This is a genomic window from Hylemonella sp. GW821-FHT12C09 (genome assembly GCF_058807395.1).
On record NZ_JBXAQQ010000003.1, the window covers coordinates 1 to 113,392 of the forward strand.

Annotated in this window: 103 protein-coding genes and 4 pseudogenes (1 of these 107 cut by a window edge); 49 read left to right on the forward strand and 58 right to left on the reverse strand. The window is 63.3% G+C overall.

Annotated elements, in window-relative coordinates:
- Window positions 1-41: 41 nt before the first annotated feature.
- The 4 genes from AC1RRP_RS05850 to AC1RRP_RS05865 form a co-directional block, all read right to left on the reverse strand.
- Window positions 42-632: a rolling circle replication-associated protein gene (locus AC1RRP_RS05850; RefSeq protein WP_493034189.1), complete on the reverse strand. Its 591-nt coding sequence runs from the start codon at window positions 630-632 to the stop codon at window positions 42-44.
- A gap of 222 nt (window positions 633-854) precedes the next feature.
- Entirely contained in the window at window positions 855-1,907 is a 1,053-nt protein-coding gene (locus AC1RRP_RS05855; protein WP_493034191.1) for a zonular occludens toxin domain-containing protein, read from the reverse strand.
- A 521-nt stretch (window positions 1,908-2,428) separates the two neighbouring features.
- Window positions 2,429-2,641: a hypothetical protein gene (locus tag AC1RRP_RS05860; protein WP_493034192.1), complete on the reverse strand. Its 213-nt coding sequence runs from the start codon at window positions 2,639-2,641 to the stop codon at window positions 2,429-2,431.
- Between the two features lie 92 nt (window positions 2,642-2,733).
- The gene (locus AC1RRP_RS05865; RefSeq protein ID WP_322271644.1) at window positions 2,734-3,048 is read right to left on the reverse strand and encodes a hypothetical protein; all 315 of its coding nucleotides are present in this window, start codon (window positions 3,046-3,048) and stop codon (window positions 2,734-2,736) included.
- 109 nt (window positions 3,049-3,157) lie between these two features.
- On the opposite strand from AC1RRP_RS05865, the gene AC1RRP_RS05870 reads away from it, so the two are divergent.
- A complete protein-coding gene (locus AC1RRP_RS05870) occupies window positions 3,158-3,370 on the forward strand; it encodes a hypothetical protein (RefSeq protein WP_322271645.1) in 213 nt (70 codons plus the stop codon).
- A gap of 374 nt (window positions 3,371-3,744) precedes the next feature.
- On the forward strand, window positions 3,745-4,017 hold the full coding sequence (locus tag AC1RRP_RS05875; RefSeq protein WP_322271646.1) for a hypothetical protein: 273 nt from the start codon (window positions 3,745-3,747) through the stop codon (window positions 4,015-4,017).
- On the opposite strand, the gene AC1RRP_RS05880 is transcribed toward AC1RRP_RS05875, so the two are convergent.
- The 23 genes from AC1RRP_RS05880 to AC1RRP_RS05990 all read right to left on the reverse strand — a co-directional run bounded on the left by AC1RRP_RS05880 (window position 4,004) and on the right by AC1RRP_RS05990 (window position 25,510).
- A complete protein-coding gene (locus AC1RRP_RS05880; RefSeq protein WP_322271648.1) occupies window positions 4,004-5,275 on the reverse strand; it encodes a TonB-dependent receptor plug domain-containing protein in 1,272 nt (423 codons plus the stop codon). The genes AC1RRP_RS05875 and AC1RRP_RS05880 overlap by 14 nt on opposite strands.
- A 220-nt stretch (window positions 5,276-5,495) precedes the next feature.
- On the reverse strand, window positions 5,496-6,953 hold the full coding sequence (locus AC1RRP_RS05885) for a nickel-dependent hydrogenase large subunit (protein WP_322271649.1): 1,458 nt from the start codon (window positions 6,951-6,953) through the stop codon (window positions 5,496-5,498).
- Window positions 6,954-6,963: 10 nt separating this feature from the next.
- The gene (locus AC1RRP_RS05890) at window positions 6,964-7,989 is read right to left on the reverse strand and encodes an NADH-quinone oxidoreductase subunit B family protein (RefSeq protein ID WP_322271650.1); all 1,026 of its coding nucleotides are present in this window, start codon (window positions 7,987-7,989) and stop codon (window positions 6,964-6,966) included.
- 2 nt (window positions 7,990-7,991) lie between these two features.
- Window positions 7,992-9,452, reverse strand: coding sequence for a sigma-54-dependent transcriptional regulator (locus AC1RRP_RS05895; RefSeq protein ID WP_322271651.1), 1,461 nt, complete (start codon window positions 9,450-9,452; stop codon window positions 7,992-7,994).
- Window positions 9,449-11,203: an enoyl-CoA hydratase-related protein gene (locus AC1RRP_RS05900; protein ID WP_322271652.1), complete on the reverse strand. Its 1,755-nt coding sequence runs from the start codon at window positions 11,201-11,203 to the stop codon at window positions 9,449-9,451. The genes AC1RRP_RS05895 and AC1RRP_RS05900 overlap by 4 nt, the downstream gene beginning before the upstream one ends.
- A 4-nt stretch (window positions 11,204-11,207) precedes the next feature.
- Complete coding sequence (hypE, locus tag AC1RRP_RS05905) at window positions 11,208-12,263, reverse strand: hydrogenase expression/formation protein HypE (RefSeq protein ID WP_460488263.1); 1,056 nt, start codon at window positions 12,261-12,263, stop codon at window positions 11,208-11,210.
- A gap of 5 nt (window positions 12,264-12,268) precedes the next feature.
- Window positions 12,269-13,414, reverse strand: a complete 1,146-nt coding sequence (gene hypD / locus AC1RRP_RS05910) for a hydrogenase formation protein HypD (RefSeq protein ID WP_322271655.1) — start codon at window positions 13,412-13,414, stop codon at window positions 12,269-12,271.
- Complete coding sequence (locus tag AC1RRP_RS05915; protein ID WP_322271656.1) at window positions 13,411-13,656, reverse strand: HypC/HybG/HupF family hydrogenase formation chaperone; 246 nt, start codon at window positions 13,654-13,656, stop codon at window positions 13,411-13,413. The genes hypD and AC1RRP_RS05915 overlap by 4 nt, the downstream gene beginning before the upstream one ends.
- A complete protein-coding gene (locus AC1RRP_RS05920) occupies window positions 13,617-14,819 on the reverse strand; it encodes a Kae1-like domain-containing protein (protein WP_322271657.1) in 1,203 nt (400 codons plus the stop codon). Before AC1RRP_RS05920 ends, AC1RRP_RS05915 begins: the two co-directional genes overlap by 40 nt.
- Complete coding sequence (gene hypB / locus AC1RRP_RS05925) at window positions 14,819-15,874, reverse strand: hydrogenase nickel incorporation protein HypB (RefSeq protein ID WP_322271658.1); 1,056 nt, start codon at window positions 15,872-15,874, stop codon at window positions 14,819-14,821. Before hypB ends, AC1RRP_RS05920 begins: the two co-directional genes overlap by 1 nt.
- 24 nt (window positions 15,875-15,898) lie before the next feature.
- Window positions 15,899-16,246: a hydrogenase maturation nickel metallochaperone HypA/HybF gene (locus AC1RRP_RS05930; RefSeq protein WP_322271659.1), complete on the reverse strand. Its 348-nt coding sequence runs from the start codon at window positions 16,244-16,246 to the stop codon at window positions 15,899-15,901.
- Window positions 16,239-17,228: a hypothetical protein gene (locus tag AC1RRP_RS05935; protein WP_493034202.1), complete on the reverse strand. Its 990-nt coding sequence runs from the start codon at window positions 17,226-17,228 to the stop codon at window positions 16,239-16,241. The genes AC1RRP_RS05930 and AC1RRP_RS05935 overlap by 8 nt, the downstream gene beginning before the upstream one ends.
- Window positions 17,229-17,425: 197 nt before the next feature.
- Window positions 17,426-18,031, reverse strand: coding sequence for a [NiFe]-hydrogenase assembly chaperone HybE (gene hybE, locus AC1RRP_RS05940; protein ID WP_322271661.1), 606 nt, complete (start codon window positions 18,029-18,031; stop codon window positions 17,426-17,428).
- Window positions 18,032-18,043: 12 nt separating this feature from the next.
- Window positions 18,044-18,280, reverse strand: coding sequence for a rubredoxin (locus AC1RRP_RS05945; RefSeq protein WP_322271662.1), 237 nt, complete (start codon window positions 18,278-18,280; stop codon window positions 18,044-18,046).
- On the reverse strand, window positions 18,277-19,155 hold the full coding sequence (locus tag AC1RRP_RS05950) for a hydrogenase expression/formation protein (RefSeq protein WP_322271663.1): 879 nt from the start codon (window positions 19,153-19,155) through the stop codon (window positions 18,277-18,279). The genes AC1RRP_RS05945 and AC1RRP_RS05950 overlap by 4 nt, the downstream gene beginning before the upstream one ends.
- An 11-nt stretch (window positions 19,156-19,166) precedes the next feature.
- Complete coding sequence (locus AC1RRP_RS05955) at window positions 19,167-19,679, reverse strand: hydrogenase (protein ID WP_493034206.1); 513 nt, start codon at window positions 19,677-19,679, stop codon at window positions 19,167-19,169.
- Entirely contained in the window at window positions 19,669-20,007 is a 339-nt protein-coding gene (locus tag AC1RRP_RS05960) for a HypC/HybG/HupF family hydrogenase formation chaperone (RefSeq protein ID WP_322271665.1), read from the reverse strand. Before AC1RRP_RS05960 ends, AC1RRP_RS05955 begins: the two co-directional genes overlap by 11 nt.
- 12 nt (window positions 20,008-20,019) lie before the next feature.
- Window positions 20,020-20,691, reverse strand: coding sequence for a HyaD/HybD family hydrogenase maturation endopeptidase (locus AC1RRP_RS05965; RefSeq protein WP_322271667.1), 672 nt, complete (start codon window positions 20,689-20,691; stop codon window positions 20,020-20,022).
- Window positions 20,692-20,706: 15 nt separating this feature from the next.
- A complete protein-coding gene (locus tag AC1RRP_RS05970; protein ID WP_493034880.1) occupies window positions 20,707-21,054 on the reverse strand; it encodes a HigA family addiction module antitoxin in 348 nt (115 codons plus the stop codon).
- A 5-nt stretch (window positions 21,055-21,059) separates the two neighbouring features.
- Window positions 21,060-21,803, reverse strand: a complete 744-nt coding sequence (gene cybH, locus AC1RRP_RS05975) for a Ni/Fe-hydrogenase, b-type cytochrome subunit (protein ID WP_322277008.1) — start codon at window positions 21,801-21,803, stop codon at window positions 21,060-21,062.
- Window positions 21,804-21,885: 82 nt separating this feature from the next.
- Window positions 21,886-22,482, reverse strand: coding sequence for a HupE/UreJ family protein (locus tag AC1RRP_RS05980; RefSeq protein ID WP_322277006.1), 597 nt, complete (start codon window positions 22,480-22,482; stop codon window positions 21,886-21,888).
- 46 nt (window positions 22,483-22,528) lie between these two features.
- A complete protein-coding gene (locus AC1RRP_RS05985; protein WP_493034209.1) occupies window positions 22,529-24,385 on the reverse strand; it encodes a nickel-dependent hydrogenase large subunit in 1,857 nt (618 codons plus the stop codon).
- A gap of 30 nt (window positions 24,386-24,415) precedes the next feature.
- The gene (locus AC1RRP_RS05990; RefSeq protein WP_322277002.1) at window positions 24,416-25,510 is read right to left on the reverse strand and encodes a hydrogenase small subunit; all 1,095 of its coding nucleotides are present in this window, start codon (window positions 25,508-25,510) and stop codon (window positions 24,416-24,418) included.
- A gap of 321 nt (window positions 25,511-25,831) precedes the next feature.
- On the opposite strand from AC1RRP_RS05990, the pseudogene AC1RRP_RS05995 reads away from it, so the two are divergent.
- Window positions 25,832-26,091: pseudogene (locus tag AC1RRP_RS05995) on the forward strand (IS701 family transposase); the annotation flags it as partial.
- A 160-nt stretch (window positions 26,092-26,251) separates the two neighbouring features.
- Here the strand turns inward: AC1RRP_RS05995 and AC1RRP_RS06000 are convergent.
- The 5 genes and pseudogenes from AC1RRP_RS06000 to AC1RRP_RS06020 all read right to left on the reverse strand — a co-directional run bounded on the left by AC1RRP_RS06000 (window position 26,252) and on the right by AC1RRP_RS06020 (window position 33,790).
- A complete protein-coding gene (locus AC1RRP_RS06000; RefSeq protein ID WP_322277000.1) occupies window positions 26,252-27,823 on the reverse strand; it encodes a carbamoyltransferase C-terminal domain-containing protein in 1,572 nt (523 codons plus the stop codon).
- A gap of 220 nt (window positions 27,824-28,043) precedes the next feature.
- Window positions 28,044-28,229: pseudogene (locus AC1RRP_RS06005) on the reverse strand (integrase core domain-containing protein); the annotation flags it as partial.
- 9 nt (window positions 28,230-28,238) lie between these two features.
- A complete protein-coding gene (locus AC1RRP_RS06010) occupies window positions 28,239-29,006 on the reverse strand; it encodes a hypothetical protein (protein ID WP_322276997.1) in 768 nt (255 codons plus the stop codon).
- Window positions 29,003-31,714 (reverse strand): tyrosine-type recombinase/integrase, encoded by a 2,712-nt coding sequence (locus AC1RRP_RS06015; protein ID WP_493034212.1) that lies wholly within the window; start codon window positions 31,712-31,714, stop codon window positions 29,003-29,005. Before AC1RRP_RS06015 ends, AC1RRP_RS06010 begins: the two co-directional genes overlap by 4 nt.
- 3 nt (window positions 31,715-31,717) lie before the next feature.
- On the reverse strand, window positions 31,718-33,790 hold the full coding sequence (locus AC1RRP_RS06020) for a hypothetical protein (RefSeq protein ID WP_322276993.1): 2,073 nt from the start codon (window positions 33,788-33,790) through the stop codon (window positions 31,718-31,720).
- Window positions 33,791-34,613: 823 nt separating this feature from the next.
- Here AC1RRP_RS06020 and AC1RRP_RS06025 point away from each other — a divergent pair.
- On the forward strand, window positions 34,614-35,744 hold the full coding sequence (locus AC1RRP_RS06025; protein ID WP_493034214.1) for an ABC transporter substrate-binding protein: 1,131 nt from the start codon (window positions 34,614-34,616) through the stop codon (window positions 35,742-35,744).
- Window positions 35,745-35,803: 59 nt separating this feature from the next.
- Window positions 35,804-36,997 (forward strand): M20 aminoacylase family protein, encoded by a 1,194-nt coding sequence (locus AC1RRP_RS06030; protein ID WP_493034215.1) that lies wholly within the window; start codon window positions 35,804-35,806, stop codon window positions 36,995-36,997.
- A gap of 7 nt (window positions 36,998-37,004) precedes the next feature.
- Here AC1RRP_RS06030 and AC1RRP_RS06035 read toward each other — a convergent pair whose 3' ends face one another.
- From AC1RRP_RS06035 to AC1RRP_RS06050, 4 genes and pseudogenes are all read right to left on the reverse strand, one after another.
- On the reverse strand, window positions 37,005-37,781 hold the full coding sequence (locus tag AC1RRP_RS06035) for a type III pantothenate kinase (protein WP_493034216.1): 777 nt from the start codon (window positions 37,779-37,781) through the stop codon (window positions 37,005-37,007).
- A 45-nt stretch (window positions 37,782-37,826) separates the two neighbouring features.
- A complete protein-coding gene (locus tag AC1RRP_RS06040; protein ID WP_493034882.1) occupies window positions 37,827-38,234 on the reverse strand; it encodes a rhodanese-like domain-containing protein in 408 nt (135 codons plus the stop codon).
- A 204-nt stretch (window positions 38,235-38,438) separates the two neighbouring features.
- Window positions 38,439-39,029, reverse strand: a pseudogene (locus AC1RRP_RS06045) (MBL fold metallo-hydrolase); the annotation flags it as partial.
- Between the two features lie 36 nt (window positions 39,030-39,065).
- The gene (locus AC1RRP_RS06050) at window positions 39,066-39,851 is read right to left on the reverse strand and encodes a fumarylacetoacetate hydrolase family protein (RefSeq protein ID WP_322276986.1); all 786 of its coding nucleotides are present in this window, start codon (window positions 39,849-39,851) and stop codon (window positions 39,066-39,068) included.
- Between the two features lie 216 nt (window positions 39,852-40,067).
- On the opposite strand from AC1RRP_RS06050, the gene AC1RRP_RS06055 reads away from it, so the two are divergent.
- The 4 genes from AC1RRP_RS06055 to icmF all read left to right on the forward strand — a co-directional run bounded on the left by AC1RRP_RS06055 (window position 40,068) and on the right by icmF (window position 47,326).
- Window positions 40,068-41,189 carry a TRAP transporter substrate-binding protein gene (locus AC1RRP_RS06055; protein WP_493034217.1) on the forward strand — a complete coding sequence of 374 codons (1,122 nt, stop codon included), beginning with the start codon at window positions 40,068-40,070 and terminating at the stop codon, window positions 41,187-41,189.
- Between the two features lie 111 nt (window positions 41,190-41,300).
- Window positions 41,301-41,921: a TRAP transporter small permease subunit gene (locus AC1RRP_RS06060; RefSeq protein WP_493034218.1), complete on the forward strand. Its 621-nt coding sequence runs from the start codon at window positions 41,301-41,303 to the stop codon at window positions 41,919-41,921.
- Window positions 41,918-43,834 (forward strand): TRAP transporter large permease, encoded by a 1,917-nt coding sequence (locus tag AC1RRP_RS06065; protein ID WP_493034219.1) that lies wholly within the window; start codon window positions 41,918-41,920, stop codon window positions 43,832-43,834. Before AC1RRP_RS06060 ends, AC1RRP_RS06065 begins: the two co-directional genes overlap by 4 nt.
- Before the next feature lie 114 nt (window positions 43,835-43,948).
- Entirely contained in the window at window positions 43,949-47,326 is a 3,378-nt protein-coding gene (gene icmF / locus AC1RRP_RS06070) for a fused isobutyryl-CoA mutase/GTPase IcmF (protein WP_493034220.1), read from the forward strand.
- Between the two features lie 3 nt (window positions 47,327-47,329).
- Here icmF and AC1RRP_RS06075 read toward each other — a convergent pair whose 3' ends face one another.
- From AC1RRP_RS06075 to AC1RRP_RS06090, 4 genes are all read right to left on the reverse strand, one after another.
- Window positions 47,330-48,388 (reverse strand): DUF6352 family protein, encoded by a 1,059-nt coding sequence (locus AC1RRP_RS06075; protein WP_493034222.1) that lies wholly within the window; start codon window positions 48,386-48,388, stop codon window positions 47,330-47,332.
- Window positions 48,385-49,359 (reverse strand): SLAC1 family transporter, encoded by a 975-nt coding sequence (locus AC1RRP_RS06080; RefSeq protein ID WP_493034223.1) that lies wholly within the window; start codon window positions 49,357-49,359, stop codon window positions 48,385-48,387. The genes AC1RRP_RS06075 and AC1RRP_RS06080 overlap by 4 nt, the downstream gene beginning before the upstream one ends.
- 39 nt (window positions 49,360-49,398) lie before the next feature.
- Window positions 49,399-49,608 carry a hypothetical protein gene (locus AC1RRP_RS06085; protein ID WP_057673989.1) on the reverse strand — a complete coding sequence of 70 codons (210 nt, stop codon included), beginning with the start codon at window positions 49,606-49,608 and terminating at the stop codon, window positions 49,399-49,401.
- 140 nt (window positions 49,609-49,748) lie between these two features.
- Window positions 49,749-51,338 carry a GMC family oxidoreductase gene (locus tag AC1RRP_RS06090; protein WP_493034224.1) on the reverse strand — a complete coding sequence of 530 codons (1,590 nt, stop codon included), beginning with the start codon at window positions 51,336-51,338 and terminating at the stop codon, window positions 49,749-49,751.
- Between the two features lie 140 nt (window positions 51,339-51,478).
- Here AC1RRP_RS06090 and AC1RRP_RS06095 point away from each other — a divergent pair, with 140 nt between their 5' ends.
- Both AC1RRP_RS06095 and AC1RRP_RS06100 read left to right on the forward strand, forming a co-directional pair.
- Window positions 51,479-52,231, forward strand: coding sequence for a metallophosphoesterase family protein (locus AC1RRP_RS06095; protein WP_493034225.1), 753 nt, complete (start codon window positions 51,479-51,481; stop codon window positions 52,229-52,231).
- Window positions 52,228-53,691, forward strand: a complete 1,464-nt coding sequence (locus tag AC1RRP_RS06100; protein WP_493034226.1) for a serine/threonine protein kinase — start codon at window positions 52,228-52,230, stop codon at window positions 53,689-53,691. Before AC1RRP_RS06095 ends, AC1RRP_RS06100 begins: the two co-directional genes overlap by 4 nt.
- Window positions 53,692-53,818: 127 nt before the next feature.
- Here the strand turns inward: AC1RRP_RS06100 and AC1RRP_RS06105 are convergent, their stop codons facing one another.
- Entirely contained in the window at window positions 53,819-55,075 is a 1,257-nt protein-coding gene (locus tag AC1RRP_RS06105; RefSeq protein WP_493034227.1) for an HD-GYP domain-containing protein, read from the reverse strand.
- Window positions 55,076-55,164: 89 nt separating this feature from the next.
- Between AC1RRP_RS06105 and AC1RRP_RS06110 the strand changes: the two genes are divergently transcribed.
- From AC1RRP_RS06110 to AC1RRP_RS06125, 4 genes are all read left to right on the forward strand, one after another.
- Window positions 55,165-56,193 carry a serine/threonine protein kinase gene (locus AC1RRP_RS06110; protein WP_493034228.1) on the forward strand — a complete coding sequence of 343 codons (1,029 nt, stop codon included), beginning with the start codon at window positions 55,165-55,167 and terminating at the stop codon, window positions 56,191-56,193.
- Window positions 56,194-56,322: 129 nt separating this feature from the next.
- Window positions 56,323-57,288, forward strand: coding sequence for a tripartite tricarboxylate transporter substrate binding protein (locus tag AC1RRP_RS06115; RefSeq protein ID WP_493034229.1), 966 nt, complete (start codon window positions 56,323-56,325; stop codon window positions 57,286-57,288).
- 272 nt (window positions 57,289-57,560) lie between these two features.
- Entirely contained in the window at window positions 57,561-58,256 is a 696-nt protein-coding gene (locus tag AC1RRP_RS06120; protein ID WP_493034232.1) for a substrate-binding domain-containing protein, read from the forward strand.
- A 39-nt stretch (window positions 58,257-58,295) separates the two neighbouring features.
- The gene (locus tag AC1RRP_RS06125; protein ID WP_493034234.1) at window positions 58,296-59,681 is read left to right on the forward strand and encodes an alpha/beta fold hydrolase; all 1,386 of its coding nucleotides are present in this window, start codon (window positions 58,296-58,298) and stop codon (window positions 59,679-59,681) included.
- A 171-nt stretch (window positions 59,682-59,852) separates the two neighbouring features.
- On the opposite strand, the gene AC1RRP_RS06130 is transcribed toward AC1RRP_RS06125, so the two are convergent.
- From AC1RRP_RS06130 to AC1RRP_RS06150, 5 genes are all read right to left on the reverse strand, one after another.
- Window positions 59,853-60,830, reverse strand: coding sequence for a branched-chain amino acid ABC transporter permease (locus tag AC1RRP_RS06130; protein ID WP_493034236.1), 978 nt, complete (start codon window positions 60,828-60,830; stop codon window positions 59,853-59,855).
- A 15-nt stretch (window positions 60,831-60,845) separates the two neighbouring features.
- A complete protein-coding gene (locus AC1RRP_RS06135; RefSeq protein WP_493034238.1) occupies window positions 60,846-61,730 on the reverse strand; it encodes a branched-chain amino acid ABC transporter permease in 885 nt (294 codons plus the stop codon).
- Window positions 61,731-61,798: 68 nt separating this feature from the next.
- Window positions 61,799-62,995: an ABC transporter substrate-binding protein gene (locus AC1RRP_RS06140; RefSeq protein ID WP_493034240.1), complete on the reverse strand. Its 1,197-nt coding sequence runs from the start codon at window positions 62,993-62,995 to the stop codon at window positions 61,799-61,801.
- A 58-nt stretch (window positions 62,996-63,053) separates the two neighbouring features.
- Window positions 63,054-63,761, reverse strand: coding sequence for an ABC transporter ATP-binding protein (locus tag AC1RRP_RS06145; RefSeq protein WP_493034242.1), 708 nt, complete (start codon window positions 63,759-63,761; stop codon window positions 63,054-63,056).
- The gene (locus AC1RRP_RS06150) at window positions 63,758-64,531 is read right to left on the reverse strand and encodes an ABC transporter ATP-binding protein (RefSeq protein WP_493034244.1); all 774 of its coding nucleotides are present in this window, start codon (window positions 64,529-64,531) and stop codon (window positions 63,758-63,760) included. Before AC1RRP_RS06150 ends, AC1RRP_RS06145 begins: the two co-directional genes overlap by 4 nt.
- 163 nt (window positions 64,532-64,694) lie before the next feature.
- Between AC1RRP_RS06150 and AC1RRP_RS06155 the strand changes: the two genes are divergently transcribed.
- Window positions 64,695-65,705: an Ldh family oxidoreductase gene (locus tag AC1RRP_RS06155; RefSeq protein ID WP_493034246.1), complete on the forward strand. Its 1,011-nt coding sequence runs from the start codon at window positions 64,695-64,697 to the stop codon at window positions 65,703-65,705.
- Between the two features lie 318 nt (window positions 65,706-66,023).
- On the opposite strand, the gene htpG is transcribed toward AC1RRP_RS06155, so the two are convergent.
- The 6 genes from htpG to AC1RRP_RS06185 all read right to left on the reverse strand — a co-directional run bounded on the left by htpG (window position 66,024) and on the right by AC1RRP_RS06185 (window position 71,600).
- Window positions 66,024-67,955 carry a molecular chaperone HtpG gene (htpG, locus tag AC1RRP_RS06160; protein ID WP_493034248.1) on the reverse strand — a complete coding sequence of 644 codons (1,932 nt, stop codon included), beginning with the start codon at window positions 67,953-67,955 and terminating at the stop codon, window positions 66,024-66,026.
- A gap of 96 nt (window positions 67,956-68,051) precedes the next feature.
- On the reverse strand, window positions 68,052-68,357 hold the full coding sequence (locus AC1RRP_RS06165) for a HigA family addiction module antitoxin (RefSeq protein ID WP_493034249.1): 306 nt from the start codon (window positions 68,355-68,357) through the stop codon (window positions 68,052-68,054).
- A gap of 9 nt (window positions 68,358-68,366) precedes the next feature.
- Window positions 68,367-68,645: a type II toxin-antitoxin system RelE/ParE family toxin gene (locus AC1RRP_RS06170; RefSeq protein ID WP_493034251.1), complete on the reverse strand. Its 279-nt coding sequence runs from the start codon at window positions 68,643-68,645 to the stop codon at window positions 68,367-68,369.
- A 64-nt stretch (window positions 68,646-68,709) separates the two neighbouring features.
- The gene (locus tag AC1RRP_RS06175) at window positions 68,710-69,612 is read right to left on the reverse strand and encodes a pseudouridine synthase (protein WP_493034253.1); all 903 of its coding nucleotides are present in this window, start codon (window positions 69,610-69,612) and stop codon (window positions 68,710-68,712) included.
- Window positions 69,613-69,646: 34 nt separating this feature from the next.
- Window positions 69,647-70,216 carry a c-type cytochrome gene (locus AC1RRP_RS06180; RefSeq protein ID WP_493034256.1) on the reverse strand — a complete coding sequence of 190 codons (570 nt, stop codon included), beginning with the start codon at window positions 70,214-70,216 and terminating at the stop codon, window positions 69,647-69,649.
- A 76-nt stretch (window positions 70,217-70,292) separates the two neighbouring features.
- Window positions 70,293-71,600 carry a PQQ-dependent sugar dehydrogenase gene (locus tag AC1RRP_RS06185; RefSeq protein ID WP_493034258.1) on the reverse strand — a complete coding sequence of 436 codons (1,308 nt, stop codon included), beginning with the start codon at window positions 71,598-71,600 and terminating at the stop codon, window positions 70,293-70,295.
- A gap of 306 nt (window positions 71,601-71,906) precedes the next feature.
- Here AC1RRP_RS06185 and AC1RRP_RS06190 point away from each other — a divergent pair, with 306 nt between their 5' ends.
- From AC1RRP_RS06190 to AC1RRP_RS06200, 3 genes are all read left to right on the forward strand, one after another.
- The gene (locus tag AC1RRP_RS06190; RefSeq protein WP_493034260.1) at window positions 71,907-73,181 is read left to right on the forward strand and encodes a PQQ-dependent sugar dehydrogenase; all 1,275 of its coding nucleotides are present in this window, start codon (window positions 71,907-71,909) and stop codon (window positions 73,179-73,181) included.
- Between the two features lie 99 nt (window positions 73,182-73,280).
- Window positions 73,281-73,595 carry a c-type cytochrome gene (locus AC1RRP_RS06195; protein ID WP_493034263.1) on the forward strand — a complete coding sequence of 105 codons (315 nt, stop codon included), beginning with the start codon at window positions 73,281-73,283 and terminating at the stop codon, window positions 73,593-73,595.
- Window positions 73,592-75,697, forward strand: a complete 2,106-nt coding sequence (locus tag AC1RRP_RS06200; RefSeq protein ID WP_493034265.1) for a TonB-dependent receptor family protein — start codon at window positions 73,592-73,594, stop codon at window positions 75,695-75,697. The genes AC1RRP_RS06195 and AC1RRP_RS06200 overlap by 4 nt, the downstream gene beginning before the upstream one ends.
- Before the next feature lie 28 nt (window positions 75,698-75,725).
- Here the strand turns inward: AC1RRP_RS06200 and AC1RRP_RS06205 are convergent, their stop codons facing one another.
- Window positions 75,726-76,433, reverse strand: coding sequence for a Crp/Fnr family transcriptional regulator (locus tag AC1RRP_RS06205; protein WP_493034268.1), 708 nt, complete (start codon window positions 76,431-76,433; stop codon window positions 75,726-75,728).
- 144 nt (window positions 76,434-76,577) lie between these two features.
- Between AC1RRP_RS06205 and AC1RRP_RS06210 the strand changes: the two genes are divergently transcribed.
- The 9 genes from AC1RRP_RS06210 to AC1RRP_RS06250 all read left to right on the forward strand — a co-directional run bounded on the left by AC1RRP_RS06210 (window position 76,578) and on the right by AC1RRP_RS06250 (window position 88,080).
- Window positions 76,578-78,527, forward strand: coding sequence for an AMP-dependent synthetase/ligase (locus tag AC1RRP_RS06210; protein WP_493034270.1), 1,950 nt, complete (start codon window positions 76,578-76,580; stop codon window positions 78,525-78,527).
- A 16-nt stretch (window positions 78,528-78,543) separates the two neighbouring features.
- The gene (locus tag AC1RRP_RS06215) at window positions 78,544-79,329 is read left to right on the forward strand and encodes an ABC transporter ATP-binding protein (RefSeq protein ID WP_493034272.1); all 786 of its coding nucleotides are present in this window, start codon (window positions 78,544-78,546) and stop codon (window positions 79,327-79,329) included.
- A gap of 95 nt (window positions 79,330-79,424) precedes the next feature.
- On the forward strand, window positions 79,425-80,354 hold the full coding sequence (locus AC1RRP_RS06220) for a branched-chain amino acid ABC transporter permease (RefSeq protein ID WP_493034273.1): 930 nt from the start codon (window positions 79,425-79,427) through the stop codon (window positions 80,352-80,354).
- Between the two features lie 12 nt (window positions 80,355-80,366).
- Window positions 80,367-81,443 (forward strand): branched-chain amino acid ABC transporter permease, encoded by a 1,077-nt coding sequence (locus AC1RRP_RS06225; RefSeq protein WP_493034275.1) that lies wholly within the window; start codon window positions 80,367-80,369, stop codon window positions 81,441-81,443.
- 68 nt (window positions 81,444-81,511) lie between these two features.
- Entirely contained in the window at window positions 81,512-82,843 is a 1,332-nt protein-coding gene (locus tag AC1RRP_RS06230) for an ABC transporter substrate-binding protein (RefSeq protein ID WP_493034277.1), read from the forward strand.
- Between the two features lie 156 nt (window positions 82,844-82,999).
- Window positions 83,000-83,809 (forward strand): ABC transporter ATP-binding protein, encoded by an 810-nt coding sequence (locus AC1RRP_RS06235; RefSeq protein ID WP_493034278.1) that lies wholly within the window; start codon window positions 83,000-83,002, stop codon window positions 83,807-83,809.
- Window positions 83,810-83,945: 136 nt separating this feature from the next.
- Entirely contained in the window at window positions 83,946-85,217 is a 1,272-nt protein-coding gene (locus AC1RRP_RS06240; RefSeq protein ID WP_493034280.1) for a phenylacetate--CoA ligase family protein, read from the forward strand.
- Between the two features lie 146 nt (window positions 85,218-85,363).
- Complete coding sequence (locus AC1RRP_RS06245; RefSeq protein WP_493034282.1) at window positions 85,364-86,338, forward strand: tripartite tricarboxylate transporter substrate-binding protein; 975 nt, start codon at window positions 85,364-85,366, stop codon at window positions 86,336-86,338.
- Window positions 86,339-87,069: 731 nt separating this feature from the next.
- Entirely contained in the window at window positions 87,070-88,080 is a 1,011-nt protein-coding gene (locus tag AC1RRP_RS06250) for a Bug family tripartite tricarboxylate transporter substrate binding protein (RefSeq protein ID WP_493034283.1), read from the forward strand.
- A 219-nt stretch (window positions 88,081-88,299) separates the two neighbouring features.
- Here the strand turns inward: AC1RRP_RS06250 and AC1RRP_RS06255 are convergent, their stop codons facing one another.
- The 4 genes and pseudogenes from AC1RRP_RS06255 to AC1RRP_RS06270 form a co-directional block, all read right to left on the reverse strand.
- A complete protein-coding gene (locus AC1RRP_RS06255; protein WP_493034286.1) occupies window positions 88,300-88,626 on the reverse strand; it encodes a DUF1840 domain-containing protein in 327 nt (108 codons plus the stop codon).
- Between the two features lie 33 nt (window positions 88,627-88,659).
- Window positions 88,660-88,914: an acyl-CoA-binding protein gene (locus AC1RRP_RS06260; protein WP_493034884.1), complete on the reverse strand. Its 255-nt coding sequence runs from the start codon at window positions 88,912-88,914 to the stop codon at window positions 88,660-88,662.
- Between the two features lie 18 nt (window positions 88,915-88,932).
- Window positions 88,933-89,586: pseudogene (locus tag AC1RRP_RS06265) on the reverse strand (TetR/AcrR family transcriptional regulator); the annotation flags it as partial.
- Between the two features lie 12 nt (window positions 89,587-89,598).
- Complete coding sequence (locus tag AC1RRP_RS06270; protein ID WP_493034290.1) at window positions 89,599-90,081, reverse strand: phasin family protein; 483 nt, start codon at window positions 90,079-90,081, stop codon at window positions 89,599-89,601.
- 168 nt (window positions 90,082-90,249) lie between these two features.
- On the opposite strand from AC1RRP_RS06270, the gene rfbB reads away from it, so the two are divergent.
- The 11 genes from rfbB to AC1RRP_RS06325 are packed head-to-tail and all read left to right on the forward strand — an operon-like array spanning window position 90,250 to window position 102,130.
- A complete protein-coding gene (gene rfbB / locus AC1RRP_RS06275) occupies window positions 90,250-91,305 on the forward strand; it encodes a dTDP-glucose 4,6-dehydratase (protein WP_493034292.1) in 1,056 nt (351 codons plus the stop codon).
- A gap of 20 nt (window positions 91,306-91,325) precedes the next feature.
- Window positions 91,326-92,234 carry a dTDP-4-dehydrorhamnose reductase gene (gene rfbD, locus AC1RRP_RS06280; RefSeq protein WP_493034293.1) on the forward strand — a complete coding sequence of 303 codons (909 nt, stop codon included), beginning with the start codon at window positions 91,326-91,328 and terminating at the stop codon, window positions 92,232-92,234.
- Window positions 92,235-92,255: 21 nt separating this feature from the next.
- On the forward strand, window positions 92,256-93,143 hold the full coding sequence (gene rfbA / locus AC1RRP_RS06285; protein WP_493034295.1) for a glucose-1-phosphate thymidylyltransferase RfbA: 888 nt from the start codon (window positions 92,256-92,258) through the stop codon (window positions 93,141-93,143).
- Window positions 93,144-93,159: 16 nt separating this feature from the next.
- A complete protein-coding gene (gene rfbC / locus AC1RRP_RS06290) occupies window positions 93,160-93,705 on the forward strand; it encodes a dTDP-4-dehydrorhamnose 3,5-epimerase (RefSeq protein ID WP_493034297.1) in 546 nt (181 codons plus the stop codon).
- Entirely contained in the window at window positions 93,702-95,150 is a 1,449-nt protein-coding gene (locus tag AC1RRP_RS06295; RefSeq protein WP_493034300.1) for a mannose-1-phosphate guanylyltransferase/mannose-6-phosphate isomerase, read from the forward strand. The genes rfbC and AC1RRP_RS06295 overlap by 4 nt, the downstream gene beginning before the upstream one ends.
- Window positions 95,151-95,156: 6 nt before the next feature.
- Window positions 95,157-96,452, forward strand: coding sequence for a nucleotide sugar dehydrogenase (locus AC1RRP_RS06300; protein WP_493034302.1), 1,296 nt, complete (start codon window positions 95,157-95,159; stop codon window positions 96,450-96,452).
- Window positions 96,453-96,460: 8 nt separating this feature from the next.
- On the forward strand, window positions 96,461-97,519 hold the full coding sequence (locus AC1RRP_RS06305; RefSeq protein WP_493034304.1) for a Gfo/Idh/MocA family protein: 1,059 nt from the start codon (window positions 96,461-96,463) through the stop codon (window positions 97,517-97,519).
- Window positions 97,519-98,103: an acyltransferase gene (locus AC1RRP_RS06310; RefSeq protein ID WP_493034306.1), complete on the forward strand. Its 585-nt coding sequence runs from the start codon at window positions 97,519-97,521 to the stop codon at window positions 98,101-98,103. Before AC1RRP_RS06305 ends, AC1RRP_RS06310 begins: the two co-directional genes overlap by 1 nt.
- A 22-nt stretch (window positions 98,104-98,125) precedes the next feature.
- Window positions 98,126-99,211: a DegT/DnrJ/EryC1/StrS family aminotransferase gene (locus AC1RRP_RS06315; protein ID WP_493034308.1), complete on the forward strand. Its 1,086-nt coding sequence runs from the start codon at window positions 98,126-98,128 to the stop codon at window positions 99,209-99,211.
- A 53-nt stretch (window positions 99,212-99,264) separates the two neighbouring features.
- Window positions 99,265-100,668, forward strand: a complete 1,404-nt coding sequence (locus AC1RRP_RS06320) for an oligosaccharide flippase family protein (RefSeq protein ID WP_493034311.1) — start codon at window positions 99,265-99,267, stop codon at window positions 100,666-100,668.
- 34 nt (window positions 100,669-100,702) lie between these two features.
- A complete protein-coding gene (locus AC1RRP_RS06325) occupies window positions 100,703-102,130 on the forward strand; it encodes a glycosyltransferase (protein WP_493034314.1) in 1,428 nt (475 codons plus the stop codon).
- Window positions 102,131-102,141: 11 nt separating this feature from the next.
- On the opposite strand, the gene AC1RRP_RS06330 is transcribed toward AC1RRP_RS06325, so the two are convergent.
- On the reverse strand, window positions 102,142-102,963 hold the full coding sequence (locus tag AC1RRP_RS06330; protein WP_493034317.1) for an NAD-dependent epimerase/dehydratase family protein: 822 nt from the start codon (window positions 102,961-102,963) through the stop codon (window positions 102,142-102,144).
- Window positions 102,964-103,189: 226 nt separating this feature from the next.
- On the opposite strand from AC1RRP_RS06330, the gene hisH reads away from it, so the two are divergent.
- From hisH to AC1RRP_RS06380, 10 genes are all read left to right on the forward strand, one after another.
- Entirely contained in the window at window positions 103,190-103,804 is a 615-nt protein-coding gene (gene hisH, locus AC1RRP_RS06335) for an imidazole glycerol phosphate synthase subunit HisH (protein ID WP_493034319.1), read from the forward strand.
- Window positions 103,801-104,562 (forward strand): AglZ/HisF2 family acetamidino modification protein, encoded by a 762-nt coding sequence (locus AC1RRP_RS06340; RefSeq protein WP_493034322.1) that lies wholly within the window; start codon window positions 103,801-103,803, stop codon window positions 104,560-104,562. Before hisH ends, AC1RRP_RS06340 begins: the two co-directional genes overlap by 4 nt.
- 93 nt (window positions 104,563-104,655) lie before the next feature.
- Complete coding sequence (locus AC1RRP_RS06345) at window positions 104,656-105,927, forward strand: N-acetyl sugar amidotransferase (RefSeq protein WP_493034324.1); 1,272 nt, start codon at window positions 104,656-104,658, stop codon at window positions 105,925-105,927.
- Between the two features lie 59 nt (window positions 105,928-105,986).
- Window positions 105,987-107,150 (forward strand): glycosyltransferase, encoded by a 1,164-nt coding sequence (locus AC1RRP_RS06350; RefSeq protein WP_493034326.1) that lies wholly within the window; start codon window positions 105,987-105,989, stop codon window positions 107,148-107,150.
- An 18-nt stretch (window positions 107,151-107,168) separates the two neighbouring features.
- Complete coding sequence (locus tag AC1RRP_RS06355) at window positions 107,169-108,278, forward strand: glycosyltransferase family 4 protein (protein WP_493034327.1); 1,110 nt, start codon at window positions 107,169-107,171, stop codon at window positions 108,276-108,278.
- A gap of 28 nt (window positions 108,279-108,306) precedes the next feature.
- The gene (locus AC1RRP_RS06360) at window positions 108,307-110,118 is read left to right on the forward strand and encodes a glucosamine 6-phosphate synthetase (RefSeq protein WP_493034329.1); all 1,812 of its coding nucleotides are present in this window, start codon (window positions 108,307-108,309) and stop codon (window positions 110,116-110,118) included.
- Window positions 110,119-110,125: 7 nt separating this feature from the next.
- Complete coding sequence (locus AC1RRP_RS06365) at window positions 110,126-111,379, forward strand: glycosyltransferase family 4 protein (RefSeq protein ID WP_493034331.1); 1,254 nt, start codon at window positions 110,126-110,128, stop codon at window positions 111,377-111,379.
- Window positions 111,380-111,383: 4 nt separating this feature from the next.
- A complete protein-coding gene (locus AC1RRP_RS06370; RefSeq protein ID WP_493034333.1) occupies window positions 111,384-111,977 on the forward strand; it encodes a sugar transferase in 594 nt (197 codons plus the stop codon).
- Window positions 111,974-112,606 carry an acetyltransferase gene (locus AC1RRP_RS06375; RefSeq protein ID WP_493034335.1) on the forward strand — a complete coding sequence of 211 codons (633 nt, stop codon included), beginning with the start codon at window positions 111,974-111,976 and terminating at the stop codon, window positions 112,604-112,606. The genes AC1RRP_RS06370 and AC1RRP_RS06375 overlap by 4 nt, the downstream gene beginning before the upstream one ends.
- Window positions 112,607-112,625: 19 nt before the next feature.
- Window positions 112,626-113,392: the 5' portion of a DegT/DnrJ/EryC1/StrS family aminotransferase gene (locus AC1RRP_RS06380; protein ID WP_493034337.1), read on the forward strand. 409 nt of this gene lie beyond the right edge of the window; the window shows 767 of its 1,176 coding nt (coding positions 1-767); its start codon is at window positions 112,626-112,628; its stop codon lies beyond the right edge, outside the window.

Genomic DNA, 113,392 nt, shown 5'->3' on the forward strand with positions numbered 1-113,392 from the left:
CTTCTCGTTTCCATACACCACCTCCGGTTTCATCGACCACCTTAACAAAGTGTCTTTGAAACCGGCAGCAGCCCATAAGACTTGACCTTACAGGGAACGCCGAGCTTGTTCCTCACCATGAAGAAATGCGGAATGCCAGCCGTAGCGAGGTGGACATGCCATGCACCGCGCTTTTGCTTCTCGTAGCCGGCCACACACTGAAAACCGGGGAGATGACGCTTCAAGCGTCGATTGAACTCATTCAAATGGCGCTTGCAAAGGGCCAAATCGGTCATCAGAGCGCGATACGTGAGAGTGATCATGGAATCGGTACCCATGGCCTTGCAAAGATGCCTGACGCGCTTGCGTGCCCTGCGCGCTGAAATCTCCGCGTGACGCTGCAATATCTCATCGGAGTTTTCCTCACGATGACGGGCGATCATCTCCAAGTGGTCCCGAATCGTCCCCTGCGACCAGTCGCACTCGACCCAATCGATACAGCGGCTTGCCGTGGCTTCCATCTGGCCGTTTCCGAGGTCATACGCCTTGACCTTGTAGGAGTCCGAGCCCTGGCCAAGGAAGGCCACAGCGGTGGAAATATCAAACCCGGGGTCATTGCTTGAACGCCCCAAACCATCAATAATACGAATCACGTTTTGAAACTCCTAATTTCAGAACCGGACCCGGGGGCCTGCCAGCCTGCCGGGTCTTTTTTTGGCCGTTTAACCTGTATGCGTCAAAGTGTTATAGGAATAAATTTAGGGGCCGCGCCTGCGCCGGCTGCGCCGGCGCGCGGCGGGCCCCCACCTCACCCGAGACGATGGCGCAGCCGCCCGGGAGGGCCATTCGCAGCCGTAACGCTGGCCCCCTAAGTCTCACGACTTGGGTCCCCTTTGCTTAGCAATGAATTGGTAGAGGTCCATCTCCTCGGGCGAAACGACCTGTGCACGCGGAAGCTCGGAGAAGGCCGCACCATCGACCACCTTTTGACCTGGCTGCGCGAGATCCCGACAGAGATCCAGATCCATATCCATCTTCCCGCCCTCAGTATCGAAACACTTGCAGCGGCCACCGGGGTAGACAACGCAGCCGGAGGGCTTCACGACCTCACCAGAGGCCACAGGAACGCTCAAACCGGGCGCGACAGGGGGTAAGGCAGGGGCGACAGGCGGGAGCGGCTGAGAAGGCGCAGACGCTGGAGCGGTGGCCGTAAGAGTTGAAACGCCCTTGCCGGTCATTGCGCCTTGCATGGTGCTGAAAGCCTTGGGGGCGACGAGAACGAGGCCGAGCGCAGCGAGAACCGGCAGCAAGGCCCACACAGGGACTTTGACCTTGGGCTTGGTGTGCAACTCCGAGGACTCGTAGAGCGCATAGGCCGACCTCGGATAACCCCACTGGGTCATCGTGGCGGCCTTGGTTGACTTGACGTTTTCCGCGCAGCCGTCCCACTCATAGATGGCAGCACGCTGGAGACCCCAAAGGCGGCGGATGTGCTGGTGGCGGTAGACCAGACGACGAATGTTCTGATCGAGCAGCATAGGGTTCTGCGTGACGAAAACAAAATCCACGCCCAGGTGGCGGTGCGTTTCGAGGTGCTTGATCTCGGGGGGAACCTTGGTCCCCATGCCGCGAGGACGAAACCAGCGTTGCACCTCATCGACAAAGATAACGTCCCCGGGCTGACACCACTCCCACCAGTTCCAAATGCCCTGGCCCTCGCTTGGCGTCAAAGTACCGTCATCGGCCTCAACACCCGGAGCGAGCTTTTCATGAGGGATCACAAGGCCCGAGACACCATCCACCAACAGACGACGCTGCACCGGCTTGCCGTGACGCTTGAGAACCCGATTGAGCAACTCTTGCACGAGGGTGGAAATGGCATAGAGCGATTTGCCTGCGCCCGGTGTGCCTGTGACAAGGTAGATCATGGCTAACCCCTGAAAAGAAGCTTTGAGCCGTTCATAACGGTCCAAACAGCGAGACGCCCGACCATCGCGCCGAAAACCAAGCCTACCGCTACAAGCGTTGATGCTGCAAGCGGTAATCTGAGGATTAACGGCCTTGTTCTGGTTGTACCAGTAGGCCGCACCCTCTGCACAGGCGGCAGCGGGTGAACTCTGCCAAGTACCGGCACAAGAACCAGCGTTACTGTTAAAGCAGTACTGATCGACGGTAGCGGTTCCCTGCGCATGGGCTACTTGAACAAGACCCAGGACAAGAAGAAGAGCCCAACGCAGAAGGCAAGTAAGTTGACGTCGAACATGGTTCATTCCTGCCTCGCAGAGAGAAGTTTGTAGAGGCGCTTAACACCCCAAATGATGCAAGCCGCAGTCATTACCGCCGCCCAGATCATGGTCACAGCGGTGTAGTCGTCCGCCGTGGCCTGATAGGGGGCAATCACGAGGGTGCAGGAGCCCCCGCCGCCGCAAGTGATTGCCGTTCCCATGGGTCAGCGACCCAGCAGACGCAGGACCTTGCGCACACCGAAGATGGCAGCGGCCATGGTGATCATCACGGCCAGAACAGCCAGGACGGCCGTCTGAGCATCGGCCACGCCCGCAGTGGCAGCGGTGACGTCGATGGCGGCATGCGCCGGGCCGGACAGCAGGCCCAGCATGAGCGACAGCAGGGCGAAGAACAGGGCATTGATTTTCTTGAACATGAAACACTCCTTGAAGCGGTGTCCCCGAGAAATTCGGGATTGCACCCCATACCCGACGACGTTTCACAACGCTGGCCGGGTACAGGCTGAAATCACGCAGGCTTAGCGGCACCCTGGGGCGCAGCAGCACGCGGAACGGGGATCAGGCCGGTAAGCGTGGCGATCACGTCGCCCTTGTTCTGGCCCCACTGAGCGACTTCCAGAGCGAAGGAGGCCCGGAAAACGCCCTCCTTGACGACCTCAGCGAGCCGATCAGGAATACGCAGACGGCCCACCTTGTCGAGCTTGCCCTCGTCGGTCAGCAGCGCAGTCTGTGCGGTGCGGATGGTGTACTTCGAGCCATCCTTACCGGTCTTTTCCTCGGGGGTATCGACCTTGAGGACTTGAATGGTGCTGGAGAAATTCATATGGATCACCTTTAAGACAGAGTTGAGGTATAGGTACGCAGAGGCGCACCCGTAAACTCACGCGAGTGGGCTTACGGGTACGCCCTGATAACCAAAAGGAGGGATGAAGATGCAGCAGTTAGAACAACAACTGACAGCCATGGCCATACGGGCGCAGATCATCGAGGCCGTAGTTTTTCTCGTGGCGATGTTTGTCCTGTACCTCGTGATCAAGGCAGCGGTACGCGACGGCATCAAGGACTCAGGCATCGTCGAGGCGATCCGGTCGCTGAGGACGCCGGTCGAAGAAACCAAGCTTCCACCAATGAGGGCCGACAGGTAGCGGCTCATGCGATAACCCGAACAATGCGGCAGGGGTGGAAGCGAAAGCCAGTACCAGGGACACGTGCATCGGTATAGAAAAGGCCGGCACGGACGCGTGCGACGCGAGCAGTGGCACCGCCGGGAAACTCAACGACACAACCACGCTTGACGATGCGGGTACGGGTGGAATCGAGATTTGAAGAGGTGCAGACCCCGGGGCCGGACACCACCGGCTGAGCTACCAGCGCGGCAGCATCGTTTGCACCCCGGGGGCCGCGTAAAGCGGGTTTTTCTTGCATAGGTAGCTCCATGAAGTAAGATGGGAAATGGTTATTTCTAACCATGCTAACCATTTTGGTTATCTATCCCCAAATTGGCAAATTGGAGTTATCTATGGAAATCGCAGAATTGATTGCCCTGGCAGCCGTGCGAAGCGGGAAAACTAGGAAAGAGCTTGCGGAAGAAATGGGAGCAACAGGCCAAAAGCTGTCAAAGCTGAGCGCCGGGGAACACAAGCCGAATGCGTCGGAAATTATTTTCCTGGCATCGCAGGCCAAACTGCCACCGCTAAAGACTCTCGCCGAGATTGAGGGAGAGTTGCATCCTGAATTCGCAGCAATCTGGAAAAAGGTAGCGAAGGCAAGCGCCGGGATTACATCACTTTAATAGGGGTCAGGGTCAGTGCCACTTTGGGTGAGACAATTTGAGCGCTAGTGCTGCCGCTGTTGGCGGACAAGTCGGAACGGACCTTGAAGCTGAACTGGTCAGCGCGCGCGCCCACGCGGGTGCGCAGCCAGGGCGTCCACTGCGATGCTTGGTCGATGAACACAGCGGCGCTGGCCTCTGTCACCTGGTCCTGCCGCACGGAGTCATAGACCTGGCGGTCTTGAGTCAGCTGCAGGCCCAAGTCGATGCGGTCCTGGCGGACCTGTAGTCCGGTGGTGGTGCTCTGGGTGGCACCCAGGGCCTGGTAACGCCAAGTTTGTGAAAGGTCGCCGCCGAGCTTGGTCCGCTGGTCATATTGGCGAAACTGGTCGCCTTGTGCCGCATTGGTTGCGTAGGTGAAGTTGGAATACAGGTCCAGCCCATAGTCGGCCACATAGGCATTGACTTGCCACGGCCCCCAGGCATTGCTGCCGTGCGCGTTCCACATCAGGGCGGACAGGTTGGTCTTACCCCCCGTGGTGGCGTCCCGTGAATCGAACTCCCCCATCAAGCCTTGCGTAACGGCACGCTCGGGGATCTGGTCTGTGCCGGTCCAGCTGGCTCGGTAGAGCATACCGGTCAGGCGCCAGCCTTGCTCGGCCGTGCCCTTGCTGTAGCGCATGAACAGATTTTGTTTCGCGAGTTCCTCAGGCACTGACCAGGGACCGTTATACCCTGCTGTCTCTGCTGCCAGCAGCAGATGCCCGGAATCGTCTTCCGGCTTTTTCAGGCCCCATGAGCCCGCTACCAGCAAGCGCTTGTAACCTTTGGAGCCGACCCCGATGGTTGCGAACGAATGGTCTAGTTCATTCACATAGTCGATGTCCACCGCACCCGCGGTGGAGAAGTCACCGTCACGCGCCAGGTAAGGCCCTTTGCGATAAACCAAGTTGTCCACCAGTTCTGGGATCAGGAAGTTGAGATCGGCGTACCCTTGGCCATGGGCATGGGTGCGCTGGTTCACCGGCATGCCCAGCGCAGAAATGCTCACGTCGGTGCCATGGTCCAGGTTGAAGCCACGCAAAAAATATTGGTTGGCCTTGCCATCGCCAGTGTGCTGGGTGACCACCAAGCCGGGCACCGATTCCAGCACCTCGGCCGGACGCGACCATGAGCGACGTTCGATTTGCTCGCGCAGCACGATACCCTCGGTCGCAGAGGGCGGTTTTTCGTCCGGCGCAGACGTGCCGGTGATGACAACCTGCGGCAGTTCGTTCACGCCGGCACAGATGGCACTTGCACCCAGCCCCAACAACCCCACAGCGAGCATTGCACGACCAAGGAATGAAAGACCTTGACGCACGGGCGAACACAGCGCAGTAACTCGAAACATGAAAGAGCCTTTGAGTGTCGTTGGGCTCGGTAATCCAGTTGTCAAAGGCGTGGGCGAGCTTGTCGTCGATAGAGATAACGAAGCGCTCCATGGCACATGCAGAAAATCAATGCACGGTACACACCATGCAGGGGTCAAACGAGCGCACGATGTGCTGCACCGCCACCGGCGTGATTTCCCCGTCCTGCACCGGTGCACCAACCAGCGCCTGCTCCAGCGCCCCAGGGGTGCCTGTGGCATCGCGTGGCGAAAAGTTCCAGGTGGTGGGTGCCACGATCTGGTAGTTGGCGATGCGGCCCCGGCTGGCCACCACCCAGTGGCCCAGGCTGCCGCGCGCGGCTTCGCTCAGGCCCACGCCCGCACCTTCGGTGAACGTTGGCGTAGGCGCGCAATAGGCTTCATTGGCTTGCAATTGATGCAGCCAGCGCTCCATCATGGGCACTACGCGTGCCAGCTCCAGCAGTCGCGAGAGCACCCTTGAGTAGACGGTGCCGCCGTGGCGACTCACGGCGTCGAGTATCAGGGGGTGCGCGCTGGCTAATTGCCTCGCAATGGCACCCGTCTCAATCACGTCGCCTCCCAGGCGCGGCGCTTTGTTCCAGGTGTAGGCCTCCACTTTGTTGATGTCAGGCAGGGTGATGCCGTCCAGCGGGTGCCGTGGTCCTGCCGCGTCCGACAGCCAGGCGTGGGTAGCATCCTCAGTGATGCTGCTCACGTCAAGGACAGACAATGCACCGGTGTCCGCATGCCACACGCCACCCGCCAACTCAAAACCACCTTGCGGTTGCGGATAAGCCCCAAAGCTCAAATAGCGGCCAGGCCCTGCCCCGAGGCTGTCCAGACCGCAGTCTTTCACCATGCTGAGGAAAAGGCGGAAATCGCCACCCCAGGGGTCTTGTGCATGCCAGGCCCACAGCGCTTCTTCGCTTTCCAATGCAGCGATTTGTTCGAGTTGCGCCCCAAATAACTGGCGTTCCAAAAAACTCCGAAACTCACGCACCTTGGCCAACAGGCGTATGCGCTCAGCCACCTCGATGGGGCGGGTTGAACCGCCGGGCTCAATGCTTTGCGTATGCGGCCACTTGCCCGCCAGCGTGCCCAGTAGCGTGAGCCAGCGCTGACGTGCGGCTATTGCCACGCGCGTTTGCTCCCCGGTGTTCGCGGCGAAGCGACGTACTGCCTCGGCATGCCAAGGCTGGAGCGCATACACAGGGCGTGTGAAGTCGGGCATGAAGAATAAATAAAAATGCGTCAGATGGTCGGCCAGGTTCTCAGTAGCCAGAATCACGTTGGTGACGTGCTGGCCATTGGGCGGCATCGAGATGCCGCCCAGGCTGGCCAGTGCCCGCGCGCAAGCCACCGACTGAGACACCGAACAAATGCCACAGATGCGGGGCACATAGACCAACGCATCATGCGGGTTTTTGCCCTGCAATATCTGCTCGAAGCCCCGGTACATGGGGGCATTCACGTGCGCTGATGTGACCCGGCCCTCTTCAATATCAAGAGTGACTTCGAGGTCGCCCTCGACGCGGTTGAACGGGCCAACGAGTAAGCGGGTCATGGCAGATTGATCATTTCAGGCGAGTTTTTCGTGCCACCGGCGCCACCACTAGATGGTCGGCCACGGCGTTGAGCTTGACGCGCCGGGGCGTGGCGGATTTGGACAGCGAGGCCAGCGCCACGAACCAGGCCTTGGGCATGTCGGTGGGCAGGCCAATCGGAATACCGGCGAACTTGGGTGTTTCGTGGAAAGGATGGCCAGGCTCCTGGAAACCCGGCTCGGTGCAGGCGATGCAGGCATAGCCGCCGCGCGTGCAGGAGCCGTCACCATTCCACAGCCGGGTGTTGCAGTCGGCGTGCACCTGCGTGCCCTTGCAACCCATGTGTTCCATCATGCAGCCCAGGTCAGATGGCTTTTCAGCGCTGGCCTTGTATTCGTAATACTCGTTGCGTGTACAACCGTGGTGCACTAGTTGGTCTGCGTAAAAACGCGGACGGCCAAGTGTGTCGAGATCACCTTTGCCAAAGGTTGTGGCGGCTAACGCCATCAGGCTGTCGATCACCCAGCTAGGGTGGGTGGGGCAGCCCGCGATGTTGATTACCGGCAGGCCACTGGTTGAGCGAAACTCAGCCCCCAGCAGACCGCCCAAGCGGGCATCTTCATACTGTAGGCCGCAAGCGTCGGTTGGATTGACGCCGCCAGCGGTCACGCCGCCCCAGGCCGCGCAACTGCCCACCGCCACGACATACCGTGCTTGCTTGGCAAGTCGCTCAACCCAATGGATCATCGGAATGTCCGTGCCTGCCAACACATGAAAGCGACCCGTTCCATGGGGTCCGCGCAGTAAAGAACCTTCAATACACAGGGCATCAAGCCGCAGGCGTCCTGCCACGATCTCGTTGAGTATGTTGATCAGTTCATGGCCGCTTTCCAGCGAGAGGGAGGGGTGCCACATCAGGTGAATGCCCGCGTCGCGCAATTGACCATGAAAATCAGTGGTGTCAGCACACAGCAGCGACATGCTGCAGCCGCCGCACCCGCCAGACTGAAGCCACAGTACATTGAGGGCTATTTGGGGTAATGTCGAATTCGCCATGATCACCCCTCCAATCCGAAGCGGGCCATCTTGCCCCGCAAACCCACGCGCGACAAACCCAACTCCTTGGCGGCGCGTGTTTTGTTCCAGCGGTGGCGCAGCAGGGTCTCCCGCAGCACCATGGCCTCGATGGCATCCAACCGCTCGCTCAGGGTGCCACTGTGCGGCAGGGCTACGGCCTGAGCCCCTGCCTGGTTGGCCGTGGCTAGGCCCGCTTGGCCGTGCAGCACACGCGATGAAAAAGCAGGGGCAGCTACGACATTGTTATCACTGAGCGCCACGGCGCGCGCAATTTCGTTGCGCAGTTCACGGATATTGCCCGGCCAGGGGTAGCCCATCAAGCAGGCCAGTGCCTCATCACTGAGTGTCGCCTCCGGGCGGCCGAGTTCGGCGCCCACTTCACGCACAAGACGGCGCGCAATTGGCGTGATGTCACCCGCGCGTTCACGCAACGGCGGCACGGTGATCGAGACGCCCGCGATACGGTAGAAAAGGTCTTCGCGAAACAGGCCCTCACGCACACGTTGCTCCAGGTCGCGGTGGGTGGCTGCGACCACGCGCACATCCACTGGCACTGCATGCGCAGCGCCGACGGGACGAACCTCACGCTCTTGCAACACGCGCAGAAGCCGCACCTGAAACGCTGGCGAGGTTTCTCCAATTTCATCAAGAAAAATGGTGCCGCCGCTGGCCCGCTGGAACAGTCCAGGGTGATCTTCATAGGCGCCCGTAAACGCTCCACGCTTGTGGCCGAACAGCTCGGACTCGAGCAGTGTGTCGGGAATGGCGGCGCAGTTTTCAACCACGAAGGCGCCGCCTGCGCGTGGGCTGGCATAGTGCACGGCACGTGCCAGCAACTCTTTTCCGGTGCCGGATTCACCCAGAATTAGCAAGCTTAGGTCGTGGCGCGCCACGCGTACCGCCACATCGCAGACGGCGTCAAGAGGGCTGCCGGGCGCACGCTCAATGCGGTCGAAATCGAAGATGCTGCGCGCGCGCGACAGTTTTGCTGTAGCGCGCTGACGCAGCACCGGAGTACTTGTGCGCAATTCGAGGTGCAATCGGTTGGTGTCGCGCTGCAGCGTCTGTGCCTCTACGGCATTGCGCACGGTGGCCAACAGGTGGTCGGGTATCCAGGGTTTGAGGATGTATTGGTAAATACCCGCTTCGTTGATACCGGCAATGATGTCTTCGGAGTCGGTGTAGCCCGAGATCACGATGCGCACCGTGTCAGGCCAACGCTCACGCACTTCCTTCAGGAAGAGAACGCCGGTCAATCCGGGCATGCGCTGATCACACAGTATCACGCTAATGTCGGTGCGTTCCAGCCTCTCGCGGGCCTCGTCGGCATCGCTCGCGGTATAAACAGCGAAGTCTTCGTCAAGCGTGCGGCGCATCGCATCCTGCGAACGCACTTCGTCATCGACTACCAGAACCGTCGGCAATGAATCAGTTGGGTTCATGGACGGTGAACGGCCAGATGACGTGGTGTCCAAGCATGGGGCAGCTTGTGTACAAAGTGGTAGCGTGCCACGTGGAAGCTAGGGTCGAAGCCGTAGAAATTTCTGTACATGCGGGACAATTCTTCTTTGCGGTAGTCAGCTAGTGGCCGGGTTGCCTCGGCATCAGCGCGGGTCTTTTGTTTTTGCAATATCCTACTCTTCAAATTGCAGGCGCCCGCCATTGCCAGGGCGGGTTGAATGACCTCGTGTTCAAAGGCGTCGGGGGCTGTGTCCGTGCAGCGGTCCACAAGACCCAAACGCTGCGCATCAACAGCCGAGAGGGGCATGCGCGACGTCATGATCTTGTGTGCGCGCTCAGGCCCGACGCGTTTGGGAAGCAAATAAGTCCAGTATTCTGAACCGTAGAGGTTGCCCATGTTGCGGTAGTGGGGGTTCAGCACCGCGCCGTTGTGTGCCCACACCTCGTCGGCCGTCAATGCCAGAAACACGCCGCCCGCCCCGGCATTGCCGCGCAGCACCGACACCGTGAGCCGGTCTGTGGTTTCAATGAGTTCTTTGGCTAGATCATCCATCGCATTGATATTGCGCCAGGACTCGTCGGCTGCGCTGCTCTGGGGCCGATGTGCCGCGGCCTCGATGCAGTTCAGGTGGATTCCATTGCTGAAAAAATCACGCCCGCCGAGTAACAGCAGCACGCGCGTGTCACGCTGCTTCACCTGCCGCAAAGCGGCAAGCAGGCGTAAACACTGATCGGTGGACATGGCGCCGTTGTAAAAGTCAAACGACAGACAGCCCACGCGAGCACCCGCAGGCCCGAATTCACGGTAACGTAGCTCCGCCCATTCATCGTCCGCGCGTTCGAGCGGTACAGACCAGACCGGCAGCGTGGCTGCCTCCGCCGCAAATGCCAGAGTCGCCGGAAGCTTGAAAGCCGGCCCATCACCGCAGCCCCGTGCAAGGCGGACCTGCCCAATCCAGACGCCGCCATCCACGGTACGCCGCAGCAGGGCACCATCGCGCTGGGCCACTACGGCACCCACAGCGGCTCCCGCCAGCGCCTGCGGGGCAGTTCCGGTTGCAGGATGCGCATCAAATAAATGGCACGGGTGGCCAAACAACTCGTCCTGGACGCCCGGTTGGCCGTCGGCGCTGCGCAGCCGAGCCAGGATCTCGGAAGTGTCGTGGCGCACCCAATCGATGCGGCGTGCCGCCTGCGGCATGGATGGGCGCCAGTTGTTGCAAAGTGACGCCTGGCTGGCGGCATCTACGGCTTTCGACGGCACAAGCGGGCCGCCTCTAGCGCCAAAGCGCTCCACAGCATGCAGGACCGCCGCCACAGCCGCCTGGGTAACTTCAGACCGATAGAGGCTCCCCTTGCTGGCCGAACGCATATCGAAACTGGCGTGAGCCCAAACCGGGCCTGCATCGAAATCGGCGTTGGCCTGCAACACGGTGACCCCCCACTGTGGCGCCTGCTCCAGCACAGCCCAGTCAAGCGCGGAGGGCCCACGGTCCCCAGGTGGGCCGGGATGCACCACCAGGCACACCACAGAACGCCAGACCGCTTCAGGAATGCGCCGTTTAAGAAACGGCGCGATCAGTAACTCAGGCTGGAACAGTGCGCAGGCCTCTTCGGTCACCGAGTCCGAAATGTCGAGTTCCACGGACAACTGGTGCCCAAGTGCCGTCAACGCCGTAAACAGCCGTTGCGAAAGGCTGTTGAAGCTGTGGCAAAGCAAGAGAATGCGCATGGCGTCAGCAGATGCGCGGCAACTGCTCTCCGCTGAGCCAGTCCACTACGCGACGTCCACCAAACCGGGTGTCCATTTGCACAAAGTGGTGCGGGTCCTCGGTCACGACACCAATGCGCACCGCTTGCGCCCCCAACGGATGGGCGCGCATGGCCAGCAAGATGGCATCGGCACAGTCCGGGCTGCAAATCGCGACGAGTTTTCCCTCGTTGGCGATGTACAGAGGGTCCAGGCCCAGCAGCTCACAGGCTGCATCCACCTGCGGTAGTACCGGTATAGCAGCCTCTTGGATCACCATGCCCACACCGGACTGCCCCGCGATTTCATTGAGCGTGGTGGCTAGACCCCCGCGCGTCGGGTCGCGCAGCACGCGCAAACCCGCTGCTGTTGGCGCCGCTCTCAGCATGGCCGCCACAAGCGTGTGCAGAGCGGCAGTGTCTGAGGTGATGGTGGTGGCGAACTCAAGCGACTCGCGTTGCGACAGCACCGCCACGCCGTGGTCACCAATGGTTCCCGACAGCAGCACGACATCGCCTGAGCGCGCGTTGGACCCAGATATATCAACCCCCGGCCCCACCACGCCAACGCCCGTGGTGCTGATGAACACGCCATCGCCCTTGCCCCGCTCCACCACTTTGGTGTCGCCGGTGATGACCGGCACGCCCGCCTCCCGCGAGGCCGCCGCCATGCTATCCACGATGCGTTTGAGTTCGGCCAGTGGAAAACCTTCTTCAATGATGAAGCTGGCCGCCAAGTACAAAGGCTGCGCACCCGACATGGCTACGTCGTTGATGGTGCCATGCACGCTCAGGCAACCGACATCACCCCCCGGGAAAAACAGGGGCGACACCACGTGGCCATCCGTGGCCATCACCATGCGCCCACCCACGGGAATTGCGAACGAGGCACTATCGTCACCCTGGCGCAAATAAGGGTTGTCCAGTGTGGCCACAAACAGCTCTTCAATCAGCTGGGCTGCAGCACGCCCGCCTGCGCCGTGGCCCATGTCAATGCGGCCATTTTTGATATCAAGCGGACGGATGTAGTTTCTTTTGACCATGTTGCTCACGCTGCCTCTGCCACGATGGCGATGTCGCGAAAACGTCCATACGAATAGTGCGCAGCACAGGCGCCTTCGCTGGAAACCATGCACGAGCCCACCGGGTTTTCCGGCGTGCACACCGTGCCAAAAATCTTGCAGTCGGTGGGCTTTTTTACGCCGCGCAAAATAGCGCCGCATTCGCAAGCTTTGTTGTCCGCCACTGGCTTGTAATTGAGCGCAAACCGTCGCTCGGCATCAAACTGGGCGAAGGCTGGCCGGATCTTCAAGGCACTGTAAGGTACCTCGCCCAAGCCGCGCCATTCGAAGCTGGCGCGCAGCTCAAACACTTCCGAGACCAGTGCTTGGGCATTGCGGTTGCCGTCGCGGTCAACCGCGCGCGTAAACTCGTTTTCGACTTCGTAACGCCCCTCGTTGACCTGGCGCACCAGCATCAACACCGCCTGCATCACATCAAGTGGCTCGAATCCCGCAATCACAACCGGCTTGCGGTACTCCTGCGCAAAATGTTCATAGGGTCCTGAACCAATGACGATGCTCACATGCGCCGGACCGATGAAACCATCAAGCGGTACCGTGCCAAATTGACGCACTTCAGGCGATTCCAGGATGTGCGTGATGGCCGAGGGCGTGAGCACATGGCAGCTCAATACGGTGAAATTTTCCAGGCCCTGGCGCTGTGCGTCACGAATGACCAGTGCGGTGGGTGGCGTGGTGGTCTCGAACCCAATCGCAAAAAATACCACCTCACGCTCAGGGTTCTGGAGCGCGATGGTCAATGCATCGGCGGCGGAATACACCATACGGATGTCGCCACCACGCGCCTTGGCCTTCACCAGTGACAGGCCATTGGATGCCGGCACACGCATGGTGTCGCCATAGGTACAGACGATAGCGTTGCGCTCCAGCGCCAGTTCTATGGCCAGGTCAATGCGGCCAATCGGTAACACACATACTGGGCAGCCTGGTCCGTGAACCATGCGCACGTTTGGCGGAAGAAGTTCGGCGACACCGTATCGCGATATCGCATGGGTGTGGCCGCCGCAGAATTCCATGAAGCTGTAGCACTTGCCGGGCTTCACTTCAGCAGCAAGGCGCTCTGCAATCTTGCGGGCAATATCGCCGTCTCGGAACTCGTCGATGTATTTCATGGGGTTGCTTCCTGCGGCTGGTTTGCGTGCACGGCCATCTCGCCAAACAGTGCGAGTGTGCGTTCGGCTTCCTCCGGATCAATGCGCCCGATGGCGTGGCCCACGTGAACGATCACGTAGTCGCCTACGGCGACGCCGGGCACAAGCGCAATGGAGATTTCCTTGCGAATGCCTCCGAGGTCAACGACGGCTTGGTCGTTGGCTAGCAGCTCGACGAGTTTGGCTGGAATGGCAAGACACATGACAGACTTTCGATTTCTTGTTGAATAGGGCGAACATTCGTTGGCGTGTGCGCAGGGGCGGCAACGCCATGCGCCGCGACCCAGGCCTGACCCAGTGCGAGCCCGGCATCGCCACATGATTGAGTTCGCGGCATGTGCACACTCATGCCGCGCTGCTGCAGGCTGGATGTAACGCGGCGCGTGAGCACGGCGTTCAAAAAACATCCCCCGCCCAAGCACACGGTGTGCGCGCCCGTTTGTTTTGCGGCCAGCGCGGCCCAGTCGGCCAGCGCATCTGCCAGTGCAAGATGGAACCAGGCCGCAGCCGCTGGCACATCTGGAAGATCAGCGGGCGTGACCAGAAGTGGCTCCAGCAGCGTACGAATGTCGAGTCGTTCCAGGCAGAGTGTGTCCACACCGTGCCGGACGGTTGGCGGATCGTTTTGGCTCAGCCAGACTTGAGCCTTTTGCTCCAGCGCGATCGCGGCCTCGGCCTCATGAGTCTGGCGAACGCTAAGGCCCAGGGCTCCGGCGGCAGCGTCAAACCAGCGACCAGTGCTGCTGGTAGATGGGCAGTTTATGCCGCGCTCCAGCATTCGCTGAACCATGCGGGCGGCAACATCGCCCACCACCGGCGCGAACCGTTGACCTATTTCCTGGGTGTGGCCCAACGCGTGCAGCGCAGAGGCCGCCATGCGCCAGGGTTCGCGCGCCGCTACGTCACCCCCAGGCAGCGCCAGCGGCCAAAGATGGCCCAGGCGCCGCCAGTCACCTGGCGCCACCCACAAGAGTTCTCCGCCCCAGGCTTTGCCGTCTGTACCGAGGCCGACACCATCCAGCGCAAGACCGATAACGGGTTCCTGCAGAGCATGTTCAGCCATCACTGCCGCGATATGCGCATGGTGGTGCTGCACACCGATGGCGGGCACGCCTAGTTCATGCGCCAGGCTAAGGCCCAAGCGGGTGCTGTAAAAATCGGGATGCAGATCATGGGCCACCGCCGCCACTGGACGCTGCGCGTGGCGCAGCAGTGAACGGGCGGAAAGCTCCAGCGCCCGGCACGCGTCGGGATGGCTCAAGTCACCGTGCAGCGCCGACCACTGCAGCCTGCCTGGCGAGAGCAAGCACGCGGTATTTTTGAGCCACGCACCACAGGCCAGCACCGTGGGCAAGTTGCCATGCATCACGCGGGTGTCGGGTTGTGGGTTTGTTGCTCGGCACCGGCGCTGCGCAACCGGGCCAGCTCGGCTTCCAGATAGGCCATGCGTTGACGCAACACGTCGTTTTCGTCCGCCGGCATCATGGCAGCACCCAGCCAGCTCAGCCATGCGTCCATCCCTTCTCCGGTGGTCGCCGACAACTGCAGTATCTCGATGGTCGGATTGACGCGACGCGCGAGTTCAATGCAACGCTGCACGTCGAAACGCACATGCGGCAGCAGGTCGATTTTGTTGAGCACCATCAACTGCGACGCGGCAAACATGTCGGGGTATTTGAGCGGCTTGTCTTCGCCTTCGGTCACCGACAAAATAGCCACCTTGGCAGCTTCACCCAAGTCCCAGATGGCGGGGCACACCAGGTTGCCAACGTTCTCAATGAACAGCATGCTGTGTGCGTCTGCATGCGAGTGGTTGTGGTCATGGTTGCCTGCATCAGGGTGCTGATGCAATTGCGCAAAAGCTTGTGACACCATGGATGCGTCAAGGTGGCAGCCCTTGCCGGTGTTGATTTGTACGGCCGGTGCGCCGGTGGCGCGGATGCGGTCAGCATCAAGACTGGTTTGCTGGTCGCCCTCGATCACGGCCACGCGCAAGCCCGGCTGCCGGACTTTCAACGCTTCGATGGTCGCGCAAAGCAAGGTGGTTTTTCCTGAGCCGGGGCTGGAGACCAAATTCAAGGCGGTGACTCCGTGTGCCTTGAAGTGATGACGGTTTTGACTGGCAATCCGGTTGTTCTCACCCAGAATGTCTGTTTCCAGCTTGATGGCGCGTGCCTGGCTCATGCCGGGCACCGAAACCCGAGCCGCACCTGCACCGAAATGCAAGTCACCGTTACGAGGGTCAACATGGACATGGGCATGGTCTTGTTCAGGTGGCCGGCCTTGTCCATGCTCGTGGGCGTGGCCATGGCCGTGCTCATGGGGATGGCCGCCGTTATGCCCGTGGCCATGAGAATGCCCATGTGCGCCATCATGCGCAATTACCGTGCCTGAGGTGGCGCAACCGCAAATTACACACATCTTGTTATCTCCTTGTTTGTCATGTCAGTTATCTTCCACCAGCATATCCACCACGCGCAGCTCAGTGCCACCCGTGGGTTGAAGCTGGTAGCGGCCACAAACCGGGCAAGCGTCGCCACGTTGCCCGATCATGACCGACTCACTGCAGGGCATGCACCAAGCTTGGCCGGGCGGCTCGTCAATGTCAAAGCGAGCATCCTGCAGGCAGGTTCCTGGCGCCAATGCCTCGAGCGCGAACCGCAGGGCACGTGCTTCGACACCAGCAAGTTGTCCCGCTTCGAGCCGAAGCAGGGTGACGCGGTGAAACCCTTCGCGAACCGCGGCGTCTTCCACCAGTTTGAGAATACCCCCCGCCAGACTGGCCTCATGCATGGAAACCCTCCGGTGATTGATTGGCGAGCCCGCTCGGTTGAGTAAAGAATTCATGTTTCACACAGGGATCGTAGGCGCTCAGGAGAAGATTGACCTCGCGGTAAACATCTGGGTTGGTGGAAGGGTGCAGGTATTCAAGGGCTTGCGCGACTGCGCCGTGGGGGTGGAAATTCCATTCTGTTGGGGCAAGCACTTGACACGACACCACCCGTGCATCGTGGCCCGTACCGTCAAGTTGAACATGGTGAACCAGCAGGCCACGAGCCATTTCGACCCAAGCCATTCCGGTCAGCGAGGCTGATGTCATGCTGCCCACCGCCAGCCATTGCGCGCCACTGCGTGCAGGTTCGTCGGCCAACGCGAGGCGCACCAACTCTGCCAGGCGCGAACCCAGGCGTAGCCATGGGGTGTTGATCAACTCAGGTCGGGTCTGGTGCAAGCGCGTCCAAGGCCCGGTTTCAGCACACTCGGCGCGCCACAACGGTTGGCGGCTAAAGCCGGGCTCCCGGTGCAAGGAGTCGGCCAGCACCCTCAAATCAGTCGCGCTGGCATGCACGCGCAAAAATGATGCTGCGGGCGTCACTTTGTCTACCAGCGCTCGGGCCTGACGCAACAGCCGTGGCAGCCAGAGTTCGGTGCCCTCGCTCCATGAACGCAACCATGCCGCCGGGCTTTTTTCCCAATGCGTTAACCATTCTTGCGCAGGCAAGCCAAGCACATGCACAGACAACCAATGCTGAAGGCCATGCCACGGCTCATTGTGCGATGCACCCGACGGCGGTGGTGCCTCTGCGCCAAATACTGGGCACAGTTGCAATGCAGTATGGGCTTGCAGCCTGACTTGATCGTATGCAAGCGTGGACGCCAGTTGCGCCGGCCAATCCAGCCCAATGCGGCGCACATGTTCGCGCAGGGTTTCCCGTTGCAGGTCTTTGGCAGCGGTCGTCCCAGCAGCGGGCGCTAGGCTTTGGGCCGCAGCCACTGCCATCTCCGCGCATAGCCGGTGTGCATGACCGCACAGGCTAAAAAGGCTACCAAGCCTGGTCGGTAATGAGGCTGCCGGCACCCCACGGGTGAGCAGGGCAGCCCAGTCGCGTCGGGTACTAATCAAATTGTGCGGGCGCGGCTGGCCTGGCGTTACACGCAGCACCCCAGCAAGGTCATCCGATCGCAACAAGCTCATACCGTACTCCCGGAGGACGGTCGACGACCAAAAAGGAAGGTCCGGCGCGCCGCCAGGTCGGATGGTTTGGCCTGTGCTACGGCCTCTTTGGCCGGGGCAGCCGTGACCGGAGCTGGAGCCGGTGGTTGGCGCAACTCCGCCAAAACCGCTTGGGCTGTGGCACACGCCGCCGCATGGTCAGTGAATTCGAACATGGGTGAAAAGAGCGAACAGGCTTCGTAACTGCCAAAAGTGGGTTCATAGCTCGCGATGAAATCAAAATTTTTGACCCCAACACGGTGGGAGCGACTGCTCCCTGCCGTACCTGGCTGATCGATGCGCTCCAAAGGGAGCCAGACCAGGTTCATAAACCATGGGGTAATCAGGATGCCTACTGCACTCACCTTTTCGCTGGCTTGGGCCAAGGCGCCGGCTGGCGTTGGAGCCGCTACAGGGGCTGAATGGGCTACAACAGTCTCGCACAGTTCAAAGCCCAGAGCCTCAACACGTAGTGCCGGGTTCAAAATTGGCACACCCGCCATGCGCGTCCGGCCCACGTTCTCGAACAAGGCCGTCAACGCGTCGATGCGGGGCGTTAGCGTTGCGGGTGTGATGGCGCCCATGTGCAAATACGCTCAGGTGGCGTCCACCAACACCATGAACTGATCGGCGTCCCCATCGCACACGGGGCAGCGCCAGTGGGCAGGCAGGTCGCTAAACGCGGTGCCCGGATTCACCTGCCACACTGGATCGCCCTGCGCTGGGTCATAGACCCACCAGCAAATCTTGCACTCCAGCCGGGCGGCAGCAGGCAACTGCGCACTGTTGCCAAGGTAACTGCCTTCAAAGCGGGGCCCGCTGGAGGAGATCATGCGTGCTCCACCCATTCAAGCACTTCCTTGAGGCGTTCATAGGAATCGTGCAAATCTTCAGGTGCGGCCAGTGCCACCTCCGGTATCCCGGTGACCTCAACGGTGTTGAGGATTACCAAGTCTTGCGAGTTGTAGTAGACCACGCGCCAGCAATTGGGTGTGCAGGTGTTCGTGATGCGACAGTTGCCATACCCCCGCGAGAGAATCAAGACCCGGCCTGTGCCCAGATGATGGTCGAGAAAACCGATGTCTTCATTGGACATGGGCAGCAATGTGAGGTTCACCACGTGCGGGGGCTGGCCCGGCCGCCAAGTGCGCCACTGCTCCTCAATCTCGGCCAGTAGTGAAGGTGCATTCTGCACATTGGGGGGCAATGCGCCCTGCCAGCGTGGCACGGTGGGCCAGACGTCCTGCTGAGCGGCAGTCTTGAGTACCTCAGGTACAGCGCCCAGTTCCAGAGTGTCTGCTGCCACAGCACCGTTGACGGACTGTATGACGCGCCAGACACCGGCAAAGACCGACTCCTGCACGCTCAACTCAACCTGAGACTGCCCCGTGCCGGTGTCTGTGCCTTTGACTATTGCGCTGACTTCGCCTTCACCGAGCACCTGATTGATTAGCTTCAGATCGGGCAGCGACAAATGGCCCAAATCAACGCTGCGATTGGGGCCGCCGTGGCGAACTTCCTCAAGCAGCGCTAATGCCTCGCGCAGAGCGACATGCGCACCTACGCGTGCCGCAATTTCTTCGGGCTCAGGTAACGCGGGGGGGCGGAAGGTTTCCATGCCCTGCGGCATAGGCATGTAATCCAGAATTTCATCCTCGACTTGGCTGCCGGGACCGATACTGACGACAGGAATGGGAAAGTCTTTCATCACACACCTTATTAGTGACAGGAAGTGCCAGACGCGGCGGCGTTGACCACGGGAATGCCAATCGTTGGCGCACGAGACACGGGCATGGCCAAGGCCCTGGCCATCTCTTGTACATACTCGTCCCAGTCGTGCATGCCGCACAGTGTAGTGACGTACTGGCCATCGCGCAGAAATAAAAGCGTGGGCCAGCGTTGCGATCCGTACCGTAGCGCCAAAGCCTGCTCCAACTGGCGCGGCACCACGGCCACTTTGAAGCGTCCGGGGAAACAGCGTTGCAATTCTGGCAAAACCACGGCGACATCCAGACCTTCCGGAAACTGCACCGGGTCACCGGCAAATAGCACGACGCGGTCACCGCCTTCGGCCGCCCACGCATCAATGCTGGTTTCATCAACCCAGGTTGCGCCGTGAACAGTGACCAGGCGTTCAATCAAGGGTGAGGTTTCTGGTGCCGATCGAGGTGGTTGAACGGGCAGTTTTACAAGGGCTTCGCTGCCCACAGCGTCAACGGTTTCAGTGTTCAAGAGACGTCTCCAAAGGTTGTTGTTGATGCGTACCGGACAGCGCCAGAATCTGTTCCAGGCTCATGGCCGAAGGCAATGCAAAGCCCACACTGATATCGTGGCTCTCGCCATGAAGCGCAGCTTCCATAAGGTCAAGCGTGGCATTGATTTCCTGTGCTCGCTCAATACTGATGCGCTCTTGCGCGCTGTCGATAAAAATGAGAAGCCATTCATCGAGCGCTACCGCGCCCACCAGAGCTGTGTTCACGCGGCGCAGGTCACCACGGCCGGTGCACCGGGCATGACCTGGTTCGACGGCGACAACTTGCATGGGAATACCGATACACATGGTGTTTGGCCTTCAGACTGGAATCGCGGAGGGAGGAAAAAAGCGCTCGTCGCCAACCCGGCAAGCCAGCGCCTCGTCGGGACGTTGGCCTTCATAAAGTGCCAAGTCAAGTTGGGCGAATGACACCGTCTCGCGCTCAGTAAGCGGTCGGGTGCGCGGAATCGGCTGAGCACCCCAGCGGCGCAACGCATCCACACCCAAAGCCAAGGCATCTTCCATGGCGCGCTTCACACAGGGCCGCAGGCTGCCGCCATAGTCGTCAAGTTCCTCCGGCTGGCAGCCGATCAACAAAACAGCGTGCGGGAATTTTTCAGTCAGTTGCGCCAGCATCAGAACCTCTTGAAAACCAGTCTGGTGCAAGCTCATTTTTTTGGCCCCCATGAAGCGGGGAACTTCATCGTCTTCCACCGTTTTCAAGGTGCCTGGTTCCAAGCCATAGTCAATGGCATCGAATATGAGCAACCGTGACGCATCCTGCACATGTTGGATCAGATACAGACCCTGTGTACCACCATCAATCAGTTGAACGTGGGGCGCAAATTCGTAGCGGCTTTGCAGTGCCTGGATGCATCGCACACCAAACCCTTCATCGGCCCACAGAACGTTGCCGATGCCCAGCACGCAAATGGTTTCGGGCCTGTCACCAGGGTGGTGACAGGCCGTTTGAGGCAAACTGGTGCTCATGCTTGAATCATTCCTTCAAAAGGGGTGACGAATGCTGGGCTGATCGTCCAGTTGGGAGCGCAGTTGTTTCCAGGCATGGAAACTGTCCCAGGCGGCTTGCAGAGCCAGCCAAAAATTGGTGTCTGAGCGAAACACCAACGCGCAGCGGATGGCGGTGTCTGGGGTCATATCGCGCTGGCCCTGCACAAGTTCATGCAGGCGGCGACGGGAAACACCCAAAAGGCGGGCGGCCTCTGTCTGTGACAGGCCCAAGGGCGCCAGGTAATTACGGCTCAAAAAGCGCCCTGGGTGCCAAGGTGCGCGTGGCGGCACACCGGATGGGACACCCTTTGATACCGGTAATTGACGCCACGCGGCTTCCACGATGATCAATCCTTGAACGTGCGGTGGCCGGAAATCATCGTGCTAACCACGCTGGAGCGGCCCATGATGTCCTCGCGGATCGCTGCATACACATGCACGATGATAAAAACGATCAGGCTCCACATGCCCAAGTGATGCCATGTATGCACATCTTGCGACTGACCGAACAGCGGAATCACCCAGCCGAAGACGCGGTCGGCCCAGGAGCCAGCTTGCGCACCTTCGCCATAGAGGGCAAAACCTGTCACCACCATGAACAGTGCCGTCAGCAGGAACATGAAGAACATGGCAAACCGGGCCAAGGGGTTGTGTCCCACATAACGGCCGGGACGCGGGCTAAGAAACGCGTACCACTTCATCATGCCCAAGACTTCTCGCCAATAGACACGTTGAAAGATGGGCACCGAGAACAATTCACGGGCATGGCTGTTCCCAGCCACCGCCCAATAAATCCGCCCCAGCAGACCCACTGCCAGCATGTAACCAGCAGCAAAGTGCGCGAAACGGATGTAGCCCATCAGATAGTTGGCACTGGCCTCACCCGGCTGCGTTGGCAGCGGCGAGCCGATGAAATAGCCGGTAACGGCAAGCACAGTAATCGCCAAGGCATTAATCCAGTGCCAGATGCGCACCGGGGCCTCGAAGACGTAAACCGACTTGATCGATAAGGCATGAGCGACGGCTTCCTCGTCTGTTTCTGTGGGCCTGTGAAAGTCGGCGGCACTGGCCGACGTGCTTGTCTTGCTCATTAATCAATCTCCTGCTGGCTAGGTTTGTGGGGCAACGCGTGGTCTGCATTCGATGCAGCCCACGGCGCGCATCAGGATCGAATCAAAGTTGGCTCAGCAGGTAGGCACCTGCGCCGCCGTAGCAAGCACCCAGGCCGCCCAAAACCCAGGCCGCCTTGTTGGCGAGATAGCGTCGAATGCCAAGACCGATTGCCATGCCACCAATGTGCAGAGCGGCCGTTGCAAGAAGAAAGCCAGTGGCGTAACCCGCAAAGCCACTCTCTGGTGCTTCTGAGCCGTGCGCTAAGCCGTGCAGTGACGCGGCCACAGCGACCAGGCACAGTCCTGCGGCAATAGGCATTTGCACGCGAGCGAACACCAGCATGACCCCAAACAGCATCACACTCAGAGATACCGCGTGTTCAAGATACGGCACGGTCACACCCATCGCGCCCGCCACTGCTCCGAGCATCAAGGCCAGCATAAATGCCGATGGCCCCCACCAAGCTTTATTGGCGGGAAGGGCCTTGACCGACCACACGCCAACGGCAACCATGGCCAGCAGATGATCCAGGCCAAAGGGATGGACCAGGCCTTCAAAAAGGCTGCTGGTGCCATGCCCGGTATGCGCCTGTGCTGAAGCTATCGTCGCCATCATGGCCGCCGTCGCTATAGACCGCAAAAAGTTGATTTTTTTCACTTTGAAATGTCTCCTATGAAAACAGAACGGATTGCAAGCGGTGCGCTCAACGCACTTTCACGCTGGTGAGTTCTTGACCCTCGGGGCTCATGACATGGGTGGAGCACGCCAGGCAGGGATCGAACGAGTGCAACGTTCGCAAAATTTCCACCGGTTGCTCGGGGTTCACCATGGGCGTGTTCATCAGGCTGGCTTCGAACGCGCCGATCTGGCCCTTGTTGTCGCGCGGGCTGCCATTCCAGGTGGTAGGTACCACGCACTGATAGTTCTCAATGCGGCCATCCTTGATCTTGATCCAGTGACCCAGGGCGCCACGCGGGGCCGCGACCGTACCCACACCCTTGGCTTCCTTCGGCCAAGTGGCCGGATCCCACTTTTCGACGTTGGCCGTAGCGGTATCCCCCGATTTGATGTTCGCGACCATCTCCTTGAAATCGTCATACATCATTTCAGCGCAGTACTGCGACTCTAGCGCCCGCGCCAGCGTGCGGCCAATGGTGGTGGGCATCAGCTGTTTGACGGTGTATCGCGTTTCGGGTATGCCCAATGCCTTGGGTATGCCTGAGTTGATCATCATGGCAGACTGGTCCACCTGCTCCTTGACGCGCTGGGCGTACTTATTTCCCTGCGATGCATGGGCGTAGCCCAGGATGTAGCGCGCCAAGGGCCCCACTTCCACGGAACGCCCGCGCCAACGCGGGGACTTGATCCAGGAGTACTTGGCGCTCTCGTCAATTTCCTTGATGTCAGTCCGTGTTCCCTTGGTCTTGTCACCCAACACGTAGTTGGGTTCTGTCACGCCATCCCAAGGATGCAGACCCTTGGACTCATCGGCGTATTTGTACCAGCTGTGCGGCACAAATTCTTGCACCTGCTCTGGATCGCGGGGGTCGATGGGGTGAATCTTGTCCCAGTTGCCATCCAGAATCACGCCGCCGGGAAGTTTCTGCGTGCTGTGGTCGCCCATGATCTTTTCATAGGTGCCGTAGTCCATTACATTGGTGGCAGACAAGCCGCCGCCGTAGAGCCACCCTGCTTGCTTGTAGAGGGTGCCAATGGCTAATACGTCGGGGATATAGACATTATTATTGAACTCGATCATTTCCTTGATGCGGGCTTCAACAAAATTCAGGCGCTCCATGTTGACCGGAGCACCGGCCGCGCCATCCTTGTCGATGTTGATCGCACAGGGCATGCCGCCCACGAGATAGTTCGGGTGCGGATTTTTGCCGCCGAAGATGGTATGGATCTTGACCCATTCCTTCTGCAAGTCCAGTGCTTCGAGGTAGTGCGTCACGGCCATCAAGTTGGCTTCGGGCGGCAAAACATAGGCTTTGGAGCCCCAGTAGCCGTTCATGAAGGGCCCGAGTTGCCCACTTTCCACGAACTTCTTGAGACGATTCTGGACGTCACGGAAGTAACCGGGCGACGACAGAGGATGGCTTGGTGAAACTGTCTGCTGCAGTTTAGAGGTTTTCTTCGGGTCAGCCTTCAGAGCCGACACCACGTCCACCCAGTCCAGAGCATGCAGATGATAGAAATGCACAGCGTGATCGTGCACCTGCAGCGTCTTGGCCATGATCTCGCGGATCAAGTAGGCATTTTTCGGAATCACGATGCCCAGCGCGTCCTCCACGGCGCGCACTGAAGTCAGCGCATGACAGCCCGTGCAGACGCCACAGATCCGCTCCACGAATGCCCAAGCGTCGCGGGGGTCACGCCCCTTAAGAATCACTTCCAGCCCACGCCACATCGTCCCCGTAGAGACTGCGTTGCGGATCACGTTATTGCTGTCGAGATTGACCTCGCAGCGCATATGGCCCTCGATGCGTGTAACCGGATCGACCACGATGCGGCGACCCGTGTTGTCCATCTTGAAACCTTGCGTTTCGTATGCACCCATGTTGCTTCCTTTTTTGTCTTGTGTTGTGCCTTAGCGATCAGCAGAAGCTGACTCACTTTGACGGGTGTCTGGTTTTTGGGTGGCACGCTTGATGGCCGAAACTGCCGCGTGGGCGACCGCTGCCGCACCTACGACTGCTGCTGCCGCACCGCCGACCTTGTCGGCATTGGCCTCAATGCCAAACTGGTTGATGTCAGTCAGGCGGTTGTAGAACGAGCCCTTGTCCCAGAAGCCATCTTCCGAACATCCGATACAGCCGTGGCCCGCCTTGATGGGGAAGCTGGTTCCCTCATTCCATTGAACCGTAGAGCAAGCGTTGTAGGTTGTTGGACCTTTGCATCCCATCTTATATAGACAGTAGCCCTTGCGCGCCGACTCGTCGTCCCAGGCCTCGACAAACTGGCCTGCGTCGAAATGCGAACGACGGTAACATTTGTCGTGAATGCGCTGGCTGTAGAACATCTTCGGACGGCCTTGACGGTCCAGTTCTGGAATTCGGTCAAATGTCAACATGTAGGTGATGACCCCCGTCATCACCTCGGCAATCGGCGGGCAACCTGGCACCTTGATGATGGGCTTGTCAAAGATCACCTTGTGAACTGGCGTGGCCTGTGTCGGGTTGGGCTTGGCCGCCTGCACACACCCCCATGAGGCACATGAGCCCCAGGAGATGATCGCCTTCGCGTCTTTGGCCACATGCTTCAACTGCTCGATAAAGGGCTTGCCACCAATGATGCAGCTCATGCCATCCTGGTTCAGCGGCGGGTTACCCTCCACTGCGAGGATATAGTTGCCCTTGTACTTGACCATGATCTCCTCAAGGATGGCTTCTGCCTGGTGGCCGGCAGCAGCCATCAATGTGTCGTCATAGTCCAGAGAAATCATGGATAGCACGACATCCTTGGCCAGTGGATGCGCCGAGCGAATGAAAGATTCAGAGCAGCACGTACACTCCAGCCCATGCAGCCAGAGAACAGGCGTGCGCGGCTTGTTTTCCATAGCGTGCGCAATTTGCGGCACAAAAGCCGGCCCGAGACCCAATGACGTAGCGGTCAGGGAACAATATTTCAAAAAACTGCGGCGGGATATGCCTTGGCGGCGCATCACCTCGTAAAAAGTTTCCATCGTGGCATGTCTCCAGTTGCTTTTTGATCTTGGTCGGCCCCCGCGGCCCAAGGCGTTCAGGGAGGTGCCAACCCATTGAGGGCGGGCCTACGATGTACTGCAAGTCACGCGCCAACATGGACGGTTCAAGGGAATACCCATATTCGCATCTCTAAGTAGTTGTTTTTATTGAAAAGATTAATCTCGGGAAGTTAGGTCTGTCAGGCCGTATTCGCACTCATGGAAGATCAGCTTCCAGCTGCCGATTGCTTTTGCAAGGCGTGTGTTCAGTCCATGGTTCATCGTCTAACTGGTAACGTAGAGGAGTTTCTTGACACCACCGCGCACATGCGCTGGCGCATTGAGCGCGATTACCAGGACTTGAAGCAGGATCTGGGGCTGGGTCACCACGACACGAGGGACGGGCTGGCGGGGATGAATCACCACGCCAGTCTGAGCATTGCCGCGTACGGCTTCTTGATGGCACCGCGACTGAAGGCTGGCAGCGATGCCAGCGGTAAAAAAACCTCATCAAACGCTAGGTACCTGCTGTTCCCAAGAATTACGTCCCTCGGGGAAGTTCAGCGCGCGCAGCGTCACGTATCAAACTCGATCATGACATTGCGCCTCCAACTGGGCGTCGCCCTCGCAAGCGTTCTGGGACACTGCCCGCATTGCAACTCAATAAATCTGCGTCTATATTTGCGACGCAGTAAGATTAAAAGCTTATGGTATTGGGTTGGGGGTAGGGCGGTGTCCCTTTCAACGATCCCTAAAAACACAGAATTTATTGTTGTAAACAAAACTTTCGATACCGGTCGTTTTGCAGTACTGATAAAGATCGCTGGTGCGGTTGATAAAGCCTGCTCCGGTGAAATTCAGAGAAGTGTTGCAAAGCACCCCGACTCCGGACAAACTTCGGAACGCTCTGAGCAGTTTGTGAATCGCCGGATTTTGGGCGGCGTTGACTGTTTGCGCACGGGCAGTGCCATCCACGTGCGTGATGGCCCGCAAATTTGTATTCTTGACTTTCTGAAAGTACAGCATATGCGGAGATGGCCCCTGCCAATCAAAATGGCGGCTCACCTCTTCCTCCATACAAATCGGCGCAACCGGACGAAATTCTTCACGTTTCTTAATGTGGTTTAGACGGTTACGCATTCCGTCGGTAAACGGTGCAGCCAAAATTGAACGGTTCCCCAGCGCACGAGGGCCGATTTCGCAACGACCATGGGTCCATGCAACGATTTTTTCTTGTGCTAGGAACTGAGCTACTCGATGTGCTTCTAGCGGGAAGGTGTTGACGTCAGGCATGTCGGGTGAATCATCCTCAAATGCCTTGTCGCTGTAAACGTCCCACTCGACCTTTGCTTTGCCAGTAAACTCCCGCATAGCGTCTATGCCAGTACCGATTGAGGAACCAGTATCGTTAGTACACGGGGGTACAAACACGTCCTCAAATAAACCGCTATTTCGCCACATGGTGTTCCAGTCGCAGTTGAGGCCGCAGCCACCCGAGATAAGCAATGGATAGCCAGCGGTGAGGTTTTTCTGGGCGTACTGGTAGAAGCGGTTAAATATCTCATCCGAGTAACGTTTGGCCAAACGCGTGAAGTCTGGGTGTTTTAGGCCGATGTTGTAAAACTTAGACCAATGCATGTCGTCCTTGGCAAGTGTGGCAAGAATGCTGTCGTGCTTTAATAGAAAGTCGGTGACTTCTTGTTCTTCGTGGGTCATCTCACCAGATTCGCCGTAGGCGCACAAGGCCATAAGTTTGCCTGGATCTTCGTTTCGCAGTTTGCCTTTTTGCAAGGTGAAGGTCGGATCGGCCAGCGCGTAAAGGAATGAGTACTTGTTTCCCGGCGTTGCCATTACACGACCGAGGTTTGTGACAAGCAGGCTCTCATCTACAAGATAAAAATCACCCAGGGCACCTTCCCATACCAACACGTAGCACGGCTTGCCTTGCTCAAAGGGCGAAAGGCCATAGCTGCACCAGATGTGCGAGCGTTCGTGGCTGCTAGTAAAGTATTTAACCTCAGCGCCAAACATTCGCGTTGCGTGATACTGAACGGCTGATCGGTTATGGCCATAGTATCCAGCGCCGATCGGCGCATTGACTGCCAACGATCCTTTGCTCCAGCCGCTCACCGCAAACACGTCTGGCATAACACTAAGTTGTTCAGCCGCACTAACGAACTGGGTTGGATTCAAAACTTCGAATCGCGGAAAACTATCCTTTTCGGCCTCGAACGACCATTCGAGTTTGCCAACTGTGCCGTCGATCAGCGCGATTGATCCGTCGTGCCCCGGTTTCATTGAAAATATTTTCATATTCTTTTCTTTGCGAGCTCAAGTCTGAAGTGCAACTTTGTGATTAAACCGGTTGGGTGAGTGAAATGCAGGGGCTATCTGAATTTTTGTGTTCGAGGCACGCAGGGAGACTTATCGTCCCGGAATTTCACAAGTTCAATGTGCTTAATCTGTCCAGTGACCCAGTCGATAGCCGGTTGAACCGTCAACTGATCCTGCCCCCCGTGTTCCCGGACACGGTCTATTCGCAATATAGCGCGGGTTGCTCTATTGGTCCCTGACGCCGTTTTGCAGCTTGATGCTGCCTGAACTCCCTGGGTGATTTCATTTTCAAACTCGAATGCGGATGCACTTCATTGAAGTGCTCGAATGCCGCCGGCAATTGAGCCATGACCGTCTGGGCATCAGTCAGGCCCATGCGGCTGATGGTTCAACCTTATGGAGAATCGATCAACGTAACTCGGTATGGCATTCCGTCAGTCCAGCGATGTTCCGTCACGACCCGCAAGTCAATGTCTGTCAGAGAGTCCATGGCTTCTGCAATGGGTTCCGTTGTGGCAGCGTCGCCAGAATACCTATCCCGGTAAACGCGAATTTTTTCGAAGGCCTGGTATGCCGGAGAGATTTGATCATCGCCAAACAAATCTTCTTGCAGTTGCACATCAGCCCAGGTTCTGGAAATCGCCAGTACCCTGACCTTGACGGTCTGAGGCTTGCATAGTGGCAGGGTCTTGACCCGTGGGCCGGTGGCGAAAAGTTCTCCGTTTTGTCCACTGTGAATATGGAGTTGACCATTGCGCGCATGACGGCGTGCCCGATTCCGCAACTCAGCTATACGGGCATCGGAGGCTGGGTTGATCGCGCAGGAAAACGCCCAGGCATACGATTCGCGCAACCGAGCTTGGTCTTCTAGGATGCGCGCGATATCTTGATTGAACAGGTCATCGGAGCCGTCTTTCCGAACCGACAGACGCAGTGCGCGCTGGGGTGTCTCGAGTAGATGGGCGATCACCTGCATTGTGTTGTCGCCAGGCATGAATTCAAATCCCAGGGAACTGGCCATCAGGGAGCGCAGGGACGGCAGATCCGTGCACAACTCCTCCTTGAACTCGCGGGTCCTTGCTTCAAGAACGGCCTCCGTGAGGGCAACACCATTGGCCGCAAAATCCCGCCATGCAAAAGAATGGGTGCGTGTCTTCGTCATGTCATCGACTCCTTCAAGATCAGGTACGCATGAATGCAAACCATCCAGGCCTGCAAGCCCCCGATCTCATCGGCGGCGCCATCTTTGGTGGAACCGGAAGTGGCGTGTGTCTCGGCCGATGACCAAAGCAGGTAGGCGACGGGGCGATCATCGCGATTGCCCCGACGGTGAATCACCGGAGGGACATCAAATACCTGCGTGAACACCGAACGCAGGTCGAATTCCAAGGCGCTGGTCCGCGCAGAACCCTCACCCTTCTGCAGGCAAATGCGTAGCGAGGAAGACATGACACCCGCCTTGCGAAGCAGCTCCAGCAGATCACGCGCACGTGCCGCTGCAGCGAGAGAGAGGTAGATGCCGACGGCACATCGACGCCAGCTTTCGACCGCATGCTCGAGCATGCGGTCATCCGCGCTGCCTTGCAAATAATAGGCAATGGTTTGGTACTTGGGCTGCCACATCCGTTCGAGCCTGGCGCCGAGGCTGACAAGCAAGGCTGGCAGGCGCAATGCCTCGGCTTTGTTGCCACTGAATTTGCGCGGGAACTGCAGGCCCAGCCAACGGCGGAAATCTGATTCGAGCCGCTCTCGCCAGCGAGTGAGCACATCCGTCGGTAGCAGCATGCGCTGGGCGATGGCCGCGTCGGACGCTCCGTCGCGCATTTGCTCAATGGCCCAGACTACCGACCCGACCACCAGACCCTGTTGGGCCGCCTGACTTGCACGGGGTGCAGTCGGGGTGGTCCATTGAAATGGATCGGATGAAGTGGGCAACGTGGCCGGCAACTGAGTGTCTTCAAGCGTGCGCCAACACAAATGCGCGGCCGAAAGGCCGGTGCGTCGCACCCTTTGAGCAAGCGTGTTGGGCCTGATGCCGAGAATGTTCGCCCATTCCGTGGTTGTCAGTTGTGACTTTTCGCAGATGGGGTCATCAAGCCACTTGCGTAGGGGCTCCTCATAGAGGTGACTGTAGCTACGCAAGGTGGTTGCAGGGGAAGCATGCCCGGCCATCGCGGCAATCATCTCAAGCGGGCTGACGTCCGCCGTGGGACTGGATAACCAGCTGAGGTACACCGCATTGCTGATTGCTGTATGTCGCAGGGTGTGGAGTCGAATAGAGCGTTGTCCGGTCGCGCACTTCAAAAGAGCGTTCACATAGTTTTCGGAGGAGGACGGGCGATAGCGTTGTGCATCATCACCCGGGTCCCCAAACAGAAAGGCGCTGTCCGGTGCGCCCTCGGAGCGACGGAAATCAACCAGCTTCTGAACAACGGCCAACGCCACCGGTTCACGCAGGCTCAAACGCCTTTGGCTGTCGATGGACTTGAGGCGGCCACGGCGGGCATCGCGAGCGATTTCGATTTCGGCGCCTCGACCATCGTTGCCGGTGACAAACTTGACATTGCGGATGCGCAGCCTCATTAACTCCATGCGGCGCACCGGCGTGTTGCCGGCAATAGCCAGAATTGCCTGTGAATACAATCCCATGCGTGCATCGGCGCACTGGGAAGCGGTGCTCATGCACCACTGAATCTCATGTGGCCAGATCACATTGGCCTGAACACGGCTCTCAGTGCGGGCATTGCCAAGAAAGGATTGGGCCAATGGCTCCAGATCGAACCACTCGGTAAGGAATTGATGGAAGCTGGCCAATGCGGCGCTCATGACGGCACGGTTGGAGGGAGCCTCTTCAGCTACAAGGGTTGCATAGAGGGGCTGTAGCTGCTCTGTGCGCCAATTGAACGGGCTGTCCGGCAAATCACTGATCGCTCGGCCTAGCTTGAGCAGAGCACAAGCGATGTACCTGCTGACGGTACTGGCGGCAGGGTTGGGGGTTTGAGTGGTCCCGTTCTCGCAGATATGCGCCGCCCAGGCGACCAGCACGGCAGTCCTGGGGTCCGCGGACAACAGACGGGCGCCAAGACCGGTGAAGCCGTGGGCCCAACGGCGCTTGGTGAGGCCGTCGATTTCGTTTTGGCGTTCCTCGCGCATTATGTCGAGCGTCATGTTCAATACCGCCATGTTGATGGTGGAACCTGCGGCGTCCTCCGCCACATCTAGCAGACTGGATGTGGCACCACACTCGTAGACCGTGTCCACGCCATCGTCCGGGTCTTGATCCTTGATGGTCATGCCTGTTTGCTTGCGTGCCCATGCCTCTCGTGGAATGGCTGACAGGCAGAAGACACGACAGGCGTGCGCGACCAGGCTGGCAGGAAAATGTTGGTTACACCAGGATTCAAAGTCAAGGGTCAGCTCCTTGATGGGGTCAGACTTGTCTGCAAACACGTGGCTAGAACGAAGGATTTGAATCAGATCACTGCTCCATCTGCGTGTGGCAGCATCAAGACTTGAGACTGATCCTGACCAGGCCATGACGGTGAGCGGGCTGAGGTAACGTCGCTCGAGGTGCGGTGGATCAACGGCTTCCCATTCCAGGGCGGCACGCCCATCGATTGAATAGTGAGCCAAGGGTGAACTTTCGAGTTCCTTCAACGCCTTGGGATGCACGCCGTCCAGGCAGATTAGCCGCAGTGGCAACGTTCCTGGGGCATGGTGATCGCGGGTAATGGCGATCGCCTGAAGTTGCAAAAATCGCCTGACTCGTTTTTGGCTGTCTATAGAAACTGACCATGTGACCGCGCCATCGTCGGATCTGGAAAACAGAACACCGGGCGTGAGCTCAGGAGTCGATCGGGAAAAAGACATTCCTCACTCCTTCGACAGGCCAAACACCACGTCGCCGAAAACGGAAGTTGCCACTGCATCCATCGCTTTCGCGGTCCGGCTGCTCCAGGTGTCGAGGCAGGAGTTGCTGAATGCACTGAGACGATATTGGCCGCGAATGGAATGGCGCAGAACCGCGTCGATGTGGCTGGATGGCAGTCCTGCGTGCCGGAGGAAGTTTTCCATGACTTTGCGGCTGCAGTCCGGGGCCAGTTCATAGTCACTGTCAAATGACCGTATGAAGTCATGCGTGGCGACGGGGACGACCTTGCAGGTATCAGTCGCAAGACAAAGCAGACGAATATTCGAACTATTGGCGACGCTGTTGCACCAGCGGGCAAAGTCGGACGATGGCGTGTGTTGTCGGGACAGGCGCGTGAGCATGATCCTGCAATGGGCGCGCACCCCTCTGATCGTTAGCGTGGCGAATTTGCACAGGGGTACCGGCTGTAGACCCTGATCATTGGGAGTCACCTTGTCGTGCAGTGCCAGCCATGCGTCGTTGTTTTCATCGATATCAGCCGGCAAATCGACAGTGGCTGTTTCGCGCAAGGCGAGTAGCACCGACAGTCGCCATGCTGACAGCCTGATAAAGCTGTTGTGAAACGTCAGAAGGCGATGAAGTCCTGCATGGTTTCCTGGGCTGTATTGGTTTGTCAGATCGACGAGGTGCCGGTCGTGCCGTTGCAAGGCTTCATGCGTCGGTACTGCACGGCATCCAAAGCCAATAGAGCCGATCGGGATTGATGCCGGTTCACTCCATTCGGTCATGGCGTAGAGGCGGCTCATGGCTTGGTGGATTTCTGCGGCACTCAGGCTGGCATAGTGGAGCTTGCTGCGAGGGATGTGACTCAGGTCGCAGTTTGTGATGAAGCTGCTCAAGCAATCTACGCCCAACTGTCGCAGTGCGCGCCCCGTGCTGTAACGCAGCCTTGACCATGATGGTGCAATGTCATCAGGACATGGGTACACCCGGGCGGAACTATTAGGAGGGGCATGTTCTGGATAGAGGTCCTGCAGTTTTTTCGCGGCTGGGTAACGATCCAAACGTGATTTCAAATTTCTGACCAGCTTCAAGGGAAGAGGGCGGACGAGCATGTACGACGAGGGCATGCTGCCCGGCAGGGCTTGAGACGGTTCATTGATGACCATTCCAAAGTCGATTTTGATGGTGCCTTCATTGATGGCAACTCCTGCAACCCATGCGCCGTCGATCAGCGAATCGAGAAGCTCAATTTCAGCTGCTACACCTATGGAGAACCCCGTGATCGCCACCAGTACACCCAGCGCCCCACTCAATGAATCGGCGTCGAGTTCGCGCGCAATCACGGAATATGCGCGTGTCGTCTGTTCGTTGCTGAGGTTGCGGTGTTTTGTCGCTCCTGCTCGATGGGCGGATGAAGCCGAAAAAACATTGCTCATCAGCTCCCCGACAACGCGACCTCGAATTGATGGCGGGGGTGGTGGGGCGCTGGAGAAATGACGTACGACATCGCGCCAGGCCTTGTGCAGGCTGTGCAACCAGGGGGCATCCACGGTTTCATCGGGTGCCATGCCTCCAAGAAGAATTTCGATACTGCTTGACGGTACATCATCTTCTCCGAGCATCGTGCTTAAGTGCCTTGATGCACTCAACGGAACTGGCTTCATGCGTTGCAGCGCCAACAATGTTTGAAGACCCACATAGATTTGTGCGAGGTTGTTTTTCTGTAAGCGTGAGTCGGCCAGAAGACACCACAATGGGTGCTTGTGCTTGAGACCTTTCAGCGCGCTTGGAGCATCTAGCTGATCATCTTGCTGAGTGCTGAGGACTCCGTCTAGGAGATCACTGAATTTGTATTTGACGTCATCAGCGTGATGATTAGCTGAAGGAAGACACTCAAGTAGGCGCATGACGGACTTGGTTGCTGCGCTGACGACGGTTAGAAAAGCGGGGGCGCCGCGTGGTGCGTCAAATAATTTCAAAATCCTTTCGATGAATTGGTTGTTGGTGCATTGATCTTCTTTTAATAAATGAGTACTGTCTGTGATGTCGGTAAGTAGTCGCGTTTGATTCATGGGTCTTCCTTTGAATGAGGTGCGCCAATAGCGTAGAGAGCGATGACCGGGTTGGATTTGGCGGATGAGATCCGACCGAATGACCGGGCAAGAACGGCGAGGAAAAGGGAATGGTTGAGCCCGGATCACGCCCAACGGGCTGATCCAGGACTCCTCGTCACAACAACGGAAATGGCGCTCATTACGACTGACGGGAGAATTCCGTCGGCCATCTTTTGAGTGCGGCTATCGCTGACGCAGAAAGTCAGCAGCAGCGTTGATTGGCGGTGCCATGCGTACCCGCCATCTCTAAGGATGGCCAGATCCGCTATATATAAGGCGCCGATGTGGCGGCGCGATGAGCCGAGAAGTTCGACCCAACGGTTTTAGCTTATCGCAAAAAATTGCCATATGCAAACGATCCGGCAAGTGACGCAAATCGGCAAACGAAAGTTTGCAAATTCCACGCCGCTGTCAGTACCCAATGGTCAACTTTCGCGTATATTCCCTATGCCATCTGAAAAAGTTTTGGGAGTGGCAGGATGACGCGGCAGTGACACTCGTCATCTTGTGGGTTAGATCGGCGTCATCTCTAGCGTGGTCTAAGTGATTGATTTAATTGACTTGCGCCAATTAAGATCGTTGCATGGCGCATATAGTCGCTAGGTCTACACAGTGATAGTAGAGCGCTCATAACCCAGGTCGGAGGTTCAAATCCTCCTCGCGCAACCAACAAGGAAAAGCCCTCTTCGGAGGGCTTTTCTGCTTCACGGCACTGTAACAAGCAGTGTCGTGCATGTAGGAGCCAGGCCAAAAGCCCCGCTCCCCCTTTTTGGAACCACACTTGACTACTCGTCGCCAATTCGGCCTGGCCGCAGCTTCGCTGCTGGCTGCCCCCACTCTGCTGAAGGCCCAGGGTAACAACAAGATCATCCTTGGCCAGTCGGCTGCCTTCACGGGGCCCGCAGCCGAACTTGGCATCCAGTTCCATCAGGGAGCCCGGATCTGGTTCGACCAGGTCAATGCCCAGGGCGGCATCGCCGGCAAGACCATCGAGATCAAGATCCTGGACGACGGCTACGAGCCTGACCGTTGTGCTGCCAATACGCAGAAACTGATCTCCGAGGACGTGTTTGCGCTCTTCGGCTACATCGGCACGCCGACCAGCCTGGCAGCACTGCCGCTGCTGAGCAAGGCGCAGGTTCCCTTCATCGCGCCGTTCACGGGTGCCATGGGGCTGCGCGAGCCTTTCAACAAGCAGGTCTTTCACCTGCGTGCTTCCTACAACGACGAGACCGCATTGATCGTCAGGCAGCTCACCAATCTTGGCCTGAAGAAGATCGCGGTTTTCTACCAGAACGACGCTTACGGCAAGGCGGGCCTGGACGGCGTGACGCTGGCCCTGGACAAGCTTGGCCTCAAGCCTGTGGCCCAGGCCACGGTGGAGCGCAATTCGGTGGACGTGGCCGCTGCCGTGCGCACACTCAATGCAGCCGGGCCGGACGCCGTGGTGCAGATCAGTGCTTACAAGTCCTGCGCCGCCTATATCCGTGCAGCCCGCAACGCCGGCTTCGGTGGCACCTTCTTCAACGTGTCTTTCGTCGGCACGCAGGCCCTGGCCGACGAGCTGGGCAAGGACGGTGCCGGTGTCGTGGTCTCGCAGGTCATGCCCTCGCCTTACTCCCTGGCGCGTCCGATCGCCCGCGAGTTTTCCGAAGCGGTGAAGAAGGCCGGCGGCAATGCGCAGGCCAACTTCTCCAGCATGGAAGGCTACCTGGCCGCCAAGGTCGTGACCGAAGGGCTCAAGCGCGCCGGGACACGCATGAACAGCCGCGACGGCCTGATCCAGGGCATCGAAGCCATCGGCAGCCAGAGCCTGGGCGGCTTCCAGCTCAATTTCTCGGCCAGCCAGCACGTTGCGTCGAGCTTTGTCGAGCTGTCCATGCTGACTGGCGACGGTCGCGTACGCACCTGAAGCGGGCCGGGGATATCCCCGGCTGACAGAGGGGCGGGTGAAGGAATAGACTCTCACCCATGAAGGTCATCGATTCCATCGTCGCCCAGGCTGCCGGCATGGCGGCCATCCGGCGTGACATCCACGCGCATCCCGAACTGAGCTTCCAGGAGCGGCGTACCGCCGACCTGGTCGCGGCCCGTCTGACCGAATGGGGCATCCCCATCCATCGCGGCCTGGGTGGCACCGGCGTCGTCGGCATCATCCAGCAGGGCAACGCCAAACGTGCCATCGGCCTGCGTGCCGACATGGACGCCCTGCCCCTGCAGGAGAACAACACCTTTGCCCACACCAGCCGGCACGAAGGCAAGATGCACGCTTGCGGCCATGACGGCCACACCGCCATGCTGCTGGCCGCGGCCCAGCATCTGGCGCAGCATCGCCATTTCGACGGCACGGTCTACCTGATCTTCCAGCCGGCGGAAGAGGGAGGCGCTGGTGCCAACGAGATGATCAAGGAGGGCCTCTTCGAGAAATTCCCGATGGAGGCCGTGTTCGGCATGCACAACTGGCCGGGCATGAAAGCCGGTACCTTTGCGCTGAGCCCGGGGCCGGTGATGGCTTCGAGCAACGAATTCAAGATCACCATCCGTGGCAAGGGCGGGCACGCCGCCATGCCGCACAACGCGGTGGACCCGGTGCTGGTGGCCTGCCAGATGGTGCAGGCCTTCCAGACCATCGTCAGCCGCAATCTCAAGCCCATCGACGCCGGCGTGATCTCGGTCACGATGATCCACGCAGGGCATGCCACCAACGTCATTGCCGACAGCTGCGAGCTGCAGGGCACGGTGCGCACCTTCACGCTGGATGTGCTGGACCAGATCGAGGCGCGCATGCGCGAAGTGGCTCAGCACACTTGCGCCGCCTTCGGTGCGCGTTGCGAGTTCGAGTTCGAACGTAACTACCCGCCCACCATCAACGCCGAGCGCGAGGTGGAATTCGCGCGTCAGGTGATGGCCGGTATCGTGGGTGAGGCCCATGTGCTGAAGCAGGAGCCCACCATGGGCGCCGAGGACTTCGCCTACATGCTGCTGGCCAGGCCGGGCGCCTATGCTTTCATCGGCAATGGGGACGGCGTGCACCGCGAGATGGGCCACGGCGGCGGCCCCTGCACCCTGCACAACCCGAGCTATGACTTCAATGACGAACTCATACCGCTGGGGGCGAGCTACTGGGTGAAACTGGTCGAGGCTTGGCTGGCGCCGCAGCGCTGACGCTGCTTCAGCGTGGCAGGCAGAAACCGCGGTGCGCGGCGATCTGCAGCAGACCGTCGAAGATCAGCGTGTCGTGCAGTTCAAAGGGCGTGGCCAGGCTGGGCGCCATCTTCCAGCCCGCACCGCCTGCCATGACACACCAGGGTTCGGCGCCACAGTGCTTGCGCACATGATCAACCATGCGCTCCATGGCACCGGCAATCGCGTAGGTACCACCGCTGGTCAGCGCGTCGCTGGTGTTGGTGGGGAAGGGGCGCACCTCGCCCGTGGGCACGTGCAGGCCGGCGGTGCCGGATTCGAGGGCGCGCAGCATGATGCCGTGGCCCGGCAGGATGTAGCCCCCGAGAAACCGTCCCGAGGCGTCGATGGCTTCCACGGTCACGGCCGTGCCCACCATGGCCACGACGATGGGGCGCGGTGTACCCATGGCCCGCATGCCGTGCCAGGCGCCGATCATGGCCACCCAGCGGTCCGGGCCCAGCCGTGCCGGATGGTCGTAGCCATTGCTCAGGCCGGCTTCCTGCGCGCTGGAAATGACCCAGTGCGGCGACACGTCCCAGTGCTCCATCTGCGTCTCGACGCGGTGCTTGACGGCGTCACTGGCGACCACGCAGCCCAGCATGCAGCGGGGCGAAGGCAGGCCGGCCCAGGCCGATTCGGCCAGGCGGTCGATGTGATCCAGAAATTCCGCCCCTTGGGCGAGGACCTGTGCGCCGGGATGCGGCGCTTCGTACAGCGCCCACTTGAGGCGGGTGTTACCAACGTCGATGGCGAGAAAAGACATGGCTTGTGATCCGTTGGCGACGGCTCACATCATAAAGGAAGCTGTTCAGCCCTGACGCCAGGGCAGGTCGTGGTAGCGCCAGCCTCCTTTGCGGCCGCGGTGCGCCGAATCGTCGGGATCGCCTTCGAAACCTTCCAGGATGTTGTAGGCCTCCAGGCCGAGTTCCGTGGCGCGTCGCGCCGCGGCAATCGAGCGCACGCCACTGCGGCAGAGCAAAACGGCTTTCTGGCCGGCGGCCACGGCGGTCCGCAGGCCCGCGTCGAAATCAGGGTTGAGGGCCATGCCGGGCCATTGTTTCCAGGCCAGCGCGACGCTCCCTGGCACGAACCCCACCCACTCGCGCTCGGCGTCTGTACGGACGTCCACCAACACGGCCTCGCCGGCCTGCACCCAGGACCAGGCCAGCTGCGGCGTGATGTTGCCCGCGTAGCCCTGGGCGGGCCGCACGGCCATGAGCGCCGCGCCATCGGCGTCGTGGCGCAAGCCGGAGTGCAGATTGGCCGGCACGGCTTCGTCGATACGCCTGGGCTTGGGCAGGTGCAGGTTGTCCATGATGGCCTTGAACTCGGCCAGCGACTTGCCGGCCACCCGCGCATTGCCCGCCTTCTCGGCACCGATGGTCGAGTGGCTGCGACCGTGGTAGTCGTGGCCGGGCCAGACCACGGTGTCGTCCGGCAGCGCGAACAGAACCTGGGTCAGGCTGTTGTAGAGCGCCTCGGAGCTGCCGGACTGGAAGTCGGTGCGGCCGCAGCCGTTGATCAGCAGGGTGTCGCCGGTGAAGACGTGGCGCTGGCCTTCCGACTCCCAGACGTAACTCATGCTCCCGGCAGTGTGCCCGGGGGTGTGCAGGGCGCGCATGTGCTGGCCGCCGAAGCGCAGCTCGGCGTCATCCTGCAACTGGATGGCTGCCGTGCGGATGCCGCAGGCCTCGGGGGCCGCGGTCAGGGCGCCGGTGTGTTCCACCAGCAGGCCGGCGCTGGTGACGTGGTCGGCATGGGCGTGGGTTTCCACCACCAGCATGAGCTGCAGTCCGTATTCGCGCAGCACGGCGAGGTCGCGTTCGAGCTGATCGTCGACCGGGTCGATGATGAGTGCCTCCCGGCTGTCGGTGTCGAACAGCAGGTAGGTGTAGGTGCTGGAGGCCGGATCGAAGAGCTGGATCGGTTTCATGGGGCGGGCAGTCATCCGGGCAGGACGCGAGAGCAAGCCCCAAGGATACGCAAAAAACGAGGGCCGCGTCACTTGCATGACGCGGCCCTCATGGCGGGGCAAAAGGGTCAGGGATCAGACGATCTTGACGCTCAGGTTGGGTAGGCCGTCGATGTGCATCTCGATCACGTCGCCCTTGACCACGGGCCCGACGTTCTCGGGCGTGCCCGAGTAGATGATGTCGCCGGGGAAGAGCTCATTGGCCTGGGACAACTGGCTGATCTGCTCGGCCACCGACCAGATCATCTGGTTCAGGTTGGCGTTCTGCTTGACCTGGCCATTGACCTTGAGCCAGATGCTGCCTTTGGTGAAGTGGTCGACCTGGCCGAGCTTGTGTACAGCACCGATGGGCGCCGACTTGTCGAAGCTCTTGCCGATCTCCCAGGGCTTTTTCTGATCGCCCATGGCGCGCTGCAGGTCTCGGCGTGTCATGTCCAGGCCCAGGGTGTAGCCGTAGACCAGATCGAGCGCCTTTTCCACCGGGATGTTGCGTCCGCCCTTACCCAGGCAGGCCACCAGTTCGGCCTCGTAGTGGTAGTTCTTGGTCAGGGTCGGATAGGGGTGGTCGGCCACGGTGCCAGCGGCCACGTACTGGATGGCGTCGGTCGGCTTCTGGAAGAAAAAGGGCGGTTCGCGGTCCGGGTTGGAGCCCATCTCAATCGCATGGGCCCGGTAGTTGCGGCCGATGCAATAGATGCGGCGGACGGGGAACATTTCATCGCTGCCGACGATGGGGATATAGGTGTCGCTGACCTCGAAGGGGGTCTTGGCCTTGTTCTGCGCCACGCCTGGCAGGGCGCAGCCGGCCAGCGCACCGGTGGTGACCAGGGCCGTGTTCTGGAAAAAATGTCGTCTGTCCATGAAAGTCTCCTCGTTGGAAATGATTTTGATGTGGGTGAGCACAACAGATTTGTACCAGTGTCCGCAGCGGAATGGGTGTCGATTAGTGAAAACAGTTTCCCTCGAAGTGTGTGCAATATTGGTGAAAACCCCTAGGTGTATTCCTCGGCGCACAGGCGCAGAATCCGGCCGGACAGTAAGTAAACTGATTGTTCTGCCCCCCACTAGGAGATCACCTTGACCGACAACAAGACCCCCAATCGCCGTAGCCTGCTCAAGGGCGCTGCCGTCGCCGCTGGCGCCATGGCCGCCCCCATGGTCGCTACCGCACAGACCACCACCTCCCTGCGCTTTCAGAGCACCTGGCCGTCCAAGGACATCTTCCACGAGTACGCCATGGACTTCGCGTCCAAGGTCAACGCCATGTCCGGCGGCAAGCTCAAGATCGAAGTGCTGCCCTCGGGCTCCGTCGTGCCGGCCTTCCAGCTGCTGGAAGCCGTGAACAAGGGCACCCTGGACGGCGGCCACGGCGTGGTGGCCTACCACTACGGCAAGCAGTCCGCGCTGGCCCTGTGGGGCTCCGGCCCGGCCTTCGGCATGGACCCCAACATGGTCCTGGCCTGGCACAACTACGGCGGCGGCAAGGCCCTGCTGGATGAGATCTACAAGTCCATCAACATGGACGTCGTGTCCTACCTGTACGGCCCCATGCCGACCCAGCCCTTCGGCTGGTTCAAGAAGCCGATCGCCAAGCTCGCCGACGTGAAGGGCACCAAGTTCCGCACCGTGGGCCTGGCCGTGGACATGTACACCGACATGGGCGCCGCCGTGAACCCGCTGCCCGGCGGCGAGATCGTGCCGGCCCTGGACCGCGGCCTGATCGATGGCGCCGAGTTCAACAACGCCTCCTCCGACCGCCTGCTGGGCTTCCCCGACGTGGTGAAGAACTGCATGCTGCAGAGCTTCCACCAGTCCGGCGAACAGTTCGAGATCCTGTTCAACAAGGGCAAGTACAACTCGCTGCCGGCGGAACTCAAGGCCATGATCGACTACGGCGTGCAGGCCGCCAGCGCCGACATGAGCTGGAAGGCCATCGACCGCAATTCCAAGGACTACGTCGAACTCAAGAAGGGCGGCGTCAAGTTCTACAAGACGCCCGATGCCATCCTGCAGGCGCAGTTGGCTTCCTGGGACAAGATCATCGAGAAGAAGGGTGCCGAGAACGCGCTGTTCAAGAAGGTGATCGAGTCGCAGAAGGCCTACGCCGAGCGCACCACCGCATGGCAGAACGACTATATGGTCGACTTCAAGATGGCCTCGCGCCACTACTTCGGCAAGAAGCCGGCCAAGAAGGCCTGATGGCCTGAGCGGCTAAAATCCGCTGTTCCCCGCTGAGGGCGCTGTGGTGTGAGCCATGGCGCCCTCGGCTCATTCTGACACTCTGACTTCAACCTGACCTGCTGGATCCCTATGCAGAATTTCCTACTCGCGGTCGACCGCCTGTCCACCTGGATAGGCAAGATCTTCGCCTGGACCGCCCTTATTCTCACGCTCATGATCAGCTGGGAAGTGTTCTCACGCTACGTGCTGAACCAACCCCATGCCTGGATGCTCGATTTCCAGATCATGATGTACGGCACCCTGTTCATGACGGCCGGCGCTTACACGCTGTCCAAGAACGGCCATGTGCGTGGCGACGTGCTCTACGGCTTCTTCCGGCCGCGCACGCAGGCCACCCTGGACCTGATTCTCTATTTCATCTTCTTCCTGCCCGGTATCACCGCGCTGACCTGGGCCGGCTGGACCTACTTCAACGAGTCCTTGGCCATCCGCGAGCAGACCTTCTCGGCCGAGCCGCTGCCGATGTACCCCTTCAAGTTCATCATCCCGCTGTCGGGCGGCATCCTGCTGCTGCAGGGCATCGTCGAGATCATCCGCTGCATCCAGTGCATCCGTGACGGCGAATGGCCGTCACGCGAGGAGGACGTGGAGGAAGTCGACGTCGAAAAGCTCAAAGCCATGGTCCACGTGAAAGACGAAGACATCCAGGCGCTGGACAAGTACGTCGTGAAGGAAGGCGCCCACAAATGAAAATCCGCAAAGAACTCTGGTTTGGCTTCAGCCTCATGGGGCTGATCATCCTGGCCGCCCTCGGCATGCTGCTGGGCGCCGAAAAGATCAGCAACGGCCACGTCGGCCTGCTGATGCTCTCCCTGGTGGTCGTGGCCATCATGCTGGGTTTCCCCACGGCCTTCACGCTGATGGGCATGGGCATGATCTTCACCTGGATCGCCTACGAGGAAAACACGACCAAGACGCTGGACCTGATGGTGTCTGCGGCCTTCAAGGTCATGAGCAACGACGTGCTGATCTCGATCCCGCTGTTCGTGTTCATGGGCTACCTCGTCGAGCGCGCCAACCTGATCGAAAAGCTGTTCCGCAGCCTGCACCTGGCCCTGGCCCGTCTGCCCGGTGCGCTGGCCGTGGCCACGCTGGTGACCTGCGCCGTGTTCGCCACCGCCACCGGCATCGTCGGTGCCGTGGTCACGCTCATGGGCCTGCTGGCCCTGCCGCAGATGCTGCGCGCGGGTTACGACGTCAAGATGTCGGCCGGTGCCATCACGGCCGGTGGCTGCCTGGGCATCCTGATCCCGCCCTCGGTCATGCTGATCGTCTATGGCGCGACCGCCGGCGTGTCGGTGGTTCAGCTCTATGCCGGTGCCTTCTTCCCGGGCCTCATGCTGGCCGGCCTGTACATCGTGTACGTGATCGTCGTCGCCAAGCTCAAGCCGCACATGGCGCCCCCGCTGTCGGAGAAGGAGCGCTACATCCCGCTGCCGCCGCTGATGGAGAAGGTGGCCCCCTCGCATTCCGCGCGTGCCCTGCCGGCCCTGCTCAAGGCCCTCAAGGGCCAGCGCAATGCCGAAGTGCCCACCAGCTACATCCTGAAGCAGCTGGGCGTGGTGCTGTTGCCGCTGATCCTGTTCCTGTTCGTGGCCCTGTGGAGCTACGCCAGCGTGACCAGCGTGGCGCCGGTCGAGGAGACCTCCACCCTGCAAAGCATGGGCGATGGCGAGGAAGCTGTCGGCCAGGCCGCTGACGAGGACAGCCTGGCGGCGCCTCCGGGCGGCGATGCCGACGATGCCAAGGAACCATCCGGTGCTGCGGCCGCCGTGAAGGCCGAGGCCGACGCCAAGGAGCCGGCCGCTGCTGCTCCGGCTGCCGCTGCGGCTCCCGCGGCCACCAGCCAGCCGGCCCCGGCCGGCTACTGGATCGGCGTGGGTGCGGGGGCGCTGGCCATGCTGGCGTACTACGGCCTGCTGAGCTTCACGCGCCTGGAAGTCTTCAAGATGCTGCTGACCAGCTTCTTCCCGCTGCTGGTGCTGATCCTGGCGGTGCTGGGCTCCATCGTGATGGGCCTGGCCACGCCGACCGAAGCGGCTGCCGTCGGCGCCCTCGGCGGCTTCCTGCTGGCTGCCGCCTACAAGCAACTGACGCTGGATGTGGTGAAGGAAAGCGTGTTCCTCACGGCCAAGACCTCGGCCATGGTGTGCTGGCTCTTCGTCGGCTCGGCCATCTTCTCCGCCGCCTTCGCCCTGCTGGGCGGCCAGGAGCTGGTGGAGAAGTGGGTGCTGTCGATGAACCTGTCCAAGACCGAGTTCCTGGTCCTGAGCCAGGTCATCATCTTCATCCTGGGCTGGCCGCTGGAATGGACCGAGATCATCGTGATCTTCATGCCCATCTTCATCCCGCTGCTGGACAACTTCGGTGTCGATCCGCTGTTCTTCGGCCTGCTGGTGGCGCTGAATTTGCAGACCGCCTTCCTGAGCCCGCCGGTGGCCATGGCTGCGTTCTACCTGAAGGGGGTCAGCCCGCCGCACGTGACGCTGAACCAGATCTTCGCCGGCATGCTGCCCTTCATGGGCATCCAGGTGATCGCCATCATCCTGCTGTATCAGTTCCCGGCCATCGGCCTGTGGCTGCCGCAGATCCTGTACAAGTAATCAGCACAGCTTGCTGCAGAACGATCAAGGGGCGCGTTTGCGCCCCTTTTTCTTGGTCGGTCGGCACGAAAACGTTAAGATTGACGTTTACGTAAACGTCAATGTGGGTTCAGCATGACCGACCTGTCCGCCGACTTCAAGGCCCTCGCGAACTACCGTCCCACGCACAAGGTGCGATTCGTCACCGCGGCCAGCCTTTTCGACGGGCACGATGCGGCCATCAACATCATGCGGCGCATCCTGCAGAGCATGGGCGCCGAGGTCATCCACCTGGGCCACAACCGTAGCGTGGACGAGGTGGTTACGGCAGCACTGCAGGAAGACGTGCAGGGCATCGCCATCAGTTCCTACCAGGGCGGCCACGTCGAGTACTTCAAGTACATGATGGACCTGCTCAAGGCGCGCGGTGGCGGGCACATCCAGGTTTTCGGCGGCGGTGGCGGGGTTATCGTCCCCAGCGAGATCCGAGAACTGCAGGCTTACGGTGTCACGCGCATCTACAGCCCCGAAGATGGCCAGCGCATGGGCCTGGCCGGCATGATCGGCGAGATGGTCATGCGCTGTGACCGTGACCTCAGCACCCTGGCGCCGAAGAAGATCGAGGCCTTGCAAGGCCATGGTGAGGCCGCCTGGCGCGCGCTGGCCCAGCTCATGACCGCACTCGAGAACGGCAGCGCCGATGCGGGCTTGGTCAGCCGCCTGCGTGAGCAGGCCGCCGCCAGGAAGGTTCCTGTGCTGGGCATCACCGGCACCGGCGGGGCTGGCAAGAGTTCACTGACCGACGAGCTGATCCGCCGCCTGCGCCTGGACCAGGGCGACGCCCTGCGTGTGGCCGTGATCAGCATCGACCCCTCGCGCCGCAAGAGCGGCGGCGCCCTGCTGGGCGACCGCATCCGCATGAACGCCATCTCGCCCTGGGCGCAACGTGCCCCCACGCTCCCCACTGCGTGTGGTTCGCTGCCCCCCGAGGGGGCTGGTATCGCCTTGGGGCGGCCCGGCGGCGATACCGGCGCGCGGGTTTTCATGCGTTCGCTCGCCACGCGCGATGCCGGCAGCGAGATCAGCGCGGCCCTGCCCGATGTGGTGGCCGCCTGCAAGTGCGCGGGCTTCGACCTGATCGTGGTCGAGACCTCGGGCATCGGCCAGGGCGACGCGGCCATCGTGCCCCATGTGGACGTGCCGCTGTACGTGATGACACCCGAGTTCGGCGCCGCCAGCCAGCTCGAGAAGATAGACATGCTGGACTTCGCCGAGTTCGTGGCCATCAACAAGTTCGACCGCAAGGGTGCGCCCGACGCGCTGCGCGACGTCGCCAAGCAGGTGCAGCGCAACCGCGAAGCCTGGAGCACCCCGCCCGAACAGATGCCGGTCTTCGGCACCATGGCCGCGCGCTTCAACGACGACGGTGTGACCGCGCTCTACCAGGCCCTCAAGGTGCGCCTGGGGGCTCTGGGCCTGAAGCTTGACGCCGGGCGTCTGCCGCTTGTGAGCGTGCGCCACAGCAGCAATCAGAGCCCCATCGTGCCCGGTGCCCGCACGCGTTACCTGGCTGAGATTTCCGACACCGTGCGCGGCTACAAACGCCGTGCGCGGTCCCAGGCCCGGCTGGCCCGCGAGATCCAGCAGCTCAATGCGGCGGCGGCCATGCTCAAGCAGGACAAGCCCGACCGTGCCAAGGCCGCCGAGGCAGCGATCGATCTGGCCCAATCGCGCGAACTGCAGATGGATGCCGACGCCAGCCGCCTGCTGGCCCAGTGGCCGGCCATGCAGCAGGCCTATGCCGGTGACGAGTACGTGGTGAAGATCCGCGACAAGGAGATCCGCACCGCGCTGACCACCAAGTCGCTCTCGGGCACCACCATCCGCAAGGTGGCGCTGCCGCAATACGAGGACCACGGCGAAATCCTCAAGTGGCTGATGCTGGACAACGTGCCGGGCAGCTACCCCTACACGGCCGGCACCTTTGCCTTCAAGCGCGAGAACGAAGACCCCACACGCATGTTCGCTGGCGAGGGCGACCCCTTTCGCACCAACAAGCGCTTCAAGCTCTTGAGCGCCAACATGCCGGCCAAGCGCCTGTCCACCGCCTTCGACTCGGTCACGCTCTACGGCAACGACCCGGACCCGCGCCCCGACATCTACGGCAAGGTCGGCAACTCGGGTGTGAGCATTGCCACGCTGGACGACATGAAGGTGCTTTACAGTGGCTTCGATCTCTGCGACCCGGCCACCTCGGTCAGCATGACCATCAATGGCCCGGCGCCCACCATCCTGGCCATGTTCATGAACACGGCCATCGACCAATACCTGGCCAAGTTCAAGACCGACAACGGCCGCGCGCCGACCGACACCGAAGCCGAAAAGATCCGTGAGTGGGTGCTGGAGAACGTGCGCGGCACCGTGCAGGCCGACATCCTCAAGGAAGACCAGGGGCAGAACACCTGCATCTTCTCCACCGAGTTCTCGCTCAAGGTCATGGGTGACATCGCCGAGTACTTCGTGCACCACCGCGTGCGCAATTTCTACAGCGTGTCCATCTCGGGTTATCACATCGCCGAAGCCGGCGCCAACCCCATCAGCCAGCTGGCCTTCACGCTGTCCAACGGCCTGACGCTGGTGGAGGCCTATCTGGCGCGCGGCATGCACATCGACGACTTCGCGCCCAACCTGAGTTTCTTCTTCTCCAACGGCATGGACCCCGAGTACACGGTCATGGGCCGGGTGGCGCGTCGTATCTGGGCCGTGGCCATGAAAGAGAAGTACGGTGCCAATGAGCGGTCGCAGAAGTTGAAATACCACATCCAGACCAGCGGCCGCAGCCTGCACGCGCAGGAGATCCAGTTCAACGACATCCGCACCACGTTGCAGGCCCTGATCGCCATCTACGACAACTGCAACTCCTTGCACACCAACGCCTTCGACGAGGCCATCACCACGCCGACCGAAGATTCCGTGCGCCGCGCCATGGCCATCCAGCTCATCATCAACCGGGAGTGGGGGCTGGCCAAGAACGAGAACCCCAACCAGGGCGCCTTCATCATCGAAGAACTGACCGAGCTGGTAGAAGAGGCCGTGCTGGCCGAGTTCGAACGCATCAGCGAGCGCGGCGGCGTGCTGGGTGCCATGGAGACCGGTTACCAGCGCGGCAAGATCCAGGACGAGAGCATGACTTACGAGATGCTCAAGCACACGGGCGAGCTGCCCATCATCGGCGTCAACACCTTCCGCAATCCGCACGGCGACACCGTGATGGAGAAGCTGGAACTGGCGCGCTCGACCGACGAGGAAAAGCAGAGCCAGCTCAAGCGCCTGGCCGAATTCCACGCGCGCCACGCGGCCGAGGCGCCGGCGCAGCTGCAGCGCCTGCAGCAGGCCGTGATCGAGAACAGGAATGTCTTCGCCGTGCTGATGGATGCGGTGCGCGTCTGCTCCCTGGGCCAGATCACCACCGCGCTGTTCGAAGTCGGCGGGCAGTACCGCCGCAATATGTAGCGTCTACTGCCTGGCGGCCAGCGGCAGGTTGAGCAGCAGGTTCTGCGGCTTGAGGCGCAGCAGGCCCTGCGCGTTCATGGCCAGGCCCAGGTAGACCGGTTTGCCCGCCAGCTCGGCCTGCATCTGGGCCGGGTCGGCAAAACTCAGGCGGAACAGGCTGACCAGGCGCTGCATGCGTTCGGGCTCCACCGCCCGCTCTTCGTACAGGTCGTTGAGGATGGCCGTGGCCTCGGCGTCCAGGCCGATGTGCCAGCGCCACGCCGCGTCGTCCACGCGCGCCAGCGGCTCGATCGTGACTTCCACGCCCAGCAGGTGTTGCACCCAGAGTTCCAGCACCCGCGCCAGCGCCTTCAGGCCGCTGCGCGCGCGCGTCATGCGCAGGGTCAGGCCGTGGCTCAGCTCCTGCTGCACCTCGTGGGTGAGGTCCAGCAGGTAGTGGTAACGCTCGCTGCGTTCCCAGTAACGCGCGGCGTTCGATGCATCGAGCACGGCCAGCTCGGCCTCGCGCAGCCGCGACTTGTTTTCCATCAGCAGGCGGCCGATCTCGCCCAGGCCGGCGTTCTCGCTGTACAGGTCCACCACGGCCTGGTCGGCGGCCAGCACCTGGCCCTCCTGCACGGTCAGGCGCTGCGGGCGGAACAGCAGCTCGGCCGCGCGCAGCTGCTGTGCGTCCTCGTTGTCCGCCAGCAGGCCGCGCAGCATGGCCTGCACGATGAGGTCGATGAAAAGCGGAGGGATGGTGATGCGGCCGCTGCGCATGAGCTGCAGGTAATAGGCCTCCAGCGTGCCGGCAGCCAGCAGCGCGTCGCGGAAGCTCAGGAAGAGCTGGTAGTTGTCGCGCGCATCGGCATCCTTGAAACGGGCCAGGGTGTCCGGCGCGACCGACTGCAGCGGGTCGTCGCGCAGGGCCGCATGCAGCTTGCGCTCGGCCTTGCAGGACTCGGGCACCAGGGCCAGCTCGGGCCGGTCGAGGAACAGGCGCAGGTAGTCCGGCGTGACGAGCAGCCAGCCCTGCGCATTGCGTTGCAGGCGGTCGTAAGCGCAGGAAGGCCAGAAGTTCATGGCCGTGCCGCCTGCATGGGGGCCGCAGGGATCAGCCGGCCCTGGGCCAGCAGCTGCAGCGTGCGCAGCGCGAGGAAGGCGATCACGCCCGAGGCCAGCGCCAGACCGGTCCCGGCGATAGCGGGTGGCCAGCCGCCGCGCTGCACCACCTCGATCAGGGCGGCCGCAAAGGCCGCCACGGGGAAGGAGAAGGACCAGAAGCCGATGGCAAAGGGCACCTGGCGCCACCATTTGTAGCGCGCCAGCACGGCCACCAGCGGGCCGGCCGCGATGCCCAGGCCGATGATGAGGAGTTCACCCGGCAACTGCGGCCACAAGGTGGCCACGGCCAGCGTGCCCACGGTGGCCGGTGCCAGCTCCAGGCCGATGGTGGGGCGCATGGCTTCGGGCATGGCGCCTTCGAAGAGGCGGTTGAGCACACGGATCTCCAGCAGCGCCCAGCTGGCCAGGCCCATGCCGAAGAGCAGGGCGGCCCAGCCCGGGTAGCCCAGGGTCTGCAGCGCCATGCCGCCGACCAGGCCGCCGGCCACCGGCGGCACATACAGCGCGGGGGTTACGGCGCCGGCGGGCAGGCTGGCCGTGGTGATGATGGCCACGATGCGGATGGCGATCACGCCCTGTAGCGCCAGCGTGGCCAGGGTGAAGAGCAGCCAGCCCGTGTGGCCGGGTGTGCCGAAATAGATGACGCAGAGCAGGAGGGACAGCGGGATCAGCGCCATCAGCGAGCCGGCCAGGGCGTGGGTGAACTCGGCGACGATGGTCTGGGGGTGACGCAGGGTCTTGGCCAGGTAGATCAGCAGCAGGACGGCCAGCAGGACCAGGGCAGACCAGGCCAGCAGGTCGCCGACGTCACGGGCCCAGGCCCAGCCGAATGGCGTGGCACGGCGCCAGGCGCCGCCGAGCGCCAGCAGGCCCACGGGGATGGCAAAAAGACCGACAGGAAAACGCGGGAGCCAGGACGGGATATGCATGCGCCCGATGCTAGCAGCACAGCGGGCCGCACCAGCGGCTCAGTGGTTGCTGAGCTCGCCCGGGATGGTCTCTTCGTCCAGTTCGTCGTCGACCGGGTTGACGGCGTAGGGGATCAGGGGCTTGTCCAGCGGGCGCAGCTTGTGGCGGCGCAGTGCACGCAGGGACTTGGAATGCTCCATGGCCTGGAGCACGATCTCCGGCTCCATCATGAGGCTGAAGGGGTTGAGCGAAATAGGGTTGGTTCTCACAGGTTTTCCTTGCATCACATCGTCTGCGGATGTGGTGCAATCACTCTAGGCCCCATGTCAGCCAACTTGAATCGGCATCTGCCGGTTTCGCGTGTCGGAATTTACCTGACAAGCACCTCTGCTGCGCCTGACACCCGCCCTCAGCCGGCCGCGCGGATCATCGCGGCGGCTTTCTCGGCCATCATGATCACCGGTGCGTTGGTGTTGCCGCCCACCAGGCCGGGCATGACCGAAGCATCCACGACCCGCAGGCCCTGCAGTCCGTGGACGCGCAGCTGCGCGTCCACCACGTCCATCGTCCCCGGTCCCATGCGACAGCTGCCCACCGGGTGGTAGATGGTGTCGGCGTGGTTGCGGATGAAGTCCTCGATCTGCGCGTCGCTGCGCGCCACCGCCGAGGCCGGCAGCTCGCGCGCGCCGAAACGCGCCAGCGCCGGTTGCGACAGGATGCTGCGCATCAGCTTGAAGCCGCGGATCAGCCGGTCCATGTCGTCGCGCTCGGCGAGGAAGGCCGGGTCGATCAGCGGCGCGGCCAGCGGGTCGGCGCTGGCCAGGCGTACGCTGCCGCGGCTTTTCGGGCGCAGCAGGCAGACGTGGCAGGAATAACCGTGGCCCGTGGTCGTGGTGCGGCCGTGGTTCACCAGCTTGCCCACCACGAAGTGCAGCTGCAGGTCGGGAATGGCCTCACTGGCCTGGCTGCGGATGAAACCACCGGCCTCGGCGAAGTTGGTGGTCAGCATGCCGCTGCGCTGGCGGCGCCACTCGAAGATGCCGCGCACCATATTGAGCGCGCCCTTGAAGGACAGGCCGAACAGCTCGGTCAGCTGCGGCGCGTCGTAGACCAGCACCACGTCCACATGGTCCTGCAGGTTGCGGCCCACGCCGGGTAGTTCGTGCTGCGGTGTGATGCCGTGCGCGCGCAACTCATCTGCCGCGCCGATGCCCGAGAGCATCAGCAGCTGGGGCGAGAGCAGGGCGCCGGCACTCAGTAATACCTCGCGCTGGGCGCGCAGTTCGCGCTTGCTGCCGTTCTGGACGAACTCCACGCCCACGGCGCGCTTGCCTTCCAGCAGGATGCGCGTCGCGTGCGCACCGGTGATCACCTGCAGGTTGGCACGGTCCCGGTGGGGCGTGAGGTAGGCCTTGGCGGCGCTGTAGCGCTCGCCGTTCTTGTGCGTGACCTGGTACAGGCCCACGCCTTCCTGTTCGGCGCCGTTGAAGTCGAGGTTGTGCGCATAACCGGCCTCCACGCCGGCCTGCACGAAGTCCGGGCTGTGGCGGTTGGGGCTGCGCAGATCCATCACATTGAGCGGGCCGCCGCTGCCGTGGAAATCGTCCGCACCGCGTTCGTTGTGCTCGGCGCGCTTGAAAAAGGGCAGCACATCGGACCAGGCCCAGCCCGGGTTGCCCTGCGCGGCCCAGTCGTCGTAGTCGCGCGGGTGGCCGCGCGTGTAGATCATGGCGTTCACCGAACTGGAACCGCCCAGCACCTTGCCGCGCGGCTGGTAACCGCGCCGGCCGTTCAGGCCGGCCTGGGGCACGGTCTGCAGGCCCCAGTTGGCCTGGCCGCTCTTGGCCAGCAGGGCCAGGCCGGCCGGGCAGTGGATCAGCACGCTGTCGTCGGGCGGGCCGGCCTCCAGCAGCGCCACCTGCACGCCCGGGTCTTCGGACAGGCGAGCCGCCAGGACGCAGCCGGCCGAGCCGCCGCCAATGATGATGTAGTCGTACATGAACAGTCTCCCGCTGCCGGCATGTTAGCGACAGACCCCCGTTTGCCGCCCCGGGTGATACCCGCATGCCGGCTTGACTTGCATCAAGAGCCGCGTGCAAACCCCCTGGTCAGTCCGGTCCGGCAAGGCATACTGCCAGCATGCGACTGGCCTTGTTGTCCGACCTTCATGCCAACCTCCAGGCCCTGGAGGCCTGCCTGGCACATGCCCGGGCGCAGGGTGCCGACCGGCTGGCTTTCCTGGGCGACCTGGTCGGTTATGGTGCCGATCCGGGGCCCGTGGTGCGTCGCGTCATGGACCTGGCCGACGAAGGGGCCCTGGTGCTCAAGGGCAACCACGACGACATGGCGGCCCACCCCCCCCCGGGCAACACCACCCTGGGCGAGAGCACGGCCTGGTGGACGCACGAACAGCTCGATGTCGTGCAGCGCGCCTTCCTGGCCGGGCTGCCCATGACCGTGCAGGACGATCGCGTGCTGCTGGTGCACGCCACGGCCGATGAACCCGCGCTGTGGCGTTACGTCTACGACGCGCAGGTGGCCGCCCTCAGCCTGGAGGCCGCCAGCGCGCTGCAGGGCGTGCGTTACGTCTTTGGCGGCCACGTGCACCGCCAGACGCTCTATTACCGCGGCGCGGACGACAGGCTCATCTCCTTCGTGCCCACGGCCGGCGTGGCGGTGCCGGTGTCCGCGCGGAGGCACTGGCTGGCCACCATCGGCTCGGTCGGCCAGCCGCGCGACGGCAGCCCCAAGGCCATGTATGCCGTGTTCGACACCACGCAGGCGCAGCTGACCTTCCACCGCGTGGCCTATGACCACCATGCCGCCGCCGAGGCCATCCGCGACGCCGGGCTGCCCGATTTCTTTGCCGACCGACTGGAGCTGGGACGATGAAATTGCTGGAGCCTGGCAGCGAACTGGACGGTTTCGTGGTGGAGGAGGGTCTCCATTACGGCAGCATGGCCCACATCTACCGTGTGCACTACGCCAGCGGCGCGGCCGATCCCGGCTTCCCCATGGTCATGAAGGTGCCGCGCATGGCCGAGGGCGACGGTGCCGAGAACATCGTGAGCTTCGAGGTCGAGCACCAGATCCTGCAGGCCCTGAGCGGGCCGCACGTGCCGCGCCTCGTGGCCGCCGGTGACCTGGAGCGCCTGCCCTACCTGGTCATGGAGTACGTGCCCGGCCGCACCCTGGACCACTGGCTGGAGCAGCCCGAGCCCACACCCGTCGATGAGGTGGTGGCCCTGGGCGTGGCCCTGGCCCACGCCGTGCACAGCCTGCACCAGCAGAACACCGTGCACCTGGACCTCAAGCCCGCCAATGTGCTGGTGCGCGAAGACGGGCGTGTGGTACTGCTGGATTTCGGCCTGTCCTGCCACGCGCACTACCCCGACCTGCTGGCCGAGGAGATGCGCCGCGCGGTCGGCTCGCCGGCCTGGATGGCCCCCGAGCAGGTGGTGGGCGTGCGCGGTGACCCGCGCAGCGATGTCTTCGCCATCGGCGTCATGCTCTACCAGCTGCTCACGCGTGAACTGCCCTTCGGCGCACCCGTGACCAGCGGCGGCTTGCGCCAGCGCCTGTGGATGGAGCCGCCGCCGCCGCGCCGTTACCGCACCGAGCTGCCGGCCTGGCTGCAGGAAGTGGTGCTGCGCTGCCTGGCGCCCGAGGCCGCGCAGCGCTACCCGTCCGCAGCCCATCTGGCCTTCGACCTGCAGCACCCCGAGCAGGTGCGCGTGAGCGCGCGCGGCGAGCGCCAGCACGGCGCCGGGGCCTGGTTCCTCTTCAAGCGCTGGGTGCGGGCGGCCGGTCTGCACTACCAGCCCAGCCCCCTGCCCGAGCGCCAGATCGCCGAAGTGCCCATCGTGCTGGTGGCCGTGCCGCACCAGGATGTGAGCGACGCCACGCTCTATTCGCTGCGCGAGGCGGCCGCACGTTCGCTGGGCACGCGGCCCGGCGCCCGCCTGGCCTGCGTCTCGGTGATCTCGCCCGGCGCGACCAGCTCGGTCAGTGAGCGCGACAGCGAAACCAGCGTGCACCGGCGCTACCTGACACAGCTCAGGCTGTGGGCCCAGCCGCTGGAGCAGACGGGGTACCAGACCTCCTGCCACGTGCTGGAGTCGGGTGACGTGGCGCAAGCGCTGATCGACTACGCGCGCGGCAACCGCGTGAGCGTCATCGTCATGGGGGCGGCCACGCACGGCCTGAAGACCCAGCGTTTCATCGCCACCGTGCCCATCAAGGTGGCCATGGATGCGCCCTGCACCGTCATCCTGGTCAAGCAGGCCCTGCCCTTCGAGCAGTTGGCCGTCCCGGGCAAGGAGAAGAAGGACGATGGCGACGTGCCGTTCTAAAAGCTAAGAACGCGCCAGTGAGTGTGCGCCGCGCAGCCGGCCGTTCCAGGGCACCCGCGGATCTGGCTTTGCCAGTCCGCCAGGTGCGTCCCCCTTGGGGGAAGGCGCCGAAGGCGACTCAGGGGGTCTACAAACTGAAGTGCTTGCGCACCATGCGCGTGAGCAGGGCCTGCAGCTGTTCCTCGTCAGCCTCGGTCAGCGTGCGGTAGACCGTTGCCGCCTGCTGGTCGAAGACCTGCACCAGGTGCGGGTCGAAATGCCGGCCGGATTCCGCGCGCAAGGCCGCCAGCGCGGTGTCGAGGGGTACCGGTTCCTTGTAGGGCCGGCGCGAGCACAGCGCATCGAACACGTCGGCAATCGCGAAGATGCGCGCCACCAGCGGGATATCGGTGCCCGCCAGCCCGCGCGGGTACCCGCTGCCGTCCCACTTCTCGTGGTGGCCGGCCACCACGGCCTGGCCGCCGGCCAGCCAGCCCGAACCGCTGACGATGTCCTCGCCCGCGGCCACGTGCGTGTGCATGATGAGCATTTCCTCGTGGCTCAACGGGCCGGGCTTGAGCAGGATGTGCTCGGGGATGCCGATCTTGCCCACGTCGTGCAGGAAGCTGCCGACGATCAGCTCCTGCATGCGCGTGCCGTGCAGGCCCACGGCCTCGGCCAGCGTGGCCGAGATCCAGGCCACGCGGTAGTTGTGGATGCCGTTGTCCGAATCGCGCCGCGCGATGGCGCGGCCCAGCGCCTCCATCATGGCGATGTGCGACTCCAGCAGCTCGCGCTGGCGGCCCTGGCTGTCGCGGTTCAGGCGCAGCACCAGCGGGTAGAGCGCGGCACCGCACAGCAGCACGGCCAGCGCGGTCAGCAGGCCCGTGCGGCGCGCGTCAGCCAGCATGCGCGCGCGCTGCCAGTCCGGCACCAGGCGTGCGCCCTCGAAATAGGCGGCCAGCGCCTGGCCCTCGCTGCGCAGCGGGATGAACAGGCGCAGCACCGGGCGGCGTCCCGGCAGCCAGCGCCGCTCAAACCAGGGTTGGGTGTAGTTGCGCGTGCTGCGCGGCGGCAGCTCGGCATCGAGCGCGCGGCCATCTGCGCTGAACTGTTCGGCCATCAGCAGGCCGCCGGCGGTGTAGATCTGCGCCATGTCGAAATAGCTGGCAGCCAGCGCCTGCGCCGCGGCCTGCGCATTGCGCGTGGCGAGCACGCCCTCGGGGCGGTAGGCCTCCTGGCGCAGCAGCCGCTGCGTGTCTTCGGTGGCCTGGGCCACCAGCGTGTCCTCGGCCTTGTCGTGGGCGATGAAACCCGCCGCCAGGCCGGCCAGCGTGGCCACGACCAGCGCCACGCCCGCGGTGCCGAGCGCGAGCTTGCGGTGGAAAGGAAGCAGGGGTGACATGCAATCCAGTGTAGCCATGCCCCTGTAGCGCCAGCCTAGGGAAAACGCCAGCGACATCGCCTGCGGATCGCGCAGGCGACAATCGGGGCATGACCCAAGCTGAAACCGCCGCCCGCCATCCCTTCGAGCAGCTCACGCCCGACGTGGTGATGGATGCGCTGGAGAGCCTGGGCCTGTCCTGCGACGGTCGCCAGCAGGCGCTGAGCTCCTACGAGAACCGGGTCTACCAGGTGCAACTGAACGACGGGCAGGCGGTGGTGGCCAAGTTCTACCGCCCCGCGCGCTGGAGCGAGGCGCAGATTCTTGAAGAACACGCCTTCGCCGCCGAACTGGTGGCGGCCGAGGTGCCGGTGGTGGCACCGCTCACACTGCATGGCGGCACGCTGCACCGGCATGCCGGTTTCCTGTTCTCGGTCTGCCCGCGCCGCGGCGGCCGCCCGCCCGAGCTGGACGATGAAGAGGTGCTGGAGTGGATCGGCCGTTTCCTCGCCCGCCTGCATGTCGTGGGCGCGGCGCGCCCCTTTGCCAGCCGCCCCGCGCTTGACCTGCCATCTTTCGGGCGCGAGCCCATGGACTGGTTGCTGCAGCACGAGATGATTCCGCTGGACGTGCAGTCGAGTTGGCAGCGCAAGTGCGAAGAGGCGCTGGCCCTGATTGCGCAGCAGCCGGTGCTGACGGGCGCGCCCAGCGAGATCCGCCGCCTGCGCCTGCATGGCGACTGCCACTCGGGCAATGTGCTGTGGACGCCGGTGGACGTGCCCGCTGCCGCCGGCCCGGGGCCGCATTTCGTCGACCTGGACGACGCGCGCATGGGCCCGGCCGTGCAGGACCTGTGGATGTTGCTCTCGGGTGACCGTGCCCAGCGCACCTACCAGCTCAGCTGCCTGCTCGACGGCTACGAGCAGATGCGCGAGTTCGACCGCCGCGAACTCGCGCTGATCGAACCGCTGCGCACCCTGCGCCTGATCCACTACAGCGCCTGGCTCGCACGTCGTTGGGACGACCCCACCTTCCCCATCAACTTCCCCTGGTTCGGCAGCAGCGACTACTGGCAGGGCCAGGTGCAGATGCTGGAAGACCAGATCGAGGCCATGCAGGAAGAGCCCCTGATGGTCTGAGGGGATGTGGCACGCGGCAGGGACGGGTTCAGCGCAGCCCGACCAATGCGAGCCAAGTTCGGGATAGCCCGGGTGCGGTCTTGTGGCCCTGCGGCTAGCATGCATGCATACCTATCAGGAGACTGCATCATGCGATTCCCCATTCTGCGTGGCCTGCTGGCCGTGCTGCTGCTGGCAGCCGGCGCGGCCCAGGCCCAGAGCTACCCCAGCAAATCGGTGCGCATCGTCGTACCCTTCGCCGCCGGCGGCCCGGCCGACAACTACGCGCGTTTCATCGGCCAGCGCCTGGGCGACGCGCTGGGCCAGCCCTTCGTGATCGACAACCGGCCCGGGGCCGGCTCCATCATCGGCACCGACGTGGTGGCCAAGGCCCCGGCCGACGGCTACACCCTGCTGATGATGTCCAACACCCATACGGTGAACGAGACCCTCATCCCCAGCAAGCCCTTCGTGCTCATGCGCGACTTCGTGCCCGTGGCACCGGTCAACTATTCCGACCTGGTGCTGGTCGCCCACCCCTCGCTGCCGGTCAAGAACCTGAAGGACATCCTGCAGCTGGCCAAGGACAAGCCCGGCAAGTACAACTACGCCTCCTCGGGCAATGGCACGCCGTACCACATGGCGGGTGAGCTCTTCAAGAGCATGGCGGGCATCTACCTGGTGCACATCCCCTACCGCGGCAGCTCGGGTGCCCGCACCGACATCATCGGCGGCCAGGTCGACATGATGTTCGACGCCGTCACCACCATGGCCGAGCAGGCCCGTGCCGGCAAGGTGCGCGCCATCGCCACCAGCGGCCGCCAGCGCTCGGCTGTGCTGCCCGATGTGCCGACCCTGGCCGAGGCCGGCCTGCCCGGTTACGAAGCCACCATCTGGCTCGGCCTGATGGCTCCCAAGGGCACGCCGCCGGCCATCGTGCAGCAGCTCAACGAGGCGGTGAGCAAGATCGTGAGCCAGCCCGACGTGAACCAGCTCTGGACCAAGCAGGGCGCCGTGGCCATGAAGATGGACCCGCAGGAGTTCGACAAGTACATGCGCGAGGACATCGAGAAGTGGGCCCGCGTGATCAAGAGCGCCGGCATTAAAGTGGATTGATCCCCCCTGAGCCGGCTGGCGCCGTCCACTGCCACAGCCTGAGGCAGTGGCAGTGGCAGTGGCAGTGGCAGTGGCAGTGGCAGTGGCAGTGGCTCTTCGGGGCTGTCCAAAGCTGCGCAGGCAGCTTTGGAGCCGCAGCCCTCAGCCCCCAAGGGGGACAACGCCAGTGGCCCGGCGGAGCCGGTTCCACGGCGTTCCCCGTATAGTCACGTTGAGCGCAAGAGCGCGAATTTTTCAAGCGTTTTGGCGCTTTCACTTTGACGGTTCGATACATGAGTTCTTTGCACATCCTTAGCGGCGGCGCTGCCCAGGGGCTGGTCAACCAGCTGCGCGGCGCCATTTACAACGAAACCGGCCGCGCCGTCGAAGGCAGCTTCGGCGCCGTGGGCCTCATGCGCGACAAGCTGCTCGCGGGTGAGCCTTGCGACGTGGTCATCCTCACGCAGGCGCTGATCGCCGACCTCACCACCAACGGCCACGTCCAGCCCGGCAGCGCCACGCCGCTGGGGGTGGTGAAGACCGGCGTCGCCGTGAAAAGCGGCGAGCCGCAACCGAAGGTGGACACGCCCGAATCGCTCAAGGCCGCGCTGCTGGCCGCCCAAGGCATCTACTTCCCCGACCCGGTCAAGGCCACGGCCGGCATCCACTTCATGAACGTGCTCAAGCAACTGGGCATCGATCAGCAGGTGGCCGGTGCATTGCGCCCCTACCCCAATGGCGCCGCCGCCATGAAGGCGATGGCAGAGGCCAGCGGCGCGGGCCTGATCGGCTGCACCCAGGTCACGGAAATCCTCTACACGCCGGGTGTGCAGCTCATCAGCCTGCTGCCCAAGGCCTTCGAGCTGGCCACGGTCTACACCGCCGCCATCGCCGCCAAGGCCGAGCAGCCGCAGGCCGCTCGCATGATGATCGACCTGATGGCCGCACCGGCCGCCGCGGAGCTGCGCCGTGCGGGCGGCTTCGAATAGGCGCTGGCATCAGCGCGCGCAGGCGCAAGGAGGGTAAACATGTTGATCCGTCGTCATCTTCTGGGCCTGCTGGCTGGCCTGACCCTGCTGGGGGGCTGCGCCACGGCGCCGTCGCCAACGCTGCGCGAGGCGCCGCCCATCGTCTTCGTGCACGGCAACGGCGACAGCGCCGCGCTGTGGTTGACCACGCTCTGGCGCTTTGAATCCAACGGCTGGCCGCGCGAGCGCCTGCACGCCATCGAGCTGCCCTACCCGCTGGCGCGCGACGACGACAGCAAGGCCCAGCCCGGCCGCAGCTCCACCGCCGAGCACATGGCCTACCTCAAGGCCGAGGTCGAGAAGGTGCTGCGCGCCACCGGTGCGCAGCAGGTCGTGCTTTTCGGCAATTCACGCGGCGGCAACGCCATCCGTCACTACATCCAGAACGGCGGCGGCGCGGCCACGGTCTCGCATGCCATCCTGGGCGGCACACCCAACCACGGTGTCTGGGCCATCCCCGGTTTTCGCGAAGGCAACGAGTTCTCGGGCACGGGGCCCTTCCTCACGGGCCTGAACGCGCCCAAGAACGCCAATGGCGACGAGGTCAACGGCCCGGTGCGCTGGATGACTATCCGCAGCGACAACAACGACAAGTTCGCCCAGCCCGACGGCCTGTGGATCGGCGCCAAGGGCAAACCCACCCACGTCACGTATGCCGGCCCCGAACTCAAGGGCGCCAGCAACATCGTGATCCCGCGCATCGACCACCGCGAGACTTCCTTCTCGCCCGCAGCCTTCGCCGCGGCCTACCGCTTCATCACCGGCCGCGCCACCCTGGTGCGTGACATCACGCCCGAAGCGCGCATCGAACTCGGCGGTGTCATCACCGGCCAGGGTGTGGACCCGCTGAACCCGGCCACCGGCAACTTCGCCAACAACCTGCCCATCGCGGGCGCCGAACTCGCCATCTACGCCACCGATGCGGCCACGGGCCAGCGCAGCGGCGCCGCAGCTTACGCGCGCAAGGTGGGGGCCGACGGCCGCTGGGGGCCTTTCAGGGCCCAGGCCGGCACGGCCTACGAGTTCGAGATCAAGGCGCCGGGGTACGCCACCACCCACATCTACCGCAGCGCCTTCCCGCGTTCCAGCACCCTCGTGAACCTGCGGCCCGAGCGCATCGCCGCGGCCGACCAGGAGGCCCAGGCCCTGGTCATCTTCACCCGCCCGCGCGGCTACTTCGATGCGCAACGCGACCAGATGCGCTTCGACGGCCAGACCGCGCTGCCCGGTGTGCCGCCAGCCGGTGCCGGCGTGTCCAGTGCCAGACTCAAGCTCGCGGGCGCCGCAGACCGTGCCATCGCGGCCGAGTTCAATGGCGAAAAAATCGTGGGCCGGGTCTGGCCGTCGGCGCAGCAGCACGTGACGGTGCTGGAGCTGACGTACTGAGCGCCTGAGCAGCGCGGGGTGTGTGCCCGCGGCTTGTCCGTGCCGACAAGCCGCGCCCGCGACAAGAGGGTGACCACGCACACCTGCCTGGATGCTCAAGAGAAGGTTGCGCCTGGCCTGACGCACACAACAAAACCGCCCGCAGGCGGTTTTGTTGTGGAGGGGCTGGCTTCAGGACTTCTTGCGGTTCCCCAGCCACGCGATCAGCTCGCCCATCACCCCGCGGCGGAAGGCCAGCACGCAGACCACGAAGATCAGGCCGGTGACGATGGTGACCGATTCGCCCAGGGAGGCGAACCACTCGACCCCGCTGAGCTTGGCCAGCCAGCCGCCCATTTCGCCGATCTTGTTTTCCAGCACGATGACCAGGGCCGAGCCCAGGATGGGGCCCGAGAGTGTGCCCATGCCGCCCACCAGGGTCATCAGCACCACCTGGCCCGAGGCCGTCCAGTGCACGTCGCTGAGCGTGGCGAAACCCAGCACCAGGGTCTTGAGCGAACCGGCCAGGCCGGCCAGCGCAGCCGAGAGCACGAAGGCCAGCAGCTTGAAGCGCTGCGTGTCGTAACCCAGGGAGATGGAGCGCGGCTCGTTTTCCTTGATGGCTTTGAGCACCTGGCCGAAGGGCGAGTGGATGATGCGCACGATCAGCAGGAACGCTGCCACCACGATGGCCAGGGCCACGTAGTACATGGTCAGGTCGTCCTGCAGGCTGAGCAGGCCGAAGAGCTTGCCGCGCGGCACACCCTGCAGGCCGTCTTCGCCGCCGGTCAAGGGCGCCTGCAGGCACAGGAAAAACACCATCTGCGCCAGCGCCAGCGTGATCATGGCGAAGTAGATGCCCTGGCGGCGGATGGCCAGCACACCAAAGACCCAGCCCATGCCCGCCGCGCCCAGCGTGCCCAGCAGCAGGCCCATCTCCGGCGTGAGCTGCCAGACCTTGATCGCGTGGCCGGCCACATAGGCCGCACCACCCAGGAAGGCCGCATGGCCGAAGGAGAGCAGGCCGGTGTAACCCAGCAGCAGGTTGAAGGCCGAAGCAAACAGTGCAAAGCACAACAGCTTCATGATGAAGACGGGGTAGGCGCCGGCAAAGGGCGCCACCAGCAGGGCCACCAGCAGCAGGGCGTACCCGATGTTCTTGTAGTTCATGGTGTGGCGGGACTCTTACTTTTCCTTGCCGAACAGGCCGGCCGGGCGTGTCAGCAGCACGATGACCATGATCACGAAGACCACGGTGGAGGAAGCCTCGGGGTAGAACACCTTGGTGAAACCTTCGACGATACCCAGGCCCAGGCCGGTGAGGATGGAGCCCAGGATGGAGCCCATGCCGCCGATCACCACCACGGCAAACACCACGATGATGAGGTTCTGCCCCATCAGCGGCGAGACCTGGATCACCGGCGCGGCCAGCACGCCGGCAAAGGCCGCCAGCGCCACGCCGAAGCCGTAGGTCAGCGTGACCATCAGCGGCACATTGATGCCGAAGGCTTCCACCAGGCGCGGGTTCTCGGTGCCGGCGCGCAGGTAGGCGCCCAGGCGGGTTTTCTCGATGACGAACCAGGTCGCCATGCAGACCGTGATGGAGGCCACCACCACCCAGACGCGGTAGTTGGGCAGCATCATGAAACCCAGGTTGCTCGCGCCTTCGAGCAGCTCGGGCGTGTCGTAGTTCAGGCCGGACACACCATAGATCGAACGCAGCAGGCCTTCGATGAGCAGCGTCAGGCCCAGGGTGAGCAGCAGGCCATAAAGATGGTCCAGCTTGTAGAGCCAGCGCAGCATCGTGCGCTCGATCACGATGCCGAACAGCCCGACCGTCAGGGGCGCCAGGAACAGCATCCACCAGTAGCCGAGGCCCAGGTAGTTCATGCCCATCCAGGTCAGCACGGCGCCCAGCATGAACAGGGCGCCGTGCGCGAAGTTGATCACATTGAGCAGGCCGAAGATCACGGCCAGGCCCAGGCTCAGGATCGCGTAGAACGAGCCGTTGACCAGCCCCAGCAGGAGCTGGCTCAGCAGGGCCGGCAGTGATTTGCCAAATATTTCCATGGGGAGCGTGGGTTGCGGGGCCTGTTCACGCGCATGACTCGCGTGTGTACAGGCCCTGGTTCAGCGGTTTACTTCCAGAGAGCGCACTTGCTCTCGGCCTTGGTGGTGAACACCTCGTTGCCCGACAGCTTCTTGACGACCTTGTAGTAGTCCCACGGCTCTTTGGACTCGGCCTGCGACTTGACCTGCATCAGGTACATGTCGTGCACGTAACGGCCGTCCGGGCGGATGTTGCCTTCGGCGTAGAAGTCCTTGAGCTTGGTGCTCTTCAGATAAGCCATCACCTTGTCGGCGTCTTCGGTCTTGGTGGCCTGCAGGGCCTTGAGGTAGTTCATCGTGGCCGAGTAGTTGGCGGCCTGGATGTCGGTGGGCATGCGCTTGGTCTTCTCGAAGTACTTCTTGCCGAAGGCGCGCGACTCGTCGTTCAGGTTCCAGTCCCAGCTGGTGGTGAGCAGCAGGCCTTCGGTGTTGCGCAGGCCCAGGCTGTGCACGTCGGAGTTGAAGACCAGCAGGCCGGCCATCTTCATGCTCTTGTTGATGCCGAATTCCTTGGCGGCCTTGATGGCGTTGATGGTGTCGCCGCCGGCGTTGGCCAGGCCCAGGATCTGGGCCTTGGAGTTCTGGGCCTGCAGCAGGAAGGACGAGAAGTCGGAGGCGTTGAGCGGGTGGCGCACAGAGCCGGCCACGGTGCCGCCCTTGGCCTTCACCACGTTGGCGGCGTCGGTCTCCAGCAGCTGGCCGAAGGCGTAGTCGGCCGTCAGGAAGTACCAGCTCTTGCCGCCCTGGTCGACGATGGCGCCGGCCGTCCCCTTGGCCAGGGCCACGGTGTCGTAGGCGTAGTGGATGGTGTAGGGCGTGCACTGGGCGTTGGTCAGCGCGGAGCCGCCGGCGCCGTTCACGAAGAACACGCGCTTTTTCTCATTGGCGATCTGGGCCATGGCCAGGGCGGTGCCGCTGTTGGTGCCGCCGAAGAGCATGGTCAGGCCCTGGGTGTCGATCCACTCGCGTGCCTTGGAGGCGGCGATGTCGGCCTTGTTCTGGTGGTCGGCCGAGAGCAGCTCGATGGGCTTGCCGTTGACCTTGCCGCCGAAGTCGTCAATGGCCATCTGGATGGCCAGCGCGCCGTTCTTGCCGTCCACGTCGGAATACAGGCTGGACATGTCGGTGATGAAGCCGATGCGCACCTTGTCCTGGGCCTGGGCGTAGCCCGTGGCCAGACCGGCAAGGCCCAGCGCGAGGGCGAGGGTGGTCAGTTTTCTTTTCATGGGGGTCTCCTGGTGAGGTGGTGGGGGAAAAGAACCGGATTCGGTGGGGCCGGGCGCTTCAGACACCCAGCAGTTCGTTGAGCACGGGCATCTTGGCCTGCAGCTCCGCGGCGGGGAACTGCTCGACCATGCGGCCGTGTTCCATGACGTAGAAGCGGTCGGCCAGCGGCGCGGCGAAGCGGAAGTTCTGCTCCACCATCACGATGGTGTAGCCCTTCTGCCGCAGCGTCACGATCATGCGCGCCAGCGCCTGCACGATCACGGGCGCCAGGCCTTCGGAGATTTCGTCCAGCAGCAAAAGCTTGGCGCCCGTGCGCAGGATGCGCGCCACGGCCAGCATCTGCTGCTCGCCGCCCGACAGGCGGGTGCCCTGGCTGTGGCGGCGCTCGGCCAGGTTGGGGAACATGGCGTAGATCTCGTCCACCGACATGCCGCCGCCCGTGCCCTTGAGCTGCGGGGGCAGCATCAGGTTTTCTTCGCAGGACAGGCTGGCGAAGATGCCGCGCTCTTCCGGGCAGTACCCCACGCCCAGGTGGGCGATGCGGTGCGTGGGGTGGTTGACGGTCTCCACCCCGTTGATCTTGATGGAGCCCTGGCGCGTGCCCGTCAGGCCCATGATGGCGCGCAGCGTGGTGGTGCGGCCCGCGCCGTTGCGGCCCAACAGGGTGACCACTTCACCGGGGCGCACCACCATGTCCACGCCGTGCAGCACGTGGGATTCGCCGTACCAGGCCTGCAGGCCCTGGAGTTCGAGTGCGGGCGTCATCCATGCGCTCCTTGCAGCTCGGCGTCCACGGTGCCCATATAGGCTTCCATGACCTGCGGGTTGCGCGAGACCTCGGCGTAAGGGCCTTCGGCCAGCACGGCGCCGCGTTGCAGCACGGTGATGGTGTCGGCAATGCTGGCGATCACGCTCATATTGTGTTCAACCATCAGGATGGTGCGGCCGGCCGAAACCTTCTTGATCAGCTGCGTGACGCGGTGCACGTCCTCGTGGCCCATGCCCTGGGTGGGCTCGTCCAGCAGCATGAGTTCGGGTTCCATGGCCAGGGTGGTGGCGATCTCCAGCGCACGCTTGCGGCCGTAGGAGAGGTTGACGGTGAGTTCATGGGCCGATGACTCCAGGCCCACTTCGGCCAGCAGGGCGATGGCGCGTTCGTTGAGCTGGTCCAGCGTGCGCTCGCTCTTCCAGAAGTGGTAAGCCGTGCCCAGCTGGCGCTGCAGCGCGATGCGCACGTTCTCCATCAGGGTCAGGTGCGGGAACACCGCCGAGATCTGGAAGGATCGGATGATGCCGCGGCGCGCAATCTGCGCCGGCCGCTCCCGCGTGATGTCGATGCCGTTGAACAGGATGGTGCCGGAAGTCGGCTCCAGAAACTTGGTCAACAGGTTGAAACAGGTGGTCTTGCCGGCCCCGTTGGGCCCGATCAGCGCGTGGATGGAGCCGCTCACCACGGACAGGTCCACCTGGCTGACGGCCGTGAACCCCTTGAACTCCTTGGTGAGCTTGTGCGTTTGCAGAATGATGTTGCTCATTAGAAAGGCGAGCATAGGGCCGGCCCCGGGATGGGGCTAGGGTGTTAGTCCCTATGCATAAATACCTACCGGGAAAATCCCGCCGCAAGGGGATATCCCCGGCCGCTGCAGGGCGATCTGCGAAGATCTCACCCTGCTTTTGTGGCTTCTTTCCTGCTTCCCCATGATCTCCACCGCCGAACTCGAATCGCTCGCCGCGGCCGCCCTGCGCGCCGCCGGCGCCAGCCCGGCACAGGCGCTCTGCACCGCCCGCGCCCTGGTGGCCGCCGACGTGCAGGGCCTGGCCACCCACGGCGTTTCGCGCGTGGCCATGTACGCCAGCCACCTGCGCACCGGCCGCGTGAACGGCCAGGCCGTGCCCCGGGTGCTGCCCGGCCGGCCCGCGGCCGTGCTGGTGGATGCGGGCGAGGGTTTCGCCTTCCCGGCCTGCGAGCTGGCCATACAGGAAGCCATCACCCGCGCCCGGGCCGAGGGCCTGGCCCTGGTGGGCGTCTGCAACAGCCACCACTTCGGCGCGGCAGCGTACCACCTGGAGCCAGTGGCGCGCGCCGGGCTCATCGGCATCGCCATGGGCAACGGCCCGGCCGCCATGCCCGTGGCCGGCGGCACCCGACCGCTGCTGGGCACCAACCCGCTGGCCGCGGCCTTTCCGCGAGGGGGTGCGGCGCCGCTGCTGATGGACTTCGCCCTGTCTGAAGTGGCGCGCGGCAATTTGATGGTGGCCGCGCAAAAGGGCGAGCCCATCCCCCTGGGCTGGGCGCTGGACGAACACGGCCAGCCCACGACAGATGCGAAGGCCGGCCTGCGCGGCTCCATGCTGCCCTTCGGTTCCGCCAGCGGCGGCGTCAAGGGGGCGCTGTTGGCCTTGATGGTTGAGCTGCTGGTCATCACCCTCACGGGCGCGCGCTTCGGCGCCGAGGTGGATACCTTCTTTGAAGAAGGCGGCAACGTCCCGCACCTGGGCCAGCTCTTCCTGGTCATCGACCCCGGCGCCATGGCCGGCACGGCGGTCTACCAGGAGCGCATCGAAGCCATCATCGCCGCCATGTGCGCGGAAGAGGGCGTGCGGGTGCCTGGGGACCGGCGGGAGCAGAAGGTGCGGTTGGCGAAAGACCGGGGGCTTGAGATTCCGGAAGGAGTGTTGGCGCCGGTGAGGAAGTTGGCAGGAGCCTGACACCAAGCGGGGCATGCGGAAACCACTGGCGACTTGCGGCCTGTAGCGGGCATTGGATGGCCGCGAAAGCAGACCTTCACCGATGAATCGCGGGAGGGGCTACAGAACCCGGGTGATTCATCTGGAAGCGACCCGGATTGACCAGACACATCCGAGCCGCTGGGAATGGCGTTCTCGAACTCTAATGGACAACCTTGGCAGTGTTGGACGTTCGATTTGCAGCCTCCATGCCGCTGTCTGTTTCTGGTCGAAAGCGTTAATCGTGCGGCCAGCAAAAAGCCGCCCGAAGGCGGTTTTTTGCTGACGTGGTGCAGTGACTCAGACCAGCAAGGCATTCACCCGCTTCACATACGCCGCCGGATCTTCTGGCAAACCGCCTTCGGCCAGCAGGGCCTGGTCGAACAGGATGTGGGCCAGGTCGTTGAAGTGCACCGAGCCGTCGAGCTTCTTCACCAGCGCGTGTTCGGGGTTCACTTCGAGCACGGGTTTGCTGTCCGGCGCCTTCTGGCCGGCCTGTTTGAGCAGGCGGGCGAGCTGGTTGCTCATGTCGCCTTCCTTCACCACCAGGCAGGCCGGTGAATCGACCAGGCGGGTGGTGACGCGCACGTCCTCGGCCTTGTCCTTCAGCGCCTCTTTCAGCTTGGCCAGCACGGGCTTGAAGGCTTCGGCGGCTTCCTCGGCGGCCTTCTTCTCGGCTTCGTCCTGCAGGGTACCCAGGTCCACCGCGCCCTTGGCCACGCTTTGCAGCGGGGTGCCGTCGAACTCGGGCAGGTGGCTCAGGGCCCATTCGTCCACGCGCTCGCTCATCAGCAGCACTTCGATGCCCTTCTTCTTGAAGACTTCGAGCTGCGGGCTGTTCCTGGCCGCGGCCAATGTATCGGCGGTGATGTAGTAGATGGCGGCCTGGCCCTCTTTCATGCGGGCCTTGTAGTCGGCCAGGGACACGTTGGCCGTGTCGCTCGTGGTGCTGGCAAAGCGCAGCAGCTTGGCCAGGCGCTCGCGGTTGCCGAAGTCTTCGCCCAGGCCTTCTTTCAGCACGCTGCCGAACTCGGCGTAGAACTTTGTGTACTTGCCGGCATCGGCCTTGTCTTCCTCGCTGGCGTCGGTTGCAGGCACGTCGTGCTGGGCCAGGTTCTCCAGCAGGGCCAGCACACGCTTGGTGTTGCCTTCGCGGATGGCGCGCACGTCGCGGCTTTCCTGCAGCAGCTCGCGGCTCACGTTGAGCGGCAGGTCGGCGCTGTCCACCACGCCCTTGATGAAGCGCAGGTAGTTGGGCAGCAGGGCCTCGGCCTCGTCCATGATGAAGACGCGCTTGACGTAGAGCTTGAGCCCGCCCTTCTTGTCGCGGTTCCACAGGTCAAACGGGGCCTTGGCCGGCACGAAGAGCAGCTGGGTGTACTCGGTGCTGCCTTCCACGCGGTTGTGGCTCCAGGCCAGCGGGACTTCGTAGTCGTGGCTGATGGCCTGGTAGAAGCTTTCGTACTCTTCCTGTGTGATGTCCTTCTTGGGGCGGCTCCACAGGGCGCTGGCCTTGTTGACGGTTTCCCACTCGTCGGTCTGCACCATCTCGCCGGGCTGGCCGTTCTCGCCTTCTTTCCACTCTGCCTTGCGCATCTGGATGGGCAGGGCGATGTGGTCGGAGTACTTGGCGATGATGCCCTTGACCTTCCAGGACTGCAGGTAGTCGCCCGCGTCTTCACGCAGGTGCAGGATCACGCTGGTGCCGCGCTCGGGCCGCGTGATGGTCTCCACCTCGAAGTCGCCGGTGCCGCCGCTGATCCAGCGCACGCCTTCCTCGGGCTTGAAGCCGGCGCGGCGCGACTCCACGGTGATCTTGTCGGCCACGATGAAACCCGAATAGAAGCCCACGCCGAACTGGCCGATCAGCTGGCCCTGTTCCTTGGCGTCGGCCTGTTTCTCGGCGCCCAGGCGGCTCATGAAGTCCTTGGTGCCGCTCTTGGCAATGGTGCCCAGGTGGTCGATGGCCTCCTGCGCGCTCATGCCGATGCCGTTGTCCGTGATGGTCAGGGTCTTGGCGGCGGGGTCGAAGGCGATGCGTACATGCAGCTCGGGCGCGTTTTCGTACAGCGCGCTGTTGTTCAGCGCCTCGTAACGCAGCTTGTCGCAGGCGTCGGAGGCGTTGGAGACCAGCTCGCGCACGAAGATCTCCTTGTTGGAGTACAGGGAGTGGGTGACCAGGTGCAGCAGCTGGGCGACTTCGGCCTGGAAGGAATGGGTTTGTTTGCTCATGGGATCAGACAGCGGGATACAAATCACAGAAGGGCCCAAAGGCCCGGAAAAACAGGAATTATGGGTGCAGCGCCGGGTTTCAAGGCCCGGGCGGGGTCAGGCAGCCTCGGGCTGGAAGACCCGGATGCGCTGGTTCAGCAGCGTCTTCTGTTCGCGGGCGACGACCCGCATATCGTATTCAGACTGCAGGTTGAGCCAGAAGCGTGGCTCCATGCCGAAGTAGATGCCCAGGCGCAGGGCCGTGTCGGCCGTGATGGGGCGGGCGCCGTTGACGATCTCGCTGATGCGGCTGGGGGAGACGTCGATATCGGCCGAGAGCTTGCGCGCGGTGATGCCCATGGGCTTCATGAAGTCTTCCAGCAGGATTTCGCCGGGGTGGATTTCGTCGAGGTGTTTGCTCATGTTCGGCTCCTAGTGGTAGTCCACGATCTCGACCTGGTGCGCGCCATCCTCACGCCATACGAAGCAGATCCGCCATTGGTCGTTGATGCGGATGCTGTGCTGCTGCTTGCGATCACCCTTGAGCGCTTCCAGCTGGTTGCCAGGGGGGATGCGCAGGCTGGCCAACTCCGTGGTGGCATGCAGTTGCAACAGCTTGCGCCGGGCCACCCGTTCGATGTTCCGGAACCGCGCCACCATATGGCTGTGGAACAGCCGTTCGGTGTCGGGGCACAGGAACGAATGGATCATACAGAATCATATTCTGTGCCGCGGAACCTGTCAATCAGGTCGCCGAAAATGGCAAGCGTAGAAGTCAGAACTTCTCGTGCGGCGCCAGGTAGCGCCACTGGCCCACGGGCAGCTGGCCCAGCATGACGCGGCCGATGCGCACGCGCTTGAGGCCCACCACTTTCAGGCCGACGAGTTCGCACATGCGACGGATCTGGCGCTTCTTGCCTTCGGTCAGCACAAAACGCAGCTGCTCGGGGTTTTCCCAGTCCACCTTGGCGGGCTTGAGGGCCTGGCCGTCCAGGCTCAGGCCGTGGCGCAGCCTGGCGAGCATGGCGCTGGGGAAAACGGCCTGCACATTGGTGGAGATGGGGTCGTCATCGTCAATGCGCGTGAGCTGGGTGGGCGCCGCGTCGGCGGCGGGGGTGCCCAGGTAGACCACGCGCACCAGGTATTCCTTTTCCATCACCGAGTCTTCGCCGATCAGCTGGCGCGCCACGCGGCCGTCCTGCGTGAGCACCAGCAGGCCGGTGGAGTCGATGTCGAGCCGGCCCGAGGGCGCCAGGCCGCGCAGCTGCGCGCCGTTGAAGCGCAGGGGCGCACGGTCCTCGCGCCAGCGGTTCTGCGGCTGCACCAGCACCACGGCGGGTTCGTGCCCGTCCTCGGCCTGGCCGCTGACGTAACCGATGGGTTTGTTGAGCAGGATGGTGACCTGCGTGGCCTGCTGGTGCTGCGCCTGCTTGTCGACCTCGATGCGATCGCTGGGCGTGACCTGCTGGCCCATCTCGGCCACCTGGCCGTTGACCTTGACCCAGCCGTTCTCGACCCAGGCGTCGGCCTCGCGGCGCGAGCACAGGCCGAGCTCGGCCATGCGCTTATTGATACGGCTGGTGGCCGCGGCACCGCCCGGCTTGGGCGCGCCGGCGCCTTCGGGGCGCGGTGCACGGCGCAGGGTGGGGGCGGCGGGTTTGTCTGGGTTGTCCTTCATCGGGAACCGATTGTAGGTTCCCACTCCGTCGGGGCTATTTGACGTGGGAGAGGAAGTGGGCCAGATCGTCCAGGTGCTGGTTGTTCAGGCCGCCCAGGGCATTGGTCATGACCGTGTCGCGGCCGGGGCCGGGTCGGTCGCGGTATTCCTCCATGACGGCGCGCAGGAACGTTTCGTGCTGGCCGGCCAGGCGCGGCATCTGCTCGCGGCCCTTGTAGTCGGGCAGGTGGCAGGTGCCGCACAGCATGCCGCGCGCCAGCACCTTGCCGCGCTCGTAACGTTCGGCATCGACCGGGGTCGCCAGGGGCAGCGGCACCTGCTCCGAAAAGTACTTGGCCAGCACGATGAGGTCGGCGTCCTTGAGGCCGTCGAGCACGCCCTTCATGGGCGGGATGTCGCGCAGGCCTTCGCGGATCAGTACCAGCTGGTTCTCCATGAAGACCTTGGGCTGCCCAGCCAGCGAGGGGAACTGCGGGTTCTGCGAGTTGCCCTGCGGGCCGTGGCAGGCCACGCAGAGTTCCAGGCGTTGCGGCTGCTGGGCCTGGGCGGCGGCCATGGCCAGCATCAGGGCCAGGGCGGGGATGAGGGTGTGGATGAAGCGCATGGGATGGGCGGTAGGTATCGATGACCGGAAAAAAAGCAGGGCCCTGAGGCCCTGCTTGCCGGTTCAGATCGGGGTCTTACTTCTTGGCGCTGTAGGAGATGCGGTAGATCGCACCCGTCTGCTCGTCGGAGAGCAGCAGGGCGCCATCGGGCATCTGCAGGAAGTAGGTCGGACGGCCCCAGAAGGTGTTGGCGGCCGGGTCGGCGAAGCCGGTGATGAAGGGTGTCATCACGGGGTTGCGGCCCTGGGCATCGGCGTTCACGGTGACCACGTCATAGCCCATCTTGGTGGTGCGGTTCCAGGAACCCTTGCGTGCGACGAAGGCTACGTTGCGGTACTTGGCCGGGAACATCTTGCCGGTGTAGAAGTGCAGGCCCATGTTGGCGGCGTGCGGGCCCATGGTGCGCACCGGCAGGGTCACGCCCTTGCAGGCGTCGGCCTTCTTGATGTCCGGATCAGGAATGCCGCCGGCGTGGCAGGAGGGGAAGCCGAAGTTCTGGCCGGTCTTGCTGAGGCGGTTGAGTTCGTCCTCGGGGCCGTCATCGCCCAGCCAGTCGCGGCCATGGTCGGTGAACCACAGCTGCTTGGTGACGGGGTGCCAGTCGAAGCCCTGGGTGTTGCGCACGCCGGTGGCGATGACTTCCATGCCCGTGCCGTCGGCGTTGTAACGACGGATCTGTGCGTATTCGTCGGAGGGCAAGGTGCAGATGTTGCACGGTGCGCCGAAGGGCACGTAGAGCTTGCCGTCCGGGCCGAAGCGCAGGTACTTCCAGTTGTGGTGCTGCTGCGGGGGCAGCTTGAAGGCGCCGGTCATGTCGACCGGGGCCACATTGGGGTTCTTTTCGATGTCGTCATAGCGCAGCGCCTTGTCCACGGCCATCACGTAGAGCTTGCCCTTGTGCATGACCACGGCCGGCTGGTTGAGCTTGTCGACCACGACGCGGCTGCTGCGCTCCTTGCCGTTGTCGCTGATCTCGTAGACGCGGCCCAGGCCGCGTGTGCCGGCGTAGATCTTGCCGCTGGCGCCGCGCGACATGGCGCGGATGCCGGGCGTGCCGGTGGACCAGATCTCGACCTTGAAACCCGGCGGCAGCTTGAGCTTGTCCAGCGGGATTTCGGAGGCGGGGGTGACGGTGTTCTTGCCGGCCACCGGGGCCAGCCGGGAGTCGGCCATGCTGGCCGGGCGGCCTTGCTGCCAGGCGGGCGGGGGTGGGGGGGCCGGCATCGCGGCGGCCATCGGGGCCGGTGCGGCAGCAGGCTGGGCCGCCGCGACTTGCGGTGCGGGCTGGGCGGGGGCGGCCTGGGGCTTCGGCGGCTCGGAGGTGGCGCAGCCGGTCAGCAGGCCGACGAGCACGGCACCCGCCAGGGTGAGTTTTCTGGTCATGAAGGATGTCTCCGTAGAAGGTGTTGTTGTATGGGACCGAAGCCGATGCTAGTACCGCAGGCGCCGGCTGGTTCTAGGGTTTCTACGTATGCATACGATTTCGCCGGCCGCACAGACATAAGGCCCGGGTGATGGAGCAGCGGGATACGAGTGCTTCAAAAATTGACACTTGTTTGGGGACTTACCCTAGATGCGGTCATGGGTAGGGGGGCGCAGCTTGCAATTTGGCGAGCGGGTTTGCTTAATGAGCGTTCCAAATTCATTTTGGAAGCAAAAAAACCTAACAACCAAGGAGCAGGAATGAAGATGCAGAAACTATTCGCCGCCTTGCTGATGGCGGGTCTCGCCGGCGGGGCCAGCGCCCAGTCGGGCAAGGACAATCTGTCCACTCTCAAACAGATGAAGGTCGCCACCACCGACCTGAACATTCCGCTGGTGCCCCAGGAAGGGCGCAACGCGGACGCCATACGCGCCAACCTCAAGAGCATCAAGCTGCCGCCGGGTTTCAAGATCGAGCTGTTTGCCGTGGTGCCCGATGCGCGTCACATGGCGGTGGCGCCTTCGACCAATATGCTCTTCGTGGGCACGCGCAAGACCAAGGTCTGGGCGGTGACCGATCGCAACGGCGACGGTACGGCCGACGAGGTCAAGGCCTTCGCGCCTTCGCTGAACTTCAAGGTGCCCAACGGCGTGTGCTGGACCAAGGACGGCTTCCTGATCGTCGCGGAGCACAACCGCGTGCTCAACTTCCCGGCCGCCGAGTTCTTCTATGAAGGCCCGGACGTGGCGGTGATCGAGGTGGTGCCGCAGGGCAAGCTGGTGCCTGAAGAAGAGGAGTCCTACAACCACGGCGCGCGCACCTGCCGCGTCAGCGACGACGGCAAGCTCTACATCACCCTGGGCCAGCCCTACAACGTGCAGCCCAAGGAGAAGGTGGCTCTGTACGAGAAGCTGGGCATCGGCGGCATGATCCGCATGGACCCCTTCGACGGCTCCAAGCGCGAGGTGGTCGCCATGGGCGTGCGCAACTCGGTGGGCATGGACATCAACCCCAAGGACAAGACGGTCTGGTTCACCGACAACCAGACCGACGGCATGGGCGACGAGATCCCGCCGGGTGAGCTCAACCGCATCACCAAGGCCGGGGGCGAGCACTTCGGCTACCCCTTCATCCACGGCAACAACGTGCCGGTTGCAGGCACGGCGGCCGCGCCGGACCTCAAGGACATGAAGGCGCCGGCGGTGTGGACCAAGCCGCAGGTCGAGTTCCCTGCCCACCAGGCGCAGCTCGGCATGACCTTCTACAACGGCGGCATGTTCCCGGCCAAGTACCGTGGCGGCATCTTCGTGGCTTCGCACGGTTCCTGGAACCGCACCAAGGCCAGCGGCGCGTTGATCAACTTCGTGCCCGTGAAGGCCGATGGCACCGCTGGCGCCTCGGAGGTCTTTGCCGAAGGCTGGCTGGATGCCAATGGCATCTACAAGGGCCGTCCGGTGGACGTGGCGCCGATGAAGGACGGCTCCCTGCTGATCTCGGATGACTACGTGGGCGCGATCTACCGCGTGACCTACAGCAACTGAGCGTTGCCCCTGACGCCGCGCGGGTCGACCGCGCGGCCACTGTGAGACCCGGCGGAGATCGTTACGATCTCCGCTGTTTTTTGAGCGAGGAATATTCGAATGAACAAGTTCATCCTGGGAGGGATGCTCTTTGCGCTGGCCGCTGCGGCGCAGGCCGATGTGGCCGCCGGCAAGGCCAAGGCGGCCGCGGCGTGCGCCATGTGCCATGGCCCGCTGGGCCTGTCCATGCAACCGGGCGTGCCGCACCTGGCCGGACAGCAGGAGGTCTACCTGGCCGAGCAGCTCAAGCATTTTCGCAATGGCAAACGGGTCAACGAGGTGATGACGGTCATTGCCAAGCCCCTGAGCAACGCCGACATCGACAACCTGGCCGCGTGGTACGCGTCCCTGCAGATCCGGGTGGAAGAGAAATGAGATCGCACCAACCACCAGACCGCCGGGTGAGCCGGTTCCCGGGCGTGCGCACCACGCTGGCTTTGCTGGTGGCCGGCCTGGGCGCCGTGCCGTCCTGGGCCCAGACACTGGACGACGTGGTGATCTCGGCGTCGCGTGCGCAGCAGCGCAGCTTCGACGCGCCGGCGGCCATCGAGTCGGTCGACCGCGAGACCATCCAGGGCGCGGGCCCGCAGGTCAACCTGTCGGAGTCGCTCAACCGTGTGCCGGGGCTGACCATCCTGAACCGGCAGAACTACGCGCAGGACCTGCAGGTGTCCATCCGTGGTTTCGGCGCGCGTTCGGCTTTCGGCATCCGCGGCATCCGCCTGCTGATCGACGGTATCCCGGCCACCACGCCCGACGGGCAGGGGCAGGGCTCCTCGGTGAGCCTGACCTCGGCCGAGCGCATCGAGGTGCTGCGCGGCCCGCTGGCACTGATGTACGGCAATTCCGCCGGCGGGGTGATCCAGGCTTTCACGCGCGAGGCGCCTGACGTGCCGGAATTCGGTTTGCAGTACTACACGGGGTCCTACGATATGCGCCGCAGCGATTGGCAATACGCCGGTCGCATCGGCACGGTGGGGCTGGTGGCCGACTACAGCACCTTCGACACCAACGGCTTTCGCGACCACAGCACGACCGAGCGCAAGCAGTTCAACAGCAAGCTCAGCTTCGGGCCCGACGCGAACACCCGCGTAAATCTGGTGTTCAACCAGTTCGACATGCCGCTCGCCCAGGACCCGGTGGGCCTGACGGCGGCCCAGCTGGCGCAGGACGCCACGCAGGCTGGCACCAGCGCCCAGAGCGCGCGCCTGCGCAAGATCACCAGCCAGAGCCAGGCCGGCACCTCGCTGACGCATGCGCTGGATGCGAACCGCTCGGTCACGGCGCGCCTGTACTACGGCAAGCGCGACAACCTGCAGTACCTGCCCACGAACTGGGTGGGCCTGAACCGCGACTACTACGGCGCCGGCTTGCAGTACAACGCGCAGGCGCGCTGGGGCAGCCGCCCGGTGAACTGGGTGGCAGGTTACGAGTACGACTACTCCAAGGAGCGGCGCCAGTCCGGCGGCGTGAGCGGGGGCGAGAAATCCGGCGCGCTCACGCGCAACGAGGACAACAGCGCGCAGAACAGCGACGCCTTCGTCCAGGGCACGGTGCTGGCGGCCGATCGCCTGTCGGCGACGGCCGGCCTGCGCGCGAGCTCGGTGCGCATTGCCAGCGAGGACTACTTCCTGGGCAATGGCAACGGCTCGGGCGACGTGAGCTACAGCGCGGCCAACCCGGTGCTGGGCCTGACCTGGCACACGCTGGACACGCTGAACCTCTACGCCAACTACGGCCGCGGTTTCGAGACGCCCACGCTGGTGGAGGTGGCCTACACCGGCACCGGCGCGCCGAACTTCAACCCCAACATCAACGCGGCGCGCAGCCAGCACTACGAACTGGGTGCGAAGTGGGCGCCTGAGGCGCGCTCGCGTGTGGACTTCACGCTCTACCAGATCGACACCACGGACGAGATCGTGGTGGCGGTGAGCAGTGGTGGCAGCACGGCCTACAAGAACGCACCCGGCACCCGACGCACGGGCTGGGAGCTGGCGGGGCGCACCCTGCTGAGCCCGAACTGGCGCGGCACACTGTCGGCGTCGGCGATCGAGGCGCAGTTCTCGGAGACCTTCGTCACCAACAACGTGACGGTGAACGCCGGCAACCGCCTGCCGGGCATCCCGCAGCATTTCCTCTTCACCGAACTGCTGTGGTCCGCGCAGTCCCTGGACAACGCGGGGCGCAAGCCGGGGCTGGGCACACAGGCCGGCGCGGAGGTGGTAAGCGCCGGCAAGCTCTACGCCAACGACAGCAATTCCGCTTCGGCCGAGGGCTATACCACGTTCAACCTCAAGGCCAGCCAGGGCTGGCCGGTGGCCGGCAAGGGCAGCCTGACGGCCTATGGGCGGCTGGACAACGTGACGGACCAGCGCTACGTGGGTTCGGTCATCGTCAACCAGGCAGCCAACCAGTTCTACGAGCCGGCCCCCGGCTTCAACTGGACGCTGGGTGTGCGCCTGAGCGTGCCGCTTTAATTGATGCCCCCCGAGCGGCGGCCGCCGCTCAGGGGGGGGCACTCCTCAAGCCTTCGAGGTCCAGCACGCGCAGGCCGCCGTACTCGATGCGGATCAGGCCGCGCTCCTGCAGATTGGCCAGCGCTTCGTTGACGCGCTGGCGCGACAGGCCCACCAGGTAGGCCAGTTCCTGCTGCGTGATGCGCAGCACCTCGCCCACGCCAGGGTAGAGCACGGGGTTGAAGAGCGCGGCCAGGCTGCGCGCCACGCGCAGGTCGGGGTTGTTCATGCGGTCGATCTCGCGCGCTGCGATGAACTGGCCCAGGCGTTCGTTGAGCTGGTTCATGACGAAGCGGTTGAAGCCGATGGACTGGTCCAGCAGACGGTGGAAGCTGTCCACCGGCAGGCCGGCCACCAGGCTCCTGCGCAGGGTCTGCACGTTGTAGCGGTAGCTCTCGCGCTTGAGCACCGTGCCTTCACCGAACCAGCCACCCGGCGGCAGGCCGGCAAAGGTCATGGCCTGGCCCTCGGCGTTTTCGCCGCTCATCTTGAGCAGGCCGTCGACCACACCGAACCAGTAGGTCACCGGGCGACCGATGCGGCACACCAGGTCGCCGGGTTGGGCTTCGCTGATCTGCAGCTCAGGCACGGCGATGGCGTATTCCTCGGGTGTGAGCCGGCTCAGCCAGGGGATGCCGGCGAGTTCGGCGGGGGTGGGCGCGCGTCGGCGCTGGTGCAGGCTGGGTTCTGTGCTCATGGTCGGATCGGATCAGGGTGGGAAAATACCACCTAGGGTCTACCCTGAATTGTCGTCGCAATGACAACATAACGTCAAATCACTCCCTACCATGACTGCAAGCAAGGCCCGGTGTGGCCCATGGCGAGCAGACAAGGAAACGGGATGCAGACGACTTTTCCTCGACTTCTGATGCAGCATGCGGCGCAGCGGCCCCAGGCCCCCGCCATGCGCGAGAAGGAATACGGCATCTGGCAGACCTGGAGTTGGGCCCGCGCGGCCGAGGACGTGCGCCTCATGAGCTGCGGCCTGGCGGCACTGGGGTTCCAGCCCGGGCAGAACCTGGCCATCATCGGCGACAACCGGCCGCACCTGTACCAGGCCTTCATCGCTGCGCAAAGCCTGCGCGGGGTGCCCGTGCCCATGTACCAGGACGCGATCGCCAGCGAGATGGCCTTCGTGCTGCAGGACGCCGAGATCCGCTTTGCCTTCGCCGAGAACCAGGAGCAGGTCGACAAGCTGCTGGAGCTGCGCGAGAGTCTGAAGGACGTGGACGGCAGCCTGCTGCAGCACATCGTCTTTGACGACCCGCGCGGCCTGCGCAACTACCAGCACGAGGGGCTGATCAGCATCGAGCGCCTGTTCGAGCTGGGGCGCCAGTACGAGCAGCAGCACCCGGACTTCTACCGCAACGCGGTCGAGCTGGGCCAGCCCTCCGACGTGTCGGTCATCCTCTACACCTCGGGCACGACGGGGCGGCCCAAGGGCGTGTGCCAGACGCATGCCAGCTTCATTGCCGCCGCGCAGGGCGGGGTGCAGGTGGACGGCCTGGTGCCCGAGGACAACATCATTTCCTACCTGCCGCCGGCCTGGGTGGGCGACCACCTCTTCTCCATCGCCCAGTGGCTGGTGGCAGGTTTCACCACCAACTGCCCCGAGTCGGCCGAGACGGTGAGCATCGACCTGCGCGAGATCGGCCCGAGTTATTACTTCGCACCGCCGCGGGTGTTCGAGAGCATGCTGACCTCGGTCTCGATCCGCATGGAGGACGCGGCCCGCCCGAAGCGCTGGCTCTACAGGCAGTTCATGGCCGTGGCGCGGCGCTGCGGCGCCGAGATCCTGGACGGGCACAGGGTGGCCTTCACGGACCGCCTGCTCTACGCCCTGGGCAATGTGCTGGTCTACGGGCCGCTGCGCAACGTGCTGGGCCTGTCGCGCATCCGCGTGGCCTACACCGCGGGCGCGGCCATCGGGCCGGACCTGTTCCGTTTCTACCGGTCGATTGGCATCAACCTCAAGCAGCTCTACGGCCAGACCGAGACCTGCGCCTATGTCTGCATCCAGAAGAACGGCCGCGTCAAGCTCAACAGCGTGGGCGAGGCCGCGCCGGGCATCGAGATCAAGATCGCCGACAGCGGCGAGGTGCTGGTGCGCGGCGTGTCCGTGCTCAAGGAGTACTACAAACGGCCCGACGCCACCGCCGAGGTGATGGACGCCGAGGGCTATTTCCACACCGGCGACGCCGGCGTGATCGACCCCGACGGCCACCTGATCATCATCGACCGGGCCAAGGACGTGGGCAAGATGGCCAGCGGCGCGATCTTTGCGCCCAACTACATCGAGAACAAGCTCAAGTTCTTCCCGCAGATCAAGGAGGCGGTGTGTTTCGGCCACGGCCGTGGCCAGGTCTGCGCCTTCATCAACATCGACTTCGAGGCCGTGGGCAACTGGGCCGAGCGCCAGAGCCTGCCCTACAGCGGTTACGTGGACCTGGCGAGCAAGCCGGCGGTGCTGGACATGCTGGCCGACTGCGTGCAGCAGGTCAACGCCGACCTGGCCGCCGAAGCCGGCATGGCCGACACCCAGATCGCGCGCTTCCTGGTGCTGCACAAGGAGCTGGACCCCGATGACGACGAGCTGACCCGTACGCGCAAGGTGCGCCGCGGTTTCATCGGCGACAAATACGCCGTGCTGATCGAGGCCCTGTACGACGGACGCAGCGAGCAGTTCATCGAAACGCAGGTGAAGTTCGAGGACGGCCGCAGCGGCACGGTCTCGGCCACGCTGCCCATCCGTGACGCCCAACGCTACCCGGGCGTGGCCAAGGTCGCCTGAGAAGAGTGAAGACCAAATGACGCAAAGAAAACTGGGCGACGTGATCCTGGATGTGAAGAACATCTCGCTGGCCTTTGGCGGCGTGAAGGCGCTGACCGACATCTCCTTCGACGTGCGCGAGCACGAGATCCGCGCCATCATCGGCCCCAACGGCGCGGGCAAGAGCTCCATGCTCAACTGCATCAACGGGGTGTACACGCCGCAGCACGGCACCATCACCTTCCGCGGCCAGACCTTCGACCACATGAACAGCCGCCAGGTGGCCGAGATGGGCGTGGCGCGCACCTTCCAGAACCTGGCCCTGTTCAAGGGCATGAGCGTGCTGGACAACATCATGTCCGGGCGCAACCTCAAGATCAAAAGCAACATCCTGCTGCAGGCCCTGCGTTTCGGCCCGGCCGAGCGCGAGGAGATCCGCCATCGCGAGTTCGTCGAGAAGATCATCGACTTCCTCGAGATCCAGGCGCACCGCAAGACGCCTGTGGGCCAGCTGCCCTACGGCCTGCAAAAGCGCGTGGACCTGGGTCGCGCCCTGGCCATGGAGCCGCAGGTGCTGCTGCTGGACGAGCCGATGGCCGGCATGAACGTGGAAGAGAAGCAGGACATGTGCCGCTTCGTGCTCGACATCAACGACGAGTTCGGGACCACCGTGGTGCTGATCGAGCACGACATGGGCGTGGTGATGGACATCAGCGACCGCGTGGTGGTGCTGGACTACGGCAAGAAGATCGGCGACGGTACGCCCGACGCCGTGCGCAACAACGAGGAAGTGATCCGGGCCTACCTGGGCACGAGCCACTGACATGACCCCCACGCTCTTCATTTCATGTAATTCGCTGCCCCCCGAGGGGGCTCCAGCCGCCTTGGGGCGGCCCGGCGGCGGCTGAGGAAAACGACATGGCCTTCTTCCTGGAAACCCTTTTGAACGGCCTGATGGCCGGCATGCTCTATTCGCTGGTGGCGCTGGGCTTCGTGCTGATCTTCAAGGCCTCAGGCGTGTTCAACTTCGCGCAGGGCGCCATGGTGCTGTTCGCGGCCCTGGCGATGGCGCGGTTTGCCGAATGGATCCCGCAGTGGACCGGCGTCGACAGCCTCTGGCTGGCCAACTCGGTGGCCTTCGTGCTGGCCGGTGCCGTCATGTTCGTGGTGGCCTGGGTGATCGAGCGCCTGGTGCTGCGCCACCTGGTCAACCAGGAAGGCGCCACGCTGCTGATGGCCACGCTGGGCATCACCTACTTCATGGAAGGCCTGGGCCAGACGATCTTCGGCAGCGACATCTACAAGATCGACATCGGCATGCCCAAGGACCCGATCTTCGCCTTCGACACCGTGTTCGAGGGCGGCATCCTGATCAACCAGGAAGACCTGTTTGCCGCGGCCATTGCCGCCGTGCTGGTGGCGGGGCTGGCGCTGTTCTTCCAGAAGACCGCCACCGGGCGCGCGCTGCGTGCCGTGGCCGACGACCACCAGGCCGCGCAGTCCATCGGCATTCCGCTCAACCGCATCTGGTTCATCGTCTGGTGCCTGGCCGGTGTGGTGGCCCTGGTGGCCGGGATGATCTGGGGCAGCAAGCTGGGGGTGCAGTTCTCGCTGGCCACCGTGGCCCTGCGTGCGTTGCCCGTGATCATCCTGGGCGGGCTGACCTCGGTGCCGGGCGCCATCATCGGCGGCCTGATCATCGGCGTGGGCGAAAAACTGTCCGAGGTCTACCTCGGCCCCTTTGTGGGCGGTGGCATCGAGATCTGGTTTGCCTATGTGCTGGCACTTGTTTTTCTTCTCTTCCGGCCCCAGGGGCTGTTTGGAGAGAAGATCATTGATCGCGTGTGAGGAACTGACACCATGTTCTACCGGGAAAACGGCCAGTTCAAGACCAGCTACCGCGCGGACCAGCAGATCTTCCCGATCCTGCAGGACCGCATCGCCATCGGCCTGCTGTTGCTGGCCGCCTTCGTGCTGGTGCCTGCGCTGGCCAGCGACTACCTGTTCCGCGCCATCCTGGTGCCCTTCCTGATTTTTTCTCTGGCGGCCATCGGAGTGAACATCCTGGTGGGCTACTGCGGCCAGATCTCGCTGGGCTCGGGCGCCTTCATGGCCGTGGGGGCCTACGGGGCGTACAACTTCTTCGTGCGCATCCCGGGCCTGCCCCTGATCCCCGCGCTGATCCTGGGCGGCCTGTGCGCCATGGCCTTCGGCATCCTGTTCGGCCTGCCCAGCCTGCGTGTCAAGGGCCTGTACCTCGCGGTGGCCACGCTGGCCGCGCAGTTCTTCGCCGACTGGATGTTCCTGCGCATCAAATGGTTCACGCTGGACACGCCTTCGGGCTCGGTCTCGGTCTCGAACCTGCAGGTCTTCGGCTGGCCGCTGGAGAGCGCGCTGAGCAAGTACTGGTTCTGCCTGGCCATCCTGGTGGTGGTGGCCCTGCTGGCCAAGAACCTGGTGCGCGGCGCCATCGGCCGCGAGTGGATGGCCATCCGCGACATGGACGTGGCGGCCGCGGTGATCGGCATCCGGCCCATGTACGCCAAGCTCAGCGCCTTCGCCGTGAGCTCCTTCATCGTCGGGGTGGCTGGCGCGCTGTGGGCCTTTGTCTACCTGGGCGCCTGGGAGCCGGCGGCTTTCTCGGTGGACTACTCCTTCCGCCTGCTCTTCATGGTGATCATCGGCGGGCTGGGCTCCATCATGGGCAGCTTCTTCGGCGCGGCCTTCATCGTGGTGCTGCCGATCGCGCTGAACCAGTTCCTGCCCCTGCTGATGGGCCTGTTCGGCATCGAGATTTCCACGGCCGGGATCTCGCATGCCGAGCTCATGATTTTCGGCGGCCTGATCGTCTGGTTCCTGATCGTGGAGCCGCACGGCCTGGCCAAGCTGTGGAGCATAGGCAAGCAGAAGCTGCGCCTGTGGCCTTTCCCCCATTGATTTGCGTACCGACCCCTTTCGAGTGTTCTTCCGCGTGCTTCACCCATAACCTACCTAGGAGACCAACCATGAAGCTTCGACAACTCGCCCTCGCCACTTCGCTGACGGCAGCCGCCCTCGCGGGCGCGCTCGGCGCTCCGGCCGCTTTCGCGCAGGCCAAGGAGCAGTTCATCCCGGTGCTGTCCTACCGCACCGGTCCCTACGCGCCCAACGGCGTGCCGTGGGCCAACGGCTACGTCGACTACCTCAAGCTGGTCAATGCGCGCGGCGGCATCAACGGCGTGAAGATCTCCTACGAGGAGTGCGAGACCGGCTACGACACCGCGCGCAGCGTCGAGTGCTACGAGCGCCTCAAGGGCAAGGGCGCCTCCCTGGTGCAGCCCCTGTCCACTGGCGCGACCTTCGCCATCACCGAGAAGGCCCCGGCCGACAAGATCTCCGTGGTGACGGTGGGTTACGGCCGCAGCGAAAGCGCCGACGGCACCGTGTTCAAGTGGAATTTCCCCATCGCCGGCACCTACTGGGTGGCGGCCGATGCGATCGTGCAGGCCATCGCCAAGAAGGAAGGCGGCCTGGACAAGCTCAAGGGCAAGAAGATCGCGCTGGTCTACCACGACAGCCCTTTCGGCAAGGAGCCCATCCCGCTGCTGCAGGAGCGCGCCGCGATGCATGGCTTCGCCTTGCAGCTGCTGCCGGTGACCGCGCCGGGCGTGGAGCAGAAGGCCACCTGGCTGCAGGTGCGCCAGAACCGTCCTGATTACGTGGCGCTGTGGGGCTGGGGCGTGATGAACAGCACGGCCATCAAGGAGGCGCAAGCCACCGGTTACCCGCGCGAGAAGATGTACGGCGTGTGGTGGGCCGGTGCCGAGCCGGACGTGAAGGACGTGGCCGACGGCGCCAAGGGCTACAACGCCGTGACCATGCAGCACGGCGCCGAGCCGCAGTCCAAGCTGGTCAAGGACGTGCTGTCCATGATCCACGCCAAGGGCCAGGGCACGGGCCCGAAGGATGAGGTGGGCCAGGTGCTGTACATGCGCGGCGCCATGAGCGCGATGCTGGGCATCGAGGGCATCCGCGCGGCGCAGGAGCGCTACGGCAAGGGCAAGGTCATGACCGGCGAACAGGTGCGCTGGGGCCTGGAGAACCTGAACCTCACGCAGGCCAAGCTGGACGCGCTGGGCTTCGCGGGCGTGATGCGCCCGATCAGCACCTCCTGTGTGGACCACATGGGCGCCTCCTGGGCCCGCATCCACACCTGGGACGGCAAGGCCTGGAAGTTCACGTCCGACTGGCTGCAGGCTGACGAGCAGATCATCAAGCCGCTGGTGAAGAGCACGGCGGCCAAGTACGCGGCGGAGAAGAAGCTGACACCGCGTACCCCGGCTGACTGCCAATCCTGAGGGATTGACAGTCATGCCGGGGCGCGGCGAGCCGCTGTATTGACGGCTCCCTCCCCGAACCCCTCCCTCCATGAGGGAGGGGCAGCGGCCCCGACCGGGGCCGCCAATCGAAAGGGCCGCTTGCGCGGGTCTTTCGATTGGTGAAAAGGCCAACCTATGGAAACGAAAAACATCGTCATCAACGTCAACGGCATCGAGGTCATCTACAACCACGTGATCCTGGTGCTCAAGGGCGTGTCGCTGCAGGTGCCCGAAGGGGGCATCGTGGCGCTGCTGGGGGGCAACGGCGCGGGCAAGACCACGACGCTGCGCGCCATCTCCAACCTGCTCAAGGGGGAGCGTGGCGAAGTGACCAAGGGGTCGATCGAGCTGCGCGGCGAGCGCATCGAGAACCTCACGCCGTCCGAGCTGGTGCAGCGCGGCGTGGTGCAGGTGATGGAGGGGCGGCATTGCTTCGCCCACCTGACCATCGAGGAAAACCTGCTGACCGGCGCCTACACGCGCAAGAGCAAGGCCGAGGTGGCCGCGGGCCTGGAGAAGGTCTACGCCTACTTCCCGCGCCTCAAGACACGCCGCAGCTCGCAGGCGGCCTACACCTCGGGTGGTGAGCAGCAGATGTGCGCGATTGGCCGCGCGCTCATGGCCAACCCCAGCATGGTGTTGCTGGACGAACCGTCCATGGGCCTGGCGCCGCAGATCGTGGAAGAGGTGTTCGAGATCGTCAAGGATCTGAACCAGAAGGAGCGCGTGACCTTCCTGCTGGCCGAGCAGAACACGAACATGGCGCTCAAGTACGCGGACTACGGCTACATCATGGAGTCGGGTCGCATCGTGATGGACGGCGTCGCCAGCGACCTGGCCAGCAACGAGGACGTGAAGGAGTTCTACCTCGGCATGGGCGGCGGCGAACGCAAGAGTTTCCGCGACGTCAAGAGTTACAAGCGCAGGAAGCGCTGGCTGGCATGAGGCTCCCCCCCGTAGCGGCCTGCGGCCGCCTCCCCCTCAGGGGGCAACGCCAGTGGCCCGGCGAAGCCGGTTCCACGGCGTTCCGCGTAGGGGCTCCTGCTGGCCTACAGGTCTGACTTCTGCACAGGGACGAACAATGAGCAAACACTACGACGCGCTCGAAACGCGCGACCCGGCGCAGCGCGAGGCGGCGCTGCTGGCCGCCTTGCCGGGCCATGTGGCACAGGCCCAGCATGCGGCCCCGGCTTTTGCCGAGATCCTGCGCGGTGTGGATGCCGCTGCCGTCACCACGCGCGCGGCCTTGGCCAGTTTGCCGGTGACGCGCAAACACGAGCTGCTGGAGCGCCAGCAGGCAGCCCGCGCGACGGATGCGAGCGACCCCTTCGGAGGGTTCTCGGCCATCGGCTGGCGCGGCCTGCTGCGCGGCACGGGGGCGCGACGCGTCTACCAGTCGCCCGGCCCCATCTACGAACCCGAGGGCCAGGCGGCCGACTACTGGCGCAGCGCGCGTGCTTTTGCCGCGGCCGGCTTCGAGGCCGGTGACCTGGTGCACAACTGCTTCAGCTACCACCTGACACCTGGCGCGTGGATCATGGAGGCCGGGGCCCAGGCCCTGGGCTGTACCGTCTTTCCCGGCGGGGTGGGCAATACCGAGCAGCAGCTGGCGGCCATCGCCGACCTGCGGCCCGTGGCCTATGCCGGCACGCCCAGCTTTCTCAAGATCCTGGTCGAAAAGGCACAGGAGGCGGGCGCGCCCCTTGCCATCACCAAGGCCCTGGTCAGCGGCGAGGCTTTTCCGCCCAGCCTGCGCGACTGGCTGGCCGAGCGCGGCATCACCGCCTACCAGTGTTACGCCACGGCCGACGCCGGCCTGATCGCCTACGAGACGCAGGCGCGTCAGGGCCTGGTGCTGGACGAGGGCATCGTCCTGGAGATCGTGCGACCGGGCACCGGCGACCCGGTGCCCGAAGGCGAGGTGGGTGAAGTGGTGGTCACGGTGCTCAATGCCGACTACCCGCTGATCCGCTTCGGTACGGGCGACCTCTCGGCCATCCTGGGCGGAACCTGCCCGAGCGGCCGCAGCAACACCCGCATCAAGGGCTGGCTTGGCCGCGCGGACCAGACCACCAAGGTGCGCGGCATGTTCGTGCACCCGGGCCAGATTGCCGAGATCGTCAAGCGCTACCCGGAGGTGGTGCGCGCGCGTCTGGTGGTGGCCGGCGAGATGGCCCAGGACACCATGACGCTCAAGGTCGAAACCGCCTGCAGCGGGCCGGGCGAACTGGCTCTGCGCATCGCCGAGACCGTGCGCGACGTGACCAAGCTGCGCGGCGAGGTTGAGCTGTTGCTGCCCGGCACCCTGCCCAACGATGGCAAGGTGATCGAGGATGCACGCAGTTACAAGTAAGTCGTCACTGGCGGGGTGCGGACCGCCAGGACTGACGGGGCCTGTACACACTTGAGCCGTAAGTGGGGGCCGGCCCTACGTATTTTCCGCTCTGGCGGGCGAGACCGGCGGGATTAGACTTGATTCCAATCTTTGGAGGAACCTTCATGAAACGTCTGCTTCTGCTCGCCGCTGCTGTCGCCGCCTTCGCGGCCCAGGCAGAGTCCTTCCCCGGCTCCAAGCCCATCACCATCGTCGTGCCTTTCTCGGCCGGCGGCCCGACCGACCGCGTGGCCCGCGACCTGGCCGAAGCCATGCGCAAGCCCCTGGGTGGCGTGACGCTCGTGGTGGACAACGCCGCCGGCGCCGGCGGCTCCATCGGTGCCAACAAGGTGGCCAAGGCCTCACCCGATGGCCACACCCTGCTGCTGCACCACATCGGCATGGCCACCATGCCCACCCTGGTGCGCAACCTGCCCTTCAAGGTCCAGAGCGATTTCGAGTACCTCGGCATGGTCAACGACGTGCCCATGACCCTGATCGGCCGCCCCAGCCTGCCGGCCAACAACTACAAGGAGCTGTCGGCCTGGATCAACGAGAACAAGGGCAAGATCAACCTGGGCAATGCCGGCATCGGCGCCGCCTCGCACCTGTGCGGCCTGATGTTCCAGAACGCGCTGAAGGTCGACATGACCACCGTGCCCTATAAAGGCACCGCACCGGCCATCACCGACCTGATCGGCGGGCAGATCGACCTGCTGTGCGACCAGACCACCAACACCACCAGCCAGATCGAGGGCAAGAAGGTCAAGGCCTATGCCGTGACCACGGCCAAGCGCCTGACGACGCCGGCCCTCAAGGACCTGCCCACGCTCAATGAGGCCGGCCTCAAGGGTTTCGAGGTGACGATCTGGCACGGCCTGTACGCGCCCAAGGGCACCCCGGCCGACGTGGTGGCCAAGCTCAATGCGGCACTCAAGGCCGCCCTGAAGGACCCGGACTTCATCAAGAAGCAGGAGGGCCTGGGCGCGGTGGTGGTGAACGACAAGCGCGTCGAACCGGCCGAGCACAAGAAGTTCGTGGCCGCCGAGATTGCCAAGTGGAGTCCGGTTTTGAAGGCGGCTGGGGTTTACGCGGACTGATCGTTCCGTTTTACGCCGCTGCGTGAAGAGGCCGCCGTCAGGTGGCTTTTTCTTTTTCTGGCGTTCGAGTTTTGCTGTCGTGGCGTTGCCGGGATGTGCCCCCGGCAGGGCAGTAACTTTCTTTTGCTTCGCCAAAAGAAAGTCACCAAAGAAAAGGCGAGCCGGGTGCGTCGTCCCTGCGCTGCGCTACGGGCACGCTGCGTTGCTCGGCCAGGGCGGGAAGCGCAGAAACTCGCCCTGCGGGCTCAGACATCTGCGCTTCTTTCTCCGCCCTGCCCTGCGCTACTCGCCTCCGCACACGGCAAGGGGAAACGAAAACCAATACCCTAGCCCAAAACAACAAGGACGCGCCATGGCGCGTCCTTGTGGGGTCCGGCTGTTCAGATCCCCTAGCCGTGTGGCAGGGCTGAGCAGCGCAGCAGCGGGCGGATCAGGGCGGGCGTTGTCTGAGCGCAGCGAGTTCAGCCCGACCCCGCCCGATGCGAGCAGCGCAAGGAACCCCGCAGGGGCCCTGACTTCGGCTGCCCTTCTCTTTGGTGACTTTCTCTTGGGCAAGCAAGAGAAAGTTACTGCGCTGTCGGGCGCACATCCCGACACTGCCGCGCAGTCATGGCTGCTTCTTGAAAGCAGTAGCCAAAGCGACAAACAACCCAGCAACCCGAGGCAAACCCTAAGCCACAGCCGCAAACCAGGGCCTACACTGGCCCACATCAGACCCAGGAGACACACCCATGCGCAAACTCTTCGCCTCGAACCGTCGCCATCTCCTCGCCGCTGCCGCCGGCACGGCCCTGCTGGCCCTGGCGCCAGCTGCGCAGGCCCAGGAGGCCTGGCCCAACAAGCCGGTCAGGATCGTCGTGCCCTTCGCGCCCGGCGGCACCACCGACATCCTGGCGCGCGCCATGGCGCCGGAGCTGACCAAGGCCTTTGGCCAGCCCTTCGTGGTGGACAACCGCGGTGGTGCCGGCGGCAACGTGGGCGCGGACATCGTGGCCAAGTCGCCGGCCGATGGCTATACCCTGCTGATGGGCACGGTGGGCACGCACGGCATCAACAAGGCGCTGTACGCCAAGCTGCCCTACGAGCCGCAGAAGGATTTCGCGCCCATCACCCTGGTGGCCGGTGTGCCCAATGTGATGGTGATGAACGCCGACAAGGCCCGGGCGCTGAACATCAACAACGTGGCTGATTTCATCAAGTACGCCCGCGCCAACCCGGGCAAGCTCAACATGGCTTCCAGCGGCAACGGCACGTCCATCCACCTGGCGGGTGAGCTGTTCAAGTCCATGACCGGCATCTTCATGACGCACATCCCCTATCGCGGCTCCGGTCCGGCGCTCCTGGACATGGTGGGCGGCAATATGGACGTGATGTTCGACAACCTGCCCTCAAGCATGCCCCACATCAAGTCGGGCAAGCTCAAGGCCTTTGCCGTGACCAGCGGCCAGCGTTCGACGGCGCTGCCGGACACCCCGACGGTGGAGGAGGCGGGCAAGCTCAAGGGCTTCGAGGCCAGCAGCTGGTTCGGCCTGCTGGCGCCGGCCGGCACCCCGCCCGACATCGTCAACCGCATCCAGCAGGAAGTGGCCAAGTCGCTGAACACGCCGGCCATCAAGGAAAAACTGCAGGCCCAGGGTGCCATTCCCGGCGGCATGTCGCCGCAGGAGTTCACCCGTTTCATCGACGCCGAGCACAAGAAGTGGGCCGCCGTCGTGAAAGCCTCCGGCGCGAAGGTTGACTAGGCCCCAGGCTGCGCTCCCTTCGTTCGCTAACCGCCGTGGGGCCTTGTCCAGAGGTCAAAGCTCTTCGACCTGTCCAAGCCTGCGCAGGCAGGCTTGGAGCCGCAGGTCTCAGACTCCCTTGTAGGGGGCAAGGCCAATGGTCCGGCGAAGCCGGTTCCACGGCGTTCCGCGATTGGGTGATTCTCAGGCGTGGCGCATCGGCGTCGACGTGGCGCCGGGCTACACCCCCCAGACGATTTCCCTGTCGACTTGCTGGCAGCGGCGCAGCATGTCGATGAAGGGCGCGGCGCGCTGGCGCAGGGAGATGTCCTCGGCTTTCAGGGGCTCTTCACCACGGGCCACGGCTTCTTCCCTTGCGCCCGTCAACCGGGCTTCCTCTTGCTGGATGGCCGCCTCCAGCGCGGCGATGGCCGCTGCCATGTCGGCCGGTTGCAGGATGCCCTGCTTTTCGTCCACGGGCTTGCCGATGAGCTGCAGCATGCGCCGGCCGTTGGGCTCGAGCATGATGAGGTCGGCGGTGGCGCGGGATTTGAACTTGTAGAGCATGGAGCTCGCGCTGTGTGGCCGCGGCGCCCCTGATCAGCCCAGCGACTCGATCAGGTCGATGTAGTCCTGCATGGCCTGGTCGTTGCTCTTGCCCTTGTGCGCGTTCCAGGCATCCCACTTGGCGCGGGCCACCATATCGGTGAAGCTGGGGCGCGAGCCGGCGGCGTCGCCTTCGGTGGCCTGCTTGTAGAGGGAATAGATCTTGAGCAGGGTCGCGTTGTCGGGGCGTTCGCTCAGGTCTTTGGACGCGGCGACGGCGGCTTCGAAACGGGCTTTCAGGTCACTCATGTGAGGCTCCGGGTTTTCGGTGGAATGGTAGGCGCGCAGCAACTGCCGCAGATGGGCCTGCTGCGCGGGAACCAGATAGGGTAGCAGCAAACCGAGCGCATGCCCGGCGCCGCGCAGCACCGCGGCCTGCAGGCCCTCGGGTTCCAGCGCGTGGCGCGGGTCCAGCGCGTACTCGAAACTCAACCAGTAGCTCAGCAGCACCACCTGGCGCGTGGCCAGGCCGGCGGCATCTTCGGCCTCGATCTGCAGCGCACCGCTGCCCTGCAGCCGGGCCAGCAGGGTGCCCAGGGCGACGGTCTGGTCGTGCAGGGCCTGCTGGATGCCGGCTTCGAGCCGGCGGTTGCGGCTGAGCAGCAGGTTGAGGTCGCGGTAGAGGAAGCGGTAGTCCCAGATGCGCTCGAACAGGCTGTGCATGAAAAACCAGGCGCCCTCCACGTCGCGCACGTCCCCGGCCGCCGGCAGCAGGCCGGCCAGGGCCTGTTCGTACTGCTCGAACAGGGCGTTGACCAGGCCGTCCTTGGCCGGGTAGTGGTAGTAGAGATTGCCCGGGCTGATGCCCAGTTCGCCGGCGATCTGGGTGGTGGAGACGTTGGGCTCGCCGTAGCGGTTGAACAGCGCCAGCGCCACTTCCTGGATGCGCTGGGCGGTGCGGCGCGGCGCCTTTTTGGCCATCGCCCCGCCCTGTCAGCCGGTTCTCTTGCGTGCCGCCGCCTTGCGCGGGGTCGCCTTCTTGGCGGGCGCCGCCTTTTTGACCGGGGCGCTGCGGGGCGCGCGGGACGACAGCAGCTTCTCCAGTTCGGCCAGGCGGGCGTTCAGCAATTGCACGTCGCGTGCCGAGGGCATGCCCAGGCGCTGCAGGGCACGCGCCACACGGTCCTCGAACAGGCCTTCGAGCTTGTCCCACTGGCCGGTGGCCCGGTCGCCGATCTCGTGCGCCAGGCTGCTGACCTTCTGGCTGGCCTCGGCCAGCTTGCCCTCGGCCGTGGTCTGTGCCTTGCGCTGCATGGTCAGGCCTTCCTGCACCAGGGCTTCGAAGACCTTGCCGCCTTCCTGCTGGGCCTTGGTGAAGGCGCCCAGGCCGGCCAGCCAGATCTGGTGGGCCGAGTCGCGCACCGGGTCGGCGGCGGAGGACGGGGGGGCACTGCGCGGGGTCGATTTGCTGCTCATGGTGCTTTGCTCCTGAAGGGCCGGTATGGACGGGACTGTACGCCCACTCGGTCCGGCGCGCCAGTGCCCGGGGGCGGGCTCTGCCGGGGTGCCCATGCGATAAACTCGAAGGTCCAAACACAGCCTGGGGTCCGCATGCGGTGGGCCAACCCGGCCACAGGGGATTCCATGATTCTTGTCACCGGCGGCGCAGGGTTTATCGGCGCCAACTTCGTGCTCGACTGGCTGGCTCAGAGCGACGAGCCGGTGCTCAACCTCGACAAGCTGACCTACGCGGGCAACCTGGAAAACCTGGCCTCGCTGCAGGGCGACAAGCGCCATGTCTTCGTGCAGGGCGATATCGCCGATGGCGCCCTGCTGGCGCGCCTGCTGGCCGAGCACCGGCCGCGCGCCGTGGTCAACTTCGCCGCCGAATCCCACGTGGACCGCTCCATCCACGGCCCGGAAGATTTCATCCAGACCAATATCGTCGGCAGCTTCCGTCTGCTGGAGGCCGTGCGGGCCTACTGGGGTGGCCTGGACGAGGCGGGCCAGGCGGCGTTCCGTTTCCTGCACGTTTCCACCGACGAGGTCTACGGCTCGCTGGCTCCTGGAGAGCCGGCCTTCACCGAACAGCACCGCTACGAGCCCAACAGCCCTTACAGCGCGAGCAAGGCCGCCAGCGACCACCTGGTGCGAGCCTACCACCATACCTATGGCCTGCCAGTGCTCACCACCAACTGCAGCAACAACTACGGCCCCTACCATTTCCCCGAGAAGCTCATCCCGCTGATGATCGTCAACGCCCTGGCGGGCAAGCCGCTGCCGGTCTACGGCGACGGAATGCAGATCCGCGATTGGCTCTACGTCAAGGACCACTGCAGTGCCATCCGCCGCGTGCTGGCCGCCGGCCAGCTGGGCGAGGTCTACAACGTGGGCGGCTGGAACGAGAAGCCCAATATCGAGATCGTGCAGACCCTGTGCGCCCTGCTGGACGAGCTGCGCCCGCGCGCTGACGGCAAGTCCTACCGCGAGCAGATCAGCTACGTGAAGGATCGCCCGGGCCATGACCGGCGCTACGCCATCGACGCGCGCAAGCTCGAGCAGGCGCTGGGCTGGAAGCCCGCCGAGACCTTCGAGACCGGCATCCGCAAGACCGTGGCCTGGTATCTGGCGCACCCGGACTGGGTGGCGCACGTGCAAAGCGGCAGTTACCGCGACTGGGTCCAGAAGCAGTACGCCTGACACGTGCGGAAAGCCCAGGCATGAAAATTCTGTTGCTCGGCAAGAACGGCCAGGTCGGCTGGGAGTTGCAGCGTTCCCTGGCCGTGCTGGGCGAGGTGGTGGCGCTGGACCGGCATGGCGCTGACGGCTTGTGCGGTGATTTGCTGGACCCGCCGGGGCTGGCGCGCACCGTGCAGGCGGTGAAGCCGCAGGTCATCGTCAATGCCGCCGCCTACACCGCCGTGGACAAGGCAGAGAGCGAAGCTGCGCTGGCGCACGCCATCAATGCGCAGGCCTTGGAGGTGCTGGCACGGGAAGCCGCGCGCCAGCAGGCCTGGCTGGTCCACTACAGCACCGACTATGTGTTCGACGGCAGCGGCAGTGCGCCCTGGAAAGAGACCGACGCCACGGCGCCCCTGAGCGCCTACGGCCGCAGCAAGCGCGAAGGCGAGCTGGCCATTGCCGCCAGTGCCTGCCGCCACCTGATCTTCCGCACCAGCTGGGTCTATGGCGCGCGCGGCGGCAATTTTGCGAAGACCATGTTGCGCTTGGCGACCGAGCGCGAACAGCTCAATGTGATCGACGACCAGATCGGTGCGCCCACCGGCGCCGATTTGCTGGCCGACGTGACGGCCCATGCCATCCGGCACGTGTTGCCCCCCATGCGCCGCAACGATCTCACCCTCTCGGGCATCTATCACCTTGCGGCGGCAGGCGAGACCAGCTGGCATGGGTATGCGCGTTTCGTGCTGCAGCAGGCGCAAGTGGCCGGCCGGGTGCTGAAGGCGGGTCCGGAGCTGGTGCTGCCGATCCCGACTGTGGCCTATCCGACCCCGGCCAAACGGCCCCACAATTCACGTCTGGACACCACGCTGCTGCAAAACACCTTCGGCCTGACGCTGCCGCACTGGCAGGACGGGGTGAGGCGCATGTTGGCAGAAGCCCACTGAGGACCTTTCGAGAGAGCGAGCATGACACAACGCAAGGGCATCATCCTGGCCGGCGGCTCCGGCACCCGGCTGCACCCGGCCACCCTGGCCATGAGCAAGCAGCTGCTGCCGGTCTACGACAAGCCCATGGTCTATTACCCGCTGACCACCCTGATGCTGGCGGGCATGCGTGACATCCTGCTGATCAGCACGCCGCAGGACACGCCGCGCTTTTCGCAACTGCTGGGTGACGGCAGCCAGTGGGGCCTGAACCTGCAGTACGCCGTGCAGCCCAGCCCCGACGGCCTGGCGCAGGCCTTCATCATCGGTGAATCCTTCGTAGGCAACAGGCCTAGCGCGCTGGTGCTGGGCGACAACATCTACTACGGGCATGACTTCCACGGGCTGCTGGGCGCCGCGGATGTGAAAACCAGCGGTGCCACCGTCTTTGCCTACCACGTGAACGACCCCGAGCGCTACGGCGTGGTGGCCTTCGATGCGCAGGGCAAGGCCAGCAGCATCGAGGAAAAACCCAAGGTTCCGAAGAGCAACTACGCCGTTACCGGCCTGTATTTCTACGACCAGCAGGTGGTGGACATCGCCAAGGCCGTCAAGCCCAGTGCCCGTGGCGAACTCGAGATCACGACCGTCAACCAGATGTATCTGGACCGCGGCGAGCTCAACGTGCAGATCATGGGGCGCGGCTACGCCTGGCTGGACACGGGAACCCACGACAGCCTGCTGGAGGCCAGCCAGTTCATCGCCACGCTGGAACACCGCCAGGGCCTGAAGATCGCCTGCCCGGAAGAGATTGCGTGGCGCCACGGCTGGATCGGTGACGAGCAACTCGAGAAACTGGCCCAGCCGCTGGCCAAGAACGGCTATGGCCAGTACCTGCTGCGCCTGTTGAAGGAAAAATGCCCGGTTTGACCGGGGCGTGCATACCATGCGAACCATTCCCACGGCCATTCCGGATGTGCTCATCATCGAACCCAAGGTGTTCGGTGACGCACGTGGCTTCTTCTTCGAGAGCTACAACGAAAACGCTTTTGCCCAGGCCACAGGCCTGAAGGTGAGCTTTGTACAGGACAACCACAGCCGTAGTGCCAAGGGTGTCTTGCGCGGCCTGCACTACCAGCTGAAGCAGGCGCAGGGCAAGCTGGTGCGCGTGGTGCGCGGCAGCGTGTACGACGTGGCGGTTGACCTGCGCAAGGGTTCCCCCACCTTTGGCCGCTGGGTCGGGGCTGAGTTGAGCGAGGACAACCAGCGCCAGATGTGGGTGCCGGCTGGCTTTGCCCATGGTTTTCTGGTCACCAGCGAGTCGGCCGATTTTTTGTACAAAACCACCGATTACTACGCGCCGGAGCAGGAGCGTTGCATCGCGTGGAACGACCCGGCCATCGGCATCCAGTGGCCCCTGGAGGCGGCGCCGGCGCTGTCGGGCAAGGACCAGCAGGGACTGCTGCTGGCGCAGGCCGAGGTGTACGCATGAGCGTCGTCATCCATCCTGTCATCCTCTGCGGTGGCAGCGGCACGCGCCTGTGGCCCCTCTCGCGCCAAGCCTTTCCCAAGCAGTTCATCCCGCTGCTGGGTGACAAGTCGCTGCTGCAGCTCACGCTGGAGCGCGTGGCACCGCTGGCCCAGGGCCAGGCCGAGGCCATCACCTGCGTGGCGGCCGAGGCGCACCGTTTCCTGGTGGCCGATGTGGCGACGCAGGCCGGCCTGTCCGTGCGCCAGATCCTCGAGCCGCAGGCCAAGAACACCGCGGCGGCCATGGCGCTGGCTGCGCTGGCGGCGCCCGCAGACGCCTTGCTGCTGTTCTGCCCGGCCGACCACCACATCCCCGATGCCGCGGCCTTTTGCGCCATGGTGCAGGGTGCGGCGCCCGCGGCGCAGTCGGGCCGGCTGGTGACTTTCGGTGTGTTGCCCAGTTTTCCCAGCACCGCCTACGGCTACATCCAGAAGGGTGTGGCGGCCGGCGCCGGCTTCGAGGTGGCCCGTTTCGTCGAGAAGCCGGCCCAGGACAAGGCCCTCGAATTCCTGGCCAGCGGCCAGTACCTCTGGAACGCGGGCATCTTCCTCATGCGCGCTGCAGATCTGCTGCAGGCCTTGCAGACGCACGCCCCCGACATCCTGGACGTCTGCCGCCAGTCTATGCGGGCGCCGCAGCGTGATGGTCTTTTCCTGCGGCCCGACGCCCAGGTCTTCGCGGGCTGCCGCAGCCAGTCCATCGACTACGCCGTGATGGAGCGTGCCGGCAACGTCAGTGTCTACCCTTTCGCCGGCATCTGGAGCGACGTCGGCAGCTGGAACGCCGTGGCGCAGCTGGCCGAGCCGGATACCGACGGCAACCGCACGGGCGGCGAGGCGCGCCATGCCCACCATCTGCGTGCGAAAGACACCTATATCCACGCGGGCGGCCAGCGTCCCGTGGTCGCGCTGGGGACGCAGGGCCTGCTGGTCATCGACACGCCGGATGCCCTGCTGGTGGTCGACCCGTCCCACGCCGAGGCCGTGAAGGAAGTGGTGGCCAAGCTGGAGACGCTGGACGCGACCCAGGCCGTGCAGCACCGCCGTGTGGCGCGCCCCTGGGGTTGGTATGACAGCATCGACATGGGGGAGCGCTTCCAGGTCAAGCGCATCTTGGTCAAGCCCGGCGCTTCGCTGTCGCTGCAGAAACACCACCATCGCGCTGAGCACTGGGTGGTGGTCAGCGGCACGGCCGAGGTGACCAATGGCGAGCAGGTGATGGTTTTGGGCGAAAATGAGAGCACCTATATCCCCATCGGGCGGGTGCACAGGCTGGCCAACCGCGGCCAGGTGCCGTTGGAGATCATCGAAGTGCAGAGCGGCTCTTACCTGGGCGAGGACGACATCGTGCGCTACGAAGACAGCTACGGTCGCATACAGGGTGACGCCGGGGAAAAACAAGGATAGATATAAATGAATCTGGACAAGCAGAAGATCGCCGTCATCGGCCTGGGCTATGTGGGCCTGCCCCTGGCCGTTGAGTTCGGCAAGCACCGGGAGGTGCTGGGTTTCGACATCAACGCGGCACGCGTGGCAGAGCTGCAATCGGGCAAGGACAGCACGCTGGAAGTGACGTCCGAGGAATTGACCCATGCGCGCCACCTGCGTTACTCGACCAACCTGGAGGATCTGCGCGCCTGCAAGGTTTTTATCGTCACGGTGCCCACGCCGGTAGACCAGGCCAACCGCCCCGACATGACGCCCCTGGTCAAGGCCAGCGAGACCGTGGGCAAGGTGTTGTCCAGTGGGGGCGTGGTGATCTATGAATCCACGGTGTACCCGGGCGCCACCGAAGAAGTCTGTGTGCCCGTCCTGGAAAAGCTTTCAGGCTTGAAATTCAACCAGGATTTTTTCTGTGGCTACAGCCCCGAGCGCATCAACCCGGGTGACAAGGTCAACACCCTGACCAAGATCAAGAAGATCACCAGCGGCAGCACGCCCGAGGTGGCCGATGCCGTCGATGCGCTCTACCGCAGCATCATCACAGCCGGCACCCACAAGGCCAGCAGCATCAAGGTGGCCGAAGCCGCCAAGGTGATCGAGAACACGCAGCGCGACCTGAACATTGCCTTGATCAACGAGCTGTCGGTCATCTTCGCCCGGCTGGGCATCGACACGCTGGACGTACTGGAGGCCGCGGGCAGCAAGTGGAATTTCCTGCCCTTCCGCCCGGGCCTGGTCGGCGGGCATTGCATCGGTGTCGACCCCTACTACCTGACGCACAAGGCCGAAGAGGTGGGCTACCACCCCCAGGTCATCCTGGCTGGCCGTCGCATCAACGACAACATGGCGCGCTACGTGGCGCGCAACACCATCAAGCTCATGCTGCAGAACGGCCTGGACGTGCCGCGCTGTCGCGTGGGGGTGCTGGGCGTGACCTTCAAGGAAAACTGCCCCGACATTCGCAACAGCAAGGTGGTCGACATGGTGCGCGAATTCGAGGCCTGGGGGGTGGAGGTCGTGGTGGCCGACACCTGGGCCGACGTCGACGAGGTGCGGCACGAGTACGGCCTAAAGCTTGGTGTGATCGATGCGGCAAATCCCGTAGATGCACTGGTTGTCGCGGTCGGGCACAACGAATACCGGCACGCTCAGCTGCAGGGTCTGCGCGACCTGTGCCGTGGCAGCAGGCCCGTGTTGGCCGATGTGAAGAGCCTGTTTGACCGCCATGCGGCGGCGGCCACCGGCTTTACCGTATTCAGACTGTGAGCCTCTCGATGAACACCTCCCCAATTACCCAGCGCAAGATCCGCTTCGCCCTGGTGGGCTGCGGCCGGATCTCGAAGAATCATTTCGATTCGATCCGCCAGCATGCCGACCATGCCGAGCTGGTGGATGTCTGCGACATCGATCCCGCGGCCCTGCAAAAGGCCGTCCAGGTGACCGGCGCCGCCGGTCACGCCAGCCTGGCAGCGATGCTGCAGAAGACCACGGCCGACTGCGTCATCCTGACCACGCCCAGCGGCATCCACCCGCAGCAGGCCATCGAGGTGGCCCGCACCGGGCGTCACGTGCTCAGCGAGAAACCCATGGCCACCAAGTGGGAGGACGGCGTACGCATGGTGCGCGCCTGTGAAGAGGCCGGGGTGCATCTTTTTGTCGTCAAGCAGAACCGGAAGAACGCCACGCTGCAGCTGCTCAAGCAGGCGGTGAGCCAGAAGCGTTTCGGCCAGATCTACATGGTCACCCTCAACGTGTTCTGGCAGCGTCCGCAAATCGGCTATTACGACCAGGCCAAATGGCGCGGCACCTGGGAGCTCGACGGGGGTGCCTTCATGAACCAGGCCAGCCACTATGTGGACCTGCTCGAATGGCTGATCGGCCCTATCGATTCCCTGCACGCCTACACCGCCACGCTGGCGCGCGACATCGAGGCGGAAGACAGCGGTGTGCTGAGCGTGCGTTGGCGCAACGGCGCCCTGGGCTCGCTCAACTGCACCATGCTGACCTATCCCAAGAACCTGGAAGGTTCCATCACCATCCTGGGCGAGAAGGGGACGGTGCGCGTGGGCGGCGTCGCCGTGAACGAGATCCAGGAATGGCAGTTCGCTGACAGCGACCCCAACGACGAAAAGATCAAGGCGGCCAGCTATGAGACCACCAGTGTCTACGGCTTTGGCCATCCCTTGTATTACCGCAACGTGATCGACGTCCTGCGCGGCGAGGCCGAGCCTGATGTCGACGGCCGTGAGGGCCTGAAATCGCTGGAAGTCCTGATCGCCGCCTACCGCTCGGCGCGCGACGGTGTGCGTGTCGGCCTGCCGCTGGAGCTGTGATGGGCGCGAACTACACCGTCCATCCCTCGGCCATCGTCGACGAAGGTGCGCAGATCGGCGAAGGCAGCCGCGTCTGGCACTGGGTGCACATCTGCTCGGGTGCGCGCATCGGCCGCGCCTGCTCTTTCGGCCAGAACGTCTTCGTTGGCAACGACGTGCTCATCGGCAACAACGTCAAGGTCCAGAACAACGTCAGTGTCTACGACGCGGTGACGCTGGAGGACGACGTGTTCTGCGGCCCCAGCATGGTGTTCACCAACGTCTACAACCCGCGCAGCGCCGTGACCCGCAAGGACGAGTACCGTCGCACCTTGATCCGCCGCGGGGCAACACTGGGGGCCAATTCCACCATCGTCTGCGGCGTGACGGTGGGGCAATACGCCTTTGTCGGGGCTGGCGCGGTCGTCAACCACGACGTGCCGGACTACGCCCTGATGGTGGGCGTGCCCGCGCGCCAGATCGGCTGGATGAGCCAGCACGGCGAGCGCCTGGATCTGCCGCTGGGCGGCAACGCCGAAACCGTCTGCGTGCAGACAGGCAAGCGCTACGAGCTGCGCGACGGCCAGTGTCGTCTCGTGGCTTGACCCGGAACAGGAAACAGCCAGCATGGAATTCATCGACCTCAAGAGCCAGTACCAGCGGCTCAAGCCCCAGATCGACGCCGGCATCCAGCGTGTGCTGGACCACGGCCAGTACATCCTCGGCCCCGAAGTGGCTGAGCTGGAGGAGAAGCTGGTCGCCTATACCGGCGCGAAATATTGCATCACTGTTGCGAATGGCACGGATGCGTTGCAGATTGCCTTGATGGCGCTGGGTGTCGGCCCGGGCGACGAGGTCATCACCCCCGGTTTCACCTACATCGCTACGGCCGAGACCGTGGCCTTGCTGCGGGCCAAGCCGGTCTACGTGGACATCGACGCGCGCACCTACAACCTTGATCCAACCTTGCTTGAGGCCGCCATCACGCCGCGTACCAAGGCCATCATCCCGGTCAGCCTGTACGGCCAGTGCGCGGAGTTCGACACCATCAACGCCATTGCTGCCCGGCACGGTATCCCAGTCATCGAGGACGCGGCGCAGAGCTTCGGCGCCAGTTACAAGGGACGGAAAAGCTGCAATCTGACGACCATCGGGTGTGCCAGTTTTTTCCCGAGCAAGCCGTTGGGCTGTTACGGTGACGGCGGTGCGATCTTCACGAGCGATGATGAGTTGGCCAAGGTGCTGCGCCAGATCGCCCGCCACGGCCAGGACCGGCGCTACCACCACGTGCGGGTCGGTGTGAACAGCCGGCTCGACACTATCCAGGCGGCGATCCTGCTGCCCAAGCTGGCCGTTCTGGACGAGGAGTTGGGGCTCAGGCAAGAGGTTTCCGGGCGATACGCTGGGCTGCTGGCTCAAACGGGCATCAAGGGCCCGTATGTCGAGCCGCACAATATCAGCGCCTGGGCGCAGTACACGGTGGAGATTGGCGAGCGCGACGCTACCCAGGAACGACTGAGGTTGATGGGGATCCCCACTGCGGTTCACTACCCGATACCTCTGAATCGTCAGCCGGCAGTGAAGGATCCGGACGCCAAGTTGCCGGTAGGGGATGCCGTGGCAACGAGAGTCATGAGTTTGCCCATGCACCCATTCCTGGATCCGAAGACGCAGGAGCAGATCATTTCGGGGTTGGTGGGCAGCCTGCCGTGACGGCGTCCTGTGGCTGAGTTGGGCATCTGCTTCGGAACTTGCGTTCTCATGCAATGAAGATCCCTATCCTTTCCATCATGTCTGGCGGGGCGGTGGCGCAGGCTGTGCAGTTGCTTGCCTACCCGCTTGTCGCAAGGCTCTATGCCCCGGAGGATTTCGGCGTATTTTTCCTGCTGGTGAGCGTCATCTCGATTTCGATGACGATATTTACGCTTCAGCTGGAGGCGGCCATCCTGGCGGGAAGAAAGAGCCACATCCAGATTCTTGGCTACGTGGCATTCTGGGTCCTGCTTGCGGCGGTGGTCTTCTATGCGCTGCTGCTTTTATTGCTTGGCGAGTGGTTTCTTCGTGCCAGCAACATCGCCTGGGACGTCGGGTACGTCATGTGGTATGTGCCGCTGGGCTTGTTTGTCCACGGCTTGTATGCGCTATCTGTTTCGAGAACCGTCAGGCAGAAGAGATACAGCCGGCTCGCGATAAGCCACGTGACGCTCGCACTCTCAACGGTCGTCGTGCAGATATTGCTGGGCTACTTTGCGCTTGGGGTCGTTGGTTTGCTGGTGTGCGACTTCATTGCCCGCGTGCTGGGGTTGCTTGTCTTGAACCCCCCACGGGATGACTGGCGGATTCGGGGGTTCAGCAAGTCTGCTGTTGTCAAGGTGCTGGCGCGCTACAAAAGATTCCCGCTGCTTTTGGCGCCAGCCGCCGTGTTAAATGTGGCGAGTCAGAATATCCAGAGTATCTGCTTCCCGTACTTCTTCGGGGCGGGCCAGGCCGGCCAGCTGGGCTTGGCAAACAAGCTGGTTTCAGCGCCGGTTGGCCTGGCGTCAAGCGCGGCGGGCCATGTTTTTACCGGCGAATTTGCCGCCTCGCCAACGCAGGAACAGCAAAGAAAAATTGTCATGGACGCGCTGTATTACCTGACAGCAATAGCGCTCCCGTTGTGTTCGTGCTTCGCTTTTGCTTCCGAAGCGCTCCTGGTCCATGCGCTGGGTGCGAAGTGGGAGTTGGTCGGAACGTACGCAGCGATATTGTCATTGGGGCTGGCAGCCTCGTTGGTGGTCTCGCCGATCAGCAACATCGTCGTCATCAAGAACTCCCTTTCAATTGCGATCATTTTCTCCGTTGCCGAACTCGTGGTGAGGTCGCTCCCATACGTTCTGATGCTGGTGTTCGATGGCTTTTCGGCGACCATGGTCGTTTTTGCCATCTCGTTTGGCAATCTCTTCTTGTATGGGGCTGCGCTTCTCAGGTTTTCTCGTCTGGTGGATATTCATCTCGCTGACTATCTTGCGCGCGTCAGGTCGCTAGTTCTGGCGTGGATGCTTTGCTTTGCCCCGCTGGCTGCTGCTTATGTATTTGCGCTGAAGCCCCTGATGCTGTTTGGTGTGATGCTCGGCGGGCTGGCGGTCTACTTCTCGTATGTGATCGGGAAGCACGTCAGGGGGCTGCGCTGAAGCCCTGACCCGTCACGGAGATGATGAGCATCCGATGATGCAGTGCTCGCGGGAGGGGGCGGTCGTTGGCGTGCTTTGCAATGACGCGGGGCTTTGCCATTCGTTGGGTCATGCCAAGGTGCATCATAAAATGCCTGCGGTGTACGGGCAACAGGAACAAGTTCGAAAAGTGGAGCAGGAGAAACCAACAATATTCGTGCTGACAGCAAGCTACCCTTATTCGGTGGCGGCTGAAAGAACGTTTCTCGAGCCGGAAATCGAGCGCTTTGTCAGGAAGTTCTCAAAGGTCGTGATCGTCCCGCAAGATGTGAGTGGCTTGTGCAGTCAAGTGCCGGCTGGGGCGCATGTGGATATTTCACTGGCGAAAAGTCTTTCGAAACCGGCACGAAGCTCATTGTTGTTGAGAGGGTTGTTCTCTCTGACGCTGTATCGGGAGATACAAAGCAACTTATGGCTGCTGCTGCGTCCCAAGACACTTTTGCGCACGGCGGTTTTCCTTGGCCGCGCCAAGGTGATCGGTCAATGGGTCGAGCGTACCGTCCTCTCCGGTGAGCGCCGTAGCGGCGGCCTGCTGTTTTACAGCTTTTGGCTGGATGTCTCTGCGCTGGGCGTCGGCATCATGCGATCGCGTGCCCATGTGCCCCTGGGTGTGGTGGCCCGGGCGCATGGTGGCGATCTGTATGCGGAGCGGCACACACCTCAATACATTCCCTTCCAGGAGCGGACGATTGACCTGCTCGATTGGGTTTCGCCGGATTCAATGGGGGGTACCGAGTACTTGAGGCGCAAATACCCCCAACATGCCGAGAAAATCTGGCCAGCACTGTTGGGGACCGATGACCCCGGGTTTGCCGCAACAGCCTCCGGCGACGGGACGGTCAGGGTTGTTTCGTGCGCATTTCTGGTTGAGGTGAAGCGTATCGACTTGCTGGTTCGGGGGGTGGCGGAGCTCTCAAGGCGAACGCTAGGATTATCTGTTGAATGGGTTCACTTCGGAGATGGGCCCATGCATGCCGAAATAAAAGGGTTGGCAGAAGCCATACTTCCGTCGAACGTGCGGTGGCAGCTGATGGGGCATGTAGACACAGGCACGATTTACAAGTGGTACAGAGAGAACCCGGTTGACGTCTTTGTCAACGTCAGCAGCTCAGAGGGGACGCCCGTTTCCATTATGGAAGCCATCAGCTGCTCCATCCCGGTGGTGGCCACCGCCGTGGGTGGCAACAAGGAGATCGTCTCGGCAGGGAATGGAGTGCTCTTGAGCCACCACCCGGAGCCGACTGAGATTGCAGAAGCCATCGAGGCGGTTTGCCTGAGCCCCAAGAGCCGGCTTGCACTCCGGGAGGGAAGTCGCGCCATGTGGGATGCGAACTACAACGCAGGCAAGAACTACACCGACTATGCGAATCGCCTCATCGAACTGGTCGCGCGGCTTGCCTTGAAGCCTTCGGATAAGAAGTGATCGAGGGGTGCCTAGGCTGCCTGAACGTAGTCCAGTATGGACCGGAAGTTGTGCGAGATGTACGAATTCAACCTTTCAATATCTGCGCGTGAGTATTCTGCTTCGGCGGACTGGCGATGTGATATTTGCAGGTTGGGATGGTGGCGTGAAAAGCTGGTCACCAGGTCGGCGATTCTGGTGGTTGTGCCCGTGCCGATGTTGATGATGGCCGGCAATTTTGGGATGCCTGAGAGCTTCGCGATGATTTCGGCGACATCATCGACATGAACGAAGTCCCTGTGTGCGCGCCCCTGGTTGTTCAATGTGAAAGGCTTGGACGTCACCAGTGCCTGATGCAGATGGTGCAGTACTGAGAACCTGTCGTTTCCGCCGAAGATGTTGAACACACGCAGTATCGTGTAGTCGATCTTGTTGGCTTGGCAGTATGCTTCGGTCAGCCTTTCGGAGAGGAGTTTTGCGATTCCGTTGGCGGAAAGTGGCTGCGTTGCCGATGACTCATGGCTTGAAGTCGTATCCCCATAAACGGCGCAGCTACTGACGAAGAACAGCCTGGGGATGCCCCACTTCCCGGCCCATTCCAGTACTTCGGCGAGGGCTCTTGTATTGGAGTCGATGAAGGTGGTTGGGTGTTGCGAGAGTGGAGTTGTCAGGTCGCCGGCCGCATGGATAATTAAATCGGTGCCGGGGTTGTTCTCTTGTCGCAGTTTTGGCCAGTTGCTGCGATCGGCGGCAACAATGTCAAAGGCATTGGTTCTCTGAATCGCATGGCCGAGATTGCCACGCGCTCCCGTAAGCAGGCACCGCAATTTTTTTTGTTCGATTCGTGGAGTCATTGGATATTCTGAAATGGGAGCTGATGATGCGTAAGGCTCGATCCGTCGGGGCGATAAAATTGCAATGGAAGGCGGGCAATCTCAAAACAAATCCCGCGAGGGCTGGCGTCACATCGGGGCCTGGATTCCATCGTAACGCCTCCAGTATTGTCTGCCAATCGATGCGTGGTTGGCATGTCGACCCTGGCGGTGCATTTGATCACAATCACTAGATGACATTCATAGCATGATAGCCATTCTTGACTATGGCGTTGGCAACATTTCGTCTGTATGCAGCATGCTGAGGAAAGCAGGCGCCGAGACGCAAGTGACTTGTCGTGCCAGTGAAATTCTGGCGGCAGACAAGCTCCTGTTGCCCGGAGTCGGGCACTTCGACCATGGGATGAAGATGCTGAATGCTTCGGGGCTGCGTGAGACGCTGGACCAGTTCGCGCTGGAGCTGAAGCGCCCGGTGCTTGGCATTTGCCTGGGCGCGCAAATTCTTGGCAGGGGCAGTGAAGAGGGGGATGCCGCCGGACTCGGCTGGATCGACATGGAATGTCATAAATTCCAGGCCATGCCGGGCATACGCGTGCCGCACATGGGGTGGAACCAGATCGTGCGCAAGAAGTCTTCGCCTCTGCTGGACAAGATGAGTGAGGACGCCCGGTTCTATTTCGTCCATTCGTACAAGATGCACTGCGCAGATGCCGGGGACGTGCTTGCGACAGCCACTCACGGCGTCGAGTTCACGTGCGCGGTTCAGCGGGGGAATATCTTCGGGACCCAGTTCCATCCGGAAAAGTCCTTGCGCCACGGCCTGGCCTTGATGAAGGCGTTTGTCGAGATGCAGCCCACATGAACAAGACGCGCGTCATTCCGGTCCTGCTGCTGCGGGGAAAGGGCCTGGTCAAGACTGTGAAGTTCAAGGACCCCAAGTACATCGGGGACCCCATCAACTCGGTCCGGATCTTCAACGAGAAGGAGGTCGATGAACTGGTGTTCGTCGACATCACGGCCACGCCCGAAGGCCGGGGCCCGGATTTCGATCTGCTGGCCGATATCGCAGGCGAGGCCTTCATGCCCATGGCCTACGGGGGCGGGATCACGACACTGGAGCAGGTCCAGCGGATCTTCGCCCTGGGCTTTGAGAAGGTCGTCATCGATACGGCGGCTTATACCGCGCCGCAATTGATCCGTGATGCTGTCGCGATCTACGGTTCCCAGAGCATCGTCGGGTGCGTCGATGTCCGACGCACCCTCCTGGGGCGTTATGAACTCAGTTCCCATGCCGGGAAGACCAGGCAGCCGCTCGGCCTGAAAGAGCATGTCGTGGAACTGGAGCGACTCGGCGTGGGGGAAATCATCGTCAATGCCGTGGACCGGGACGGAACCCAGTCGGGTTACGACCTCAAGCTGATCCGCGAGGTGTCGTCGGCGGTCAGTGTCCCCGTGGTCGCGTGTGGTGGCGCCTCGGGCATCGACGACTTTGTCGCTGCGGTGCATGAGGGCGGGGCCTCCGCAGTGGCGGCGGGCAGCCTGTTCGTGTTTGTCGGGCCGCATCGGGCCGTCCTCATCAATTACCCGGCGCGCACGGAGCTGGCCAAGCGCTTGCCGTAAGTCCGGGCTGGCCTGTCGTGGCACAAAGGCGGCGCTTCGCTTCGCGGATAATCAGGCCGTGGATGGGTAGATCCACATCCGCACCGAACCCCCATGACCGACACCGAGCCTATGCAAAAACCTGACTACAGCCATCCTGTAGACGCGATCCGCGCCCCTGTGGACGGGCGCCCCATCCAGCAGGCTGCGTTTGTGCCCAAAGGGCGCCCGTACCAGGTCTGTACGCGTTGTGTCATGGACACGACCGATCCCGAGATCGAGTTCGATGAGCAGGGGGTGTGCAGTCATTGCCATTACTTTGACAACAGCGTCAAGCCGACCTGGCCCTCCCTGCAGGGGGATCCGGCCAAGCTGGAGGAGATGATCGCAGCCGTCAAGGCCTACGGCCAGGGCAAGCGCTACGACTGCATCATCGGTCTGTCGGGCGGTATTGACAGTTCCTACATCGCGGTCAAGGTCGCCGAATGGGGCCTGCGGCCTCTGGTGGTGCACGTCGACGCCGGCTGGAATTCGGAACTGGCGGTGATGAACATCGAGCAGATCTGTCGCCGCCTGGGCTTCGATCTGGTCACGCACGTGGTCGACTGGGAGGAAATGCGCGACATGCAGCTGGCCTTCCTGCGCTCGAATCTTGCCAATCAGGACGTGCCTCAGGACCATGCTTTTTTCGCGGCTTTATATGGCTACGCCGAGAAAGCTGGCATCAAGTACGTGATCAACGGGGGCAATTTCGCGACCGAGAGCATATTGCCGGCAGCCTGGGGCTATGACGCCATGGACGCCACGCATGTGAAAGCCATCCATGCCCGCTTCGGATCCCGGTCCCGGGGCGATTTCCCGGTGGTCAGCTTTTTTGACCTGTACGTGAAATACCCCTTCCTTCTGAAGATGGAAGTGCTGCGGCCGCTGAACTGCCTGCCCTACAACAAGGAAGAGGCGATCCGGATTCTGGAGAAGGACTACGGGTGGCGCTATTACGGCGGCAAACACTATGAGTCGCGCTGGACCCGCTTCTTCCAAGCTTATTACCTGCCCTACAAGTTCGGCTACGACAAGCGCAAGGCACATTTGTCCAGCCTCGTGGTGTCCGGCCAGATGACTCGGGCGGAGGCGCTGGAGGCTTTGACGGCGCCACTGTATGACCCGAAGCTGTTGGCAGAAGACAAGATCTTCATCGCGAAGAAACTCGGCCTGTCCTTGACCGAATTCGAAACCCTGGTCGAGCAGCCCGCCCATCATTACAGCGAGTTCCCGAATCACCAGCGCAAGCGCCGCTTGGCGGTGCGGGTCTACCGGTTTGCCAGGCAGGTGCTGGCATTGCCGGTGCGGGGCCTGGCGAAGATCGGACTGAAGTCCCGAGGCTAGTTTTCTCGGCGGTGCCCTGACGGGTGCGCGAGACATGAGGCGGGGAAACCGGGGTTGCCTTGAATATCCATATCTATCCTTCCATCTTTGCGAACGAGTCCAGGATCCTCAAGATTGTCCGCAGCTTGAGGGGCCAGGCCGTGTTCTCGCGGGTGAGAGTGCTGGCGGTTTGGAAAGAGGGGCTTCCCAGGCACGAGATGCTGGGGGACGGCATCGAGGTACTGCGCGTGGCACCGATGATCGGGGGTTCGATGAAGGGCGCCGTGGGGCGCCTGTTCAAGGCCGTCGGATGGTATCTCGGTGTCCTGTGGGCCCTGCGCGGGGAGAAGGTGGCCTGCTTCAATTGCCACAGCCTGCCGGTGCTGCCGCTTTCGGTGCTCGTCAAGCTATGGAAGCGTTGTGTGCTGATCTATGACCCGCATGAGCTTGAAACGGAGACCGCCGGTCTTCACGGAGGTCGCCAATGGCTGGCGCGCCGGCTGGAGCACACGTTGATCGGATTCGCGGATGCGGTTTGCGTGGTGAACCGTTCGATCGCCGACTGGTATGCCGCACGCTACCGGCTGAAGCAGGTCTGGGTGGTGCGCAATGTGCCGTACCGCAGCGAGTCGGAGCCGGTTCGCACCGGGTTGCTGCGCCGGGCCGTCGGGCTTGCGCCCGACGTGCAGCTCTTTCTCTATCAGGGCCTGTTGGCACCCGGGCGTGGGGTCGGGCTGCTGATCGACGCTTTTGCGGCATTGCCCCCGGACCGGCACCTGGTCTTCATGGGGTACGGGGAGCTGGAAGGGCGGATCAGGGAGGCCGCAGCGCGGCATGCCAACATCCATTTCATGCCCGCCGTGCCACCGGAGCAGGTCAAGGATTACACGGTGGACGCTGATGTCGGCATTTCCCTGATCGAGAACGTGTGCCTCAGCTACTACCTGTGCCTGCCCAACAAGCTGTTCGAGTATGCGGCTTGTGGGGTGCCGGCGGTGGTCAGCGCCTTTCCCGAGATGGGGCGCTTCGTGGATGAGTACGATTGCGGCTGGAAGGTGGCGCCTGATGCGCAGGCGCTTCGTCGCCTGGTGACAGGGCTGACGGCGGCGGAGCTGTCGGCGAAGCGTGCAAACACAAGAGAGTCCGGCCGGCTGTATTGCTGGCAGGAAGAAGAGAAAAATTTGCTGGCGATGTACAAGGCGCTGGGCTTCGCGGCGGGGGGCGGCAACCATGCATTCCACTGAGATACGGACGGAGGCGATGTGGCTCGTGTCGTTCATCTGACGTCCGCGCATCCGCGTGACGACATACGGATATTCCTGAAGGAGTGCCGGAGCCTGGCTCGGCATGGGCATGAAGTCGCTCTGGTGGTTGCGGATGGTCGCGGAGATGAGGTGCGCGAGGGCGTGACGATCCTTGATGCAGGAAGCTCCCGTGGTCGATTCTCACGGATGTTCAAGACAACGCGAAGGGTCTACCGCAAGGCGGTCGAACTGGATGCCGATGTCTATCACCTGCATGATCCCGAATTGCTGCCGACCGGCCTCAGGCTCAAGCGCCTGGGCAAAAAGGTGGTGTTCGATGCCCATGAGGATGTCCCCCAGCAGCTTCTGGGCAAACACTATCTGCATCCGGTCGTGCGGCGAATCCTGTCGTGGGTGTTTGCCCGTTTCGAGCGCCATGCCTGTGCGCGCTTTGACGGGGTCGTGACAGCGACCCCCCATATTCGCGACAAGTTCGCGAAAATCCATCCGCGCTCGGTGGATGTCAACAACTTCCCCATGCTCGGTGAACTGGAGTCTGCCGTTCCATGGCAGGACAAGGCGAATGAGGTTTGTTATATCGGGAGCATTGCCCGGATTCGTGGCATCAAGGAGCTTGTGCGTGCCATGGAGACGACTCAGGCCTCGGTGCGCCTGAACCTGGTGGGCGGTTTCGCCGAGACGCAGGTTGAGGCCGAGGTCCGGACGTATCCGGGCTGGGGCAAGGTCCATGCGCTGGGTGTTCTGGATCGTCGCGGTGTTCGCGAGGTGCTGGGGCGCTCCATGGCGGGGGTGGTGACCTTGCATCCGATCATCAATTACCTGGACGCCTTGCCGATCAAGATGTTTGAATACATGTCGGCCGGGATACCTGTGATCGCTTCGAATTTCCCCCTGTGGCAGCAGATCCTGGAATCTGCAGATTGCGGGGTCTGTGTCGACCCCCTCGATCCGGTCGCCATCGCCAAGGCGATCGACGAGCTGGTGGCTGATCCCGAGCGTGCACAGCAAATGGGGCAGAATGGTCGCAGGTTGATCGAGAGCAAGTTCAACTGGTCGAACGAGGAGGCCAAACTCATCGAGTTTTATGGTCATCTCCTGTCTTCTTAAAATTTCGATTTCTTTTTCGGTAACCTAAATGTGCGGAATATTTGGCGTCGTCTCGTCCTCGCCGGTCCATGAGGGCGAGTTGAATGTTCTGGTCAAGCATTCCCAGCAGCGGGGGCGGGATTCCAGCGGGCTGGTGACTTTCATCGACGACGCCTATCACGTCTATCGCGCCGACTACCCGATCACCCGGCTGCTCAAGGAGGTTCGGCCCCAGGCCAGCCATCTCGTGCTGGGGCACAGCCGGCTGATCACCAACGGCCTGGGGGACAACCAGCCCGTCGTGCGTGACGGCGTGGCCGTGCTGCACAACGGTATCGTCGTCAACGACGATGTCGTCTGGGCCGAGATTGGCAAGGCACGAACCCTGCAGATCGACACGGAAGTGATCGCGGCCATCGCGGCGGCGCACCTGGAGTCCGGCGGCGCCCTCGAGCAGCTGCCCGCGCGCATCCTGGGCCTGTGCCGCGGTGTGGTGGCCTGCGCATTGATCCTGCCCCGGTTGGGCAAGTTGTGCCTTTTCTCGAACAACGGCAGCCTGTACATGGGGCGCAAGGGGGCGACGACTTTTTTCGCCTCGGAAAATTATCCCCTGACCGTCATTGGCTGTGCAGATGTCCAGCAGGTCAAGGAGGCGGTGTTTGTCGACATTCCTGCCTCTCAGGCCGAGCTGGACATCTCGGATCGCAAGGAGCGCAAGACCGACCTGATCCCGGCCCTGTCACTGTCGGGCGCCGAGGAGAAACTGCTCGAATACCGCAAGCACGACCTGCGGCGCTGCACCAGATGCCTGCTGACCGAGACCATGCCCTTCATCAACTTCGATGCTGACGGCGTCTGCAATTACTGCCGGCACTACAAGCCGCGCAACAAGCCGCGGCCGAAGGAGGAGTTGTTCAAGCTGGTCGAGTCCTATCGCAGGACGAAGGGCAACGATTGCATCGTGCCCTTCTCCGGCGGGCGCGACAGCTGCTACGGCCTGCATCTGATCGTCAATGAACTCAAGATGAAGCCGATCACCTACACCTATGACTGGGGCATGGTGACGGATCTGGGGCGCCGCAACATCAGCCGCATGTGTGCCGAACTCGGCGTTGAGAACATCATCGTCGCGGACGACATTACCAGGAAGCGGGAGCACATCGCCAAGAACCTGCGGGCCTGGCTCAAGTCCCCGCACCTGGGCATGATCAGCATCCTGACCGCGGGCGACAAGCATTTCTTCCGGCACATCGAGACCATCAAGGCGCAGACCGGCATCAGCCTGAACCTGTGGGGCATCAACCCCCTGGAGGTGACGCATTTCAAGGCGGGCTTCCTGGGCGTGCCGCCCGATTTCGAGGAGAAGCGCGTCTATTCGCATGGCGCGATGAAGCAGCTGCGCTACCAATACCTGCGTCTCAAGGCGATGCTGGCGAGTCCGGGTTATTTCAACAGCTCCCTGTGGGACACCTTGTCGGGCGAGTATTACCGCAGCTTCACGAAGAAGACCGACTACTACCACATCTTCGACTATTGGCGCTGGGACGAGAAGCAGATCGACGACACGCTGGCCGGCTACGACTGGGAAAAGGCGCCCGACACCAGGACCACCTGGCGCATCGGCGACGGCACGGCCGCCTTCTACAACTACATCTATTACACGGTCGCGGGCTTCACGGAGCACGACACCTTCCGCAGCAACCAGATCCGCGAAGGGGACCTGACGCGCGCCGAGGCACTCGAGATGGTGCTGGAGGAAAACACGCCGCGGTATCCCAACATCAAGTGGTACCTCGATGCCGTGGGCGTGGACTTCAAGGAAGCCATCAAGGTGGTGAACGCCATCCCGAAACTGTATTGAGCCGCAAGTGAAACCCTGCATCTGGTACGTTTCCAAGTACGTCTCCCCGCCTGCCAAGGCCAGCGCGGGCGGGCGCGGCTACCTGATCATGCGGGAGTTCGCCCGCTTGGGTTACAGAAGCGTGATCATCACGTCGGACTCGAACCAGCTGGCCGAGGTGCCCAGGCTCGACCGGCCCTGCCTGCTCCAGGAGGTTGACGGCATCCAGCTGTACTGGGTCCGCACCATGAAATACTCGGTGGCCAAGTCCTTGCGGCGCATCCTGAGCTGGCTGGATTTCGAGTGGCGGCTCTGGCGCCTGCCCAAGGGCCCGCTGCCAACGCCCGACGTCGTCATCGTCTCCAGCCTGTCCCTGCTCACCATCCTCAACGGCTTCCTGCTGCGTCGGCGCTACAAGTGCCGCCTGGTGCTCGAGATCCGCGATATCTGGCCTCTGACCATCACCGAGGAGGGCGGCTTCAGCCGCTGGAATCCGCTGGTGCTGGGCCTGGGCTTCATCGAGAAGCTGGGTTACCGCTACGCCGATGCCATCGTCGGCACCATGCCGAACCTCGGCGAACATGTCGCCAGCGTGCTGGGGCAGGCCAAGGCGACCCACTGCATTCCCATGGGGGTCGACGAGGCAACGCTGGCTGCAGGCGACGAGCTGCCGGCCGACTACGTCGAGAAGTACATCCCCCGTGGCAAGTTCATCGTGGCGCATGCCGGCACCATCGGCATCACCAATGCGCTGGACACCATGCTCGACTGCGCCGAGTCGATGAAAGACGATCCCCGGGTCCACTTCCTCGTTGTCGGCGAGGGCGACCTGCGGGCACACTACCAGCGCAAGTACGCCCACCTGCCCAACCTGACGTTTGCGCCCCGGGTGCCCAAGCAGATGGTGCAGTCGGTTCTTTCGAGGTGCGACCTGCTGTATTTCTCGGTGCATGTGTCAACGGTCTGGAAATACGGGCAGTCCCTGAACAAGGTGATCGACTATATGCTGGCCGGCAAGCCGGTCGTGGCGTCTTATACCGGCTACCCCTCGATGATCAACGAGGCCGATTGCGGCACCTACGTGCCGGCCGGCGACGTGGCGGCGCTGCGACGGGAAGTCTTGCGTTATGCGGCCATGGACGCGCCGGCACGTGAAGCCATCGGCCAGCGGGGCCGGGCCTGGATCCTGGCCAAGCGCCGCTACGAGACGCTGGCGAAGAACTACCTGGCGATCCTCCTGGACGGGCCCGCTGGCGACCAGGTCGCCGGGCCGGGGGCTTGAGCCCATGAAGCGCCTGTTCGACCTGGTGGTGGCCATCGCCGCGCTGGCCGTTCTGGCCCTGCCCTTGCTCGTGCTGTATGCGATGGTGCGGCGCAAGCTCGGCAGCCCCGCCCTGTTCCGCCAGGTCCGCCCCGGCCTGCACGGGCGGCCGTTCATGATGGTCAAGTTCCGCACCATGACGGACGAGCGCGGTCCTGACGGTGAACTGCTGCCGGACGCCCAGCGGCTCACCGCCTTCGGTCGCTTCCTGCGTGCCAGCAGCCTGGACGAACTGCCCGAGTTGTGGAACGTGCTGCGCGGCGAGATGAGCCTGGTCGGCCCGCGCCCCCTGCTGATGGAGTACCTGCCCTTGTACTCCCCCGAGCAGGCGCGCCGGCACGAGGTGCGCCCGGGCATCACCGGCTGGGCCCAGGTCAACGGGCGCAATGCCGTCAGCTGGGAGGAGCGTTTCAAGCTCGACGTCTGGTATATCGACCACCGCTCGCTCTGGCTCGACCTGCGCATCCTCTGGCTGACGGTGCGCAAGGTGCTGGTGCGCGAAGGCATCAGCGCCCAGGGTGAGGCCACCATGACCCGGTTCACGGGGGACAAGTCATGAAGCGGCTCGCCCTGCTCGGTGCCAGCGGCCACGGCAAGGTGGTGGCCGACGCCGCCCTGGCCAGCGGCTGGGACAGCGTGGAGTTTTTCGACGATGCCTGGCCGCAGCGCAGCCACAACGGGGCCTGGCCCGTCACGGGTGACGGCGCTGCGCTGATGGCGCGCTTGCAGGAGTTTCAGGGTGTGCTGGTGTCCATCGGCGATTGCGCGGTCCGCTGGGAAAAGCACCAGGCACTCCTGGCCGCCGGTGCGCTGCTGGTGACCGTGGTGCATCCCGCGGCGACCGTGAGCCGCCATGCCGCGCTGGGCCTGGGCACGGTGGTGATGGCCGGTGCGGTGGTGAACATCGATGCCACCGTGGGGCAGGCCGGCATCGTCAACACCGGTGCGACGGTCGATCACGATTGTCAGCTGGACGACGCCGTGCACATCTGCCCGGGCGTCCATCTCTCGGGCAATGTCCGGGTGGGACGCTGCAGCTGGGTGGGCGTGGGGGCGGCCGTGAAGCAGGGCATGACCATCGGTGATCGCGTCATGGTCGGGGCTGGTGCCGTGGTGGTCCAGCCGGTGCCCGATGCGCAGACGGTGGTGGGCAATCCGGCGCGCCTGCTGCAAGCCCGACAATCATGAAGATTGGACACGCAGACAGATGTTGAACACCCCCTTTTCTCCCTGGCCCAGCTTCACCGATGAGGAGGCACGGGCCGTGCAGCAGGTCCTGCTGTCCAACAAGGTCAATTACTGGACCGGCAGCGAATGCCGCGAGTTCGAGCGCGAGTTCGCGGCCTGGTGCGGCACGCGCCATGCGATTGCGCTGGCCAATGGGACCCTGGCGCTGGACCTGGCCCTCAAGGGCCTGGGCATCGGTCCCGGCGACGAGGTGGTGGTCACGCCGCGCACCTTCATCGCCAGCGTGTCCTGCGTAGTCAATGCGGGTGCCACGCCCGTGTTTGCCGACGTCGAACCCGACAGCGGCAACCTGTCCGCGCACACCATCGCAGCGGTGCTCACCCCGCGTACCAGGGCCGTGATCTGCGTGCACCTGGCGGGCTGGCCCTGCGACATGGACCCCATCATGGCGCTGGCGGCCCAGCATGGCCTGAAAGTCATCGAGGACTGTGCCCAGGCGCACGGCGCCCGCTACAAGGGGCGCAGCGTGGGCAGCATCGGCCATGTCGGGGCCTGGAGCTTCTGCCAGGACAAGATCATGACGACCGGCGGCGAAGGCGGCATGGTCACGACAGATGACGAAGCCGTGTGGCGAGCCATGTGGGCCTACAAGGACCACGGCAAGAGTTATGCCGCGGTGTACGAGCGCCAGCACCCCCCGGGGTTTCGCTGGCTGCACGAGAGCTTCGGCACCAACTGGCGCATGCTGGAGATGCAGGCCGCCATCGGCCGCATCCAGCTGCGGCG

Bases quoted from the DNA above. Each gene is read 5' to 3' on its own strand.
- AC1RRP_RS05855 (WP_493034191.1), bottom strand. From the start codon at position 1,907: ATGATCTACCTTGTCACAGGCACACCGGGCGCAGGCAAATCGCTCTAT.
- AC1RRP_RS05860 (WP_493034192.1), bottom strand. From the start codon at position 2,641: ATGTTCAAGAAAATCAATGCCCTGTTCTTCGCCCTGCTGTCGCTCATG.
- AC1RRP_RS05865 (WP_322271644.1), bottom strand. From the start codon at position 3,048: ATGAATTTCTCCAGCACCATTCAAGTCCTCAAGGTCGATACCCCCGAG.
- AC1RRP_RS05870 (WP_322271645.1), top strand. From the start codon at position 3,158: ATGCAGCAGTTAGAACAACAACTGACAGCCATGGCCATACGGGCGCAG.
- AC1RRP_RS05875 (WP_322271646.1), top strand. From the start codon at position 3,745: ATGGAAATCGCAGAATTGATTGCCCTGGCAGCCGTGCGAAGCGGGAAA.
- AC1RRP_RS05885 (WP_322271649.1), bottom strand. From the start codon at position 6,953: ATGACCCGCTTACTCGTTGGCCCGTTCAACCGCGTCGAGGGCGACCTC.
- AC1RRP_RS05890 (WP_322271650.1), bottom strand. From the start codon at position 7,989: ATGGCGAATTCGACATTACCCCAAATAGCCCTCAATGTACTGTGGCTT.
- AC1RRP_RS05895 (WP_322271651.1), bottom strand. From the start codon at position 9,452: ATGAACCCAACTGATTCATTGCCGACGGTTCTGGTAGTCGATGACGAA.
- AC1RRP_RS05900 (WP_322271652.1), bottom strand. From the start codon at position 11,203: ATGCGCATTCTCTTGCTTTGCCACAGCTTCAACAGCCTTTCGCAACGG.
- hypE (WP_460488263.1), bottom strand. From the start codon at position 12,263: ATGGTCAAAAGAAACTACATCCGTCCGCTTGATATCAAAAATGGCCGC.
- hypD (WP_322271655.1), bottom strand. From the start codon at position 13,414: ATGAAATACATCGACGAGTTCCGAGACGGCGATATTGCCCGCAAGATT.
- AC1RRP_RS05915 (WP_322271656.1), bottom strand. From the start codon at position 13,656: ATGTGTCTTGCCATTCCAGCCAAACTCGTCGAGCTGCTAGCCAACGAC.
- AC1RRP_RS05920 (WP_322271657.1), bottom strand. From the start codon at position 14,819: ATGCATGGCAACTTGCCCACGGTGCTGGCCTGTGGTGCGTGGCTCAAA.
- hypB (WP_322271658.1), bottom strand. From the start codon at position 15,874: ATGTGTGTAATTTGCGGTTGCGCCACCTCAGGCACGGTAATTGCGCAT.
- AC1RRP_RS05930 (WP_322271659.1), bottom strand. From the start codon at position 16,246: ATGCATGAGGCCAGTCTGGCGGGGGGTATTCTCAAACTGGTGGAAGAC.
- hybE (WP_322271661.1), bottom strand. From the start codon at position 18,031: ATGGGCGCCATCACACCCGCAACGCTAACGCCCCGCATCGACGCGTTG.
- AC1RRP_RS05945 (WP_322271662.1), bottom strand. From the start codon at position 18,280: ATGATCTCCTCCAGCGGGCCCCGCTTTGAAGGCAGTTACCTTGGCAAC.
- AC1RRP_RS05950 (WP_322271663.1), bottom strand. From the start codon at position 19,155: ATGAAAGACTTTCCCATTCCTGTCGTCAGTATCGGTCCCGGCAGCCAA.
- AC1RRP_RS05960 (WP_322271665.1), bottom strand. From the start codon at position 20,007: ATGTGTATCGGTATTCCCATGCAAGTTGTCGCCGTCGAACCAGGTCAT.
- AC1RRP_RS05965 (WP_322271667.1), bottom strand. From the start codon at position 20,691: ATGAGCACCAGTTTGCCTCAAACGGCCTGTCACCACCCTGGTGACAGG.
- cybH (WP_322277008.1), bottom strand. From the start codon at position 21,803: ATGAGCAAGACAAGCACGTCGGCCAGTGCCGCCGACTTTCACAGGCCC.
- AC1RRP_RS05985 (WP_493034209.1), bottom strand. From the start codon at position 24,385: ATGGGTGCATACGAAACGCAAGGTTTCAAGATGGACAACACGGGTCGC.
- AC1RRP_RS05990 (WP_322277002.1), bottom strand. From the start codon at position 25,510: ATGGAAACTTTTTACGAGGTGATGCGCCGCCAAGGCATATCCCGCCGC.
- AC1RRP_RS06000 (WP_322277000.1), bottom strand. From the start codon at position 27,823: ATGAAAATATTTTCAATGAAACCGGGGCACGACGGATCAATCGCGCTG.
- AC1RRP_RS06010 (WP_322276997.1), bottom strand. From the start codon at position 29,006: ATGACGAAGACACGCACCCATTCTTTTGCATGGCGGGATTTTGCGGCC.
- AC1RRP_RS06015 (WP_493034212.1), bottom strand. From the start codon at position 31,714: ATGTCTTTTTCCCGATCGACTCCTGAGCTCACGCCCGGTGTTCTGTTT.
- AC1RRP_RS06020 (WP_322276993.1), bottom strand. From the start codon at position 33,790: ATGAATCAAACGCGACTACTTACCGACATCACAGACAGTACTCATTTA.
- AC1RRP_RS06030 (WP_493034215.1), top strand. From the start codon at position 35,804: ATGAAGGTCATCGATTCCATCGTCGCCCAGGCTGCCGGCATGGCGGCC.
- AC1RRP_RS06035 (WP_493034216.1), bottom strand. From the start codon at position 37,781: ATGTCTTTTCTCGCCATCGACGTTGGTAACACCCGCCTCAAGTGGGCG.
- AC1RRP_RS06040 (WP_493034882.1), bottom strand. From the start codon at position 38,234: ATGGCCGTGCGGCCCGCCCAGGGCTACGCGGGCAACATCACGCCGCAG.
- AC1RRP_RS06050 (WP_322276986.1), bottom strand. From the start codon at position 39,851: ATGGACAGACGACATTTTTTCCAGAACACGGCCCTGGTCACCACCGGT.
- AC1RRP_RS06060 (WP_493034218.1), top strand. From the start codon at position 41,301: ATGCAGAATTTCCTACTCGCGGTCGACCGCCTGTCCACCTGGATAGGC.
- AC1RRP_RS06065 (WP_493034219.1), top strand. From the start codon at position 41,918: ATGAAAATCCGCAAAGAACTCTGGTTTGGCTTCAGCCTCATGGGGCTG.
- icmF (WP_493034220.1), top strand. From the start codon at position 43,949: ATGACCGACCTGTCCGCCGACTTCAAGGCCCTCGCGAACTACCGTCCC.
- AC1RRP_RS06075 (WP_493034222.1), bottom strand. From the start codon at position 48,388: ATGAACTTCTGGCCTTCCTGCGCTTACGACCGCCTGCAACGCAATGCG.
- AC1RRP_RS06080 (WP_493034223.1), bottom strand. From the start codon at position 49,359: ATGCATATCCCGTCCTGGCTCCCGCGTTTTCCTGTCGGTCTTTTTGCC.
- AC1RRP_RS06090 (WP_493034224.1), bottom strand. From the start codon at position 51,338: ATGTACGACTACATCATCATTGGCGGCGGCTCGGCCGGCTGCGTCCTG.
- AC1RRP_RS06095 (WP_493034225.1), top strand. From the start codon at position 51,479: ATGCGACTGGCCTTGTTGTCCGACCTTCATGCCAACCTCCAGGCCCTG.
- AC1RRP_RS06100 (WP_493034226.1), top strand. From the start codon at position 52,228: ATGAAATTGCTGGAGCCTGGCAGCGAACTGGACGGTTTCGTGGTGGAG.
- AC1RRP_RS06105 (WP_493034227.1), bottom strand. From the start codon at position 55,075: ATGTCACCCCTGCTTCCTTTCCACCGCAAGCTCGCGCTCGGCACCGCG.
- AC1RRP_RS06110 (WP_493034228.1), top strand. From the start codon at position 55,165: ATGACCCAAGCTGAAACCGCCGCCCGCCATCCCTTCGAGCAGCTCACG.
- AC1RRP_RS06115 (WP_493034229.1), top strand. From the start codon at position 56,323: ATGCGATTCCCCATTCTGCGTGGCCTGCTGGCCGTGCTGCTGCTGGCA.
- AC1RRP_RS06120 (WP_493034232.1), top strand. From the start codon at position 57,561: ATGAGTTCTTTGCACATCCTTAGCGGCGGCGCTGCCCAGGGGCTGGTC.
- AC1RRP_RS06125 (WP_493034234.1), top strand. From the start codon at position 58,296: ATGTTGATCCGTCGTCATCTTCTGGGCCTGCTGGCTGGCCTGACCCTG.
- AC1RRP_RS06130 (WP_493034236.1), bottom strand. From the start codon at position 60,830: ATGAACTACAAGAACATCGGGTACGCCCTGCTGCTGGTGGCCCTGCTG.
- AC1RRP_RS06135 (WP_493034238.1), bottom strand. From the start codon at position 61,730: ATGGAAATATTTGGCAAATCACTGCCGGCCCTGCTGAGCCAGCTCCTG.
- AC1RRP_RS06140 (WP_493034240.1), bottom strand. From the start codon at position 62,995: ATGAAAAGAAAACTGACCACCCTCGCCCTCGCGCTGGGCCTTGCCGGT.
- AC1RRP_RS06145 (WP_493034242.1), bottom strand. From the start codon at position 63,761: ATGACGCCCGCACTCGAACTCCAGGGCCTGCAGGCCTGGTACGGCGAA.
- AC1RRP_RS06150 (WP_493034244.1), bottom strand. From the start codon at position 64,531: ATGAGCAACATCATTCTGCAAACGCACAAGCTCACCAAGGAGTTCAAG.
- AC1RRP_RS06155 (WP_493034246.1), top strand. From the start codon at position 64,695: ATGATCTCCACCGCCGAACTCGAATCGCTCGCCGCGGCCGCCCTGCGC.
- htpG (WP_493034248.1), bottom strand. From the start codon at position 67,955: ATGAGCAAACAAACCCATTCCTTCCAGGCCGAAGTCGCCCAGCTGCTG.
- AC1RRP_RS06165 (WP_493034249.1), bottom strand. From the start codon at position 68,357: ATGAGCAAACACCTCGACGAAATCCACCCCGGCGAAATCCTGCTGGAA.
- AC1RRP_RS06170 (WP_493034251.1), bottom strand. From the start codon at position 68,645: ATGATCCATTCGTTCCTGTGCCCCGACACCGAACGGCTGTTCCACAGC.
- AC1RRP_RS06175 (WP_493034253.1), bottom strand. From the start codon at position 69,612: ATGAAGGACAACCCAGACAAACCCGCCGCCCCCACCCTGCGCCGTGCA.
- AC1RRP_RS06180 (WP_493034256.1), bottom strand. From the start codon at position 70,216: ATGCGCTTCATCCACACCCTCATCCCCGCCCTGGCCCTGATGCTGGCC.
- AC1RRP_RS06185 (WP_493034258.1), bottom strand. From the start codon at position 71,600: ATGACCAGAAAACTCACCCTGGCGGGTGCCGTGCTCGTCGGCCTGCTG.
- AC1RRP_RS06190 (WP_493034260.1), top strand. From the start codon at position 71,907: ATGCAGAAACTATTCGCCGCCTTGCTGATGGCGGGTCTCGCCGGCGGG.
- AC1RRP_RS06195 (WP_493034263.1), top strand. From the start codon at position 73,281: ATGAACAAGTTCATCCTGGGAGGGATGCTCTTTGCGCTGGCCGCTGCG.
- AC1RRP_RS06200 (WP_493034265.1), top strand. From the start codon at position 73,592: ATGAGATCGCACCAACCACCAGACCGCCGGGTGAGCCGGTTCCCGGGC.
- AC1RRP_RS06205 (WP_493034268.1), bottom strand. From the start codon at position 76,433: ATGAGCACAGAACCCAGCCTGCACCAGCGCCGACGCGCGCCCACCCCC.
- AC1RRP_RS06210 (WP_493034270.1), top strand. From the start codon at position 76,578: ATGCAGACGACTTTTCCTCGACTTCTGATGCAGCATGCGGCGCAGCGG.
- AC1RRP_RS06215 (WP_493034272.1), top strand. From the start codon at position 78,544: ATGACGCAAAGAAAACTGGGCGACGTGATCCTGGATGTGAAGAACATC.
- AC1RRP_RS06220 (WP_493034273.1), top strand. From the start codon at position 79,425: ATGGCCTTCTTCCTGGAAACCCTTTTGAACGGCCTGATGGCCGGCATG.
- AC1RRP_RS06225 (WP_493034275.1), top strand. From the start codon at position 80,367: ATGTTCTACCGGGAAAACGGCCAGTTCAAGACCAGCTACCGCGCGGAC.
- AC1RRP_RS06230 (WP_493034277.1), top strand. From the start codon at position 81,512: ATGAAGCTTCGACAACTCGCCCTCGCCACTTCGCTGACGGCAGCCGCC.
- AC1RRP_RS06235 (WP_493034278.1), top strand. From the start codon at position 83,000: ATGGAAACGAAAAACATCGTCATCAACGTCAACGGCATCGAGGTCATC.
- AC1RRP_RS06240 (WP_493034280.1), top strand. From the start codon at position 83,946: ATGAGCAAACACTACGACGCGCTCGAAACGCGCGACCCGGCGCAGCGC.
- AC1RRP_RS06245 (WP_493034282.1), top strand. From the start codon at position 85,364: ATGAAACGTCTGCTTCTGCTCGCCGCTGCTGTCGCCGCCTTCGCGGCC.
- AC1RRP_RS06250 (WP_493034283.1), top strand. From the start codon at position 87,070: ATGCGCAAACTCTTCGCCTCGAACCGTCGCCATCTCCTCGCCGCTGCC.
- AC1RRP_RS06255 (WP_493034286.1), bottom strand. From the start codon at position 88,626: ATGCTCTACAAGTTCAAATCCCGCGCCACCGCCGACCTCATCATGCTC.
- AC1RRP_RS06260 (WP_493034884.1), bottom strand. From the start codon at position 88,914: ATGAGTGACCTGAAAGCCCGTTTCGAAGCCGCCGTCGCCGCGTCCAAA.
- AC1RRP_RS06270 (WP_493034290.1), bottom strand. From the start codon at position 90,081: ATGAGCAGCAAATCGACCCCGCGCAGTGCCCCCCCGTCCTCCGCCGCC.
- rfbB (WP_493034292.1), top strand. From the start codon at position 90,250: ATGATTCTTGTCACCGGCGGCGCAGGGTTTATCGGCGCCAACTTCGTG.
- rfbD (WP_493034293.1), top strand. From the start codon at position 91,326: ATGAAAATTCTGTTGCTCGGCAAGAACGGCCAGGTCGGCTGGGAGTTG.
- rfbA (WP_493034295.1), top strand. From the start codon at position 92,256: ATGACACAACGCAAGGGCATCATCCTGGCCGGCGGCTCCGGCACCCGG.
- rfbC (WP_493034297.1), top strand. From the start codon at position 93,160: ATGCGAACCATTCCCACGGCCATTCCGGATGTGCTCATCATCGAACCC.
- AC1RRP_RS06295 (WP_493034300.1), top strand. From the start codon at position 93,702: ATGAGCGTCGTCATCCATCCTGTCATCCTCTGCGGTGGCAGCGGCACG.
- AC1RRP_RS06300 (WP_493034302.1), top strand. From the start codon at position 95,157: ATGAATCTGGACAAGCAGAAGATCGCCGTCATCGGCCTGGGCTATGTG.
- AC1RRP_RS06305 (WP_493034304.1), top strand. From the start codon at position 96,461: ATGAACACCTCCCCAATTACCCAGCGCAAGATCCGCTTCGCCCTGGTG.
- AC1RRP_RS06310 (WP_493034306.1), top strand. From the start codon at position 97,519: ATGGGCGCGAACTACACCGTCCATCCCTCGGCCATCGTCGACGAAGGT.
- AC1RRP_RS06315 (WP_493034308.1), top strand. From the start codon at position 98,126: ATGGAATTCATCGACCTCAAGAGCCAGTACCAGCGGCTCAAGCCCCAG.
- AC1RRP_RS06320 (WP_493034311.1), top strand. From the start codon at position 99,265: ATGAAGATCCCTATCCTTTCCATCATGTCTGGCGGGGCGGTGGCGCAG.
- AC1RRP_RS06325 (WP_493034314.1), top strand. From the start codon at position 100,703: ATGATGCAGTGCTCGCGGGAGGGGGCGGTCGTTGGCGTGCTTTGCAAT.
- AC1RRP_RS06330 (WP_493034317.1), bottom strand. From the start codon at position 102,963: ATGACTCCACGAATCGAACAAAAAAAATTGCGGTGCCTGCTTACGGGA.
- hisH (WP_493034319.1), top strand. From the start codon at position 103,190: ATGATAGCCATTCTTGACTATGGCGTTGGCAACATTTCGTCTGTATGC.
- AC1RRP_RS06340 (WP_493034322.1), top strand. From the start codon at position 103,801: ATGAACAAGACGCGCGTCATTCCGGTCCTGCTGCTGCGGGGAAAGGGC.
- AC1RRP_RS06345 (WP_493034324.1), top strand. From the start codon at position 104,656: ATGACCGACACCGAGCCTATGCAAAAACCTGACTACAGCCATCCTGTA.
- AC1RRP_RS06360 (WP_493034329.1), top strand. From the start codon at position 108,307: ATGTGCGGAATATTTGGCGTCGTCTCGTCCTCGCCGGTCCATGAGGGC.
- AC1RRP_RS06370 (WP_493034333.1), top strand. From the start codon at position 111,384: ATGAAGCGCCTGTTCGACCTGGTGGTGGCCATCGCCGCGCTGGCCGTT.
- AC1RRP_RS06375 (WP_493034335.1), top strand. From the start codon at position 111,974: ATGAAGCGGCTCGCCCTGCTCGGTGCCAGCGGCCACGGCAAGGTGGTG.